The sequence below is a fragment of the Candidatus Sodalis endolongispinus genome (genome assembly GCF_018777395.1).
In the GTDB taxonomy this organism is placed as follows: Bacteria; Pseudomonadota; Gammaproteobacteria; order Enterobacterales; family Enterobacteriaceae; genus Sodalis_B; species Sodalis_B endolongispinus.
This window is the reverse complement of sequence record NZ_JAFJYC010000001.1, coordinates 115,343-230,080: the sequence shown is the minus strand read 5'-3', so window position 1 is coordinate 230,080 and position 114,738 is coordinate 115,343. Positions and strand designations below refer to the sequence as shown.

At 56.6% G+C, this 114,738-nt stretch carries 100 protein-coding genes, 4 tRNA genes, 1 other RNA gene and 27 pseudogenes (2 of these 132 only partly in view); 65 read left to right on the top strand and 67 right to left on the bottom strand.

Annotation, left to right across the window (positions count from 1 at the left end):
• The 3 genes and pseudogenes from JZM24_RS19345 to JZM24_RS01185 all read left to right on the top strand — a co-directional run.
• Nucleotides 1-667 (top strand): annotated as a pseudogene (locus tag JZM24_RS19345) (glycoside hydrolase family 15 protein) (it extends 1,213 nt beyond the left edge of the window).
• A gap of 97 nt (nt 668-764) precedes the next feature.
• Nucleotides 765-1,319 carry a 2-dehydropantoate 2-reductase N-terminal domain-containing protein gene (locus tag JZM24_RS01190; protein WP_215669956.1) on the top strand — a complete coding sequence of 185 codons (555 nt, stop codon included), beginning with the start codon at nt 765-767 and terminating at the stop codon, nt 1,317-1,319.
• A 3-nt stretch (nt 1,320-1,322) separates the two neighbouring features.
• Complete coding sequence (locus JZM24_RS01185; RefSeq protein WP_215668293.1) at nt 1,323-1,571, top strand: ketopantoate reductase C-terminal domain-containing protein; 249 nt, start codon at nt 1,323-1,325, stop codon at nt 1,569-1,571.
• Between the two features lie 15 nt (nt 1,572-1,586).
• On the opposite strand, the gene JZM24_RS18190 is transcribed toward JZM24_RS01185, so the two are convergent.
• The 3 genes from JZM24_RS18190 to JZM24_RS01170 all read right to left on the bottom strand — a co-directional run bounded on the left by JZM24_RS18190 (nt 1,587) and on the right by JZM24_RS01170 (nt 3,908).
• Nucleotides 1,587-1,787 (bottom strand): cytochrome b562, encoded by a 201-nt coding sequence (locus JZM24_RS18190; RefSeq protein ID WP_246579841.1) that lies wholly within the window; start codon nt 1,785-1,787, stop codon nt 1,587-1,589.
• Nucleotides 1,788-2,159: 372 nt separating this feature from the next.
• Nucleotides 2,160-3,500, bottom strand: coding sequence for a metalloprotease PmbA (gene pmbA / locus JZM24_RS01175; RefSeq protein WP_215669955.1), 1,341 nt, complete (start codon nt 3,498-3,500; stop codon nt 2,160-2,162).
• A gap of 222 nt (nt 3,501-3,722) precedes the next feature.
• Nucleotides 3,723-3,908 (bottom strand): hypothetical protein, encoded by a 186-nt coding sequence (locus JZM24_RS01170; RefSeq protein ID WP_215668292.1) that lies wholly within the window; start codon nt 3,906-3,908, stop codon nt 3,723-3,725.
• Nucleotides 3,909-4,047: 139 nt separating this feature from the next.
• Between JZM24_RS01170 and yjgA the strand changes: the two genes are divergently transcribed.
• Nucleotides 4,048-4,596, top strand: coding sequence for a ribosome biogenesis factor YjgA (gene yjgA / locus JZM24_RS01165; RefSeq protein ID WP_215668291.1), 549 nt, complete (start codon nt 4,048-4,050; stop codon nt 4,594-4,596).
• On the opposite strand, the gene JZM24_RS01160 is transcribed toward yjgA, so the two are convergent.
• From JZM24_RS01160 to aaeX, 5 genes and pseudogenes are all read right to left on the bottom strand, one after another.
• Entirely contained in the window at nt 4,593-4,916 is a 324-nt protein-coding gene (locus JZM24_RS01160; protein WP_215668290.1) for a barstar family protein, read from the bottom strand. The genes yjgA and JZM24_RS01160 overlap by 4 nt on opposite strands.
• 88 nt (nt 4,917-5,004) lie before the next feature.
• Nucleotides 5,005-6,463 (bottom strand): annotated as a pseudogene (locus tag JZM24_RS01155) (NAD-dependent succinate-semialdehyde dehydrogenase).
• A gap of 209 nt (nt 6,464-6,672) precedes the next feature.
• Nucleotides 6,673-8,624, bottom strand: a pseudogene (gene aaeB / locus JZM24_RS01150) (p-hydroxybenzoic acid efflux pump subunit AaeB).
• 14 nt (nt 8,625-8,638) lie between these two features.
• Nucleotides 8,639-9,543 (bottom strand): annotated as a pseudogene (aaeA, locus tag JZM24_RS01145) (p-hydroxybenzoic acid efflux pump subunit AaeA).
• Nucleotides 9,544-9,550: 7 nt separating this feature from the next.
• Nucleotides 9,551-9,754, bottom strand: coding sequence for a p-hydroxybenzoic acid efflux pump operon protein AaeX (aaeX, locus tag JZM24_RS01140; RefSeq protein WP_215668289.1), 204 nt, complete (start codon nt 9,752-9,754; stop codon nt 9,551-9,553).
• A 332-nt stretch (nt 9,755-10,086) separates the two neighbouring features.
• Here aaeX and aaeR point away from each other — a divergent pair, with 332 nt between their 5' ends.
• Nucleotides 10,087-11,013, top strand: a complete 927-nt coding sequence (gene aaeR / locus JZM24_RS01135) for an HTH-type transcriptional activator AaeR (protein ID WP_215668288.1) — start codon at nt 10,087-10,089, stop codon at nt 11,011-11,013.
• A gap of 271 nt (nt 11,014-11,284) precedes the next feature.
• On the opposite strand, the pseudogene tldD reads toward aaeR, so the two are convergent.
• The 10 genes and pseudogenes from tldD to JZM24_RS18185 form a co-directional block, all read right to left on the bottom strand.
• Nucleotides 11,285-12,716, bottom strand: a pseudogene (gene tldD / locus JZM24_RS01130) (metalloprotease TldD).
• A 109-nt stretch (nt 12,717-12,825) separates the two neighbouring features.
• Nucleotides 12,826-13,650, bottom strand: coding sequence for a YhdP family protein (locus JZM24_RS19945; protein ID WP_446680064.1), 825 nt, complete (start codon nt 13,648-13,650; stop codon nt 12,826-12,828).
• Nucleotides 13,651-13,682: 32 nt separating this feature from the next.
• Nucleotides 13,683-16,531: pseudogene (locus JZM24_RS01125) on the bottom strand (YhdP family protein).
• Between the two features lie 109 nt (nt 16,532-16,640).
• Nucleotides 16,641-18,098, bottom strand: a pseudogene (gene rng, locus JZM24_RS01120) (ribonuclease G).
• Between the two features lie 13 nt (nt 18,099-18,111).
• Entirely contained in the window at nt 18,112-18,681 is a 570-nt protein-coding gene (locus JZM24_RS01115; protein WP_215668287.1) for a Maf family protein, read from the bottom strand.
• 17 nt (nt 18,682-18,698) lie between these two features.
• Nucleotides 18,699-19,187 (bottom strand): rod shape-determining protein MreD, encoded by a 489-nt coding sequence (mreD, locus tag JZM24_RS01110; protein ID WP_215668286.1) that lies wholly within the window; start codon nt 19,185-19,187, stop codon nt 18,699-18,701.
• Nucleotides 19,188-19,303: 116 nt separating this feature from the next.
• Nucleotides 19,304-20,371: pseudogene (gene mreC / locus JZM24_RS01105) on the bottom strand (rod shape-determining protein MreC); the annotation flags it as partial.
• Between the two features lie 94 nt (nt 20,372-20,465).
• The gene (mreB, locus tag JZM24_RS01100) at nt 20,466-21,509 is read right to left on the bottom strand and encodes a rod shape-determining protein MreB (RefSeq protein WP_011410020.1); all 1,044 of its coding nucleotides are present in this window, start codon (nt 21,507-21,509) and stop codon (nt 20,466-20,468) included.
• A gap of 409 nt (nt 21,510-21,918) precedes the next feature.
• A complete protein-coding gene (locus JZM24_RS01095) occupies nt 21,919-23,412 on the bottom strand; it encodes an EAL domain-containing protein (RefSeq protein ID WP_246579839.1) in 1,494 nt (497 codons plus the stop codon).
• Nucleotides 23,413-23,517: 105 nt separating this feature from the next.
• The gene (locus JZM24_RS18185) at nt 23,518-23,769 is read right to left on the bottom strand and encodes a hypothetical protein (RefSeq protein ID WP_246579838.1); all 252 of its coding nucleotides are present in this window, start codon (nt 23,767-23,769) and stop codon (nt 23,518-23,520) included.
• Between the two features lie 140 nt (nt 23,770-23,909).
• Here JZM24_RS18185 and msrP point away from each other — a divergent pair.
• From msrP to JZM24_RS01020, 15 genes and pseudogenes are all read left to right on the top strand, one after another.
• A pseudogene (msrP, locus tag JZM24_RS01090) lies at nt 23,910-24,911 on the top strand (protein-methionine-sulfoxide reductase catalytic subunit MsrP).
• Nucleotides 24,911-25,510, top strand: a pseudogene (gene msrQ, locus JZM24_RS01085) (protein-methionine-sulfoxide reductase heme-binding subunit MsrQ). The pseudogenes msrP and msrQ overlap by 1 nt, the downstream one beginning before the upstream one ends.
• A 241-nt stretch (nt 25,511-25,751) precedes the next feature.
• Nucleotides 25,752-26,204, top strand: a complete 453-nt coding sequence (gene aroQ / locus JZM24_RS01080) for a type II 3-dehydroquinate dehydratase (RefSeq protein WP_215668285.1) — start codon at nt 25,752-25,754, stop codon at nt 26,202-26,204.
• 21 nt (nt 26,205-26,225) lie between these two features.
• On the top strand, nt 26,226-26,690 hold the full coding sequence (gene accB / locus JZM24_RS01075) for an acetyl-CoA carboxylase biotin carboxyl carrier protein (RefSeq protein ID WP_215668284.1): 465 nt from the start codon (nt 26,226-26,228) through the stop codon (nt 26,688-26,690).
• A gap of 11 nt (nt 26,691-26,701) precedes the next feature.
• A complete protein-coding gene (gene accC, locus JZM24_RS01070; RefSeq protein WP_215668283.1) occupies nt 26,702-28,051 on the top strand; it encodes an acetyl-CoA carboxylase biotin carboxylase subunit in 1,350 nt (449 codons plus the stop codon).
• 158 nt (nt 28,052-28,209) lie between these two features.
• Nucleotides 28,210-28,452: a YhdT family protein gene (locus tag JZM24_RS01065; RefSeq protein ID WP_215668282.1), complete on the top strand. Its 243-nt coding sequence runs from the start codon at nt 28,210-28,212 to the stop codon at nt 28,450-28,452.
• Nucleotides 28,442-29,645, top strand: a pseudogene (panF, locus tag JZM24_RS01060) (sodium/pantothenate symporter); the annotation flags it as partial. The gene JZM24_RS01065 and the pseudogene panF, both read left to right, overlap by 11 nt.
• 36 nt (nt 29,646-29,681) lie before the next feature.
• The gene (gene prmA / locus JZM24_RS01055) at nt 29,682-30,563 is read left to right on the top strand and encodes a 50S ribosomal protein L11 methyltransferase (protein ID WP_215669954.1); all 882 of its coding nucleotides are present in this window, start codon (nt 29,682-29,684) and stop codon (nt 30,561-30,563) included.
• Nucleotides 30,564-30,965: 402 nt separating this feature from the next.
• Nucleotides 30,966-31,919 (top strand): annotated as a pseudogene (gene dusB / locus JZM24_RS01050) (tRNA dihydrouridine synthase DusB).
• Nucleotides 31,920-31,942: 23 nt separating this feature from the next.
• Complete coding sequence (gene fis, locus JZM24_RS01045) at nt 31,943-32,239, top strand: DNA-binding transcriptional regulator Fis (protein WP_011410014.1); 297 nt, start codon at nt 31,943-31,945, stop codon at nt 32,237-32,239.
• 1,282 nt (nt 32,240-33,521) lie between these two features.
• On the top strand, nt 33,522-34,685 hold the full coding sequence (gene pgk, locus JZM24_RS01040; RefSeq protein ID WP_215668281.1) for a phosphoglycerate kinase: 1,164 nt from the start codon (nt 33,522-33,524) through the stop codon (nt 34,683-34,685).
• Nucleotides 34,686-34,798: 113 nt separating this feature from the next.
• Entirely contained in the window at nt 34,799-35,875 is a 1,077-nt protein-coding gene (gene fbaA, locus JZM24_RS01035; protein WP_215668280.1) for a class II fructose-bisphosphate aldolase, read from the top strand.
• A gap of 355 nt (nt 35,876-36,230) precedes the next feature.
• The gene (gene mscS / locus JZM24_RS01030; RefSeq protein ID WP_215668279.1) at nt 36,231-37,202 is read left to right on the top strand and encodes a small-conductance mechanosensitive channel MscS; all 972 of its coding nucleotides are present in this window, start codon (nt 36,231-36,233) and stop codon (nt 37,200-37,202) included.
• 339 nt (nt 37,203-37,541) lie between these two features.
• The gene (locus tag JZM24_RS01025) at nt 37,542-38,183 is read left to right on the top strand and encodes a LysE family transporter (protein WP_215668278.1); all 642 of its coding nucleotides are present in this window, start codon (nt 37,542-37,544) and stop codon (nt 38,181-38,183) included.
• 190 nt (nt 38,184-38,373) lie between these two features.
• Entirely contained in the window at nt 38,374-39,093 is a 720-nt protein-coding gene (locus JZM24_RS01020; RefSeq protein ID WP_215668277.1) for an oxidative stress defense protein, read from the top strand.
• 295 nt (nt 39,094-39,388) lie between these two features.
• On the opposite strand, the gene JZM24_RS01015 is transcribed toward JZM24_RS01020, so the two are convergent.
• Entirely contained in the window at nt 39,389-40,270 is an 882-nt protein-coding gene (locus JZM24_RS01015) for a LysR family transcriptional regulator ArgP (protein ID WP_246579837.1), read from the bottom strand.
• Nucleotides 40,271-40,454: 184 nt separating this feature from the next.
• Between JZM24_RS01015 and rpiA the strand changes: the two genes are divergently transcribed.
• Nucleotides 40,455-41,111: a ribose-5-phosphate isomerase RpiA gene (rpiA, locus tag JZM24_RS01010; RefSeq protein WP_215668276.1), complete on the top strand. Its 657-nt coding sequence runs from the start codon at nt 40,455-40,457 to the stop codon at nt 41,109-41,111.
• Nucleotides 41,112-41,405: 294 nt separating this feature from the next.
• Nucleotides 41,406-42,638: a phosphoglycerate dehydrogenase gene (serA, locus tag JZM24_RS01005; protein ID WP_215668275.1), complete on the top strand. Its 1,233-nt coding sequence runs from the start codon at nt 41,406-41,408 to the stop codon at nt 42,636-42,638.
• Nucleotides 42,639-42,924: 286 nt separating this feature from the next.
• Here the strand turns inward: serA and JZM24_RS01000 are convergent.
• The 3 genes and pseudogenes from JZM24_RS01000 to zapA form a co-directional block, all read right to left on the bottom strand.
• Nucleotides 42,925-43,512, bottom strand: a pseudogene (locus JZM24_RS01000) (5-formyltetrahydrofolate cyclo-ligase).
• Between the two features lie 19 nt (nt 43,513-43,531).
• Nucleotides 43,532-43,715: non-coding RNA, 6S RNA (gene ssrS / locus JZM24_RS00995), on the bottom strand.
• Between the two features lie 49 nt (nt 43,716-43,764).
• Nucleotides 43,765-44,094 carry a cell division protein ZapA gene (gene zapA, locus JZM24_RS00990; protein WP_025420993.1) on the bottom strand — a complete coding sequence of 110 codons (330 nt, stop codon included), beginning with the start codon at nt 44,092-44,094 and terminating at the stop codon, nt 43,765-43,767.
• A 180-nt stretch (nt 44,095-44,274) separates the two neighbouring features.
• On the opposite strand from zapA, the gene JZM24_RS00985 reads away from it, so the two are divergent.
• The 7 genes and pseudogenes from JZM24_RS00985 (at nt 44,275) to gcvP (ending at nt 53,448) form a co-directional block, all read left to right on the top strand.
• Nucleotides 44,275-44,862, top strand: coding sequence for a YecA/YgfB family protein (locus JZM24_RS00985; protein WP_215668274.1), 588 nt, complete (start codon nt 44,275-44,277; stop codon nt 44,860-44,862).
• Between the two features lie 75 nt (nt 44,863-44,937).
• Nucleotides 44,938-46,257 carry a Xaa-Pro aminopeptidase gene (pepP, locus tag JZM24_RS00980; protein ID WP_215668273.1) on the top strand — a complete coding sequence of 440 codons (1,320 nt, stop codon included), beginning with the start codon at nt 44,938-44,940 and terminating at the stop codon, nt 46,255-46,257.
• The gene (ubiH, locus tag JZM24_RS00975; protein ID WP_215668272.1) at nt 46,254-47,432 is read left to right on the top strand and encodes a 2-octaprenyl-6-methoxyphenyl hydroxylase; all 1,179 of its coding nucleotides are present in this window, start codon (nt 46,254-46,256) and stop codon (nt 47,430-47,432) included. The genes pepP and ubiH overlap by 4 nt, the downstream gene beginning before the upstream one ends.
• A 31-nt stretch (nt 47,433-47,463) precedes the next feature.
• The gene (gene ubiI, locus JZM24_RS00970; RefSeq protein ID WP_215668271.1) at nt 47,464-48,684 is read left to right on the top strand and encodes an FAD-dependent 2-octaprenylphenol hydroxylase; all 1,221 of its coding nucleotides are present in this window, start codon (nt 47,464-47,466) and stop codon (nt 48,682-48,684) included.
• Between the two features lie 356 nt (nt 48,685-49,040).
• Nucleotides 49,041-50,141: pseudogene (gene gcvT / locus JZM24_RS00965) on the top strand (glycine cleavage system aminomethyltransferase GcvT).
• A 26-nt stretch (nt 50,142-50,167) separates the two neighbouring features.
• Entirely contained in the window at nt 50,168-50,563 is a 396-nt protein-coding gene (gcvH, locus tag JZM24_RS00960; protein WP_215669953.1) for a glycine cleavage system protein GcvH, read from the top strand.
• An 84-nt stretch (nt 50,564-50,647) separates the two neighbouring features.
• Nucleotides 50,648-53,448, top strand: a pseudogene (gcvP, locus tag JZM24_RS00955) (aminomethyl-transferring glycine dehydrogenase).
• A 45-nt stretch (nt 53,449-53,493) separates the two neighbouring features.
• On the opposite strand, the gene JZM24_RS00950 reads toward gcvP, so the two are convergent.
• Together JZM24_RS00950 and JZM24_RS00945 are read right to left on the bottom strand one after the other, a co-directional pair.
• On the bottom strand, nt 53,494-53,946 hold the full coding sequence (locus JZM24_RS00950; RefSeq protein WP_215668270.1) for a hypothetical protein: 453 nt from the start codon (nt 53,944-53,946) through the stop codon (nt 53,494-53,496).
• A 120-nt stretch (nt 53,947-54,066) separates the two neighbouring features.
• Nucleotides 54,067-54,306: pseudogene (locus JZM24_RS00945) on the bottom strand (HD domain-containing protein); the annotation flags it as partial.
• 210 nt (nt 54,307-54,516) lie between these two features.
• On the opposite strand from JZM24_RS00945, the gene trhA reads away from it, so the two are divergent.
• Complete coding sequence (gene trhA / locus JZM24_RS00940) at nt 54,517-55,167, top strand: PAQR family membrane homeostasis protein TrhA (protein WP_215668269.1); 651 nt, start codon at nt 54,517-54,519, stop codon at nt 55,165-55,167.
• A 144-nt stretch (nt 55,168-55,311) separates the two neighbouring features.
• On the opposite strand, the gene ygfZ is transcribed toward trhA, so the two are convergent.
• Nucleotides 55,312-56,298, bottom strand: coding sequence for a tRNA-modifying protein YgfZ (gene ygfZ, locus JZM24_RS00935; RefSeq protein ID WP_215668268.1), 987 nt, complete (start codon nt 56,296-56,298; stop codon nt 55,312-55,314).
• Nucleotides 56,299-56,508: 210 nt separating this feature from the next.
• Here ygfZ and sdhE point away from each other — a divergent pair, with 210 nt between their 5' ends.
• Together sdhE and JZM24_RS00925 are read left to right on the top strand one after the other, a co-directional pair.
• A complete protein-coding gene (gene sdhE / locus JZM24_RS00930; protein WP_215668267.1) occupies nt 56,509-56,775 on the top strand; it encodes an FAD assembly factor SdhE in 267 nt (88 codons plus the stop codon).
• Nucleotides 56,756-57,168: pseudogene (locus JZM24_RS00925) on the top strand (protein YgfX). Before sdhE ends, JZM24_RS00925 begins: the two are co-directional and overlap by 20 nt.
• Nucleotides 57,169-57,208: 40 nt before the next feature.
• Here the strand turns inward: JZM24_RS00925 and fldB are convergent.
• On the bottom strand, nt 57,209-57,727 hold the full coding sequence (gene fldB / locus JZM24_RS00920) for a flavodoxin FldB (RefSeq protein WP_215668266.1): 519 nt from the start codon (nt 57,725-57,727) through the stop codon (nt 57,209-57,211).
• 101 nt (nt 57,728-57,828) lie between these two features.
• Between fldB and xerD the strand changes: the two genes are divergently transcribed.
• The 10 genes and pseudogenes from xerD to JZM24_RS00870 all read left to right on the top strand — a co-directional run bounded on the left by xerD (nt 57,829) and on the right by JZM24_RS00870 (nt 68,469).
• Nucleotides 57,829-58,728: a site-specific tyrosine recombinase XerD gene (gene xerD / locus JZM24_RS00915; RefSeq protein WP_215668265.1), complete on the top strand. Its 900-nt coding sequence runs from the start codon at nt 57,829-57,831 to the stop codon at nt 58,726-58,728.
• 149 nt (nt 58,729-58,877) lie between these two features.
• Nucleotides 58,878-59,294 (top strand): annotated as a pseudogene (dsbC, locus tag JZM24_RS19335) (bifunctional protein-disulfide isomerase/oxidoreductase DsbC); the annotation flags it as partial.
• A gap of 237 nt (nt 59,295-59,531) precedes the next feature.
• Entirely contained in the window at nt 59,532-61,262 is a 1,731-nt protein-coding gene (recJ, locus tag JZM24_RS00905) for a single-stranded-DNA-specific exonuclease RecJ (RefSeq protein ID WP_220098798.1), read from the top strand.
• Nucleotides 61,263-61,374: 112 nt separating this feature from the next.
• Nucleotides 61,375-62,473, top strand: a protein-coding gene (prfB, locus tag JZM24_RS00900) for a peptide chain release factor 2 (RefSeq protein ID WP_215668263.1) whose coding sequence is annotated in 2 segments (ribosomal slippage) — nt 61,375-61,449 and nt 61,451-62,473 — 1,098 coding nt in all. Because the reading frame shifts where the segments join, the coding sequence is not laid out codon by codon here.
• A 9-nt stretch (nt 62,474-62,482) separates the two neighbouring features.
• Nucleotides 62,483-64,003: a lysine--tRNA ligase gene (lysS, locus tag JZM24_RS00895; protein ID WP_215668262.1), complete on the top strand. Its 1,521-nt coding sequence runs from the start codon at nt 62,483-62,485 to the stop codon at nt 64,001-64,003.
• 404 nt (nt 64,004-64,407) lie between these two features.
• Nucleotides 64,408-65,874: a M20 family metallopeptidase gene (locus tag JZM24_RS00890; protein ID WP_312884860.1), complete on the top strand. Its 1,467-nt coding sequence runs from the start codon at nt 64,408-64,410 to the stop codon at nt 65,872-65,874.
• A 36-nt stretch (nt 65,875-65,910) separates the two neighbouring features.
• Nucleotides 65,911-66,627, top strand: coding sequence for an ABC transporter permease (locus tag JZM24_RS00885; RefSeq protein WP_215668260.1), 717 nt, complete (start codon nt 65,911-65,913; stop codon nt 66,625-66,627).
• Nucleotides 66,627-67,352, top strand: a complete 726-nt coding sequence (locus JZM24_RS00880; protein ID WP_215669952.1) for an ABC transporter permease — start codon at nt 66,627-66,629, stop codon at nt 67,350-67,352. The genes JZM24_RS00885 and JZM24_RS00880 overlap by 1 nt, the downstream gene beginning before the upstream one ends.
• A 168-nt stretch (nt 67,353-67,520) precedes the next feature.
• Entirely contained in the window at nt 67,521-68,282 is a 762-nt protein-coding gene (locus JZM24_RS00875) for a transporter substrate-binding domain-containing protein (RefSeq protein ID WP_312884859.1), read from the top strand.
• A gap of 113 nt (nt 68,283-68,395) precedes the next feature.
• Nucleotides 68,396-68,469 (top strand) — tRNA-Gly (locus tag JZM24_RS00870).
• Between the two features lie 402 nt (nt 68,470-68,871).
• Here the strand turns inward: JZM24_RS00870 and JZM24_RS00865 are convergent.
• The 3 genes and pseudogenes from JZM24_RS00865 to JZM24_RS00855 form a co-directional block, all read right to left on the bottom strand.
• Nucleotides 68,872-69,015 carry a putative hemolysin gene (locus JZM24_RS00865; protein ID WP_215668259.1) on the bottom strand — a complete coding sequence of 48 codons (144 nt, stop codon included), beginning with the start codon at nt 69,013-69,015 and terminating at the stop codon, nt 68,872-68,874.
• Nucleotides 69,016-69,035: 20 nt separating this feature from the next.
• Nucleotides 69,036-70,234: pseudogene (locus tag JZM24_RS00860) on the bottom strand (IS3 family transposase).
• Nucleotides 70,235-71,141: 907 nt separating this feature from the next.
• Nucleotides 71,142-71,333, bottom strand: coding sequence for a GhoT/OrtT family toxin (locus JZM24_RS00855; RefSeq protein ID WP_215668258.1), 192 nt, complete (start codon nt 71,331-71,333; stop codon nt 71,142-71,144).
• A 984-nt stretch (nt 71,334-72,317) separates the two neighbouring features.
• On the opposite strand from JZM24_RS00855, the gene JZM24_RS00850 reads away from it, so the two are divergent.
• Both JZM24_RS00850 and JZM24_RS00845 read left to right on the top strand, forming a co-directional pair.
• Nucleotides 72,318-72,707 (top strand): hypothetical protein, encoded by a 390-nt coding sequence (locus JZM24_RS00850; protein ID WP_215668257.1) that lies wholly within the window; start codon nt 72,318-72,320, stop codon nt 72,705-72,707.
• A gap of 21 nt (nt 72,708-72,728) precedes the next feature.
• A complete protein-coding gene (locus tag JZM24_RS00845; RefSeq protein ID WP_215668256.1) occupies nt 72,729-73,352 on the top strand; it encodes a helix-turn-helix domain-containing protein in 624 nt (207 codons plus the stop codon).
• Nucleotides 73,353-73,639: 287 nt separating this feature from the next.
• Here JZM24_RS00845 and JZM24_RS00840 read toward each other — a convergent pair whose 3' ends face one another.
• The gene (locus JZM24_RS00840; RefSeq protein ID WP_215669951.1) at nt 73,640-73,984 is read right to left on the bottom strand and encodes a GlpM family protein; all 345 of its coding nucleotides are present in this window, start codon (nt 73,982-73,984) and stop codon (nt 73,640-73,642) included.
• A gap of 125 nt (nt 73,985-74,109) precedes the next feature.
• Complete coding sequence (locus tag JZM24_RS00835) at nt 74,110-74,334, bottom strand: DUF2594 family protein (protein ID WP_215668255.1); 225 nt, start codon at nt 74,332-74,334, stop codon at nt 74,110-74,112.
• A gap of 657 nt (nt 74,335-74,991) precedes the next feature.
• On the opposite strand from JZM24_RS00835, the gene uvrY reads away from it, so the two are divergent.
• The 6 genes from uvrY to JZM24_RS00805 all read left to right on the top strand — a co-directional run bounded on the left by uvrY (nt 74,992) and on the right by JZM24_RS00805 (nt 79,331).
• Entirely contained in the window at nt 74,992-75,648 is a 657-nt protein-coding gene (gene uvrY / locus JZM24_RS00830) for a UvrY/SirA/GacA family response regulator transcription factor (RefSeq protein ID WP_215668254.1), read from the top strand.
• Complete coding sequence (gene uvrC / locus JZM24_RS00825) at nt 75,641-77,473, top strand: excinuclease ABC subunit UvrC (RefSeq protein WP_215668253.1); 1,833 nt, start codon at nt 75,641-75,643, stop codon at nt 77,471-77,473. The genes uvrY and uvrC overlap by 8 nt, the downstream gene beginning before the upstream one ends.
• 58 nt (nt 77,474-77,531) lie before the next feature.
• Nucleotides 77,532-78,080 (top strand): CDP-diacylglycerol--glycerol-3-phosphate 3-phosphatidyltransferase, encoded by a 549-nt coding sequence (gene pgsA / locus JZM24_RS00820; RefSeq protein ID WP_215668252.1) that lies wholly within the window; start codon nt 77,532-77,534, stop codon nt 78,078-78,080.
• A 138-nt stretch (nt 78,081-78,218) separates the two neighbouring features.
• Nucleotides 78,219-78,293 (top strand) — tRNA-Gly (locus JZM24_RS00815).
• A gap of 862 nt (nt 78,294-79,155) precedes the next feature.
• A tRNA-Cys gene (locus JZM24_RS00810) sits at nt 79,156-79,229 on the top strand.
• A gap of 16 nt (nt 79,230-79,245) precedes the next feature.
• Nucleotides 79,246-79,331, top strand: a tRNA-Leu gene (locus JZM24_RS00805).
• A gap of 592 nt (nt 79,332-79,923) precedes the next feature.
• On the opposite strand, the gene JZM24_RS00800 is transcribed toward JZM24_RS00805, so the two are convergent.
• From JZM24_RS00800 to JZM24_RS00670, 28 genes and pseudogenes are all read right to left on the bottom strand, one after another.
• Nucleotides 79,924-80,145 (bottom strand): ogr/Delta-like zinc finger family protein, encoded by a 222-nt coding sequence (locus JZM24_RS00800; RefSeq protein WP_215669950.1) that lies wholly within the window; start codon nt 80,143-80,145, stop codon nt 79,924-79,926.
• A 101-nt stretch (nt 80,146-80,246) separates the two neighbouring features.
• Nucleotides 80,247-81,305, bottom strand: coding sequence for a phage late control D family tail protein (locus JZM24_RS00795; RefSeq protein ID WP_215668251.1), 1,059 nt, complete (start codon nt 81,303-81,305; stop codon nt 80,247-80,249).
• Nucleotides 81,302-81,766 carry a phage tail protein gene (locus JZM24_RS00790; RefSeq protein ID WP_215668250.1) on the bottom strand — a complete coding sequence of 155 codons (465 nt, stop codon included), beginning with the start codon at nt 81,764-81,766 and terminating at the stop codon, nt 81,302-81,304. The genes JZM24_RS00795 and JZM24_RS00790 overlap by 4 nt, the downstream gene beginning before the upstream one ends.
• A 6-nt stretch (nt 81,767-81,772) precedes the next feature.
• The gene (locus tag JZM24_RS00785) at nt 81,773-84,262 is read right to left on the bottom strand and encodes a phage tail tape measure protein (protein WP_215668249.1); all 2,490 of its coding nucleotides are present in this window, start codon (nt 84,260-84,262) and stop codon (nt 81,773-81,775) included.
• Nucleotides 84,255-84,377, bottom strand: coding sequence for a GpE family phage tail protein (locus JZM24_RS00780; protein WP_312884856.1), 123 nt, complete (start codon nt 84,375-84,377; stop codon nt 84,255-84,257). Before JZM24_RS00780 ends, JZM24_RS00785 begins: the two co-directional genes overlap by 8 nt.
• 4 nt (nt 84,378-84,381) lie before the next feature.
• Nucleotides 84,382-84,720 (bottom strand): phage tail assembly protein, encoded by a 339-nt coding sequence (locus JZM24_RS00775; RefSeq protein WP_215668248.1) that lies wholly within the window; start codon nt 84,718-84,720, stop codon nt 84,382-84,384.
• 18 nt (nt 84,721-84,738) lie between these two features.
• A complete protein-coding gene (locus JZM24_RS00770; protein WP_215668247.1) occupies nt 84,739-85,254 on the bottom strand; it encodes a phage major tail tube protein in 516 nt (171 codons plus the stop codon).
• A gap of 12 nt (nt 85,255-85,266) precedes the next feature.
• Complete coding sequence (locus JZM24_RS00765; protein ID WP_215668246.1) at nt 85,267-86,439, bottom strand: phage tail sheath protein; 1,173 nt, start codon at nt 86,437-86,439, stop codon at nt 85,267-85,269.
• A gap of 90 nt (nt 86,440-86,529) precedes the next feature.
• On the bottom strand, nt 86,530-87,306 hold the full coding sequence (locus JZM24_RS00760; protein WP_376775501.1) for a DNA adenine methylase: 777 nt from the start codon (nt 87,304-87,306) through the stop codon (nt 86,530-86,532).
• Nucleotide 87,307: 1 nt separating this feature from the next.
• Nucleotides 87,308-87,706, bottom strand: a complete 399-nt coding sequence (locus tag JZM24_RS00755) for a tail fiber assembly protein (RefSeq protein WP_215668244.1) — start codon at nt 87,704-87,706, stop codon at nt 87,308-87,310.
• Nucleotides 87,703-88,938: a phage tail protein gene (locus JZM24_RS00750; RefSeq protein ID WP_215668243.1), complete on the bottom strand. Its 1,236-nt coding sequence runs from the start codon at nt 88,936-88,938 to the stop codon at nt 87,703-87,705. Before JZM24_RS00750 ends, JZM24_RS00755 begins: the two co-directional genes overlap by 4 nt.
• Nucleotides 88,935-89,552, bottom strand: a pseudogene (locus JZM24_RS00745) (phage tail protein I). The gene JZM24_RS00750 and the pseudogene JZM24_RS00745 overlap by 4 nt, the downstream one beginning before the upstream one ends.
• A complete protein-coding gene (locus JZM24_RS00740; RefSeq protein WP_215669948.1) occupies nt 89,545-90,453 on the bottom strand; it encodes a baseplate assembly protein in 909 nt (302 codons plus the stop codon). Before JZM24_RS00740 ends, JZM24_RS00745 begins: the two are co-directional and overlap by 8 nt.
• Before the next feature lie 5 nt (nt 90,454-90,458).
• Nucleotides 90,459-90,800, bottom strand: coding sequence for a GPW/gp25 family protein (locus tag JZM24_RS00735; protein WP_215668242.1), 342 nt, complete (start codon nt 90,798-90,800; stop codon nt 90,459-90,461).
• The gene (locus tag JZM24_RS00730; RefSeq protein ID WP_215668241.1) at nt 90,797-91,435 is read right to left on the bottom strand and encodes a phage baseplate assembly protein V; all 639 of its coding nucleotides are present in this window, start codon (nt 91,433-91,435) and stop codon (nt 90,797-90,799) included. The genes JZM24_RS00735 and JZM24_RS00730 overlap by 4 nt, the downstream gene beginning before the upstream one ends.
• 70 nt (nt 91,436-91,505) lie before the next feature.
• Nucleotides 91,506-91,961 carry a phage virion morphogenesis protein gene (locus JZM24_RS00725; protein WP_312884854.1) on the bottom strand — a complete coding sequence of 152 codons (456 nt, stop codon included), beginning with the start codon at nt 91,959-91,961 and terminating at the stop codon, nt 91,506-91,508.
• Nucleotides 91,949-92,416, bottom strand: coding sequence for a phage tail protein (locus tag JZM24_RS00720; RefSeq protein ID WP_215668240.1), 468 nt, complete (start codon nt 92,414-92,416; stop codon nt 91,949-91,951). The genes JZM24_RS00725 and JZM24_RS00720 overlap by 13 nt, the downstream gene beginning before the upstream one ends.
• Before the next feature lie 143 nt (nt 92,417-92,559).
• Nucleotides 92,560-92,811: an Rz1-like lysis system protein LysC gene (gene lysC / locus JZM24_RS00715; protein WP_215668239.1), complete on the bottom strand. Its 252-nt coding sequence runs from the start codon at nt 92,809-92,811 to the stop codon at nt 92,560-92,562.
• Nucleotides 92,705-93,091 (bottom strand): DUF2570 family protein, encoded by a 387-nt coding sequence (locus JZM24_RS18180; RefSeq protein WP_246579835.1) that lies wholly within the window; start codon nt 93,089-93,091, stop codon nt 92,705-92,707. The genes lysC and JZM24_RS18180 overlap by 107 nt, the downstream gene beginning before the upstream one ends.
• Nucleotides 93,092-93,142: 51 nt before the next feature.
• Complete coding sequence (locus JZM24_RS00705; RefSeq protein ID WP_215668237.1) at nt 93,143-94,390, bottom strand: DUF3472 domain-containing protein; 1,248 nt, start codon at nt 94,388-94,390, stop codon at nt 93,143-93,145.
• A 158-nt stretch (nt 94,391-94,548) separates the two neighbouring features.
• Nucleotides 94,549-94,992 carry a lysozyme gene (locus JZM24_RS00700; RefSeq protein ID WP_215669946.1) on the bottom strand — a complete coding sequence of 148 codons (444 nt, stop codon included), beginning with the start codon at nt 94,990-94,992 and terminating at the stop codon, nt 94,549-94,551.
• The gene (locus JZM24_RS00695) at nt 94,992-95,336 is read right to left on the bottom strand and encodes a phage holin, lambda family (protein ID WP_246579834.1); all 345 of its coding nucleotides are present in this window, start codon (nt 95,334-95,336) and stop codon (nt 94,992-94,994) included. Before JZM24_RS00695 ends, JZM24_RS00700 begins: the two co-directional genes overlap by 1 nt.
• 60 nt (nt 95,337-95,396) lie before the next feature.
• A complete protein-coding gene (locus tag JZM24_RS00690; RefSeq protein ID WP_215668236.1) occupies nt 95,397-95,600 on the bottom strand; it encodes a tail protein X in 204 nt (67 codons plus the stop codon).
• Nucleotides 95,600-96,052 (bottom strand): head completion/stabilization protein, encoded by a 453-nt coding sequence (locus JZM24_RS00685; RefSeq protein WP_312884988.1) that lies wholly within the window; start codon nt 96,050-96,052, stop codon nt 95,600-95,602. The genes JZM24_RS00690 and JZM24_RS00685 overlap by 1 nt, the downstream gene beginning before the upstream one ends.
• Nucleotides 96,053-96,160: 108 nt before the next feature.
• Nucleotides 96,161-96,403 carry a phage terminase small subunit gene (locus tag JZM24_RS18175; protein ID WP_246579832.1) on the bottom strand — a complete coding sequence of 81 codons (243 nt, stop codon included), beginning with the start codon at nt 96,401-96,403 and terminating at the stop codon, nt 96,161-96,163.
• On the bottom strand, nt 96,396-96,809 hold the full coding sequence (gene gpM, locus JZM24_RS18170) for a phage terminase small subunit (protein ID WP_246579831.1): 414 nt from the start codon (nt 96,807-96,809) through the stop codon (nt 96,396-96,398). Before gpM ends, JZM24_RS18175 begins: the two co-directional genes overlap by 8 nt.
• Before the next feature lie 6 nt (nt 96,810-96,815).
• A pseudogene (locus tag JZM24_RS00675) lies at nt 96,816-97,858 on the bottom strand (phage major capsid protein, P2 family).
• 32 nt (nt 97,859-97,890) lie between these two features.
• Nucleotides 97,891-98,685, bottom strand: coding sequence for a GPO family capsid scaffolding protein (locus JZM24_RS00670; protein ID WP_215668235.1), 795 nt, complete (start codon nt 98,683-98,685; stop codon nt 97,891-97,893).
• 187 nt (nt 98,686-98,872) lie between these two features.
• Here JZM24_RS00670 and JZM24_RS00665 point away from each other — a divergent pair.
• The 6 genes and pseudogenes from JZM24_RS00665 (at nt 98,873) to JZM24_RS00640 (ending at nt 103,974) form a co-directional block, all read left to right on the top strand.
• Nucleotides 98,873-100,643 (top strand): annotated as a pseudogene (locus JZM24_RS00665) (terminase large subunit domain-containing protein).
• Between the two features lies 1 nt (nt 100,644).
• The gene (locus JZM24_RS00660) at nt 100,645-101,676 is read left to right on the top strand and encodes a phage portal protein (protein ID WP_246579830.1); all 1,032 of its coding nucleotides are present in this window, start codon (nt 100,645-100,647) and stop codon (nt 101,674-101,676) included.
• An 885-nt stretch (nt 101,677-102,561) separates the two neighbouring features.
• The gene (locus JZM24_RS00655; RefSeq protein WP_215668233.1) at nt 102,562-103,032 is read left to right on the top strand and encodes a hypothetical protein; all 471 of its coding nucleotides are present in this window, start codon (nt 102,562-102,564) and stop codon (nt 103,030-103,032) included.
• Between the two features lie 20 nt (nt 103,033-103,052).
• Nucleotides 103,053-103,355 (top strand): hypothetical protein, encoded by a 303-nt coding sequence (locus JZM24_RS00650; RefSeq protein ID WP_215668232.1) that lies wholly within the window; start codon nt 103,053-103,055, stop codon nt 103,353-103,355.
• On the top strand, nt 103,352-103,732 hold the full coding sequence (locus JZM24_RS00645) for a hypothetical protein (protein ID WP_215668231.1): 381 nt from the start codon (nt 103,352-103,354) through the stop codon (nt 103,730-103,732). The genes JZM24_RS00650 and JZM24_RS00645 overlap by 4 nt, the downstream gene beginning before the upstream one ends.
• A 104-nt stretch (nt 103,733-103,836) precedes the next feature.
• Nucleotides 103,837-103,974 carry a hypothetical protein gene (locus JZM24_RS00640; RefSeq protein ID WP_215668230.1) on the top strand — a complete coding sequence of 46 codons (138 nt, stop codon included), beginning with the start codon at nt 103,837-103,839 and terminating at the stop codon, nt 103,972-103,974.
• 1 nt (nt 103,975) lies between these two features.
• On the opposite strand, the pseudogene JZM24_RS00635 reads toward JZM24_RS00640, so the two are convergent.
• Nucleotides 103,976-104,886, bottom strand: a pseudogene (locus JZM24_RS00635) (Rpn family recombination-promoting nuclease/putative transposase).
• A gap of 135 nt (nt 104,887-105,021) precedes the next feature.
• Between JZM24_RS00635 and JZM24_RS00630 the strand changes: the two are divergent.
• Nucleotides 105,022-105,372 carry a helix-turn-helix domain-containing protein gene (locus JZM24_RS00630; RefSeq protein WP_215668229.1) on the top strand — a complete coding sequence of 117 codons (351 nt, stop codon included), beginning with the start codon at nt 105,022-105,024 and terminating at the stop codon, nt 105,370-105,372.
• Nucleotides 105,373-105,527: 155 nt separating this feature from the next.
• Here JZM24_RS00630 and JZM24_RS00625 read toward each other — a convergent pair whose 3' ends face one another.
• The 5 genes from JZM24_RS00625 to JZM24_RS00605 form a co-directional block, all read right to left on the bottom strand.
• The gene (locus JZM24_RS00625) at nt 105,528-105,680 is read right to left on the bottom strand and encodes a hypothetical protein (RefSeq protein ID WP_215668228.1); all 153 of its coding nucleotides are present in this window, start codon (nt 105,678-105,680) and stop codon (nt 105,528-105,530) included.
• Nucleotides 105,673-105,996, bottom strand: a complete 324-nt coding sequence (locus tag JZM24_RS00620) for a DUF4406 domain-containing protein (protein WP_215668227.1) — start codon at nt 105,994-105,996, stop codon at nt 105,673-105,675. The genes JZM24_RS00625 and JZM24_RS00620 overlap by 8 nt, the downstream gene beginning before the upstream one ends.
• A gap of 77 nt (nt 105,997-106,073) precedes the next feature.
• Nucleotides 106,074-106,229, bottom strand: a complete 156-nt coding sequence (locus JZM24_RS00615; protein WP_215668226.1) for a hypothetical protein — start codon at nt 106,227-106,229, stop codon at nt 106,074-106,076.
• Between the two features lie 188 nt (nt 106,230-106,417).
• The gene (locus tag JZM24_RS00610) at nt 106,418-106,693 is read right to left on the bottom strand and encodes a phage holin family protein (protein ID WP_215668225.1); all 276 of its coding nucleotides are present in this window, start codon (nt 106,691-106,693) and stop codon (nt 106,418-106,420) included.
• Nucleotides 106,693-107,052: a putative holin gene (locus JZM24_RS00605; RefSeq protein WP_215669943.1), complete on the bottom strand. Its 360-nt coding sequence runs from the start codon at nt 107,050-107,052 to the stop codon at nt 106,693-106,695. The genes JZM24_RS00610 and JZM24_RS00605 overlap by 1 nt, the downstream gene beginning before the upstream one ends.
• 940 nt (nt 107,053-107,992) lie before the next feature.
• On the opposite strand from JZM24_RS00605, the gene JZM24_RS00600 reads away from it, so the two are divergent.
• Nucleotides 107,993-108,223 carry a hypothetical protein gene (locus JZM24_RS00600; protein ID WP_215668224.1) on the top strand — a complete coding sequence of 77 codons (231 nt, stop codon included), beginning with the start codon at nt 107,993-107,995 and terminating at the stop codon, nt 108,221-108,223.
• A gap of 9 nt (nt 108,224-108,232) precedes the next feature.
• Here the strand turns inward: JZM24_RS00600 and JZM24_RS00595 are convergent.
• Nucleotides 108,233-108,933: pseudogene (locus tag JZM24_RS00595) on the bottom strand (IS1 family transposase).
• A 62-nt stretch (nt 108,934-108,995) separates the two neighbouring features.
• On the opposite strand from JZM24_RS00595, the pseudogene JZM24_RS19940 reads away from it, so the two are divergent.
• Nucleotides 108,996-109,133: pseudogene (locus JZM24_RS19940) on the top strand (cytosine permease); the annotation flags it as partial.
• A gap of 75 nt (nt 109,134-109,208) precedes the next feature.
• Here JZM24_RS19940 and JZM24_RS00590 read toward each other — a convergent pair.
• Nucleotides 109,209-110,063, bottom strand: coding sequence for an AraC family transcriptional regulator (locus JZM24_RS00590; RefSeq protein ID WP_215668223.1), 855 nt, complete (start codon nt 110,061-110,063; stop codon nt 109,209-109,211).
• Between the two features lie 251 nt (nt 110,064-110,314).
• On the opposite strand from JZM24_RS00590, the gene deoC reads away from it, so the two are divergent.
• From deoC to JZM24_RS00555, 6 genes and pseudogenes are all read left to right on the top strand, one after another.
• Nucleotides 110,315-111,016 (top strand): deoxyribose-phosphate aldolase, encoded by a 702-nt coding sequence (deoC, locus tag JZM24_RS00585; protein ID WP_215668222.1) that lies wholly within the window; start codon nt 110,315-110,317, stop codon nt 111,014-111,016.
• A gap of 77 nt (nt 111,017-111,093) precedes the next feature.
• Nucleotides 111,094-111,997, top strand: a pseudogene (locus tag JZM24_RS00580) (ribokinase).
• Nucleotides 111,994-112,467, top strand: a complete 474-nt coding sequence (locus tag JZM24_RS00575; RefSeq protein ID WP_215668221.1) for an RbsD/FucU domain-containing protein — start codon at nt 111,994-111,996, stop codon at nt 112,465-112,467. Before JZM24_RS00580 ends, JZM24_RS00575 begins: the two are co-directional and overlap by 4 nt.
• A gap of 12 nt (nt 112,468-112,479) precedes the next feature.
• The gene (locus tag JZM24_RS00570; RefSeq protein WP_215668220.1) at nt 112,480-112,746 is read left to right on the top strand and encodes a hypothetical protein; all 267 of its coding nucleotides are present in this window, start codon (nt 112,480-112,482) and stop codon (nt 112,744-112,746) included.
• Nucleotides 112,743-113,909, top strand: a pseudogene (locus JZM24_RS00565) (mandelate racemase/muconate lactonizing enzyme family protein). Before JZM24_RS00570 ends, JZM24_RS00565 begins: the two are co-directional and overlap by 4 nt.
• Before the next feature lie 4 nt (nt 113,910-113,913).
• On the top strand, nt 113,914-114,738 hold the 5' portion of the coding sequence (locus JZM24_RS00555; protein WP_215668217.1) for an aldo/keto reductase. 114 nt of this gene lie beyond the right edge of the window; only the first 825 of its 939 coding nucleotides appear in the window; the start codon lies at nt 113,914-113,916; its stop codon lies beyond the right edge, outside the window.

Here is a 114,738-nt window from a genome sequence, read left to right as displayed (position 1 = left end):
CGAGCCGCAGCATTTTCTCCATTCGCGATTAATGTGCCGGGTGGCACTGGATCGCGCGCTGCGCCTCGGCATGAAGCGGTCGCTGTCAATGCCCTATGACCGCTGGGACAAAGCCCGTGCCGCCATTCGCGAAGATATATGGCAAAATTTCTGGAACCCGGAACTCGGCCATTTTACCGCCACCCGCCACGGCAAAGATTTGGACGCATCGATGCTGCTGATGCCGCTGTTCCGCTTTGTCAGCGCTACCGCCCCCGACTGTCTGGCAACCCTGGACGCCATCCGTGCCCATCTGGTGCATGATGGTCTGGTACGGCGTTATATCGCCGAAGAGACGCCAGCCGACCCTCTGGAGGGCGAAGAAGGCGCCTTCGCCGCCTGCTCCTTTTGGTATGTGGAATGCCTGGCGCGCGCCGGGCGAGTCAGCGAAGCGCATTTTGAATTTGAAAAGCTGCTGCGCTATGCCAATCCGCTGGGTCTGTACGCAGAAGAGTTTGACCGACGCGGCTACGCGCTCGGCAACACGCCGCAGGCGCTGACGCATCTGGCGCTGATAAGCGCCGCCTTCTTCCTCGATCGCAAACTTGACGGAAAAGATCCGCTATGGCAGCCCTATCGCCACCCCGGTGCGGGTAAGGGCGTTTCGCCCGCGATCGCTTTATGTTAGCAACATTAGCAACGACGAATTCGGCGGCGGATCGCCTTTTTTCGGCTGAATAAGGTGGGTGCAATGCGCATATTAGTGGTAGGCGCCGGCGCAAACGCTGCGCCACAACGGGCTGCGGATCTTAAGCCCCAACGGCAATGTGACGCTGCAGCCAGCGCTGGTGGAAGCCGGCAGCCTCACGAGTCATTATGATCTGATCCTGTTATCGGTAAAAGCCTTCTCGCTGGCGTCGGCAATGGACGGTATCGCGCCCGCCGTCGGCCAGACAACGACTATCGTGCCCTTGCTCAACGGCATGGCGCATTTGGCGCGCCTGCGCGAGCGCTTCGGCACGGAGGCGATAATGGGCGGCGTGTGTAAAATTGCCGCCACGCTGTACGCACAGGGCCGCATTGTACAATTCACCCCGCTGCATCAGCTCTGTTATGGCGAGCTGGATGATAGCCGTACGGAACGGCTGGCGCGTGTCGACGCCGCCCTGGGCAACGCCGGTTTTGACGCCTGCGCCGTCCCGTCAATTACCACCGCGCTATGGGAAAAGTGGATACTGTTATCGAGCCTTGGCGGTATCACCTGCCTGATGCGCGGCACCATCGGCCAAGTCGCGGCGGCGCCCGGCGGGCCAGCCTTCGCGCACGCGCTGGTGGCGTAGGTGGTGTCGATCGCAGAGGCCGGCGGCTACCGGCGGCGTGATGATGTCATCGCGGAAACCACCACCCTGATGAGCCAACAGGGGTCGCCCATGACCTCTTCTCTGTATCGGGATTTGATAGCCGGTAACGCCGTGGAGGCCGATCAGATCATCGGCGATCTGAAAGCCCACGCCGACCACGCCGGCCTGTCCGTTCCGCTGCTGAGTGCGGTATGGACGCACCTGTCGGTTTATCAGCAAAACCGGGAATAACGTGACGGGCCCAACTTAGCGAAACTTGGCGTGATTCTCATCACGGGTCTGCTTGAACTGGCCCGCTAGCTGCTTCGCGCCCACTATATCGCCTTTCTCCACCTTTGCCTGCGCCTGCTCGATTTGCCCTAGTAACGTATCGATACCCCGCCGATAGTCCTGCATTTGCGGGCTTTCCGGCGCTTGCCCGCGTAGTTTCGGCGGCGTGGCGGGCATCTATGGCCGCAGCGTGCATATCCGCCAGCGCCTGTTTCAGGGTGGCCGGATTATCGGTGTGAAGGACCGCGCTGTCATTGGCGGCAATCATATCCATATCTTCGCTCAGCTCCCGCGCCGTCGCCGCAGTAGCAAACAGGACGGCCAGAAGCGGTAACAGCGCAAGCAAGAACCTTCTCATACCGGTGGCGACAAGGATCATGTTCAGTGTCCATTATGGGCTAAGGAAGGTAGGCCGAAGCCAATGAGAAATATCATTGGCCGGCGATCTTCGTCATGGAGCAAGAACCTTCATCGTTGGTGGCATTAGCAGTCACCGAGGAGCGATTCGTTTCACCCACCGACGATATTGAGCATGGCTGAAAGGCAGCGTCATTGACCGGCGATTTTCATCGCCGACAGCAGTACCGAACCGCATTGGATATTGCTGCGGATCTCGGTATCGCTGCCGATGCTGACGATATTGCGCAGCATCTCTTTCAGGTTGCCGGCGATGGTTATCTCGCTGACCGGGTATTGAATTTCGCCGTTTTCTACCCAGAAACCGGCGGCGCAGCGGGAATAGTCGCCGGTAATGGCGCTGACTCCATGCCCCATCAGCTCCGTCACCACCAATCCGCGCCCCATTTGTTTTAACAGAGCGGCGAAATCGATCGCCTGGTGCGATATCCGCCAATTGTGTATGCCGCCGGCGTGCCCTGTGCTCTCAAGGCCCAACTTGCGCGCCGCATAACTGCCGAGCAACCAGGTGTTGAGCACGCCGTCGTGCACGATGGCGCGATCGCTGGTTCTCACCCCTTCACTGTCAAACGGCGACGAGGCCAGTCCTTTGCGCAGATGAGGGCACTCTTGAATGGAGAGCCAATCGGGCAAAATGGCCTTACCGAGCGAATCGAGCAGGAATGTCGACTTGCGATACACATTACCGCCGCTGATGGCCCCGACGAGATGGCCAAACAATCCGGTGGCGACTTCGGCGGCAAACAGCACCGGTGCCTCCATGGTCGGCAGCTTACGTGGATTAAGGTGCGCTAGCGTGCGGCGTGCGCACTCCTCACCCACCCACTGCGGCGAGCGCAAATCGTCGAAGGCGCGGCCAAGGGTATAGGCATAATTGCGCTCCATATCGCCGCCGCTTTCGGCTATCACGCTACAGGAGAGAGAATGGCGTCGGCTGCTGTAGCTTTGCAGCATGCCGTGACTATTGCCGAACACGCGGGTGCTAAAATGGCTATTAAAGCTGCCCCCTTCGGTGTGGGTAATACGCTTATCGCTTTTAAGGGCCGTCTGCTCGGCCTCGGCAGCCAGGGCAATCACGTGTTCGGCATCCAGCGCGGCGGGGTGGAATAAATCCAGATCCTGCGCCTCGAACGCCAGCAGCGTTTTCTCCGCCGGCCCGGAGGCGGGATCGGGTGAAGTGTAACGAGCAATGTCCAGCGCGGCGGCCACGGTGCGGGCAATCGCATCCTGACTGAGATCGGTGGAGGAAGCGCTGCCTTTGCGCTGCTGATAATAAACGGTAATCCCCAGAGCGCCATCGCTGTTGAATTCGACATTCTCCACCTCGCCATAGCGGGTGCTAATGCCGATACCGGTCGTCTTGGTCACCGCCACTTCCGCCCCGTCCGACCCGGCGCGCGCCAGCTCCAGCGCCTGAGCGACCGCATTTTCCAAAAGTGTACGTTGCTGAGCGACCTGGGTGACTAAATTTATGCTTCCGCTATTATTCATAGAGCATTATCCGCTTGAGGGGATCTCGCCGCACGCCCGGCAAAATCGGATTATGCGGTCAGCCAATCTGAAACCGCTTTGCATCATGCCCTCAGTCTAACAGTCCGTAATGCATTTGGCACTGTGCGCGCGAAGAACGGCAGGCGGGAGCCGCCGGCGAGCCTCCCTCGCTGTGCGGATGATGCTCGCGCACGCCGCGCGGCCTCAGCCGTGATGGCACTCGTGGCCTTTGCCATCGGGCTCATCCGGCGCTAAGAGGCGTTTTATCGTCGTGCGGCGGATAGCGGCGAAGGGGCCGTTGGGCGTCATGCCGTGGATGGCAGCGATAAGCGGCCGCTTGGCGTCATGCCGTGGATGGTGGCGATAAGTGGCCGTTTGACCTCGTAGCATGAAATGCACCGATAAGAGGCGTTTTGACATCGTGCGGTGAAAGGCGGCTAAAATTGACATTTTGATATCGTGCGGTGAAATAATGCCGTTGATAATCCGAGGCAACCTGCTAGGATGAGCCTCTTTTTGAGGAACCCCTATGAACAAACAGCCGGAAGAGTGGCAGGACCCGCAGCCTTCGCAGCAGCAGGCCAATGAGCAAGATGAAATAATCTGGGTCAGCAAGAGTGAAATCAAACGCGACGCCGAAGCGCTAAAACAGCTAGGCGTCGAGCTGGTGTCGCTCGGCAAAAACGCGCTGGAAAAAATCCCGCTGGACGATGACCTGCGCGCCGCCATCGCGCTGGCGCAGCGCATCAAACGCGAAGGGCAGCGCCGGCAAATACAGCTTATCGGCAAGATGCTGCGCGCCCGGGACCCGGAGCCTATCCAGCAGGCGCTGGACAAACTGAAAAACCGCCATAACCAGCAAGTCACCTTGTTTCATAAACTGGAAGTGCTGCGCGACAAGCTGCTTGTCCATGGCGAAGACGCCATTGCACAAGTGCTGGAAAGTTACCCGCAGGCCGACCGAGAACAATTAAGGGCACTGGTGCGCAATGCTCAGAAAGAGCAGGCAGCCAACAAACCGCCAAAAACCGCGCTCCAGCTTTACCAATACTTGCGCACCCTGGCCGAGGCAGACTAACGCCGCGTCGGGGGCGCCGCGCGTTGCGCCACCGTCCGGCGCCCGCTGCCGTCTGCCTGCACGTTGAAATGCAGCTTTCCCTGCAGTTCCTCTTCCGCTTCGTCAAACAGCAAAATCAGCTCGCCAAAACGCCGCCTTTTCGAGGCGGTTAGATGCAGAAATTCGATCTCAACCGGCAACGGCAAACGGCTCATGACCATACGCCACAGGCCGTCGAGATTGGCATCATAAGGCTCGCTAATGGCGAATTGGCGATCAAAAGCGCGATAAAAAGCCGGCAGGTCGGCTATATGATTAAAATCGAAGGATACTTTCTCCATAGGGCGCTCTCCGCTTAACCGGTTGTTGTCTCTCCGTCCGGGCGCATTGGCGGTACCCGCCGGCATGGGCGGGCGACCACCGGCGCCCTCAGAGCCCGCCGATGTGCAGCGTCTTGACTTCCAGATAATCTTCCATACCCAGCACTGACCCTTCACGCCCCAACCCGGACTCTTTTACGCCGCCAAACGGCCCGAGCTCGGTGGAGACCGCGCATTCGTTAATCCCCACCATGCCGCTCTCAAGCGCCGCCGCCACGCGAAACACCCGCGCCAGATCCCGGGTGTAAAAGTAAGCGGCCAGACCATAGGGCGTATCGTTGGCGCGCCGGATCACCTCTTCCTCATCGGTGAAGCGGAAGCAGGCGGCAACCGGGCCAAAAGTCTCCTCACACGCCAGCTTGCATGTCGTCGGTCACCTCGGCCAGCACCGTAGGCTGGAAAAAGTTGCCGCCCAGCGGGTGGCGTTTACCGCCCGTGACCACGCGCGCGCCCTTCGACAGCGCATCATTCACATGCTCCTCGGCTTTTTCCACTCCGGCACGGTTAATCAGCGGCCCGACTACCACGCCGTCCTCGGCGCCGTTGCCGACGGTCAGTTTCTCCACTTCCTGCGCCAACTGCGTAACGAACCGATCGTAGACGCCGTCCTGAATAAAGAAGCGGTTGACGCTGACGCACACCTGCCCCGCATTACGGAATTTGTTGGCCATGGCGCCAGCCACCGCAGCCGGAATATCGGCGTCGTCAAACACAATATACGGGGCATTGCCCCCCAGCTCCATGGAGATTTTTTTCATGGTATCGGCCGCGTTGCGCATCAGCGTTTTGCCGACCTCGGTCGACCCGGTAAACGTCACCTTACGCACGGTGCTGCTGGCCATAATGGCATCGCTTATTGCATGGGTATCGCCGGCAACGCCATTAAGAACCCCGTCCGGCACGCCGGCCTGCTGCGCCAGCGCCAGCAGCGCAAACGCCGACAGCGGCGTCGCGTTCGCCGGCTTGATAAGCGCCGTACAACCTGCGGCCAGTGCCGGGCCGAGTTTGCGGGTAAGCATCGCCATCGGGAAGTTCCAGGGGGTAATGGCCGCGACTACGCCTACCGGCTCTCGGGTGGCGAAGATGCGCGAGTGGCCTTTGGCGGGCGGAATGATTTCGCCGTTGACCCGCTTGGCCTGTTCGGCAAACCATTGTATAAAGCTGGCGGCATACGCTACTTCGCCGGCGGCTTCCTTGACGGGCTTGCCCTGCTCGGCGCTCATCAGTTTTGCCAGATAGGGTTGATTCTCCATGATGAGCTGATACCAGCGGTAGAGCACCTCTGAACGCGCTTTTGCCGTTTTGGCGCGCCAGGCCGGAAAGGCCGCCGCGGCGACGGCAATGGCCGCATCGGTTTCCGTTTTGCCCGCTTTGGCAACCCGGGCAAGCACTTCGCCGGTGGCCGGATTTTCCACATCGAAGGTGGTGTCGGACGTATGCCATTGGCCATTGATAAAATAGCCGGTCTGGAACAAAGTATGCGCCTGAAGCGTTGCGTTATCTGTCATGGTGTCCTCGCGATGAAAAGAGGTCCCTGCCGGGGAGAAAAAGGCTGTTAGCTATCAGTATAGTTGCCGGCGCCTGGAGCGCGCGGACGCGGTGGGAGGAAATGGGTGAGCGGCGCTGGCGCAGCCTGCGCGGGCAATAGGACGGGGTGCCGCCTTCACCCGCCTACGGCGCAGGAAATAACGCCCCGACCGCGGATGCCCGCGCCGCGTTAACCGCTCAGGGCGTGGCGGTAGCGCCGGAGAATATCGATCAGGCGCTCTACCGAGGCAATGATGTCCGGTGCAACCTGATACACCTCCAGCTTATGCCGGTAAACGCGCATTTCTTCGAGCAGCTGATCGAATTTACCGCTGCGGCGCGGATCGGAGCGCGACACCAGAACCTGATCGGCAGTGGCACGAATCTGACGGTGCCAGGCCGACAAATACTCATTGACCGGGATATCCCGCGCTGCGTAGCCGCTGGTGCGCCACAATCAGCAGCAGCGCCAGGCGATATTTGGCCACATCGCCGGGAAAGATCGCCATCAAGTGAAACAGCTGCTGATACAGCAACGGCAAGTGATTGACCCGCCAGCGCGTCTTATTGGTGGACATTGCCGAAACCGCGCCATAGACAAAACGGTTGAGCAGGATCCGCCCCGCCCGCTGCTTCGCGGTGTCGCGAATCAGTAAAATAACCAACGTCGCCAGAACACAACCGATAAGTTGGCCGATGGCGCTGTCGAGAAAGGTACTGATATTGAACGACATCGGGTTAGACAACACCAGGACATTGATAGTGCCCGCCAGGGTGCCGAGCGTGCCGAGGCGACGTTTTTGAACTTCGATGCCGATGATGAAAGCCAAAATGCCCAGGGCAATACAGAGCAACAACAAGCTCTGCTGGGTCTAGGGCATAATCAACATGTAATACAGCGCGCCAATGGGCAGCGCCGCCGCCATGCCGATCACAAAATCTTTTGCCACCAGCAGCGGATTGGGCAAGCGCATCGCCAGCGATGTGACCACCGCCAACATCACCATACAGGCGCTGCCGGCGCTCCAGCCGGTCCACAGCCAAAACAGGCAACCGAGCGCGGTAGCAATACCGGTACGCAAGCCGTTGATCATCGCATGCCGCCCTTCGGGGGAAGGCGCGGTCACCTCTTGCTGCGTGTTTAGTACCGACGCCTCGACGCCGCTTATCCGTGCGTTGCTCTTCACTCCTTTCATCAGCAGCAGGTAGCGCGTCGCGCTACCCACCCAAGTATAAAGGGTTTGCGGCGTATCCCGCGTTGGCGTGGCGGCGATCACCTGACGCATCAGCTTCATCCGGCGATGGATCGCGCCCACGGTATCGGCAGGTTCGCTAAGCAGCAACAGGAGATGGGACTTCACGTAATCAGGATGATTTTGCAGGATCAAAAACGTTTCGCACGCCTGGGTAATCAGCGTGAGCGACAGGGTATTGATGGCGATAAGCCGCTGATTGCTGGCCTGCCAGTGGGCCGATTCCATCATCAGGTTGCTGCGCATGCCCGATAAGGCGTTGGTGGCTTTGACCAGCGCGCTCCAGGCGTTATCAACGTCTTCTTTCGGCCCATTGCTCACACACAGCTGCAGCAAACGATAATGGTCGACAAGCAGCTTATCCAGCGCGTGATCGATATCGCGCTTGATGGAACGGGGCTAAAAGAGGATATCGGCCAAGATGGCGCACACAATGCCCAAAACGATCTCGCTTACGCGTTCCACGGCTAACCATCTGCGGGAAGCTTTGAATACCGACAATAATGATAAGCGTGGTGTAACCTGCCAGGCCGAAGGCATACGAGTTCTCCACTTTCACCAGCGAGGAAATCCACACGCACAGACCGGCCCAGATGCAGCTTAACAACAGCATCACCACCGGCGCACGGATGGTCAGGATAATAATCACCAGCGCGTCCAGGCAGCCGATAAACGTGCCGATAATCCTCAACAGACCGCGATGGCGGATCGCACCGGCGAACGGCTCGCCGCCGGCGGCAAAGGCCGGGCCAGCGGTAACAATGGCGGCAGTGAGAACCGACCAGCGCGGCGTTTGCAGCTGAAAATGAAAACCGAGTACCAGCGCCAGCAGAATGGCAAACGTCAGCTTAAAAGCAAAGCGCCAGTGGAAAAAGAGAGGTTGCAGCATCAGCGTTCCACCGGTTAGCCAAACTCGCGCAGGCGGTGAATCAGCTGCATCAAAGGAGACACCCGCCCGGGCTGGCCATCGCGTCGGCCGGTAATAACCACCGTCGCCGTCGTGCCTGCCGGGTAGAGATCGCCTTGCTGCTCATCAAGCAGTATCTTCACCGGTACGCGCTGCGCCAGGCGCACCCATTCCAAATTGGAGTCGACGCTGGCAAGCCCTTTACTGTCCACCGCACTACTGCTGTTGTTGACACCGGCGGCAATACTGTCGACGGTACCGGTGAGGATACGGTTACTACCAAGCGGCGTGATTTCCACGCGATAGCCCGGCCGTACCCTTTCCAGTTTGGTTTCTTCCATATAGGCCAGCAGATAGAAGGTGTCTTTTTTCACCATGGCAACCGCTACCGAGCCGCGGGTGATGAACTCGCCAGCGTGAACATTCAGGTTGGTGACCCAGCCGTCCGCACCTCGGTGCGCGCCAGATCCATCCTGGCCAAATTCCGCACCGCGATGGCTTTGGCCAGTTGATGGCTGACGGTCGAAAAATCGTTACTGGCCTGATCGATTTGTTCCTGGGACATGGCGTTGGTGACGAGGCTGCGTCGCCGCGATGCTTCGCGTTTTTTCTCCTCCGCCAGCGCCTGATAATAACTCACGTCCGCTTCCTGATAGCGCGGTTTATCGACGACCAATAGCAGATCGCCTTTTTTTACCGGTTGATTATCGCGAAGAGGCACAGCCGTTAGCAGGCCGCTGACGTCCGGCGCAATCGCCAAGACATCGGCGGTGAATTTAGCGTCCCGCGTCCAGGGAGACTCGGTATAAAAGGACCAGGCGCGGAAAATGGCAATAGCGGCAATCAGCACCAGCAGCAGGGTGACACCGACGCGCAGGATTTTGGCGGTAAGGGTTTTCACGGCGACCTCAGACGAAAAAACAAGAAATCAAATAAAAAACACAGCAATACAGTGCAGTGTTAAACAAGGCCGGATGCCAAACGAAATCATAGAGTCCGCTGGGCAACAATAACCTGCGCAGCGCGAAAAACAGCGCCAGCGAGAGAATCAACTCGAATAATACCGGTGGAAAAGACAGGCCGAAAATCACCATGACCGGAAGTAAACTCATACTTTTTCCTTTGACTGTAACCGTGTCGGTTCCTGATGTACCCTGCGCCGCTCGGGCATGGTTGAGGCGGCAAAAGGCCGTCATCCCCCGGTCGCGCTCAGGATGAGTATAGAACCCCTTCGGGGGAATGAAGACGCTTTCCGGGAGAGGCGGGGGCAGGCCGATCGGGTACAGCCCGTGCAAATTGTTACTATTTATTAAAAACTGATAAACTGCTAAGCGGACCTAGGCTGATGGACGCGATACACTGAACCAGCGCTGTTATATTACCCTGTACATTCCGTTGGTTTCAACATAACGTGATATAAATCACTTTTAAGCCAGAGTGAATAATGGAAAGATTAAAACGTATGTTGATTTTCGCCCGGGTGGTGGAGGCCAATTCATTTACCAGCGCCGCCCGCCGGCTACAAATGAGCGTTTCATCCGTCAGCCAGACCGTGGCGAAACTGGAAAATGAATTACAGGTTAAGTTGCTCAATCGCAGCACCCGCAGTATCGGTCTGACCGAATCCGGCAAGATCTACTATCAGGGCTGTCGCCGGATGTTGCAGGAATTCAACGAGGTGCACGAGCAATTGTTCGCCTTTAACAATACCCCTATCGGCACGTTGCGCATCGGTAGCTCGTCGATGCTGGCCCATAATGTCCTGGCTTCGATAACCGCCGAGATGCTGAAAGAGTATCCCGACCTGTCGGTCAATCTGGTGACCGGCATTCCGGCGCCGGATCTGATCGCCGATGGACTGGATCTGGTGGTGCGGGTAGGGGCGCTGCAGGATTCCGGTCTGTTTTCACGCCGGGTGGGAATGATGCCGATGGTGGTCTGCGCGGCAAAAAGCTATCTCGCGCAGTGGGGCACGCCTGAGAAACCCGGCGATATGGTCAATTTTTCTTGGTTGGAGTACGACGTTCGCCCTGACAGCGAGTTTGAGCTCATGGCGCAGGAAGGCAGCACGTTGCGCCTGTCGCCGGCGGGCCGCTTTGCCACCAACGATTCCCAGACGCTGATTCGCTGGCTTAACGCCGGCGCGGGCATATGTTATGTGTCGATCATGTGGGTATTGGACGAAATAAAACGCGGTAATGTCGAGATTTTATTCAGCCGTTATCACTCCGATCCGCGGACGGTGTACGCGGTCTATACGGCGCGCGATAAGTTGCCGCTTAAAGTACAGGTGTGCATTAATTATCTGACCGACTATTTCTGCAACGTGACAGAGATGTACCAGACCTTCCGCCAGGACAGCGGGGGGTAATGCTGTGCGAGCCCCGCGGTCTCCGCTTAAGCGACGGCGCAAGCACAGCGGCTTGCGCCGCTTAAGTGTTTTACCGCCATTGCGCAGGCATCCGGCGCGCCCGGGGTTTTAGCAGCGGCGCAAGCACTGCGGTTTGCGCCGCTTAGGTGTTTTGCCGCCATTGCGCAGGCATCCGGCGCACCCGTGGTTTTAGCAACGGCGCAAGCACAGCGTCTTGCGCCGCTTGAGCGTTCTGCCGCGCTAGCGCAGGAAACGCGGCGAACGATGCGGCTCAGGCGGTACCGCCCACGGTGATTTTATCCAGCTTCAGCGTCGGCTGGCCCACGCCCACCGGCAGGCTTTGGCCCTCTTTACCGCAAACGCCGACCCCCTTGTTCAGCGCCAGATCGTTACCCACCATCGAGATTTGCTGCATCGCTTCAATACCGGAGCCGATAAGCGTTGCCCCTTTCACCGGCGTGGTAACGCGTCCATTCTCAATCAAATAGGCTTCCGAGGTAGAGAAAACGAACTTGCCGGAGGTAATATCCACCTGTCCACCGCCAAAGTTGGGCGCGTAAATGCCACGCTCCACGCTGGCGATAATCTCCTCCGGCGTCGATTGGCCTGCCAGCATGTAGGTATTGGTCATACGCGGCATCGGCAAGTGCGCATAAGACTCGCGCCGGCCGTTGCCGGTAGGCGCAACCCCCATCAGCCGGGCATTGAGTTTGTCCTGCATATACCCTTTCAGCCGGCCGTTTTCGATCAGGACATTATATTGTCCCGGCACGCCTTCATCATCGATTACAAGCGAGCCGCGCAGCCCGGCGAGCGTGCCATCCGTCAACCACCGTGCAGAGTTCGGAAGCCACCCGCTTGCCCATCTGGCCACTGAACACCGAACTGCCACGACGGTTGAAATCCCCTTCCAGGCCATGTCCCACCGCTTCGTGCAGCAGCACGCCAGGCCAACCGGCCCCGAGCACCACCGGCATAGCCCCGGCGGGGGCCGCAGCGACACAAAGATTCACCAGCGCCATCCTCACCGCTTCCCGCGCCCAGCTGTCGGCCCGCACTTCTCCGTCAACGTCTTCGAGGAAGAAATCGTAGCCAAAGCGGCCGCCGCCGCCGATGGCGCCGCGTTCGCGTTTCCCGTCCTGCACGATGATGGACAGACGCACCAGCGGGCGCACATCCGCAGCCAGGGTGCCGTCCGTTGCGGCGACCAGGATCTGCTCATAAACACCCGACAAACTGACCTCCTGGACGCGCGCATCGGCGGCGCGCGCCGCCTTATTCACCCGATGCAGTAGCGCGATTTTTTCCTCGCGCGGCAGACTGCCGAGCGGATCCAACTGCGGATACAGGGGGAGGTAGGTCACCGCGCCAAGGGTTTGCACCCGGCCGCTGCCCGCTTCGCTGACAATACTGCGCGCGGCCATCGCGCTTTGATTCAATGCCGCGAGGGTTATTTGGTCGGCATAGGCGAAACCGGTTTTTTCGCCGCTTATCGCCCGCACGCCGACGCCCTGGTCGATGTTATACGACCCCTCTTTAATGATGCCGTCTTCAATGACCCAGGCTTCGTGATAGCTTGATTGGAAATAGAGATCGGCATAGTCCAGACGCCGTGCGCTCATCTGTTCCAGCAGAGAGAAAAGATGCTCATGCTGCAGATGATTAGCCGAAAGTAGATGCTCACTGACTAACGTCAGACTCATAGGTTCTCGCTCTCAAATGAATGAATTTGACCCGCCACGGCTCGAATACAGGCTTGCGTCATGTTTATAGACTGCGGCAATTCCCTGTCGGCGTCAAATAGCCGGCCTTTTAATTCGACTTGGCCTCTGCACCCCGCGGCTGACGTAAAACTTCCTGTATTTTCTGCTCGTCGAGGCTGCCGCTAATATGGTAGCGAATAAGCGATAGCTTTTTCCATAAGGGCGCCAATACGTTGCTGGCGGCAAAGACCGCGGCCCCCACCACCGGGTTAATCACGAATGCAGTCGCCACCCCGACCGTTGCTGAAATTTCTGGCGCGATCACGGCTTGCATATCAATGCGCTGGCGGTTTAAGTCTACATCGCCGGTCATGGCGATATCCGCCTCCAGGCCATCGACCAGCAGGTCGTTGGTATGTAACGTGCCATCTTTCAACCAGGCGGTACCTTTGATCGAATCAAAATAGAACCCTTTGCCGAAGGTGTCGCTAAAATCGAACTGCAATTTACGCAGCAGTGCATCAAAGCTTACCAACCGCAGGAGGCGCCAGGCGCTGCCGCTGCTGATGTTGTCAATTTTGCCTTTGCCCAATTGGCTGTGCAGTACCCCGTTCAGACTGGCGATATCGGGCTGCCAGGGCGCTTCGCGCCAGTGCAAATCGTAATTGATATGGAAAGGTGACTCGCGCAGCGGCAAATCCATGCCGATATAATCAGCCGCGGCGCCGATATCTTTCCCCGCCAGCGTCCCTTTAAGTGAAGTCCGATTCTCGCGGCGGTTATGCAGCCAGCTGCCCTCGGCGGTCAGCCGCGCATTGCCGGTGTCGATTACGCCGCCGGTGAGCATCAGTGTGTCCTGCTGCGGATGGATAGTGGCACTGATCTGCCCCAAATTCTGGCCCTTAATCCAGCACTGGCGGCAAGTGACAGACAGCGCGGGCCAGCCGGCGAAGGAATCGCTGTCGCTTAAAAACTGTGCCGTGGGGGACGTCGCGCCACCCGCGCCGGCAGTAGCAAAAGTCGGGTTGTAAGATAAGCCAGGTAGGCGGGCCAGGGCGCTTTCGCGGCCATGGTCAGCGTGCCGTTAATTTTTTTCCCCTGCGCCGTCACCTTACTGCCGCCGGCCACATTACTGCGGGTCAGCGCCAGTTGATGCCAGACCTGGCCGCCCAGGGTCAGGGCCGGGGTACGCAGCGTCAGCGCATCGGGAAAACGAAAACGCGCGGCCGATAGCGGATCCCCCGCCCCTGTCGGCGATTTCAGCAGCGCCAGCCATTTTTCACCGTCGAGGGCCGACAGCGACAGCGTCAGGCTGCGGTCCGCCGGCAACGCGAGTATCTTGCCACCGTCCGCCCAGGCGCCGCGTGCCAGCGTGACTTGACGCCCCAGCAGCCATTGGCTATTGAAACTGTTGCCGCCGCCGGCGTGGCCGCTTAACAGGAAAGAACGCAGATCGCCGGTAGCGTTTACCGCAAGCGTTAACGGCCGTCCTTCAGGTTTGTCCAGCGGCGGAGGCAAGTGACTGCTTACATCTTTCAAATCGCTTTTCACCGCGACCTGATAGCGTGTGTCCCCTTTCAGCGGCAAAGCGACGGCGATATCGCTCTGCCAGGCGGCGCGGCCGTTGACCGATGTCTTCAGCGCTTCCGGCAGCCCGGGCAGTTGGTTAAGCGCCCAGTCCCCTTTCAGGCCGACGTTGACATCGAAGCCGGTGGGCTTCTCCGTGGTTGTGAAATTCACCGCGACCGGTTGGCCGAACCATTGCGCGTCAAGCGGCGCACTGTCCAAATTCCCGTTGCTGTAATGGAAAGTACCATTAAGCCGCTGTAGCGTGGTGCCCAGCGGTTTGATATGCAGTGAATTGTTGTGCAGCGCTACATTGCCGGCAGCGGTCACCGGCTGGCCGTCGAGAGGAATATCCAGATGCAGATCGCCATGCACCTCACCGCCAACCTGCAGCTCATCAAGCGTTTTGCCGAGCGACGCTTTGAGCGGTATTTGCAGGAAATAGTCGCGGATAGCGTCGCCGGTGCCGATAAGGCCGGCGTCAATCAAGAGCTTTTCTTTGGAATAATCGGGAATACTGGCGGCGATATTGCTGCCCTTAGCCTCACCGAGCACGGTTTGCGGCGCATGCATAAACAGGCCGTCGTTGACGAAATCCAGGTCGATATCCAACTGCGTTAGCGCCGGCCAACCGGGTTCAAACTCATATTCCGCCTGCTTGAGCGTCACCCACACCTCAAACTGTCCGTCGTTATGTTTGAACGGGAACCGGCTGTGGTTGCCGGCAAATAATAGAGTCGCATTATCGACTTGACCGCCTTTAAGCGCGCCGGTCAGGTAGTCCACCAGGCGGTTCCCCATCAGTGGCTCCGTGAAATAGCGCCAGGCATCAGCGGCGTTATCCAGGCGCAAACCGGCCAGGATATCCAGCCAGGGCTCGCCTTTCACCGGCTTATGGAAATAGAAATCGCCGTTGGCCCACAACGACCTTGCCTGCGCATCGATATGACGGCCCCACAGCACCAACCCTTCCTGCGGGTTATGACGCCAGTCAAAGGTTGCACGGGCGCGGGACAGCATCAGCGGCGCGCGGAACATGCTCGGATAGGGGAGCGTGCTGTCGTCCAGCGCCAGCTGCAGCCGGCCGGTGGCCAGCGAGCCTTCTGCCGAGCAAGAGACGTGCTCCGCCCCCGGCAGCAGCTCCCAGGTCTGCCAACTGAGGTTCCGCCAGCGCGCCTGAAAACGCGTGGCGCCGGCGTCACCGCCGAAATAAGCGGCAGTAGCGGGCTGAACCGCTCCAAAGCGAGCCCGCTGGCGCGCAGGCGGATCTCGCTCTCCCGATCAGGGAAAAAGAGATGCCGTTTCGCCGGCAGCCAGAATAAGGACAACGCAGCGTGCGACCAGGATTGGCCGTCGGTGGCAATATTCAGCGCCGGCACGTCCATCTGCCAGGCATCTTGCCGCTTACTAAGATGGAGCGCCAGCTGACTGACGTCGAGCCGGTGCGTCTGGTCGCCGTCCTGCCACAGCGCCGCGCCACGGCTGAGCAGCGCGTCCGCACCGGCGATCTCCCCCTTTTCTAGGGTAAGCCAGGCCGCCAGACTGAAATCGGCGCTTTGCAGGCCGGTACTGCTCTGCAGCAGCTGGCTGAACCACGGCTTAAGATCGACATCGCTGGCCTGCAGATACACCTTGCCGTTATCGAGCAGCCCCTGCTGATCGTGCAGATCCATGCGCACGTCGATAGCCCCCTGCTGCACCTCGGTACTCGAGAGGCTTATCTTGCCTTCTGCACGGTGACGGTTGGGGGTATTAAGCCAGGTGAGCTGCGGTACGGAAAGCCGGGTCCGCTCTCCCGACGGGGTCAAAAAGGTGATCTGGCTGCTGCGCAGGATGAAATGATCGAACTGACGCAGGAAAAGATTGGAAAGACGATCGGAACTGATGGGGCTACCGCGGTGGTCCCGTCCCATCAAGGTGGTATTAAGATCCAATTGCAGGCGGTAAAAGGTGACATTGCGGAACTGCCAGCGCCAGTGCAGCAGGTATTGCCACACGTCCAGCGCCAGCGTGGCGCGCTGCACGTGCAGTCGCTCATCGGCACTAGCGGCATCAATGCCGCCAATATCCAGCGTGGGTCCAAAGGATTGCCAGCTACCCTGCAGCTGTCGCAGCTGGATATCGGCATCGAAAGCGCGGTTTAACACCGAGACTATTTGCGGACGAAAGCGATCCAAGTGCGGCAACGCCAGACGCAGCGCGCTAACCGTCAAGGCCACCAGGACGATCAGGGTGACGACAATCGCCATCAGTATCCCCGGTAGTCGCTTCACGCCTGTCTCCTTGCTTGCTGTTGCGCAGCCGTCGCGTCCGACGTGACGGCTTTTACTGGTTTCGGAACTGCCTGAGAGCAACGGCTTACATCATCACCACATCAAACTGCTCCTGGCTGTAAAGCGGCTCGATTTGCACCTTCACCTGCTTGCCGACGAAAATTTACACCTCCGCCAACGCGTGGGATTCATCGCTTTTCAGCGCTTCGCCCACCGCGGCCGATGCATAGACCAGAAAAAGATCGGAGTCATAGGCATGGTGGACGCGCATGATTTCATAGCACACCGTTTCAAGGGTTTTCACCGTTCCACGGCCGTGACAGGTAGGACAATCGCTGCACAGCACATGTTCAATACTTTCACGTGTGCGTTTACGTGTCATCTCCACCAGTCCCAATTGTGAGAAACCGTTGATACCGGTTTTCCCCCGATCTTTACTCAGCGCCTGCTCAAGGGAGTGCAGCACCCGCCGGCGATGCTCCTCATTGCTCATATCGATAAAATCAATAATGATAATCCCGCCGAGATTACGCAGCCGCAGTTGGCGCGCAATGGCCTGGGTCGCCTCGATATTGGTATTGAAGATCGTTTCATCAAGATTGCGGTGGCCGACGAAGGCGCCCGTATTGATATCGATAGTGGTCATCGCCTCGGTTTGATAGATGATCAGATAGCCGCCGGACTTCAACTCCACATTACGTTCCAGCGAGCGCTGGATTTCATTTTCCACATCGTAAAGATCGAAAATCGGTTGCTTGCCGCTGTAATATTCCAGCTTGGCAGTCATCTCTGGAATATATTCGGCGGTAAACTCTAGCAGTAATTCTTGCGTCAGCCGTGAGTCGACCCGGATACGGTCCAGCGCCGCCCCGGCGAAGTCCCGCAAAATACGCTGGGCGATGGCCAGCTCGCCGTACAGCATATAGCGGGTCTGATTGCGGCGCTTGCGCTCCATGACCTTGGTCCAGAGCCGTTTGAGAAAGGCGGCATCCTGAGACAGTTCTTCACTGCCGATACCTTCGGCCGCGGTACGGATGATGAAATCACCCTGCTCGTCGCAGTACTGCGCCACGATTTGTTTCAATCGTTCGCGTTCCGCCTCGCTGTCAATACGCTGTGACACACCCACGTGGGCGGCGCCGGGCATAAACACCAGATAGCGCGATGGCAGCGTAATATCGGTGGTCAGCCGCGCGCCTTTCGTCCCCAGAGGATCTTTCACCACCTGGACCATAATATCCTGCCCCTGGCGCACCAGCTCGGCGATATCGCGCACCTGAAAATTATTTTGTTCTTCGCCGGCCACGCATTCGGTATGGGGCATAATATCCGAGGCATGCAGGAAGGCGGCTTTATCTAGGCCGATATCGACAAACGCCGCCTGCATGCCCGGCAGCACGCGGCTGACACGCCCTTTATAAATATTACCGACAATACCGCGCCGCGCTTCCCGCTCGATATGGATTTCCTGCAGGATGCCGCCGTCGATATAGGCAACCCGCGTTTCAGAGGGCGTTATATTGACCAGTAATTCAGCTGTCATAGATTCCTCTTGCTCAAACCTGAGCGTTGAATTCACCGAGCAGTTCCCAGGTTTCCACCAGCGGCAAGCCCACCACGGCATGATAACTGCCGTGTAATGCTCGCACGAACGCGCCGCCCTTACCCTGAATGCCGTAGGCGCCGGCCTTGTCCATCGGTTCGCCGCCCGCAATATAGCGGTCGACCTCGGCAGACGTCAGTGCGCGAAATGTCACGTCGGTCACCACCACGCGGCTCGCGACCCGCTCGTCATCAGCCATCGCCACCGCGGTCATCACTTGATGGCGCTGACCGGAAAGCTGAGTCAGCATCTGCCGGGCGTGTCGACGGTCCTGCGGCTTTTCCAGCACCTGTTGCTGGAGCACCACTATGGTGTCGGCGCCCAGCACCGGCCGGGGTTCCGGCGCGCAGGCCACGCCGGCGCACGCTTTCTCGCGCGCCAGCCGCTGCACGTAGTCTAGCGCGCTTTCCCCGTAATGGCGCTGCTCTGCCACCGGGGCGGCAATCACCGCAAAGGGGACATCCAGCAGCGCCAGTAATTCCCTGCGCCGGGGAGAAGCGGACGCCAGATAAATCGCTTTCATTGCGGTTCCCCATATCGCTACTGCACGGCAAATTGACGGCGTATTTTGCGCATCAGCAGAGACAGCCAGGGCCACAATACGCCATCCACCACGCTGCTCCAGAATATTTCCGGGCGGAATGAAACATTAATCACTAAAAATTCCGCCCAGAATACGATCACCTGGGTCGTTAATGACAGCAGTATCACAATCAGCGCCTGTTGCCAAAGGGCCATATTGCGAAATAATTGAAATTTGAAGACCACCAGATAGGCGAGAATACTGAGCGCCAGGGCGCGCACGCCCAGCGTTGAACCAAGGATCAGATCCATTATCAGCCCGAGGATAAAGCAGGTGCCCACATTCACCCGATGCGGCAGCGCCATCACCCAGTAAATGAGCAGCAGGTTGAGCCAGTAGGGCCGGAAAAGATACAGCTGCGGCGGCCAGGGCATGATTTGCAGAACAATCGCGATTAGGAATGAGAGCCAGATGATCCAGCCGCCGTGGCGGTGATACCTGTTCATTGCCGCTCTCCAGCGCCGCTGAACAGGGGCCGCCGAGGCGGCGCGTTCTGGGCTGCGCCGGCGGCGTCCTGACGACCGCCGTTGCTACCGGCGTTACCCGCTCCGGCGGAGGCGCCGCCGTTAGTCGGCGGATTGCGGGTGGCCGCGCCGGAGGGAGTTCCGCCGTTGGCCGGCAGGCTGCGGTTACCCGCGTCGGGCGCGGTTGCGCCACCGCCCGCGCTTTCGGTCACCGTGCCGCCCGCGGCAACACCGCTGGCGGGCGCGGGCGGGCCCATAGCGTCAGGCGGCAGCAGCACCTGCGGCATCAGGCGCTCATTGGCCACTCTGTGCACCTCATCAGGCGGCAGCGGCACTTCGCCGCGCGGGTCGGCGCCCCATAGTAATAGCAGATAGCGCAAACGCTGCAGGCCGGCGGTGGGTCGCGCCTGGATGATAGTATAGGCGCGCTGGGTATCGACTTTGACCGAGGACACCACCGCCACCGGATACCCTTCCGGGAAACGGCCACCCAGGCCAGAGGTGACCAACACATCGCCGACGCGGATGTCGGTGTTGCCCGGCAAATGTTCCAGCTGTAAATCCTCGGTGCAACCGTTACCGGCGACGATCACGCGGATATCGTTACGCAATACCTGAATCGGCAGCGCATGGGAAGCGTCGCAAATCAGCAGCACGCGGCTGGTGAGCTTGCTGGTGGCAATCACCTGGCCTACCACACCTTTGTCGCTGATAACCGGCTGGCCGACATAAACGCCGTTATCCAGCCCCTTGTCGATCACCACCTGATCGCTATAGGGATCGGTACTGGTAGAGATCACCTGGGTGACCATTTTCTGTTCATCCTGGCGCAGCGGCGAGCCTAGCAGCTCACGCAGCCGGGCGTTTTCCTGCTTGTACTGGCCCAGTAACAGTTGCTCACTGTTTTTTAACAGCAACTCCTGGCGCAGCGCCCGGTTTTCCAGCGCCAGCTGGGCGCGGGTCGCCAGCGTCTGCGACACATTATCCAGCATCTGGCGCGGGCCATTCGCCAGGAAGTAGAAGGGACTGACGGCCGTATCCATATAGGTACGGATTTTCACGAACGTCCCCAGCCGGCTGTCGGCGATAATGGCGGCAATAGCGACCATGACCGCCAGAAAAAGTCGCAGTTGCAGAGAAGGGCCTCTGCTGAAAATCGGCTTCATAAACTATGCGTTTTCCTCAACAAAAAAGGGGGGCGCCGTCCTGGACTGCCCATCGCCGCATTCACCCGGACGGTTCCCCCCTTTTCGAGGCAGGTTATTCTTCGCTGAACAAATCACCGCCGTGCATATCGATCATCTCCAGCGCCTTGCCGCCGCCGCGGGCGACGCAGGTGAGCGGATCTTCCGCCACCACGACCGGGATGCCGGTTTCTTCCATCAGCAGGCGATCGAGGTTACGCAGCAAAGCTCCGCCGCCGGTGAGCACCATACCGCGTTCGGAGATATCGGAGGCCAGCTCTGGCGGGCACTGTTCCAGCGCCACCATCACCGCGCTCACGATACCGGTTAACGGCTCCTGCAGCGCTTCCAGAATCTCGTTCGAGTTCAGGGTGAAACCGCGCGGCACGCCCTCGGCCAGATTACGGCCGCGCACTTCAATCTCGCGCACCTCGTCGTCTGGATAGGCGGAACCGATACCGTGTTTAATCCGCTCCGCCGTGGCCTCGCCAATCAGCGAGCCGTAATTGCGGCGCACATAGTTAATAATAGCTTCATCGAAGCGATCGCCGCCAATGCGTACGGAAGAAGAGTACACCACGCCGTTAAGCGAAATAACCGCGACCTCGGTGGTACCGCCGCCGATGTCCACCACCATCGAGCCCGTGGCTTCAGAGACCGGCAATCCGGCGCCGATGGCGGCGGCCATGGGTTCCTCAATCAAAAACACTTCGCGCGCGCCTGCACCTTGGGCGGATTCACGAATCGCACGGCGCTCTACCTGGGTGGCCCCCACCGGAACGCAGACCAGCACGCGCGGGCTGGGCCGCATGAAGCTGTTGCTGTGAACCTGTTTGATAAAGTGTTGCAGCATTTTCTCGGTGACGAAGAAATCGGCGATTACGCCATCCTTCATCGGCCGGATGGCCGCGATGTTGCCGGGCGTACGCCCCAGCATCTGCTTCGCTTCATGGCCGACGGCCGCAACGCTTTTCGGAGAACCGGCGCGGTCCTGGCGAATGGCAACGACGGAAGGTTCGTTCAGGACAATGCCCTGTCCTTTCACATAAATGAGGGTATTGGCGGTACCCAGGTCGATGGACAAGTCATTGGAAAACATGCCACGAAATTTTTTAAACATAACTGAAGGATAATCCTGCAAGCTGGGGCGAAAAATGAAATCCGCCTACCTTACCAACCACGAGAAGCAGCGACAAGGCGTAAAAACGCGCGACTTCTATGAAAAATACGTCCCCGTTAACATTCACACTTACCGAAGAAATTTCCTCTGCGGATTTTAGCCAGGCGAAGTGCGAGGTTATCACTTTTTCTGACGTTCAATATAACGAATATAAGGGTCAGAATCGGGTAAATTCCCCTATTCGTGCATTGTGAGCGCCTACTAACGTGTGATGCTATTGGGGCGTATTGTACGTTAATTTTGCACGGACTTTTATACTAATCTCGGATCAAATCGTGAATATTTTTTTAGCAACTCTCCTAACGGCGCGATCGGGGCGAAAAAATCCCCCTCGCCGCCCGCCACGGCGTTATCCAGCAAGGTTTGCCACTCGCGCGTGCTGCGCACGCCGGTGGCAAAAACCCGCGTCCGGGTGGCCCAGGCACGCTTCCGGTAAACTTTGCACGAACAGCTGATTTTCCTGACGTCGGTCGATATCGCGCACCAGACCGGGGTGCAGCTTGATGACCGAAATCGGCACCAGACTGATATAACCGGTACTGACCAAGGTCATCCCCGCCCGGTTGACCGTTGACGGGCAACCGAGTCCGGCCAGCAGGCGCAGCGCCGGACGTAACGGCTCCAAGTGTTGACAGAGATCCGCCTCAACAAGTTCAAACATAATTTGGCTACGAACCAATTTACCGCACTGCATGAGGGTATCGCGCAACCAGCGGCGGAAATCGCGTTGCAAAAGTGAGTCCACACTTACCGCGATTGATAACACTACCCCGGGCAATTGGGACAACAGCGGGATGAGCCGCAGCAATTGCTGTCGTTCATAACGCTGCGCCAGGCCGAGTTGGCGCATCACCGGCAGAAATTCGGCGGCGGTTAAGGTATCGCCGCCATCGTGGATCCGGTTGATAACCACATAATGATCAAGCGCGCCGTCGCGGCCGAAGGCAGGGCGGATGAGCAATTGCGGGCCGCCACCGGCTAGCGTGTTCTCCAGCAAAGTGCGCCATTTGACATTCCCGTGCGCCTGCTGTGGTACGCGATTATCGTAGACCGACCAGCCGTTGCCCCCCTGCAGTCCCGCCTCGCGGGCGGCATGTTCGGCGCTCTCCATTACCTCCACCGCCGTCTGGCCGGGACGGTAAGCGCTCACACCGATATGCAGCAGTTCGTCGCGACAGATGGCCGGTATATCCGGCAGGGTGGCCAGCGCGCCCAGCAGTTGTTGGGTCAGCGATTCCGCCTCTTTGAGGGAGCGATGCGGCAAAAGTACCGCCAGATCGTCGCGGAAATAGTGCGCCAATAGCGCGTCCGGATAACGTTTGAGCGATACCGACACCAGATTGATTAGTGCACCGTCAATTGCCGCTGCATGGGCCGCCCCGAGCCGCTCAGCCAGCCGCTCCGGGTCCGGCCGCATAAGCAACAGCACCACGCCATGAGCGCCGGCATCTTGATTGTCCTCCAGCTGCAACGCCAATTGGCTATCGAACGACAGCCGGTTGGTCAGACCGGTACGGGCGTCCTGGGCGGCAAAGGCGCGAATCAGAATATCGACACGGCTGCGTTGCTCGCGCGCCTGCGCCAAATCGCGCAGCAGGCGATCGATTGCGCTGCCGGTCAGGCTAGGCATTTCATCCGGCTGCTCGCCAACATTGTCCCGCTCGCCGTAGATAATGCGTCTGGCGCGCGTTTCCAGCGACTCTTGCGGCTGTATTTGCCGTCGCAGCCAGCGCAGAGCGAGGAATAAAAACACGATGGTTAACCCCAGAGCCACGCTGACCGGCGCGGTGGCGCGCAGGGAATGGACATCGCTGGCCAGCGTGTCAGTGTAGGAGATAACCAACTGGTAATCGGGATGGCGCGTCAGGGGCAGTTCCCGCTGCTGCTGGGTGTCCGATAACGGGTCGCCGCGTCCGCTGTCTGGCGTTAGCGCCAGGCGGTAAACGGTTTACACCTGACGCTGCAGCGCCAGTTGGGTGATGCCGGAACCGTCCATCGCCAGTGGCAGCCAAGGCGTCATGGAAGACAGCGGCTCGGTCAACATCAGGCGATCGAAGTTGTCTGCCATCGCCGTCAACTGCCTGTCGAGGCGCTGCTGGTGTAACCTGAAATAACTTAATGCGCTGCCCGCCAGCATCAGCAGCGTCACCAGGGCACAAAGCATGGCCGTCATGGCCGAGAGTCGGACGTTGAGTCGCATCCCTGAACTCCATAACAAAAGAAGGTTACCGGTATTTGTTAACGGGCCGCATTAAAAATAGCCGTTTCCGCCAGCGAATAAAAACGCAATTTATACGTCATACTTAAACCGGCACTAAAATAATCCCGCTGGAGTACGCCATGAAACCTTTGCCCCCCTTACGCGAGGCCGACGTCACCGCCGAAGCGGTGTTCTTCCAGCGCCGCAAGGTACTGAAAGCGTTAGGCATTACTGCCGCTACCGTCAGCCTGTCCCCCTCGGCGCTCGCCGACCTGCTGTCATTTTTCAGTCGGGATAAGGCGATGGCGGCGGCGCCGGACAAGCCGCTGGACTTTTCCCGACCGGCGGCATGGCACCTGGAAACGCCGCTAACGCCGCTAGACAAGGTCACCGGTTACAATAATTTTTATGAATTCGGGCTGGATAAGGCGGACCCCGCGGCGCACGACGGCGGGTTAAAAACCGAAGGGTGGCAAGTCCGTATCGACGGCGAGGTGGCGAAACCGATGACGCTGGACATGGCCGATATTTTTAAGCGGTTCGCGCTGGAAGAACGTATTTACCGGTTGCGCTGCGTGGAGGCCTGGTCGATGGTGGTCTCCTGGATCGGTTTTGAACTTAACAAGCTTCTGAAGCTGGTAGAGCCCACCGGTCAGGCGCGATTTGTTGCCTTCCAGACGCTCCATGATCCCGAACAAATGCCGGGAGAGAAAGACAGTTTCATCGGCGGCTGCCTGCAATATCCGTATGTGGAGGCCCTGCGGCTGGATGAAGCGAAGCACCCGCTGGCGTTGATGACCGTGGGCGTTTATGTCAAGACGCTGCCGCCGCAAAACGGCGCCCCGATTAGGCTGATTACGCCCTGAAAATACGGTTTTAAAGGAATAAAGTCGATCGTGCATATCCGGTTAACCCGCGATAAACCGCCCACCACCTGGAATTTGTCGGCGCCGAATGAATATGGGTTTTACGCTAACGTCAATCCCCATGTGGATCATCCCCGCTGGTCGCAGGCGACAGAGAGGGTAATCGGTAGCGGCGGTATTCTGGACGTCAAACGGCAGCCGACGTTGCTGTTCAACGGTTATGCCGATCAGGTGGCCAGCCTCTATCGCGGCCTCGACCTGCGGGAGAATTTTTAATGCGCCTGAATCTGAAACACATCGTCTTCTTGAAAATACTTCTGCATCTGGCCGCCTTATTGCCCCTGCTGTGGCTGGTCTACGCCGTCAACCAGGGGGCTTTCAGCGCCGATCCCGTCAAAGATATTCAACATTTCACCGGCCGCATGGCGCTTAAGCTGTTACTGGCCTCGCTATTGGTGACGCCGCTGGCCCGCTACGGCCGTCAGCCGCTACTGACTCGCTGTCGGCGGCTGCTCGGGTTATGGTGTTTCGCCTAGGCGACGCTGCATTTAGCCAGTTATGCGCTACTGGAGCTCGGGATCGACAATCTGCGCTTACTTAGCCGCGAGCTGGTGACCCGACCCTATCTGATTCTCGGTATGACCAGTTGGATCATTTTGCTGTTGCTGACCTGCACCTCTACCCTTTGGGCACAGCGCAAATTAAAAAATCGCTGGCAAATTTTGCACAATCTGATTTATATAGTGGCCATCCTGGCGCCGATTCACTATCTGTGGTCAGTCAAGATCCTGTCGCCACAGCCGGTGCTGTATGCAGTGGCGGCGCTGGCGCTTCTGACCTTGCGCTATAAGAAATTTCGCCAATGGTTACGGTGAAAGATCAATTTTCACTTTCGCTCCGACCGCCAGTTGCGTTATCTTGCTCCCGCCCGAAACAGGTCGTTAAAAGATATCTTCGCGGATACCGCCAGTAATTTGCTGCGAAAATCCGCGATATCATTATAATGCCTGACCCCGATGGCAAATCAGCATCGAAATGTCAGCAAAAAGATGACAAATCGTTTACCGTTGGTTATTTTCTACGGGGTAACGTAAATTGAAGGGAGATCGCCGCACAATGGCCGATAAGTTCCACATTTTGCTTCTCAATGGGCCGAACATGAATTTGCTCGGCACCCGCGAACCGGACAAGTATGGTCATACCACGCTTGCCGATATTATCGCGGGCCTAAGCGCGCTGGCCGGCAGTCTGGTGGCAGAACTTAGCCATTTTCAATCCAACGCCGAGCATGCGCTGATCGACCGTATCCATCAGGCCCGGGGCAATACCGATTTTATCGTTATCAACCCCGCGGCGTTTACCCATACCAGCGTCGCCCTGCGCGATGCGCTGTTAGCGGTAAACATCCCGTTCATTGAGATTCACCTCTCCAATGTCCATGCGCGGGAACCTTTCCGTCATCAATCCTATCTGTCTGATATTGCAGTTGGCGTGATATGCGGCCTCGGCGCCGACGGCTATCACTTTGCTTTACAGACGGCGGTCAAACGCCTGTCAACATCCAATTAATTAGAGTATGGAACCCCACTCATGGATATTCGTAAGATCAAGAAACTGATTGAACTGGTTGAAGAATCCGGCATTTCCGAGCTGGAAATTTCTGAAGGTGAAGAATCGGTTCGTATCAGTCGTGCTGGGGCGCAACCGGCCTATCCGATGATGCAACAGGCTTATATCCCAGCGGTGCAGCAACAGCCAGCGGCCCCGGCCGTCGCCGCGCCAGTCGCAGCGGAAGCCGCCGCCGCGCCTGCGACCATGAGCGGTCACCTGGTGCGCTCGCCGATGGTGGGGACGTTCTATCGCACCACCAGCCCGGATGCGAAACCTTTCGTCGAGGTCGGTCAGAAGGTCAACGTTGGCAACACCCTTTGTATCGTTGAAGCGATGAAAATGATGAACCAGATTGAATCGGACAAAGCCGGCGTGGTGAAAGCTATCCTGCTGGACAACGGTCAACCGGTAGAATTCGACGAGCCGCTGGTCGTCATCGAATAACGAGGCGCCAAATGCTAGATAAAATTGTCATCGCCAACCGCGGTGAAATTGCATTGCGTATTCTGCGCGCGTGCAAAGAACTGGGTATTAAAACCGTGGCGGTACATTCCACCGCCGACCGTGACCTGAAACATGTGCTGCTGGCCGATGAAACTATCTGCATCGGCCAGCCGCCTTCGGTTAAAAGTTACCTGAATATTCCCGCCATTATCTCTGCGGCAGAAATTACCGGCTCAGTGGCTATCCACCCGGGTTATGGTTTTCTGTCCGAAAACGCCGATTTCGCCGAACAGGTTGAGCGTTCCGGCTTTATCTTTATCGGCCCGCGGGCGGAAACCATTAGGCTAATGGGTGATAAAGTTTCCGCCATCAACGCGATGAAAAAAGCCGATGTCCCCTGCGTCCCCGGCTCCGACGGCCCGGTGGGGGAGAATATGGATAAAAACCGCGCCATCGCCAACCGCATCGGCTATCCGGTCATCATCAAGGCCTCCGGCGGCGGCGGCGGGCGTGGGATGCGCGTGGTGCGCAGCGACAAAGAGCTAGAAGCTTCAATCCGTATGACCCGCGCCGAAGCGAAGGCTGCGTTCAACAGCGATATGGTCTACATGGAGAAGTACCTAGAGAATCCGCGCCATATTGAGATTCAGGTGCTGGCGGACGGTCAGGGTAACGCCCTTTACCTCGCTGAGCGCGACTGTTCCATGCAGCGCCGTCATCAGAAAGTGGTAGAAGAAGCGCCGGCCCCGGGCATCACCGAGGAGCTGCGCCGCTTTATCGGCGAGCGCTGCGCCAAAGCCTGCGTGGAAATCGGTTATCGCGGCGCCGGTACCTTTGAATTCTTGTACGAAAACGGTGAATTCTTCTTTATCGAGATGAATACCCGTATTCAGGTAGAACACCCGGTCACCGAGATGATAACCGGCGTAGACCTCATCAAAGAGCAGTTGCGCATCGCCGCCGGCCACCCCCTTTCGTTGAAGCAGGAGGAGGTGAAAGTGTCCGGTCACGCGGTGGAGTGCCGCATCAATGCCGAGGATCCCACCAGCTTCCTGCCGAGTCCGGGTAAAATTACCCGCTTCCACGCGCCGGGCGGCTTAGGTGTACGCTGGGAATCGCATATTTATGCCGGTTACACGGTACCGCCTTATTACGACTCGATGATAGGCAAGCTTATCTGCTTTGGTGAGACCCGGGACGTGGCTATCGCCCGCATGAAAAATGCGCTGACGGAGCTGATTATCGACGGCATCAAAACCAATATCGATCTGCAGTTGAAGATTATGAACGACGAGCATTTCCAGCAGGGTGGCACCAACATCCATTATCTGGAGAAGAAGCTCGGGCTGCAGGAAACCTAAGCGCTAGGGCGAGAGCCCTTACGCTTGCGCATAATACGTCAAGGCCGGTTAAACACCGGCCTTTTGCTATGACGGCGATGAAAGCCCGGCGATGCGTCAACATGCCGTAAACGCGTGAGTTTTGCGGCAAGCGTTAACTTCTTAAGGCGAAGATCATTATGGATAAACGATTCCACCAAGCTCACCGCGAAGCGCGGTGGGCCTTCGGCCTGACCCTGGCCTATCTGGCCGCCTGGATCTTGGCGGCTTACCTGCCGGATAATGGCCCGGGTATCACCGGCCTGCCCCATTGGTTTGAGATGGCCTGTCTGTGGGTGCCGCTGCTGTTTATCGGCCTGTGCTGGCTGATGGTGCGGATAATCTATCGCGATATTTCGCTGGAGGACAGCGATGCGCAGTGACGTGATAGTGCCCTTTGTCGCCTACCTGGCGCTGGTGTTCCTGCTCTCGCTGTATGCCTTCCGCCAGCGCGCACAGGGCAATTTTCTGCAGGAATACTTTCTTGGCAGCCGTTCGATGGGAGATTTTGTCTTGGCTATGACCATTACCGCTACCTACATCAGCGCCAGCTCTTTCATCGGTGGGCCTGGCGCGGCCTATAAATACGGTCTCGGCTGGGTGCTGTTATCGATTATACAACTGCCGGCGGTGTGGTTATCTCTGGGCGTCTTGGGCAAAAAATTCGCCATTCTTGCCAGGCGTTATAACGCGGTCACCCTTAACGATATGCTGTTGGCCCGTGTTGGTAGCCCGCTACTGGTATGGCTCGCCAGCATCAGTCTGCTGGTGGCCTTCATCGGCGCCATGACGGTACAGTTTGTCGGCGGCGCCCGCCTGCTGGAGACCGCCGCCGGCATCCCCTCACGGCGTGGATTGCATACTGACGCCCAAATTCATGACCTCGTTTTGGATCCTGGTGTGTTTCGGCGTCATTGGCCTGCCCCATACCGCGGTGCGCTGCATCTCCTATCGCGACAGTAAAGCGGTTCACCGCGGCATGATCCTCGGCACGGTGGTCATCGGGGTGCTAATGCGCGGCATCCACCTCGCCGGGGCTTTGGGACGCGCGGTATTGCCCGGACTGGACGTGCCCGATCTGGTGGTGCCCACCCTGATGGTACAACTGCTGCTGCCGCTGCTGGCGGGCATCTTTCTGGCGGCGCCGCTGGCAGCGATTATGTCGACGATTAATGCGCAATTATTGCAATCTTCCGCCACCATTATCAAAGACCTCTATTTGAGCCTGCAACCGCATCAAGCGAGCAACGAACGCCGCCTGAAGCGCATATCGAGTTTGGTCACCTTAGTATTGGGCCTGCTGCTGTTGCTGGCCGCCTGGCGTCCGCCGGAAATGATCATCTGGCTAAACTTGCTGGCGTTCGGTGGAATGGAGGCGGTATTCCTTTGTCCACTGGTGCTGGGGCTTTATTGGGAACGTGCCAACGCCGCCGGCGCCCTGAGCAGCATGATAACCGGCGGAGCAAGCTATGCCGCGTTAGCCGGTTTCCATCTGCAGCCGGGCGGCTTTCATCCGATCGTAATGGCGCTAGCGCTGAGCCTGCTGGCGTTTCTGGCGGGCAACCGCTTCGGGCGCCGCCACCGCCTTTTAACCGAAATAACGAGAACCGCTATGCCCTGGATACAACTTAAAATCACCACCACCGGCCAACAGGCGGATACCTTAAGCGACGCCCTGACGGAAAGCGGCGCGGTGTCGGTAACCTTTCAAGATACCCACGATGTCCCCGTATATGAGCCTCTACCGGGCGAGACGCGCCTGTGGGGCGATACCGATGTTATCGGCCTGTATGACGCCGCGACCGATATGGCGACGGTTGTGGACGTGCTAAAGGCCCAGCCACTTCTGGGCGAAAATTTCAGCTATAAAATCGAGCAGTTGGAGGATAAAGACTGGGAGCGTGAATGGATGGACAATTTTCATCCCATGCGCTTCGGCGAACGACTCTGGATTTGCCCCAGCTGGCGCCCGGTGCCGGACCCGCAGGCGGTGAATGTGATGCTCGATCCGGGCCTGGCTTTCGGTACCGGCACGCACCCGACCACCGCGCTGTGCCTGCAATGGCTGGACGGTCTCGATCTGCGCGGCAAGACAGTTATCGATTTCGGCTGTGGTTCCGGCATTTTGGCCATCGCCGCCTTGAAGTTGGGTGCCGCGCACGTTGTCGGCATCGATATCGACCCGCAGGCGATTCTGGCCAGCCGCGACAATGCTCAGCGTAACGGTGTGGCGGAACGTCTGGCGTTGTATCTGCCGCAACAGCAGCCGCAACACCTGCATGCCGACGTGGTGGTGGCGAACATCCTCGTCGGGCCGCTACGCGAGCTGGCGCCGCTTATCATTGACTTACCTCGGCCGGGCGGCGCACTGGGTCTGTCTGGCATCCTGGCCAGCCAGGCTGAAAGCGTGGCGCAGGCCTATGCCGCAGCCTTCGCCCTCGATCCGGTGGCCGAAAATGACGAGTGGTGCCGGATTACCGGCACGCGACGCTGAAGACCCATCGCACCGCGGCGCAGTTGTCGCGTATCACGCTGGACGAATCGCATCGCGACGCGGGTATCGCGTACCCTGCTGGACGAATCGCACCGCGACGCGGGTGTCGCGCACCATGCTGAAGACGAACCGAACCGCGGCGCCGATAGTGTGCGCGGCGACGGGAGCCGCTTCATCCTCTGGTCCACTCTCGCCGGCGTCCGGCGGAAAAAATGATTATCAGACAAAATAGACTATTTTTGTTAACTTAATGTATTTATTGAAAAAAGCGTAACCATTGCAAAAAAAAGACTGAAATCATTGATCGCCGACACATAATTGTTCAAAGTTTGGCCTTTCATCTGATGAAAAAAATGCGTAATATATGCGCCCTTGCGGACACAGTATGGTCTCTCTCTGTCTATGCGTATTGGACACCTCCAGCTCGCTAATTGCCTGATTGCGGCTCCGATGGCCGGTGTGACAGATCGCCCGTTCAGAGCCTTATGTCACGCAGTGGGGGCGGGAATGACGGTTTCGGAAATGCTCTCCTCGAGCCCTGAGGTGTGGCGGACGGATAAGTCGCGTTTGCGCATGGTACATAGTGATGAACCCGGTATCCGGGCGGTGCGTGCGATCCTGCTGATATGGCCGCCGCCGCCGTCATTAACGTGGCGAACGGCGCGCAGCTGATTGATATCAACATGGGTTGCCCAGCCAAGAAAGTGAACCGTAAATTGGCTGGCTCGGCATTATTGCAGTATCCGGATCTCATCAAGCAGATCTTGACCGCGGTAGTGCGTGCCGTCGATGTCCCGGTGACGCTGAAAATTCGTACAGGCTGGGCGCCGGATCACCGAAATTGTGTACAAATTGCCCAATTGGCCGAAGATTGTGGTATACAGGCCATCACGATTCATGGCCGCACCCGCGCTTGCCTGTTCAACGGCAACGCGGAGTACGACAGTATTCGGGCAGTTAAGCAGGGTGTTTCCATTCCGGTTATCGCCAATGGAGACATCACTGACCCGCAGAAAGCCAGAGCGGTGCTGGATTACACCGGGGCGTACGCCCTGATGATAGGTCGTGCCGCTCAGGGAAGACCCTGGATCTTCCGGGAAATCCAGCATTATCTGTATACGGGGGGAACTGCTGCTGCTGCCGTTAGGCGAGGTGAAGCATTTGTTGATGGAGCATGTTAGGAAATTGCACGACTTTTATGGTCCAGGCAAGGGATTCCGCATCGCTCGTAAGCACGTGTCCTGGTCTTTACAGGCGCATGCCCCTGACAACCAGTTTAGGCGCACATTCAACGCCATAGAGGATGCCAGCGAACAGCTGGAGGCGTTGGAGGCATACTTTGCAAATCTTGCGTAATAGAAAAAAGAGCAGACAGAACTATGTTCGAACAACGCGTAAATTCTGACGTACTGACCGTTTCCACCGTTAACTCTCAGGATCAGGTAACGCAAAAACCCCTGCGTGACTCGGTAAAGCAAGCACTGAAGAACTATTTTGCTCAACTAAACGGTCAGGACGTCAACGACCTCTATGAGCTGGTACTGGCTGAAGTAGAACAGCCTCTGTTGGACATGGTCATGCAATACACCCGCGGCAATCAGACCCGCGCGGCGCAGATGATGGGCATCAACCGCGGCACCCTGCGTAAGAAATTGAAAAAATACGGCATGAACTGATAGATTCAATATAACAAATTGTTTTAAAGGCGTTTTACCTATGGTAAAGCGCCTTTTTTATTGATATTGATACGATGGTGATATCTGTCCTGTTGAACGATACTGCCAGCATGAACCCATCGGGGCTTCTGGTGGTTTTGCTGTACCCCTATACCAAACTGCACTCAGGCAAGCACTGACGCGGGCTGTCACGGGTTCAGACAGGCGCGTACAGCTACTGTCGGAAAGGTGATGCGGCGCAGCTCTCATCCCTCACCTGCCGTGCCAGACGTCTTGATTTTAAATTCCGGTTCCCATCTCTGGCTGAATTCTTCACCCCCTTCATGCGGCAGCATGTCTCCGTGTTCACGGGCTGCATTCGGGCAGATCACACCCGACTTGCTCCCTGACTCATAGGCTGAGAAACGGTCGATAGGCGTGGCGCGAAGCAGGTCAGCAGGTCGTTTTTTCGATTTCGGGAAAGGTTATAAAAAAATTGCCTTGATATACGTCCATGAAATCATGACAAAACACAGGGTCGCATACTTTCTAGCACAGTCCTGCTGTGAAACGGCTTATTTTCTTTCCCTAACGGAGATCCCAAAACACGGCGGGCAAGATCAGGTATTAGAGAAAGTAGAGGGCACGTTATCAGCTGAGGTCGCCCGGCAATCGCCTTAAGACCGTGACGAAAGCACGCCGTTTTACGACCGCCGGCAGAGGGCTCCTCTGGCAGCGTTTTGGCCGGCCATCAGGCTTGGCAGTCCCCAACACCCCGGCACCCGGTCGCGACGGCTGACGTATCCAGAGCAGATAACAGACCGTTGGCCTCTAGACGCAATCCTTGGAATTGTCATGGCCCAGACGCGATAATTTTGCGCCAGTAAGAAGATCTGTATCACAAAATCAGCAAATTTATTCCTACCGCGAGCGGATTTGATTATTCTAGCTGAAGCGATTCAGTCATCAGCTTGGCGATCGCGGCTGGCGTGACCCCGGCAAGTGATGTTGCGTGCGGTATTACTCCCCGAGCGGATGGCAAAAGCGGGCACGGGCGTCATTTCGTGATATAGTTGATAACAGAGAATTGTTAGTCAGGCTGACATGCTTTGCGCGCCGCAGGCAGGTCGCCCGCCACGGTGAGCGGGCATAGCACAACGTTTAAGCGTCTAATATGTCAAAGAATCAGGCCTGGCCCATTGGCATTGAATGGACGGGGACGCAAGCGACTACTGGTCCGGTGTGAGGAAGCCATTCTCCGCCGCTCAGGCAATTTAGCAAGCATCAAACAAGAGGGTTCACCATGGCTGTAATTAAGATGACCGATCTGGATCTGGCTGGTAAACGTGTATTTATCCGTTCCGATCTGAACGTGCCGGTTAAAGACGGGAAAGTGACTTCCGATGCGCGCATCCGCGCCTCTCTACCCACTATCGAAGCCGCATTGAAACAGGGCGCGCGCGTCATGGTGACCTCCCATCTCGGCCGTCCGACCGAAGGGAAATACAACGCCGCGTTTTCTTTGCAGCCGGTGGTGGATTATCTGAAAGGCAAATTGTCCTCTCCGGTCCGTCTGGCCAAAGATTACCTTGATGGCTTGGATGTCGCCGAGGGCGAACTGGTGGTGCTGGAAAACGTGCGTTTCAACAAGGGCGAAAAGAAAGATGACGAAGCCCCGGCGAAGAAATATGCCGCGCTGTGCGACGTATTCGTAATGGATGCCTTCGGTACCGCCCACCGCGCCCAGGCCTCCACCCACGGCGTAGGTAAATTCGCGGCCGTCGCCTGTGCCGGCCCGCTGCTATTCAATGAGCTGGATGCGCTGGGCAAAGCGCTTGATAATCCGGCCCGGCCGATGGTGGCCATCGTTGGCGGTTCAAAGGTCTCCACCAAGTTGACCGTATTGGATTCGCTGTCGAAAATTGCCGATCAGCTCATCGTCGGCGGCGGCATCGCCAACACCTTCGTTGCGGCGCAGGGGCATAACGTCGGTAAATCGCTCTACGAAGCCGACCTGATCCCTGAGGCCAAACGCCTGCTGGAAAACAGCGATATTCCCGTACCGACCGATGTTCGCGTTGCTACCGAATTTTCTGAAACCGCGACCGCAACCTTGAAATCCACCAGCGAAATTCAAGACAATGAACAGATCCTGGATTTGGGCGATGTTTCCGCCGCCCGTCTGGCGGAAATTATGAAAAACGCCAAAACCATTTTGTGGAATGGTCCGGTCGGCGTGTTCGAGTTCGCCAATTTCCGTAAAGGCACCGAGGTGGTAGCCCGCGCTATCGCCGATAGCGAGGCATTCTCTATCGCCGGCGGCGGGGATACCCTGGCGGCCATCGACCTGTTTGGCATTGCCGATCAAATCTCCTATATTTCCACTGGCGGCGGCGCTTTCCTTGAATTTGTCGAAGGCAAGAAACTTCCTGCAGTGGTCATGCTTGAAGAACGCGCGAAACAGTAAGTATTGAGCGGGCGGACGCCACCGGCGTTCGCCGTCGCCGCGGCTGGTATACAGGCTCTGGCCGCGGCGAGAACTCACCCCCTTTAATGGTCTACAAAACAGGACAAAGTAATATGTCTAAGATTTTCGATTTTGTTAAACCAGGTGTCATCACCGGTGATGACGTTCAGAAAGTGTTCGCTGTCGCGAAAGAAAACAACTTTGCTCTGCCCGCCGTCAATTGCGTAGGCACCGATTCCATTAACGCCGCGCTGGAAGCGGCCGCCAAAGTGCGCGCGCCGATTATCGTGCAGTTTTCCAACGGCGGTGCCGCCTTTATCGCGGGCAAAGGCCTGAAAGCCGAAGGCCAGACCGCGGCCGTCCTGGGCGCGGTGTCCGGCGCGCTGCATGTGCACCATATGGCCGAGTATTACGGCATCCCCGTTATTCTGCATACCGACCATTGCGCCAAGAAGCTGCTGCCGTGGCTTGACGGGCTGCTGGACGCCGGCGAGAAACACTATGCCGCCACCGGCAAAACGCTGTTCTCATCCCATATGATCGATTTGTCCGAAGAGTCGCTGGAAGAGAACATCGAAATCAGCGCCAAATATCTGACGCGCATGGCCAAGCTGGATATGACGCTGGAAATCGAGCTGGGTTGCACCGGCTGCGAAGAAGACGGCGTGGACAACAGCCATCTGGATAATTCCGCGCTGTACACCCAGCCGGAAGATGTCGCCTATGCCTATGAAAAACTGCATGCCATCAGCCCGCGTTTCACCATTGCGGCCGCGTTCGGCAACGTTCATGGCGTTTACAAGCCGGGTAACGTGCATCTGACGCCAAAAATTCTGGATAATTCGCAGAAATACGTGTCGGAAAAATTCGGTTTGCCGGCCAAATCCCTGAATCTGGTCTTCCACGGCGGTTCAGGTTCTACACCGGAAGAAATCAAGGAAGCCGTCAGCTACGGCGTGGTGAAAATGAATATCGATACCGATACTCAGTGGGCTACCTGGGAAGGGATTCTGAAGTATTACCAGAAGAACGAAGGTTACCTGCAGGCACAGCTGGGCAACCCGGAAGGCGCCGATAAACCCAACAAGAAGTTCTACGATCCGCGCGTGTGGATCCGCGCCGGTCAAGCCTCCATGGCGACGCGCCTGGAGCTGGCCTTTAAAGAACTGAACGCTATCGACGTACTGTAGTCACTGAGTGGCGCCCACACCGCGCGTGCAGCGCGGTGTGGGTCCATGTGCTCCCTCCCGCCCTGATGCGGGTCGGACGTTAATCGCCGTGCTATCCACCGGAAAGTCTTCTCTCCTCTGGATGGCGCGGTTTTTTTGTGTCCTGGGGCCCGGGAGCACACGCCCTATCGTGGCGGCAACGCTCAGAGATGACAAGGGCCGCAGGCTTTATTAACCCCATGAAACATCGGGCGTTTTTCCACCCGTTTTGCCAATGCTATTGGCACGATGGGGTGTTGCGGTATAGGCTTAATACTATCTTGTCATCGGCGCCAGGCCGAGGGACCTTTGAAATACACCAGAGCGGGAAACCTAAATGGAAGATATAGACGTTGTTGATAAAATCAATCATGCCGGCAACTGGCTGGTTAATAATCAAGAGTTACTGATCCATTATGCGGTCAATATCGTCGCCGCGATCATCATCCTGTTTATCGGTTTGCTTATCTCCCGGATCGTCGCCCGCACACTGAACCGAATGATGAAGGCGCGTCACATCGACGCTACGGTCGCCGATTTCGTCTCGGCGATTTTGCGCTACGGCATCGTGATTTTCACCCTTATCGCCGCCATGAACCGGATAGGTGTACAGACCGCCTCGGTCATCGCCGTTATCGGTGCCGCCGGTTTGGCTATCGGTCTTGCCCTGCAAGGGTCCTTGTCCAACTTTGCGGCAGGGGTGCTGCTGGTGACCTTCCGCCATTTCCACGCCGGCGACTATGTGGATTTTTCGGGCACTTCGGGTACGGTGTTGGTGGTGCAGATCTTCTCCACCACGCTGAAAACCTATGACGGCAAGATTGTGGTGGTGCCCAATAGCAAAATCCTTTCCGGCAATATTACCAACTTCTCCCAAGAGCCGAACCGGTTGATCGATACCATCATCAGCGTCAGCTATGAGGCCGATATCGATGTCGTGAAGAAGCTGATTACCGATATTCTGGTCGCCGATAGCCGCGTGATTCAGGATATGGGCCTGACCGTGCGATTAAATGCGCTTGGCCCGTCCTCGATGGATTTCATGGTGCGAGCCTGGGTTCCGCGCAGCGATCAGCAAAACGCCACTTTCGACCTGCTGGAAAAAGCCAAGGTTGCGTTGGATGAGCATCAGATCGGTATTCCCTATCCGCAAATGGATGTGCATCTCTATCGCACGCCGAAAGCGCGGTCTGAGCAGGAGCAGCAAACGGCCAACGCTGCGACCTCATCGAACGCCGCCCGTGCCGAGGAAGAGAGCCAGCAGGTGCAATCGCAGCCGGACGCCGATACCGGCAAGCCGGTCGCGTAAGGCAGCGCCAAAACCTGTTGCGCGCAACCGAAACAGGTTTTGGGCCGGGCCGCATGTCGTCGCCGGGCAACGGTAAATGCCCGGCGGCGCTGTATTTCCCATCCCTGATATTCCGCGTCCGGTCAGCCTGTGGGCGCTGCGCAAGGCGCATGACCCGTTTTCCTGAGCGGCCTGGGTCGCATCGCGGCACCCCCGCACCGTCGGCGCGCTTTTACAGGCGCGCTGCGCCAGCGCGGGCACACATTAACGCCGCTTATCGGGGATAAGATCATTCCATTTCAACCGTCGTCGGACGGCCGGTAAACTGCCCGCCTCAAGAGGCAACCAGCAGGGCGGCATATGTGTCGTTTGTTCATACAAGGATTTTTTCTCGGCATGGCCTTGATTGTGCCTATCGGGCCGCAGAACGTGATGGTAATGAATCAGGGGATACGGCGGCAATATTTTTTGCTGGCCGCGACGCTGTGTTTCATCAGCGATCTGTTGCTTATCTGCGCGGGGGTGTTCGGCGGTGCAGCGCTGGTCGGCAGCTCGCCGTGGCTGTTGCTGGCAGTCACGCTGGCCGGCGTTTTGTTCCTCGGCGGCTATGGTTTTTGTGCCTTGCGCAATGGCTGGCGCGGCGCGGTGACGCAGGGCGATACGCGGACGACCGCCGGCAGTAGCCGACGTAGGGTGCTATTAACCATTCTCGCGGTCACCTGGCTCAATCCTCATGTCTATCTGGATACGGTGGTGATACTCGGCAGCGTCGCCGGCCAATTGGCGCCTGCAGATCGCGGCTGGTTTGCCGGCGGCACCATTAGCGCTTCACTGGTCTGGTTTTACGGGTTGGCGCTTATCGCGGTACGGTTGGCGCCTTGGCTTATACAACCCCGGGTGCAGCGCGCCATTCAGTGGCTGGTGGGCATCGTCATGTGGTGCGTGGTGCTGCAACTTCTCCATCAGGGTTGGCGGATGTTCAGGCTGCTGATTGCTTTTTAAGCAATTCGTGCCGCATCGGCGCTATTCAGAACTTATCCTATAGTTTTAATCATCGGCAACAGGATAGGCTGGCAACCGATATAAACGTAACGGTAAAAAACTGCAAATAACGTTGTCCCACGGGGGAAAAGGGGGATGATATACTGGGTTACTTTACACATTCAGCGAGTCATATTCCCCGGGAGGAAGCGTGAAGGTAAAAGCACTGGTGTTAACCGCCATCGTAGGACTGGTAGCCCATATCATGCCGGCTTTGGCGGTTGAATTGCCGCAGGGACCGCATGTCGTCACCTCGGGGACATCCTCGGTCGATGCGACGCCGGATATTGCCACGCTGTCCATCGAGGTGTCCATTTCGTCCAAAGATGCGGCGGATGCCAAAAAGCAGGCCGATGACCGCGTTGCGCAATATTTAGATTTCCTCAAGAAGAACGGCATCGCCAGCAAAGATATCAATGCCGCCAATTTACGTACTCAGCCGGAATACGATTATCTCAAAACCGGCGAGTCTGTGCTGAAAGGCTATAAAGCTGTGCGCCAGGTGCAGGTGACCCTGCATCAGCTGGATAAGCTCAACGAATTGCCGGACGGCGCGCTGAAGGCGGGCTTGAATGAAATCCGCTCGGTGGATCTGGACGTAGCCAACCCTGAGCAATATCGCGCTCAGGCCCGCCAGAAGGCGATTAATGACGCTACGGCGCAGGCGCTGGCGGAAGGCTTCCACGCTTCGCTGGGGCCGGTATACAGCATCCGTTATCATGTCGCCAATTACCAGCCGATGCCGGCGGTGCGGATGTTCAAAGCTACCAGCGCCTCCGCCCAGGCTGATGCCGATCAAACCTATGCCCAACAATCGATTCACTTCGACGATCAAGTGGACGTCGTGTTTGAAATGAAGCCGCAGCCCTAATCTGACCGCATCTGTGGCGGCGGAGCGTGGTTGCTCATCTCGCCGTCCCGGTTGCGGTTGAACACGGTGGAAAGAGGTTAACTGCGCCGGCCAGCAGTGCAATATGGTGGAGAAAGCTAACCGCGCTGGCCCGGCAGGCGTGGGCACGGCAGGGGAGCCTTTATCGTGCCGCCGCAAGCGGCGTGCGCACGGCGAAGTCACCACGCTGCACGGTCCAGGTCAGCGTCCGAAGCCGGGCGCGGTAGGGGACATCGTGCCAGGGCCGTCGGCGGTCTGTACGCGGTGCACGCGTTTATCAGTCCTGACGCAGGACCTGATGACCGTGGTTCAGCAAGGCATCCGTCACTTTACGCATCATACGGCTTTCCGGCGCAAAACGGTGCCAGTACAGCATGCGGCGCTGATACAACCCCGGCGTCAAATCGATAAGCTCGCGCTGCTCCAGCTCGCGTTCAATCTGCAAATGCGGGATCATACAGCAGGTGGTGCCCTGTCGCGCCAGCTGCACAAAGACCTCCGAGGAGTTAACGATATGGCACGGTACGCTGCCGGGCGAGAGATCAAAGTTCTGCTGCAGGAAGGACTGGTGCATATCGTCGAGATGATCAAACGCCACAGCGGGCGCTTTGAGTAAGGCGCTGCGGGTGACGCCATTGGGGAAGTAACGGGCCGCGAACGACGGCGACGCGACGAACAAGTAATCGAGCGCGCCCAGTCGGTCCACCAGGCAGCTCGGGAGCGGCTGGGGTTGAATACTGACCGCACCCACCACTTCGCCGCGACGCAGGCGTTCCTGGGTGCGGGTTTCGTCTTCCACCTGTAGATTTAATCGAATCGGCGAATCGCTCAGCACCGGTTTGAGCGCCGGCAGCAGCCAGGTCGCAAGACTGTCGGCGTTAACCGCCAGCGACAGCAGCAAGGGGGGTATCGCTGCCCAGCCACTCTTCTTCCAGCAATTCCACCTGATGCAGCAACGCCAGTAATTTCTGCCCCTGCTGGTAGGGCGGGGAGGAATGCTGCGTACCAGCAGCGGCTGGCCAAACAAGTTTTCCAGCTGTTTAATGCGCTGCGACACGGCCGACTGGGTAATACACAATTTCTGCCCGGCACGTTCAAAACCGCGCTCGCGTATTACGGCGTCAAGCGCCTGGAGCGTCCGATAATCCGGGCGTTTCATTCATCTTCCCCTGTCAGCATGATATACCTGCACTATGCCATAGTTTTACACGATTGCGTGCGCAATGTCTCGCGCTCGACTTACGGCCTCGCGCGGACGAGGTTGTGGTAATCTTCACGCCATTGCCGCGAAGATTGATTTATACTGGCGGCCACACAGAATTGCACACGGGCAAAAAGAGACCATGACGCAGGATGAACTGAAAAAAGCGGTCGGCTGGGCCGCGTTGAAATATGTCCGGCCCGGCACGATTGTAGGCGTGGGGACCGGCTCTACCGCGGCGCATTTTATCGACGCGCTGTCCTCCGTCAGGCACCAAATCGACGGAGCGGTATCCAGCTCCGAGGCATCGGCTGCCAAATTGCAAAGCCTGGGCATCACGTTATTCGACCTGAATGAGGTGGATTCTCTGGATATTTACGTCGATGGCGCCGATGAGATTAACGGCAGCATGCAAATGATCAAAGGCGGGGGAGCTGCGCTGACCCGCGAAAAAATCATCGCCGCCGTGGCGCGTAAGTTTATCTGTATCGCCGATGCCAGCAAGCTGGTGGACGTGCTTGGCACCTTTCCGCTTCCGGTGGAGGTGATCCCTATGGCTCGCGCCTGGGTGGCTCGCGAACTGGTTCGCCTTGGCGGTGCGCCGGTCTATCGCCAGGGCGTGGTGACCGACAACGGCAATATCATCCTGGATGTCCACAATCTGGCCATTATGGATGCGGTGGCGCTTGAGGAGCAAATCAACAACATCCCAGGCGTCGTCACCGTTGGCCTGTTCGCGCGTCGCGGCGCCGATGTGGTGCTTATCGGCAGCGAGCAGGGCGTCAAAATCATTGGCTAAACCGACCGTCGGCGCGCGGTTAACTCTGCCGCCGCCGAAGTCAATAAAAATCCGATAATATGTTTTATTTTCCCACCCTGAATTTAGTGATTAATTTCACACTTTTCGTCCTTCCCTACCGGATATCGTTACGTTTGACAACCTGCCAGACGATTAATCCATAACCTGACCTTATGGCTGTGTCTTATGCTGTCGCCACCGGCCCCATGCCGGTTGCCGACCCGGAAATTTTTGTTATTTTGTCGGAGTGCTGCGCGTCGCAGCCGCATCGTGAGCATCTTAAAGGGTCGGGAAATGGCAAAAGTATCGCTGGAAAAAGATAAGATTAAATTTCTGCTGGTAGAAGGGGTTCACCCGTCGGCGCTGGAGAACATGAAGCGCGCCGGTTACACCAATATTGAGTATCACAAAGGCGCATTGGATACCGAAACGCTGAAAAACGCGATCCGCGACGCTCACTTTGTCGGCATCCGTTCCCGCACCCATCTGACGGAAGCGGTTTTCGCCGTGGCGGAGAAACTGTTGGCGGTAGGCTGTTTTTGCATCGGCACCAACCAGGTGGATCTGCCGGCGGCGATGAAGCGTGGTGTTCCGGTATTCAATGCCCCTTTCTCCAACACGCGCTCCGTGGCGGAAATGGTGTTGGGTGAGATGCTGCTCATGATGCGCGGTATCCCGGAAGCCAATGCCCGTGCCCATCGCGGTCAATGGAACAAACAGGCGCATGGCAGCTATGAAGCGCGCGGCAAAAAGCTCTGGATTGTGGGTTATGGCCACATCGGCACTCAACTGAGTATTTTGGCGGAAAGCCTCGGGATGCAGGTATTTTTCTACGATATCGAAAGCAAGCTGACGCTGGGCAATGCGCAACAGGTCGCCACGCTGGCCGAATTGCTGTCGATGAGTGACGTGGTAAGTCTGCATGTGCCGGATACGCTGTCGACGCGCAACATGATGGGGAAAACCGAACTCGCCCAAATGAAACCCGGTGCGTTATTAATCAACGCCTCACGCGGCACCGTTGTGGATATTCCTGCGCTGTGCGCGGCGATGGCCAGCAAACATCTGGCCGGGGCGGCGATAGACGTTTTCCCGCAGGATCCGGCCACCAACAGCGATCCATTCACCTCACCGCTGTGTGAATTCGATAACGTTATATTGACGCCGCATATTGGCGGATCTACTCAGGAAGCCCAGGAAAATATCGGCATTGAAGTGGCCGGCAAACTGGTCAAATATTCCGATAACGGTTCTACCCTGTCGGCGGTGAATTTCCCCGAGGTGTCGCTGCCGGAGCACGGCGAGCGCGTCAGCCGTTTGTTGCATATCCATGAAAACCGTTCCGGCGTGTTAACCCGTATTAACCAGATTTTTGCCGAGCAGGGGATCAATATCGCCGCACAGTATCTGCAAACGACGCCGGAAATCAGTTATGTGGTCATTGATGTAGAAACCGCGGCGGAAGACACCGCGCTGCAATTGATGAAAGCGATTCCGGGCACCGTTCGCGCCCGCTTGCTTTACTAATGGCTTAAAGCCATGCTCGGCGCGCGATAGCTATCATCGCTGCAGGCGATAATAAAAAAACCCGGCACCTGCAATGGCGGTCATCGATGGCGGTGGGAGTGACGTAAGGTCAGCCCGGCCAATCTAATGGCGTCCACTCTCGCGGGCGGGGGTAAGGTTAGCCCGGCGCCATGTCTCCATGGTCTCTCTTCGACCGCGCTCTCGCGGCGGGCGTAACGCGGGGTTTTGCGCCATCCCGTTCTGGGAAACGCCATTCCGGTTTGGCTAACAAAGGGCAAAAACGGCGTCAGCCGTTTTTTTTCACCCCGGCGTCATGCCAGCGCCAGTGGCGGGAGGGGGTGATAATTTCCGGAAGGCCGATATCACACTGTTCCACCGGCAGCGGCTCCGCCACCTGCTGGCCGCCAGTGTTGCAGCATGCGGTCATAGAAGCCGCCGCCCCTGCCGAGGCGCTGTCCCTGGATATCAAACGCCACCAGCGGCGTAAACAGTATATCCAGGCCGGCGAGCGGCAGTAAGGTGGTGATGTCCAGCTGAGGTTCCGTATCCGTAACCGGTTCAACACCAGCGGCGTGGCGGCGGTATAACGCATAAACAGCAAATGGCCGGGGGTGAAGGGATGCAGCACCGGCAGATACACCTGCTTGCCGGCGGCCCACAGCGCGTCAATCAGCGGCCGGGTATCCAGCTCGCCGTCAAACGACAGGAAGACGGCCAGGGTGCGGGCGCTGTGGATGCGGGGGTGATTCATGACGTGGCTGACGACGCGCTGGGCGGCAGCCGTTTGCTGCTGCGGCGACAATGCACGGCGCCGTAAGCGGATATGATTGCGCAACGACTGCCGCAGCAGTGATTTTTCCATTGACGAAGTCATAGGGGAACTGTGCTTAAAGGGGATCTCCGAGATGCCGCCGCAGGCTGTAACCCTTGAACCCTTGGTTCAAGGTGAACGCAGCGTCGAGACCTTAAGGCTTCTCGGACAAGCCGAGCATGCGCACCGGTCAGGAATCGCCACATTCTTGTGATATGAAATATCGGCTCAGGGGACTGACCCGCTGGCGAACACCTCAGAGAAATTTGGTTTTCCGCCCGCGGTTTCGGTATCGGCCCCGCGGCGCGTATGTCGTCATTCGAACTGGTTTCCAGGACGTTCCGTTATGCGGCCCTGTTCAACCAGCGCCTGCTCAATCGTTTGTTGCAGCAGGCGGATACGTTGTTCCATGTTGGCTGCATAATCCCGGGTTTTCAACCTTTCCTGCGCCAATTCGTGACAGACGTTCAGGGCGGCGATGAAAACAAGTTGTTCCGTATTGGTGACTCTAGTTCGAACTTTCAGATCTTGCAACCGCTGATTAAGATCTTCCGCCGCCTGATTCAACGCTTCTTGTTGTTCAGGGGGGCAATTGACCCGTAATGTACGGCCAAAAATTTGAATATCTACCGGTTGTGCGGACATACCCACCTTCCTGCCTTTGTTACCGCGCCAACCCCCGCCTGTGCCGATGAATGCCGACGAGGCGCGAAGGGGCGCAACTATAATCTATCTAAAACAGAAGTTACAAGCCCTTTCTGGTATAGCGACGGACCTTGGTGGTAGCATAACACGAACTTATCCCGCCAACATTGATGAAAGCGCATGTCTAAACAAAATACCTTCCCCGATTACGAAAATTTGAACCGGCTGTTGGCCGCACAGGCAGTAGCATTAACCGCGGCGGAAATGCATGGCTTGCTTAGCGGGATACTCTGCGGCGGTAAGCAAAACGACGGTTGGCAGGTTCTGGTACATGAATTGACCAACGACGGACTGGCGTTTACCCAAACGCTGGCCGGGCCGCTGCGCGAGCTGCACCAGGCCACCGCCTCCGCGTTGGCGGACGCATCGTTCCAATTTCAACTGCTGCTGCCGGTGGACGACGACGACGGCGCGTCGCTCTTTGCGCGCGTGGATGCGCTAGCCGGCTGGGTGAACCATTTTCTGCTGGGACTGGGCGTGGTGCAGCCGCAACTGGACCAGGTACAGGGCGATGTGCGCGAGGCGATTGACGATCTGCGCAATATCGGTCAATTAGGATATGACGAGGACGAAGACCGCGAGGCATTGGCGCAATCGCTGGAGGAAGTGATTGAGTATGTCCGTATGGCCGCTATCCTTTGCCATAATGACTTTACCCGCCCGGATGACGACGCGGCGCCTGCGCCGGCCGCTCCGGTATTACATTGACGACAACGCCGGATCTGAACCGGTGTTTTGGCCGCGGCTTGCGAGCCGAGCATTTCAATTAGGCTGGAGGGAGCGATGACTCCACAAGAATATACCCGCCGTCGTCAGGGGTTGCTGGCGAAAATGGCGCCGGGAAGCGCCGCGTTGATTTTTGCCGCCCCCGAGGCGACGCGCAGCGCCGACAGTGACTATCCCTATCGCCAAAACAGTGATTTCTGGTATTTCACCGGTTTTAACGAGCCACAGGCGCTGCTGATATTGGTCAAAAGCGATGAAAGCCACCATCACGGCGTCTTATTTAACCGGGTGCGGGATAAAACCGCTGAAATCTGGACCGGCCGCCGTTTGGGTCAGGAGGCGGCGCCGGAGCGCCTGGGGGTTTCCCGGGCGTTGCCGTGGGACGACATCGGCAGTCAATTGCATCTGCTGCTCAACGGTCTGGACGTGGTTTATCACGCCCAGGGTGAATATGAATTCGCCGACAAGATGCTGTTTAGCGCGCTGGATAAACTGCGGCGCGGCGCGCGTCAGCAGTGGCAGGCGCCGGCCACGCTGGTCGACTGGCGGCCTTGGGTGCACGAGATGCGGCTTATTAAATCCGAGGAAGAGCTGGCGGTGATGCGCCGCGCCTGTGAAATCACCGCTCTGGCGCATACCCGCGCCATGCAGCAATGCCGGCCCGGCCTGTACGAATATCAGCTGGAAGGCGAAATACAGCATGAATTCAACCGTCAGGGCGCGCGTTTTCCCTCCTACAGCACGATTGTCGGCAGCGGTGAAAACGGTTGCATTTTGCACTACACGGAAAACGCCTCCCGCATGCAAAGCGGTGATTTGGTGTTGATCGATGCCGGCTGCGAATACCAGGGCTACGCCGGCGATATCACCCGCACCTTCCCGGTCAATGGCCGTTTCTCGCCGGAACAGCGCGCTGCCTATGATCTCGTCCTGGCGATGCTTAACCGCGCGCTTGAGCTTTACGGTCCGGGGCGCAGTATTCAGGATGTGAGCGAGGAAGCGGTGCGCATCATGGTCGCCGGTCTGGTGAAGCTTGGCGTGATGAAAGGGGAGGTGGAGACGTTGATTGCCGCACAGGCGCATCGGCAGTTTTTTATGCATGGCCTAAGCCATTGGCTGGGGCTGAATGTTCACGATGTCGGTGATTATGGCTCCTCGGAGCGGAGCCGGGTTCTGGAGCTGGGTATGGTGTTGACCATCGAACCGGGCATCTATATCGCCAGCGACGCCGATGTGCCCGCCCCTTACCGCGGTATCGGTATCCGCATTGAGGATAATATCGTTATTACCGCCTCTGGTAACGAAAATCTCACCGCCTCGGTGGTCAAGGAGGCTGAGGCGATTGAAACCCTCATGGCGGCGGCGCGCCAAGGATGACCGTCACCATTATCGGCGGCGGCATGGCCGGCGCGACGCTGGCACTGGCGCTTTCGCATCTTAGTCGCGGTAGCCTGCAAATCGATCTGGTGGAGGCGCAGACGCCGGAAAGCCGCGATCATCAGGGGTTTGACGCCCGCGCCATTGCCTTGACGCAGGGGACCTGCCGCGAGCTGACCGCCATCGGCGTCTGGCCAGCGCTGGCGTCCTGCGCCACTGCCATTACCCGGGTTGAGGTGAGCGACAAAGGGCATCTGGGGAAAGTCCAGATCGCGGCCGAGGACTATCGGCTGCCGGCGCTGGGCTATGTTGTGGAGTTGCATGCGGCCGGTAAACGGCTGTTCGAGCTGCTGCGCGAGGCGCCCGGCGTGCGGCTGCATTGCCCGGCGACGCTCACGCGCCTCAGGCGCGAGCGCGAGGAGACGATCATCACCCTGGATAATGGCGTGGCGCTTAACGCACAGCTGGCGGTGGCGGCGGACGGTTCGCGCTCGCCGCTGGCGTCGCAGTGCGGCATCCAATGGCGGCAGCGCGATTATCAGCAAATTGCGGTTATCGCCAATATCACCACCGCCGTACCCCACGGCGGCGGCGCCTTCGAGCGGTTCACCGCCCGGGGACCCTTGGCATTGTTGCCCATGTCCGGCGGGCGCAGTTCTCTGGTCTGGTGCTTGCCGGCGGCGCTTCGGCATGAGATTGCCGGCTGGGATGACGGGCAGTTTTGCCAGGCGTTGCAGCGGGCGTTCGGCTGGCGGCTGGGACGCATTACCGCCGCCGGCGCACGCCAGTGTTATCCGCTGCGCTTACGCACGGCGCAGCGGCATATTGCCCACCGCCTGGCGCTGGTGGGCAATGCCGCGCAGACCTTGCATCCCATCGCCGGCCAGGGATTCAACCTCGGCCTGCGCGATGTGATGACGCTGGCGGAAACGCTGGCGCAGGCGGTGGCCCAGGGGGAAGATATCGGCGACTATGCCGTGCTGTCGCGCTACCAGCGGCGTCGTCAGCCAGATCAGGCGGGTACCGTCGGCATCACCGACGGGTTGATCCATCTGTTCGCCAACCGTCATTTGCCGTTAGTGGTCGGCCGTAATCTGGGGCTGCTGGCCATGGCTCATATTCCGTCGCTGCGCGATGCGCTGGCGCGTAAAACGCTGGGCTGGGTGGCCCGATGACCCTGTCCCGCACGCAAGGATCTGATACGCTATGCAAGCATTCGATATAGTCATTAACGGCGGCGGCATGGTCGGTCTGGCGCTGGCCTGTGGCCTGCAGGGGAGCGGACTGCGCGTGGCGGTCATTGAGCGTCAGGCGCCGGAGGCGATCCCACCTGCCGACCGGCCGGCGCTGCGGGTTTCTGCCATTAACGCCGCCAGCCGGCGGCTATTGCAACATGTGCAGGTCTGGGACGCCATCACCGCGGAGCGGGCCAACCCTTACCGCGGCATGGAAGTCTGGGAGCGGGACAGTTTTGGCCGTATCGCCTTCGATGGCGCCGAGCTGGGGTATCCAGAGCTGGGACATATCATTGAGAATCCGGTCATTCAACAGGCGCAATGGCGACGTGCAGGTGAATTAGCGGAGGTGACGCTGATAACGCCCGCCTCGCTGCGCCAGGTGGCCTGGGGAGAAAACGAAGCATTTATCACCCTTGACGACGATCGGATGCTGACCGCCCGGATGGTGGTGGCAGCGGATGGCGCCCACTCCTGGCTGCGCGCCCAGGCCGATATCCCGCTGACCTTTTGGGACTATCAGCACCATGCGCTGGTGGCCACCGTTCGCACCGCGCGGCCGCATGGCAATATTGCCCGTCAGACGTTTCACGGTGACGGTATTCTGGCGTTTTTACCCCTAAGCGATCCTCATTTAAGCTCCATCGTCTGGTCGCTGCCGCCGGCGGAGGCGCGTGAACGCCTGACGGCGCCGGCGGAGGCATTCAACGTCGCGTTGGCGACAAACTTCAGTCTTGCTCTGGGCTTATGCGAGTTGCAGGGGGAGCGGCAAACCTTCCCGCTTACCGGCCGTTATGCGCGTAATTTCGCCGCCCATCGTCTGGTGCTGGTAGGGGATGCCGCCCATACCGTCCATCCGCTGGCGGGGCAGGGCGTGAATCTGGGGTTCATGGACGTCGCGGTGCTGTTGGGAGAGGTGCGGCGGCTGCGAAAAGCCGGCAAGGAGGATATCGGCCATTACCCGTACTTGCGACGCTACGAGCGCAGCCGCAAACACAGCGCCGCATTGATGTTGGCGGGTATGCAGGGGTTTAGCGAGCTCTTCTCCGGCCAGCATCCGCTAAAAAAATGGGTGCGCGATGCGGGGTTGCGGCTGGCGGATACGCTCCCCGGCGTAAAACCGCGCTTCATTCAACAGGCGATTGGATTGCATGATTTACCCTCCTGGTTGGCGGACGCGTCCTTCGACTGAATTATTCTAATTTTACCGCACCATTTGGATTACATTTTCTAATCCGATTACCAAACCCCGCCGGGATTAACAAAGCAGTGGCGGGGTTTTTTGTTATTAAACTTCCCATTACTCCGCCTTGGCGCCCGTATTGTGCGCCGTAATCCGTTTATAGGTAGCATAAAATAGCGTTCTTATTTCCTTAATTTTCACGTGGCTTTCCGGCAGGCCGATAATTTAAGTTATGGTTTCCACCGCCGTTCGGTGATAACTTCTGCCCAGAAGGTATCGTTTGCGTACACCCTCATTACCCGCCAGGGCAAGGGGTTTGCGCGCTTCGGTAATTATCTGTCTTCCCATTGAGAAAGAGAGAAAAGATGGCTCAGCAGACCCCGCTGTATGAAGAGCACCTCGCGTGCGGCGCCAAAATGGTGGATTTACACGGCTGGATGATGCCGCTCCACTATGGTTCCCAACTGGATGAACATCATCAGGTGCGGCGCGATGCCGGCATGTTTGATGTGTCGCACATGACTATTGTCGATTTAGCCGGACCGCGCACCCGCGATTTTCTGCGCCATCTGCTGGCCAACGATGTCGCCAAGCTGACGGTGCCCGGCAAAGCGCTTTACACCGGCATGCTTAACGCGTCCGGCGGCGTGATAGACGACCTTATCGTCTATTTCCTTTCCGAACTCGAATTCCGCCTGGTTGTCAACTCCGCGACCCGTGCTAAAGACGTTGAGTGGATCACCCGCCACGCCGAGCCTTATCAAGTGACGGTGACCGTGCGCGACGATCTGGCGCTGATCGCGGTGCAGGGGCCGCAGGCGCAAAGCAAGACGCAAACGCTATTTAGCCTGCAACAACGGCAGGCGGTAAGCGGAATGAAACCGTTTTTTGGCGTTCAGGCCGGCGAGTTGTTTATTGCCACCACCGGCTATACTGGCGAGGCTGGCTACGAGATTTCGTTACCGGCAACCCAGGCTGCCGATTTCTGGCGGCAACTGCTGGCGGCCGGCGTGAAGCCCTGCGGCCTCGGCGCGCGCGACACCTTGCGGCTGGAAGCGGGGATGAACCTTTACGGTCAGGAAATGGATGAGGGGATCTCTCCGCTCGCGGCCAATATGGGTTGGACCATCACCTGGCAGCCGGAGGAGCGCGATTTCATCGGACGCGAGGCGCTGTAGGCCCAGCGCGCCGACGGCGACGGCGAGCAATTGGTCGGACTGGTGATGACTGAAAAAGGCGTATTGCGTAACGGCCTGCCGGTCCATGTTACCGACGCTGCCGGTAACATGCAGCAAGGGATTATCACCAGCGGCTCGTTTTCGCCGATGCTGGGCGTCAGCATTGCGCTGGCGCGGGTGCCGGCCGGTATCGGCCAGCAGGCGATAGTCTTGATCCGTAACCGTGAAATGCTGGTTAAGGTCACTAAACCCGGTTTTGTGCGCGCCGGTAAAGCGGTTGCGCAATAACTAACTTTGTCAGAGTGAGGATGGCGATGAGCAATGTGCCGACAGAACTAAAATATACCGCATCCCATGAGTGGGTGCTTCATGAAGGCGATGGCGTTTACTGCGTCGGGATCACCGAGCATGACCAGGAACTGTTGGGCGACATGGTGTTTATGGACTTGCCCGAGGTAGGCGCTACGTTTTCCGCCGGCGAAGATTGCGCGGTGGCGGAATCGGTGAAAGCCGCGTCGGATATTTATGCGCCTATTAGCGGCGAAATTGTGGCGGTGAACGATGATCTGGAAGCGTCGCCGGAACTGGTCAACAGCGCGCCTTACACCGATGGCTGGCTGTTCAAAATCAAGGCGACCGATGACAGCGAAGTGAACGAATTGCTCGACGAAGCCGCTTATCAGGCCGCCATTGACGAAGAAGACGAATAACGCCGACGCCACGGCCGCGACCGCCGGGGCGCACCTTGCGCTTACCTTTTTCCGGTCCCATGCCCGATGCAGGAATTGTTGTCCATGACCCAGACTCTTAGCCAGATTGAACATCATGACGCCTTTATCACGCGTCATATCGGCCCTTCCGCGCCGCAACAGGCGCATATGCTTGCCACCGTGGGCAGCGATTCCCTGGCGGGGCTTATCGCCCAAATCGTGCCGGCGGACATTCAGCTTGCCGCTGCGCCCGCCGTGGGCGACGCGACGACGGAAGCGCAAGCCCTGGCGGAGCTGAAGGCTATCGCCCGTCAAAATCAGCGCTTCAAATCCTTTATCGGCATGGGCTACAGGGCGGTGGTGACGCCGCCGGTCATTCTGCGCAATATGCTGGAAAACCACGGCTGGTACACGGCCTACACGCCATACCAGCCTGAAGTGTCCCAGGGGCGGCTGGAAGCGTTGCTTAATTTTCAACAGCTAACGTTGGATCTGACTGGTCTGGATATCGCCTCGGCCTCGCTTCTGGATGAAGCTACCGCGGCGGCCGAAGCCATGGCGCTCGCCAAACGCGACAGTAAACTGAAGCAGGCCAACCGCTTTTTCGTCGCCGACGACGTGCATCCGCAAACGCTGGATGTCCTGCGCACCCGCGCCGGTACTTTTGGCTTTGAATTGGTCATCGATAAGGCACAGGCGGCGCTGGAGCATCCCGACCTGTTTGGCGTGCTGTTGCAGCAGGTAGGCACCACCGGTGAACTACACGACTATCGCGCCATGATGGCCGAACTCGCGCGCCGCAAAATTATCAGCTGCGTGGCGGCGGATATGCTCTCGCTGGTGCTGCTGGCGGAGCCTGGGGAGCAGGGTGCCGATGTGGTATTCGGCTCGTCGCAACGCTTCGGGGTGCCGATGGGGTACGGTGGCCAGCACGCGGCGTTTTTCGCCGCCCGCGACGAAATGAAGCGCGCCATGCCGGGCCGAATTATCGGTGTTTCCCGCGACGCCGCCGGAGATACGGCTTTGCGCATGGCGATGCAAACGCGCGAGCAGCACATTCGCCGCGAGAAGGCGAACTCGAACATTTGCACGTCGCAGGTGCTGCTGGCCAATATCGCCGGTCTGTATGCCGTCTATCACGGTCCGCAGGGGCTCAAGCGCATATCCGGGCGTATTCACCGGCTGACAACAATTCTGGCGCAGGGGCTGCGCGACGCCGGACTGACGCTCAGGCACGATCGCTGGTTCGATACCCTGACCGTCGAGGTGGCCGATAAAGCGGGCGTGCTGGCGCGCGCCGACGCCGCCGGGATCAATTTGCGCAACGACATTCACGGCGCGGTGGGCATCACCCTTGACGAAACGACCGTGCGCGAAGATGTGCAAACCCTCTGGCAGGTGGTGACGGGGGCTGCTGGCACCTTGGCTATCGACGCGCTGGATGCCGGATGCGACGAGGTGATCCCGCCGGCATTGCTGCGCGCCACGCCTATCCTGACGCACGAGGTGTTCAACCGCTACCATAGCGAAACGTAAATGATGCGCTATATGCACCGGCTGGAGCGCAAGGATCAGGCGATGATTCCCCTCGGCTCCTGCACGATGAAGCTCAACGCCGCCGCCGAGATGATCCCCATTACCTGGCCGGAGTTTGCCGAGCTGTATCCTTTCTGCCCCCCTGAACAGGCGGCGGGGTATCAGCAAATGATCGCCCAGCTGTCGCGCTGGCTTATCCAACTGACCGGCTATGATGCCCTGTGCATGCAGCCGAACTCCGGCGCCCAGGGCGAATATGCCGGCCTGCTGGCCATTCGTCGTTATCATGAGAGCCGCAATCAGGGCGAGCGTCATATCTGTCTGATCCCCAGCTCCGCCCACGGCACCAATCCGGCGTCGGCGCAGATGGCCGGCATGTCGGTCACCGTGGTGGCCTGCGACAAGAATGGCAATATTGATTTGCACGATTTGCGCGCCAAAGCCGAACAGGCCGGCGAGCAGCTATCTTGCATTATGGTGACCTATCCCTCGACCCACGGGGTCTATGAAGAAACCATCCGTGAAGTGTGCCAGATAGTGCATCAGTACGGCGGCCAGGTCTATCTGGACGGCGCCAACATGAATGCGCAGGTGGGGATTACCTCGCCTGGTTATATCGGCGCCGATGTGTCGCATCTCAACCTGCATAAAACCTTCTGTATCCCCCACGGCGGTGGCGGTCCGGGCATGGGTCCCATCGGCGTGAAAGCACATCTGGCCCCGTTCGTCCCGGGCCATTCGGTGGTGGAGCTCGATGGTGTGCTTACCCGCCAGGGGGCGGTCAGCGCGGCGCCGTTCGGCAGCGCGTCGATCTTACCTATCAGCTGGATGTATATTCGGATGATGGGCGCGGAAGGGTTGAAACAAGCCAGCCAGGTGGCCATTCTCAACGCCAATTATATCGCCACCCGGTTGCAGCAGGCCTATCCGGTGCTGTATACCGGCCGTGACGGCCGCGTGGCGCACGAATGTATTCTGGATATCCGGCCGCTGAAAGAGGCCACCGGCATTAGCGAAATGGATATCGCCAAACGCCTGATCGACTACGGTTTCCACGCGCCGACCATGTCTTTCCCGGTAGCCGGCACGCTGATGGTCGAGCCGACCGAATCGGAAAGCCAGCTGGAGCTTGATCGCTTCATTGACGCAATGCTGGCGATCCGCGCCGAAATCCAGCAAGTGGCGGACGGCGTCTGGCCGGCGAGTGGCGCCATCCGTACGATCGTCAGACTGCGGCGTTCCCGGCAGGGTATGGCGATAAATATTGGCCGGCGGTGAAACGGTTGGACGATGTTTATGGCGACCGAAACTTGTTTTGCTCGTGCGTGCCATTGAGCGATTATCAGTAAGCGTCTTGACCGCGTGTAGCGGCCACATGCCCAGGACGGCCGGCATCAGAGCGGTAACCACCGCTCGGCCGCCGGCCGTGAGTGATGAAGGCTGATGGCGCCGGCGAGGTGATCTTTGCCCACGGCGGCTGCGTGCGGTTCAGACGCCGGCGGTGGGTGATGAAGGCTGATAGCGCCGGCGGCGTGATCTTTGCTCACGGCGGTTGCATGCGGTTCAGACGCCGGCCGTGGGTTATAAATGCTGATGGCGCCGATGGCCTGATCTTTGCCCACGGCGGCTGCGTGCGGTTCAGACGCCGGCGGTGGGTGATGAAGGCTGATAGCGCCGATAGCGTGATCTTTGCCCACGGCGGTTGCATGCGGTTTAGACGCCGGCCGTGGGTGATGAATGCTGATGGCGCCGATGGCGTGATCTTTGCCCACGGCGGCTGCGTGCGGTTCAGGCGCCGGCCGTGAGTGATGAATGCTGATAGCGCCGGCGGCGTGATCTTTGCCCACGGCGGCTGCGTGCGGTTCAGGCGCCGGCCGTGGGTGATGAACGCTGATGGCGCCGACGTCATGACATCCGCCAACCCTTAACTGTGCTCCCTCTCCGGCCCGGCCGCTACTTCAGCCAGCCATATCGTGGATTAACGCCATTTGCGTCACGCGGGTCATATCCACCCCGTCATCGGCATAGGGAGCAAGCGTCATTGCCGCGACCGCAAAGTGCCAGCTGTGCTCCGCGGTGTTTTCTTGCCGCTGGGTAGTGAGCACTTTGGTACGGCGTTGTATGTTTTTAAGCTTATCGATTTCGATGATAAAAGCGACGACATCGGTCAGTTCACCGAATGCCAGCGCGGAAGAGGTTACAGCCATCAGGTTCCCCAGCATAATCTAATTGAACGGCCTAGTGTAGGCCAATTTGCGCACGAACTCGACTAATATAGCTTCGCCTTGAACGGCGCGGCTTTACAAATCTTCACCGTGTATTTTCAGCGTACACATGTACACTCAGTTGCCTCTCGATTACCCTATACACTGCAAGCCCACGGACGGAGATATCTTTAAGCAGAGGTCAGAAAATTTATGGGAAACAAACCATTAGCCAAAAGCTACTCTCTGGCGGAAGAAATCGCCAATAGCGTCAGCCACGGCGTGGGGGTGATCTTTGGTATTGTCGGCCTGGTGCTGATGCTTAATCAGGCAGGGCAGGCGGGCGCCAACGCCCTTGCGCTGACTAGCTACAGCCTTTATGGCGGTAGTATGATTCTGCTCTATCTGGCGTCGACGTTATATCATGCCATTCCCCATCCGCCGCTCAAACGCTGGCTGAAGAAGCTGGACCATTGCGCAATATATCTGCTCATCGCCGGTACTTATACGCCGTTTTTGCTGATAGGTCTGGCCTCGCCGCTGGCCAAATGGCTGATGGTGGTCATCTGGCTGATGGCGGCGGTCGGCATCATGTTAAAACTGGTGTTTGCGCATCGCTTTCGCGCCATCTCCATCATTACCTATCTGACCATGGGCTGGCTGTCGCTGGTGCTCATTTATCAGCTGCTACAACGGTTGCCCGCCGGCGGCGTCGCGCTGCTGGCCGCCGGTGGCGTGATTTACTCGCTGGGGGTGATTTTCTACGTTTGGGAACGAATACCATTCAACCATGCGATATGGCATGGCTTCGTATTGGGGGGAACCGTTTGCCACTTTCTGGCGATTTATCTGTTTGTCACGTAAACCGCGGTGGTTTATCGCTATGCCCCATGGACGTAAAGTGGGGCCGGTACCGCGCCCGTATCTCCGGGGGTGGTTTTCAAACGACAGTCTGCGGCGGCCGGGCGGGTCTGTTGGCCCTGTCCCGTTGCCACTGGCGCGCGTCGCTTACTCGCCGATAGCGTACGGTAGCGGCTGCACGGACAACGCGCCGGCGCTGTCGTCGCGCACGCGCAGCAGGCTGTCGGGTGCCAGGTCGTTATTCAACACCGCCTGCACCCAGACGCTGCCGTCCTCCAACTGACAGGCCGCCAGCACCGTACCGGTCCGCCGCCAATTGTCGCCCATCTTGAGTTCCAAATCGTCGCCGGCGGCGGGAGGATAGCTGGCTTTGCCCGCCAGCCAGTACAGGGCGCGTTTGTTAGCGCCGCGATACTTGGCGCGCGCCACCATCTCCTGGCCCGCGTAACAGCCTTTGTTAAAGCTGATGCCGTCCAGCGCCTGTACATTGGCCGCCTGCGGGATAAACTGCGTGCCATTGGCGCTGTCGATAACCGGATAGCCCGCCTCGATATCCAGCGCCAGCCATTGCTGGCTGTCGTTGAGCTGGGCCTGGCCTTCCAGCTTGTGCTGCAAGGCGGCGCGCACGGCCGGCGTCGTTATCAACAAATAGCGCGGCGCCGGCAGACTGAAATACAGCAACGTCGTGTCCTGATGGTGCGCTACCGGCTGAGCCGCATCGGGCAAGCTGGTAAAGAGTCCGCCCAGCGCCGCCTGCGCCTGGAAACCTGCCACGCCCAGCAAAACCGCGTCATCGTCGGCGGCGATGGTCGTTTTCGAAAACACGGCGTATTTTTTTAGTTCGGCGAGCTGGCTATCGCGCACGCTGCGTCGTTCGATAAACGCCATCCCCTCGCGGTGATGAAATACGCACAGATAGCTGAACATTTTGCCTTTGGCATCGCAATGGGCGGCGAAACTAAAGCGATCGGCGTCCAGTGAGGCAACATCGCAGGTCAACTGCCCCTGCAGGTATTTTACGGTGTCCGCGCCGTTAAGCGTGACCAATGCCCAATCCTCCAGAGAAATGAGCGTCAGCGGCAGGTGGCTTGCGGGCGACGGCAGACGCGGAGGAAAAGGAACTTGAGATGACATGGGACAGTCCTATCAGTAGTCTGACAATAGCCTAATGGTAAAAGACCGCGAGGGGTTTGCAAGCGGATCTTACCTGCGAGTTTAGCGATACGTGCCCGGTATGGAATAAATAGCGCATAATGTAGCGAAATGTGTCGTTTTGTCTCATGCCCCCGGGTGAAACGGGGTAAACTAGCCGCGAGCGTAGCGGTTATAAGGGGAAATTTTTAGATGGATATTACCAACAAAGCGCGGATCCACTGGGCCTGCCGCCGTGGCATGCGCGAGCTGGATATCGCCATTATGCCGTTCTTTGAACACGATTTTGACGCCTTGGATGACCAGGATAAGCAGCGCTTTATTCGGCTGCTGGAGTGCGACGATCCCGATTTGTTCAATTGGCTGATGAACCACGGCCAGCCGGACGACGGCGAGATGCGGCAGATTATTACCCTGATTCAGACGCGAAACAAAGCCCGTGTCCCTTTGGCGATGTGATATTCTGGTCTCCTGGCGCACTCAGCTTTGCTCGCTGGCGTTTTACGGGATCCTGATTATGCTGATTTTACTCTCGCCCTGGCCGGAAAATTACGGACTGGTATGGTTGACGCTGGTACTGGTGGTGGTGTTTGAATGTATCCGCATCCAGCGCAACATTATGTCGTGCCGCGGCGAACTGGTGTTAATGAGCGACAACAGTATTCAATGGCATCGCGAGGAGTGGATCTTCACCCGCAAAGCCTGGATGCTCAAGGGCGGCGCGGCGTGCTGCTCAGCCTGCGCAAAGCGGGCGGCAAACGGCGCCGTCGGTTATTTCTGGCGGCAGACAGCATGGACGGCCGAGAATTTCGCCACCTGCGCCAGTTTCTGGCGCGTCAGGCCTGGTCCTAGCGTAGCGGGTGCCTGCGGCGGAATTCAGGCCCGCGCCGGATTACAGCAACGCCGCCATTTCCCCCAGGATCTGCTCGCACCACTGTTGCAGTCGGTGCTCGCTCAAATCATATTGATTGACCTCGTCGAGCGCCAGCCCGACGAACTGGTCGCCGGCGGGGGTGACGGCTTTCTGACTGGTGAATTCGTAGCCATCGGTAGGCAAGTAGCCGATAAATCTGGCGCCCTGCGGCTTAAGCACATCATGAAGATAGCCCAGTGCATCCAGAAACCACTCGCCGTAGCCCAACTGATCCCCCATCCCGTAGAGCGCGATGATTTTACCGTCCAGTTGAAGGGTGCCGAGCTCTGACCACAGGGCTTCCCAATCTTCCTGAATTTCGCCAAAGTCCCAGGTGGGGATGCCGAGGATGAGGATGCTGTACTCCATCATGCGCTGCGCCGGGACATCTTTTACGTTATGCAAATCGACCAGCTCCGGCCCGAGAATATCGCGGATTTTCTCGGCGGCCATCTCGGTGTAGCAGGTGCTGGAGCCATAAAATAAACCGACTTTCATCTCTCGTGTTACTCTTGCAAACAACCTAATGGCGTCAAGTGTACCAGATTTGACGGTATGTCAGGCATAATGTCATCTGCCGCCCCGTACAGGAGTCAGTTATGGAACGACCGGATGACGTCATTATTGAGCAGTTTCTTGATTCCCTGTGGCTGGAGCGCAACCTGGCGGAAAACACCCTGGCCTCCTATCGCCTCGACATGCAGGCGCTCGCGGCCTGGCTGCAATCCCAGCAACGCGACAGTTTGAACGCGAGCTCGGCGGATTTGCAGGCCTTTCTGGCCGATCGTCTCGATCACGGCTACAAGGCCACCAGCTCCGCCAGGCTGCTCAGCGCCACGCGCCGTTTTTTTCAGTATCTGTACCGGGAAAAACGGCGCGGCGACGATCCCAGCGCCGGCATTTTGGCGCCCAAATTACCGCAGCGTCTGCCCAAAGATCTCAGCGAGGCCCAGGTAGGTGATTTGCTGGCGGCGCCCACTATCGCCGATCCCGTCGAATTGCGCGATAAGGCGATGCTGGAGGTGCTTTACGCCACCGGTTTGCGGGTGTCCGAGCTGGTCGGGTTGACCCTGTCGGACGTCAGCCTGCGGCAGGGCGTGGTGCGGGTGATTGGTAAAGGTGATAAGGAGCGGCTGGTGCCATTTGGGGAAGAGGCGGTATACTGGATTGAGTATTATCTGGAACATGGCCGTCCGGCGCTGACCCATGGTCAAAGCCTGGACATACTGTTTCCCAGCAACCGCAGCCGCAAGATGACCCGCCAGACGTTCTGGCATCGCATTAAACATTATGCCATTCTGGCGGGCATTAACAGCGAGCGGCTCTCCCCCCATGTTTTGCGGCACGCCTTTGCGACCCATTTGCTGAATCACGGGGCGGATTTACGCGTGGTGCAACTGCTGCTGGGACACAGCGATCTTTCGACGACACAGATCTATACCCACGTCGCCACTGAACGATTGAAGCTTATCCACCAGCAGCATCATCCCCGCGCCTGAGCGGTGGCGTTGAAATGAATTCAAGGCGTATGCATGCGCCGACCCCGACCCGGGTGTTTAAATAAGGATTAAAATGTGAACAAAAGCCTGGTACTGCTATCCTTTATAGCGCTGGCCCTTTCCCCGCTCGTCCACGCTGACGACGCGGCATCAAGCATTCTCTGTCGCGCCTCGGCATTCATAGCGCCGACATTCAGCCGTCCCCGGTCGCCGGGCTGAAAACCGTCTTGACCGAAAGCGGTGTATTGTATGTCTCCGACGACGGTCGCCATGTCATTCAAGGCCCGCTGTATGATGTGGGTAGCAACCATCCAGTCAACGTTACCAATCAGCTTCTCAGCAAGCGCCTCAACGCCCTGCAAAAGGAGATGATTATCTTCAAAGCGCCGCAGGAAAAGCACGTGGTAACGGTGTTCACCGACATCACCTGCGGTTATTGCCACAAGCTGCACGAACAAATCAAAGAGTATAACGCGCTGGGGATCACTATCCGCTATCTGGCGTTTCCGCGTCAGGGGCTGAATTCCCAAACGGAGAAGGACATGGCGTCGGTGTGGTGCAGCGCCAACCCGAAAGGTGCCTTTAACCGGACAATGAACGGCGGCAACGTCCCGGCCGCCACTGCGACATCGATATCAGCAAATACTATACGCTCGGCGTGCAATATGGCATCCAGGGTACGCCGGCGTTATTGCTGGACAACGGGACCCTCATCCCGAGCTATCAAAGCCCGAAAGAGCTGGCTGCTATCCTGGATCAACAAGGATCGGATCAGGCAATGGGCGGTTAACACGGCAGTGAATATGACAACGGAATTGCGTCGGCGTCCGCTGGGCGATAGCGCTGTACTGGCCGAGGCGGATATCCCGCCGCTGCTGAAACGATTGTATGTGCAACGTGGCGTCTGTGCCGTCGGTGAGCTGGAGCGGGGCGCGCGCGGGTTGCTGGCTTATCATCCCCTGACCGGCATCGAGCAGGCGGTGAGTCTGCTGGTGCGCGCTCTGGCGGATCAGCGCAGAATAATGGTGGTCGGCGACTTCGATGCCGACGGCGCGACCAGCACCGCGCTTACGGTGCTGGCGCTGCGACAAATGGGCGCACAGACGATAGATTTCCTGGTGCCGAATCGCTTTGAGGACGGCTACGGTCTTAGCCCCGAGGTGGTGGAGCAGGCGGCGGCGCGCGGCGCGCAGCTTATCCTGACCGTGGATAATGGCATCTCTTCCCATGCCGGCGTCACTCTTGCGCATGACAAAGGCATCCCGGTGCTCATCACCGATCATCACCTTCCTGGCGAGACTTTGCCGGCCGCCGACGCCATCGTTAATCCCAATTTACGCGACTGCACCTTCGCCTCGAAATCCCTGGCGGGCGTCGGGGTGGCGTTTTATCTGATGCTGGCGCTGCGCGCGCGGCTCAACGACAGAGGCTGGTTTACACAGCGGGGCATAGCGGCCCCCAAACTGGCAGAACTGCTGGACCTCGTGGCGCTGGGCACCGTGGCGGACGTGGTGCCGCTGGACGCCAACAACCGTATCCTGGTGCATCAAGGGCTAAGCCGCATTCGCGCCGGCCGTTGCCGTCCCGGCATCCGCGCGCTGGCGGAGGTGGCCAATCGCGACATTACCCGGTTGTGCGCCAGCGATCTGGGTTTCTCATTGGGACCGCGCCTCAACGCCGCCGGGCGATTGGACGATATGTCGGTCGGGGTCGCGCTGTTGCTGAGCGAGGATCTGCCGCAGGCGCGCATGCTGGCGGCGGAGCTCGATGCCCTCAATCAAACCCGGCGTGAAATCGAACAGGGAATGGAAGCGGAAGCGCTGGCGCTGTGCCAGTCAATGGCGCGCGACGAGCAGACGATGCCCTTTGGGATGGCTATCTACCATGAGCAATGGCATCAGGGGGTGGTGGGCATTCTGGCATCGCGTATCAAAGAGCGTTTCCACCGGCCGGTTATTGCCTTTGCGCCCGCGGGTGAGGGCGTACTGAAAGGATCGGGACGGTCGGTGGCCGGTTTGCACATGCGCGATCTGCTTGAGCGGCTGGACACCTTGCATCCCGGTATGATACTGAAATTTGGCGGCCATGCCATGGCGGCCGGCCTGACGCTGGAGCAGGCGCAGTTCGAGCGTTTTCGCCAGCGTTTCGCCGCATTGGTGGATGAGTGGCTCGATCCCGCGATGCTCGAAGGGGTGATCTGGTCGGATGGCGAGCTGGCCGGCCAGGAGTTGTCGCTGACCACCGCCGAGCTGCTGCGTGACGGCGGTCCCTGGGGGCAGGGGTTTCCGGATCCGCTGTTTGACGGGCGGTTTCGCGTGCTTAATCAGCGTTTGGTGGGAGAGAAACACCTGAAACTGCTGCTCGAACCCGTGGCGGGAGGCCCCATGCTGGATGGTATCGCTTTCAATATCGACCCGCGGCTGTGGCCTGACAATAGCGTGCATACCGTCGAATTGGCCTACAGGCTGGAGGTTAACGAGTTTCGCGGTAACCGCTCCCTGCAGCTTTTGATACAGCATATCTGGCCGCTGTAGACCACCGCCGCCGTCGCCAATCCGATGGCGACGGCTACTACCTTCCGCGGCGCGGATCCGTTAGAATAGCGGGTTAACACGCATTCCTTCTCGTCAATGAGCACATTAATCCATGTTTGAAATTAATCCGGTAAAAAACCGTATTCAGGACCTGTCGGAAAGGACATCCGTTCTGAGGGGGTATCTTTGACTACGATCTCAAGAAAGAACGTCTTGAAGAAGTAAACGCCGAGCTGGAACAGCCCGACGTCTGGAATGAGCCTGAACGCGCGCAGGCGCTGGGAAAAGAGCTCTCGTCGCTGGAAGCGATTGTTGAAACCATCGACCAGCTTACCCAGGGTTTGGAGGACGTTGCCGGCCTGTTAGAGCTGGCGGTGGAAGAGGACGACGAAGAGACCTTTCTCGAAACCCAGGCTGAACTGGACGGTCTTGAGGCCAAACTGGGCCAGCTGGAATTCCGCCGTATGTTCTCCGGCGAATACGACAGCGCCGACTGCTACGTCGATATCCAGGCCGGGTCGGGCGGCACCGAAGCGCAGGACTGGGCCAGCATGCTGCTCAGAATGTATTTGCGCTGGGCGGAATCGCGCGGTTTTAAAACCGAAATTATCGAAGAGTCCGAAGGGGAAGTAGCCGGCATCAAATCGGTGACCATCAAGATTATCGGCGACTATGCCTATGGTTGGCTGCGGACCGAAACCGGCGTGCATCGCCTGGTGCGCAAGAGTCAGTTTGACTCCGGCGGCCGGCGCCACACCTCGTTCAGCTCCGCCTTTGTTTACCCGGAAGTGGACGACGATATCGATATCGACATCAACCCGGCGGATCTGCGCATCGATGTTTATCGCGCCTCCGGCGCCGGCGGCCAGCACGTTAACCGGACTGAATCCGCGGTGCGTATTACCCATTTGCCGACCAATATCGTCACCCAGTGTCAGAACGACCGTTCGCAGCATAAAAACAAAGATCAGGCAATGAAACAGCTGAAAGCCAAGCTGTATGAATTCGAGCTGCAGAAAAAGAATGCGGAAAAGCAGGCGCTGGAAGATACCAAGTCCGATATTGGCTGGGGCAGCCAGATCCGCTCATACGTGCTGGACGATTCCCGCATCAAGGATCTTCGTACCGGCGTGGAAACGCGCAACACTCAGTCGGTGCTGGATGGCGATCTGGATAAATTTATTGAAGCCAGTCTTAAAGCAGGGCTATGAGGAACCCATATGTCTGAATCACACTCACAGGACGGTGCCCCTCAGGCGCTGGATATGAATAACGAGCTGCGTTCGCGGCGGGAGAAACTCGGCCAGTTGCGTCAGCAGGGTATTGCTTTTCCAAACGATTTCCGCCGGGATGACGTATCCGACCAGCTCCATGCCCGCTACGGCGAGAAGAGTAATGAAGAACTGGAAGCGTTGAACATTGAGGTCAGCATTGCCGGGCGCATGATGACCCGCCGTATTATGGGTAAAGCCTCATTCGCTACCCTGCAGGACGTGGGCGGGAAAATTCAGCTCTACGTCGTCCGCGACGATTTGCCGGAAGGACAATACAACGAGCAGTTCAAAAAATGGGACCTCGGCGACATTCTGGGCGCGCGCGGCAAATTATTTAAAACCCGCACCGGCGAGCTGTCGGTAAACTGTAGCGAAATTCGCCTGCTGACCAAAGCGATGCGTCCGCTGCCGGATAAGTTCCACGGCCTGTCCGATCAGGAAACCCGCTATCGCCAGCGCTATCTTGATTTGATCGCCAACGATGAATCACGCCAAACCTTCAAAGTGCGTTCGCGCATTATGGCGGAAATTCGCCGTTTTATGATGGATAACGATTTCATGGAAGTGGAAACGCCGATGATGCAAACCATCCCAGGCGGCGCCGCGGCGCGTCCGTTCATCACCCATTATAACGCGCTGGATATCGATATGTATCTGCGTATCGCGCCGGAGCTGTATTTGAAACGGCTGGTGGTGGGCGGCTTTGAGCGGGTCTTTGAAATCAACCGCAATTTCCGCAATGAAGGCTTATCGCCGCGCCATAATCCCGAGTTCACCATGATGGAACTCTATATGGCCTATGCGGACTACCGCGACCTGATTGTGCTGGTGGAAACGTTGTTCCGCACCCTGACGCAGCGGGTACTCGGCAGCAGCGTGGTGTACTATGGCGATCAAACCTTCGATTTCGGCAAGCCGTTTACCCAGATGACCATGAAAGAGGCCATCTGCCATTATCGCCCGGAGACCCGGCCGGAGGCGCTGGACGATATTGCTTCCGCCACCGCCATCGCCGAGTCACTGGGCATTAAGGTTGACAAAAGCTGGGGCCTGGGGCGGGTGCAGACCGAGATTTTTGAAGAGACGTCGGAAAGCCATCTCATTCAGCCGACTTTCATCACCGCCTACCCGGCGGAAGTCTCGCCGCTGGCGCGCCGCAATGATGACAATCCGTTCTTTACCGATCGTTTTGAATTCTTCATCGGCGGGCGCGAAATCGGAAACGGTTTCTCCGAGCTTAACGATGCCGAAGATCAGGCGGCGCGCTTTGCCGAGCAGGCCCAGGCCAAAGACGCCGGCGACGATGAAGCGATGTTTTATGACGAGGACTATGTCACCGCGCTGGAGCACGGCCTGCCGCCGACCGCCGGGTTGGGTATCGGTATCGATCGCCTGATGATGCTGTTAACTAATAGCCATACCATACGCGACGTGATCCTGTTCCCGGCGTTGCGCCCGCAAAAATAGCCTTTCAGGGGCGGATAACAAGCGTGTCCGCCCCGTCTGTCATCAATGCACCATGGCGGCACATCCCGCCGCATGATGGCGCTCTTTGTGGGTACGCCATTAAGTGTGTTAATGAGCTTCCCGCCGCTGCCGTAATGCTTCTTTTTGCCCGCTAATTCTGCGCTATTGCTGGCGCGTCACGGCTTCGCCCCCGGGCATGCTTCTGTGTCATCGTTTGCACATTATTGGTGCGAATAACTGCCCGGGTTGCACTTATTTGGTTCAATAAGTGCTGGCGGCAGGTCATTGCCCCGCGATATCCCCCGTCGCGCGCGCTTACCGAATGGGGTCGCATTGGCCTGCATCTTGCTAGTAATTCTAATAATTTCCCCTTTATTTATTTTAGAGGTCACCAGGTAATGAATGTGGACGCCAGCACTCCGGTAGCAACCCCGTCAACCTCACAGCCGGACAGCCACACACTGGAAGAGATCTGGTCACGCGTCGAGGCCAGCCGCGCGCCATTTTGCGCTTTAAGCGACAGCATTTGGGCCACGCCCGAGCTCAATTACGACGAAGTGCACTCTTCGGCACAAATCGCGGCGATGCTGCAACAGCAAGGGTTTCGCATCGAGCGCGGCATCGCTGGTATCCCGACCGCCATGGTCGGTGAAGCCGGACAAGGAGGACCGGTCATTGCCATCCTCGGCGAGTATGACACCCTGCCGGGTCTCAGCCAGGAGGCGGACGTCGCGGAACCCCGGCCGGTGCAGGCGGGCGGTAACGGTCACGGTTGTGGTCATAATCTGCTGGGCAGCGCGGCGTTACAGGCCGCCAGCGCGGTGAAATATTTTCTCGCCGTCCATCAGCTGCCGGGACGGGTGCGATTCTATGGCTGTCCGGCGGAAGAGGGCGGCTACGCCAAAGGTTTTATGGTACGCGCGGGGGTGTTCGATGATGTGGACATCGCCATCAGCTGGCACCCCAACGCTTTTAGCGGCGTGATAGAGGCCAACTCCCTGGCCTGTAATGAAATTAACTACCACTTTAGCGGCCGGGCCGCTCATGCGTCCGCCAGCCCGCACCTGGGCCGCAGCGCGCTGGATGCGGTCGAACTGATGAACGTCGGCGTCAATTACCTGCGCGAGCATATGCCCAGTTCGGCGCGGATCCATTATGCAGTAACCGATACCGGCGGCCATTCTCCTAATGTTGTGCAGGCGCGGGCAACGGTACGCTATCTGATCCGCGCGCGCGAATTGCCGGCGTTGCAGCAGTTGGTTAAGCGGGTCGACAACATCGCCGCCGGCGCGGCGTTGATGATCGAGACCACCTTCAGCAGTCAGGTGCTGATCGGTGATGCCAATCTTATCGGCAACGGTCCGCTGGAAGCGCGCATGCAGGCGCATCTGGAATTGCTGGGACCGCCGCCTTTCGATGACGCGGACCGCGCTTATGCCGCGCGTTTCCAGAAAACCCTCTCTCAGGACGATATGAAAAGCGCTTATGATCGCTATGGCCTGGCGGTGGATTATCAACGTCCGCTGTGCGATTTCGTGTTGCCGCTGCGGCGTCCCTATAGCGACATGGTCGACTCGACCGATGTGGGTAGCGTGAGCTGGGTAGTGCCGACCGTGCAGGTTTATGGCGCCACCTACGCCATCGGCACGCCGGGGCATTCATGGCAATTGGTTGCGCAGGGCAAAGCCGCCGTGGCCCATAAAGGGATGATCCATGCCGCCAAGATTACGGCCAGTACCGCCGTCGATCTGCTACAGCACCCGGAATTCATTGCGCAGGCAAAGGCAGAACATCGCGCCAGGCTTGCCGGCGTTGAGTTCATCAACCCAATTCCCGAGGGCGTAACACCGCCGTTCCCCGACAATGAGTGATGCGCGCCACCCGCTGCAGGCTTAACGGATAACAACATGCAAACGATTAACTTTTGGCAATTGGTCAGCTTCGGCGAACACGGCTGGGGCGCCATGCTGCTGTCGGGCATGGCGGTGACCATTGCGCTTTCACTGTTCGGCTTTGTGCTCAGCGCGGTCATCGGAGCGCTGGTCGCCTGGGCCAAAATCGCCGGCAATGCGCCGCTACGCATCGCCGGCGACATCTATACCACGGTACTGCGCGGCATTCCCGACCTGCTGGTGATTTACCTTTTTTACTTTGGCGGCAGTAGCCTGTTGAGTGCCCTCGGCGGGCTGTTCCACGCGGAGGGTTTTATCGCCTTTCCCGGCTTTTTGGCCGGCATGCTGGCGGTCGTGATCACCGCCGGCGCCCAGCAGACCGAGATCTTCCGCGGCGCCTACCGGGCCATCTCTCCCGGCGAGTTGGAGGCGGCGGTGGCCTGCGGCATGGTGCGCGCGACCCGGCTGCGCCGCATTATCGCGCCGCTTACGTTGCGATTTGCGCTGCCGGCCATGGGTAACGTATGGCAGCTGGTGTTAAAGGAATCGGCGCTTATCTCGGTTACCGGCGTCGCGGAATTGCTGACCCAGGCTCAGACCGGCTCTGGCTCGACTGGCCGACCGTTTGATTTTTATATCGCCGCCGCGCTGTTGTATCTGCTTATCTCTGCGTTGTCGGGCTGGTCGCTGCGTAAGGCGGAACATCACTACTCACGGTGTGCGACATGCTGATGAACATTGAATTTTTACGTGGCACACTCATGCAGCTGTTGCCGGGCGTGCCGTTAACGCTGGAACTGGCGATTGGCTCGGTGGCGCTAGGTTTTTTCCTCGCTCTGCTATTGGCGTTGATGCGCCTGAGCGGCGTGTGGATCCTCGATAACATTGCCCGCCTTTACGTCTTTGCCTTTCGCGGCTCGCCGCTGCTGGTGCAGATGTTTCTCATTTATTACGGCATGGGGCAATTCCCCGCCGTACGGCAAAGCGTGCTGTGGCCTATTCTGCGCGAGCCTTACTGGTGCGCACTGTTTTCGCTGACGCTGTGCACCGCCGCTTACGCCAGCGAAATCATCCGCGGTGGCCTGTTATCGGTGCCGGGAGGCCATATTGAAGCCGCCTATGCCTGCGGCATGACCCGGCAAAAGGTGTTCCGCCGTATTATTTTGCCGGTGGCGATGCGCCAGGCGTTGCCCGCCTACGGTAACGAAATGATTTCCATGGTTAAATCCACCTCGCTGGCGTCAATTATTACCCTGATGGAGATAACCGGCATTGCTGCCGGCATCATTGCTGAAACCTACCGCGCGCTCGAAGTATTTTTGGTGGCGGGGGCGCTGTATTTGGCGATCAATCTCATTCTGACCCGCCTGCTGCAATGGCTGGAATATCGGCTGACGCCGCACTTGCGGCCGCAACAGAGCCTGTCTTACGTGAAAAATACGCGCCCTGCCTCCTGAGGGTGGCAAGACATGATTTCATATCGCCCCGGCGATATTTTCGTTGGCAATTTTGACCAGAGGTAGGTTTAGAATGAAATTATCCACAATGGTTTGCGCGCTGTGCCTGACGGCGACGCTGTTCACCAGCGTCAGCGCCCAGGCGGCGGAAGAAAAAAATGGACGACGGTGCGCATTGGTACCGAAGGGGCATTCCGACCGTTCAATTTCACCAAACCGGACGGGACGCTGGATGGTTTTGAAATCGATTTGTACAAGGTCCTGTGCAAATCGATGCAGGTGAAATGTGAGATTGTCGTCCAGCCGTTTACCGGCATGATCCCGGCGCTGCAGGCGGGTAAGTTCGACGCGATTATGTCCGGGATGTCAGCGACCGATAAGCGTCGTCAGGTGATTGATTTTTCATTGCCATACAGCAATTCGGGCCAGACCTTCGCCACCATGAAAGACAGTCCGCTGGCTAAATTACCGGATACCGGCCTGCGTTTTTCGCTGACCAAGTATGAAGCCTGCGCGGTGAAGGAGCTGGAGAAGATCAAACCCGCTTTACAGGATAAGGTCATCGGTGTTCAGACCGCCTCGATTGCCGCCACTTTTCTGAATAAATATCTGCAGGGCGTGGTGAAGGTGCGGGAATATAAAACCACCGAGGAGCACGATCTGGACCTGGCCGCGGGCCGCGTGGATCTGGTTATCGCCTCGGTAACCTATTTGAATGGCGCGCGGGAAAAACCCGGCAACGCCAATATGGTCCTGGCAGGGACGCAATTCATTGGCGGCCTGCTGGGCAGAGGTTCGGCTATCGGCCTGCGTAAATCCGATCCCGAACTGAAGAAAATGTTTGACGATGCCATCGTGAAGGCCAAGCAGGACGGTACCCTGAAGACGCTGGGTATGAAGTGGTTCGGCCAGGATATTACACCGCAATAAGCGCGCGGTAGCGTGGGGCGCAAGCGACTCTGATTGTTCAAAATAACGACGGTCAGGGGCGCGCGCCCTTGTCAGTTGGCGCCATATGGTTATAATGCTTCGCGCCTACCGAGGCGGGTGTAGTTCAATGGTAGAACGGCAGCTTCCCAAGCTGCATACGAGGGTTCGGTTCCCTTCACCCGCTCCACGCGAATCACTTTTAACGCCCCTTGGTTTTTCAATCAGCACTCACCACAAATAACGTTGTTGTGTTATTTGCAGGTTGACTGTGGGCTGGCAACATTCACACCCTTATGTGCAGACTATGCAGAACGTGCAGCATGCGCAGATTTTTTTGGCGGGTATAGGGTGATGCGTAGAGAATGTCATCGACGTTGGCGAACCATTACCCCATGGCCCTCTCAAACCTGGAAATCAGCATGCCAGGGCCTAAGAGATACTTCAAGCAAAGCAGCGGCAACCTTCGCCAGTGAGATATACCGCGGCGCCAGGGGATAGAAACCGATCCAGGCGCTATTTAGCGCTTAACCGGCGCCTTCACGCATGGCATGCAGTGGCAACTAAGAGTGTGTAACTAACGCGAGCGGCCTTAGTGCGCTTTATGGCCTTGCCGGTACAGTGCCCACTCATCCACTTGTTCACCGTTTGGCAGCGTACAATAGCCGGTCTCCCCTGCGGCGGATGGCACGATCTTGGATTTACCGCCTAATTGCTCGTGATCTTGCCCCGCCATCTCCGTACAGCTTTTGTATCTTAAGTTAACGAAGCCCGCTGCCGCCGGTATTCTCTCGGAGAGTGATATCCCAGCGCGCTGTGCGGATGGTTTTCATTGTAATGCGTGAACGCTGCTGCAAGGTTTCGCAGGGCTGTTCTCGCATCCGGTTTTGGCATGAACTCGATATAGTCTTCCTTCATCGTCTTCACGAACCGTTCGGCCATGCCATTGCTCTGCGGGCTGCTCACCGCTGTTGTGCAGGGCTCCAGATCCAGTTCTCTGGCGAACCTCTGCGTTTCATGCGCGGTATACGCTGAACCGTTGTCCGTCAACCACTGCACCGCTGTATCGGGTAACCTGTCGCCGAAGCGCTTTTCTACCGACATCAGCATCACATCCTGCACGGTCGAACTGTCGTAGCCTACAGTGCTCGCAGCCCAGTCTATGGCCTCTCTGTCGCAGCAGTCCAGTGCGAACGTGACCCGCAGTTTTTCACCGTTGTCGCAGCCGAACTCGAAGCCATCTGAACACCAGCGCATATCGCTTTCTGCCACCGCGATCCTGCCCTTATGCTCACGCCTCGGCCGCTCTGGTTTTCAATGTAATAACAGCAGGTTATGCTCACACATGATCCTGTAAAGTCGTTTCGCATTTACCGGCGGCAGTCCCTCTGCGCGACGTTGTTTACGCAGGATGCCCCACACCCGCCGATAGCCGTAGCTGGGCATATCGCTGATGATGTCGAGGATGTCCGACAGTATTTCAGCGTCTGCTTCGTCATTACGCCGGTTACAGCGCCTGTCCTGCCAGTCGGCAGAACGCTTAATCCGCAGTGACAGCGGCGCACGCGACCCGCTCATGGCGCGGCTGACCTGTGCTATTCCCCGGCCTTTGGCAACAAGGGCGCGTGCGCTATCCATTTTCGTGACTGGCCGTACTCCACGGCTTCTTTTAGGATCTCAACCTCCATCGTCTTCTTACCCAGAAGGCGCTGGAGCTCCCGGACCTGCTTCAATGCAGCTGCAAGCTCAGAGGCAGGAACAACGTCCTCCCCGGCGGTGAGGCTGCCTTCCTGATATTGCTTTTTCCACTTAAACAGCAGGCTTGGCTGGATACCGTGCAGTCGTGCGAGATGGGAGACATTCATGCGGGGCTCCATCCTCTGCTGAATAATGGCCATTTTTTCCTGAGGAGTTTTACGTTTACGGACTTCTTGACCTAACAGGATCCCGGTCATATCAAAATTGGCGTTAGTGTTAGACATATATTCAAGCCTATCTCTTATCTGGAGATACAGCTTAAGGCAGATAATAATCGTCTCCGATATTGGATGAGGCGTATTACTCCAGCCCCCAGGGAAACCAAGAGGACGTAAGCAAATACATTATCAACTCGAGCGCCAGCACTACAATCAGCAATACGCCTAATTTATGTTGGCATATCCATTTTTGCATAATGTACTCGGTTTTTTCCCGTCTGTAGGGGACGTTTATCAATGGGTTGACATACCAGTTGGTCGGAGAGACGCTACGGTTATCAGGTCACGGTGGTCGAGCGCTACCTGGGATCTGACGTTCAGGGGAAATCGGCCTGGACATTATCTGACGTTCCGCTTTTACACCGTCGGTCACCGTTGTTGATAGTGTAAGACATTTACCGCGGTGGGCGTGACATCTTTGTTGCTTTCTCCTCTGTGACCGGAGTTCTTTAGAGCCAAGGGCTTCATTGAACTAAGCGAAAGATGCGAGCGGCAGACGCACATAAGGAAACTCATGTCTCATTAAGAGACAAAAAACCCGGATATGAAACGTTTGTGTGACAAATCAAAACGTTTTCGTTGGTCTTACAGGCTTAACATCCGAGGTGAGGCGCGCATTGCAGAGGAGGATCACAGCATATGCAAATAGATGTGATTTTCATTCTCATTTGGTATTGAATCGGAAAGCTCTTAGATGGTATAAATAGTTATCCCCATTGCAGAGCTAAAACCGCCGTCTGGCGAGTTCCGGATATAAGCGCCTGGTGGGGACAACTTAATCGAGGCCGCCCTGGCGCGGCCTTATTTTTTACACAGGCGCCACAGCCCATAGCGTCAAATGGACGGAAATTCACCTTTCTTTTCCATACGACCGTTATTTATCGGCTTAAAGCAGAATAAAAATGAGCACCAGTGGAAAGCTCAGCGGCCATGTTAAACCGATAAGCGCGGCACACAGTAGTCGTATACCAAGCGAGGGGTCGCGGCTGAAAAAGAACGTTAAAGACGCGGTGACAGCAATGCCAGTGAGGTAGCTTGCCACTAGCAGTTGCCATGTTGTCAGCGAGAGCGGGTCCATGTTCGCCTTCCTTTCTAGCCGAATCCTTTTTCTGCTCGGGCACATGTCTTTTTAGACCCCGGTGGCGACATAGCGCTGAGTCACCGCCTTGGGTTGATTCAGACATTGAAGTGGTGACGGCGCGACAGAGGCTTGATGACCTGGTCACTGAAAATAAATATCACCGGCACTGCCACGAAGTTCGGTTGGCAAACCTTTCCCCAACCGCGAGCTCAGTTGGAAAATGAATACCAGGACTTGTATTACTGATGCTCTTTTTATCGCGTTCGGTGAACACGCATGTCTCTGTCTTGTCCTCTGGGTACTTAAATAGTGATCTGCCCTCTATGCATACCGCAACCAGTGCGATTAATGTTGATGTGATAAGGTTGCATGGCAATGTCGCCAGACAGACCGAGCGAAGACGATCACGTTGATAGCAAGTTTATCTCTTTCCGGGCGGCCAACTGCGGAGTTGATCAAACTTCAGAATAATTTCCTATTCTTCTTTGAGGAATAAGTAATAAAATTGCTAACTTGTTATGCATTATAAGCCAATATTATTTTTCATAACGAAATTTCTGTCAAGAGGATATCATTTAAGGACTTTCTCGTCCTATGTTATTAATGTTAAACTTCTCGCCGCCGGTATCAGCGATGGCACAAAAGCACGTATAGCTAATACTGCTGGCATGGCCATAAGACCGTGTTAGTGATGCTTAGGTTGTTTTCTGGATGAGTGAGAAAGTGGATAATTAAATAAAATCATAATTTTTAAGGTGTTAATAATTTATTCTGCCGCATTAATTACACGATTAAAAAAATATTCTTTTCAGTATAATAAATCTATATCACCATTTTTAAATTTAGCGATATAATAATACCTCCCAGTAGGTCGGTGATAAATAAAAAAACACTGTACGCTTTCAGAGGGAAATCTGTACAATTTAATTTTTGGGGAGCGATTGCGTGCGCGGGTACGCCTGTCCCCTTCAAGAAAGCACCATGAAAGATGATAACGCTCGGATTATTCATGACAACACGTTTGAAGGGGAAATATCGTCCTCAAAGATTGAACGTTGGCGCTCAGGTGTCAATGCTTCTCTGTTGCAATCGCACTTCACCCGGTCACAGGTTGATATCCTCGATTGGCGTGTTGAAGCACATCATTTTGATATTTTTATCTGCGGGCATATTCGTGCCACGGGACAGACATTTGTAAATTTCCCATCACGGGGGGGTGATTTAAATGATCATTTTTTGTTGGTCATTATGCTTGAAGGGGGGATAGAGGGTAGTTTGAGACGACAAGCTTTATCGCTTGAAGCTGAAGATATTTTGTTGATAGACGTTTTGCAGCCACTCAACTTGAAATTGAAAGCGGGTCGCTGGTAGACGCTGGCTCATGCAATGTATGTGGTAATACCACGCCAGCAGTTGGTGGCGATAGAAGATACCGCGTCGTTACACGGCAAGGTTATTTGTCGCGGGGAATTACTCAACAGACTGATCGCCAGTCATGTTCATCAATTGATGGCCTACAGTAACGACATTACCGCAACCGAAGCAAGCCGCATTGCCCGTCCGGTTATCGATTTTTTGATAAGCGCCATCAAGACTTCGGTAAGTTTCGGCCAGCCGCTGATTGCGGATACCCGACTGTTGGTAATTAGCCGGATCTGCCAGTACATTCATCAGCACCTGCAATTACCCGGTTTAACTGCCGAGTTGATAGGCCAGCACTATGGCTTGTCCCGCTCGTCGTTATATCGGTTATTTGAACCTTACGGCGGCGTCGCCGCGCATATCCGCAAAAAACGCCTCACGGCAGCGACGCGTATGTTGTTACACCCGCGATACAGCCGTTGGCGGATCGCCGAAATAGCCTATTATTGGCAATTAGAGCCGGCTACTTTCATCAATCGGCTGTTTATCGTGACCTATGGCACTACACCCACCCAGGCACGCAAACAGCGCCAGGATATATGGGCGCTGGACGCGATGGAGAAATCACAGGTGGCGTGGTTACGCTCGCTGTAATGCGGTCGGACCGATCGTCACGGGGCGGACGGCGAGCCGCAACTGCAGGAAATTAAACTGCTACAGGTGCAGTTGCCCACATTCTGCGGGCTGCCATGCGGCACAGGTTCAGCAGTCCGCGTCGTGGTGGGCGATGAATCGGCGCAGCCGGTTATTGACGACCCAACGAGCGCAATAAACACAATTATCCCGATGTTTTTCATGGTTGTCTCCAGGGAGTTAGGCAGAGTATAGCCTTTTTTCTCTACTTATCGCGAAATTCCCCTGCCGCTGCACGAACGCTTCCGTTAAGTGAGTCCATACCAACGTCGCCAGGCAATAATCAGCAACCACGCGGCGATTCCCCAGCACACCACCGCGCTGGACAGTGCCAGGGGCAAACGCATGACACCGACAAAGGTGTAAAGGGAAGTCAGATAGACCAGATAGGGGATGACGGCCCAAATACCAAAAAGAATTGTCATGCGCAGCGCTTCGCTGCCGCGTTCGGTGCCCACGATATAATGGGCGAGAAGGGCAAAAGTGGGAAAAAGCGGCAGCAGACCGGCTATATAATAGTTACGGTTTTTCGCGAGCGGCGCAATAAGCACCACCACGAGCGCGCCCAGCAGGGCTTTGAACAGTAGCGTCATGACAGCAAGGAAAGTCGGGAAACCGTGGCGAGAGTCTACCACGGTGCCGCAAGGATAGGTAAGCGGGCATAACGACCGCAAAGGCAGGCGGTGCCTGTCAGGCACTGCCGTGCGGGACGCGGCCGTTATTGGCGATAAGCGTGGGTTATCTGTTTTACGGTACTGGTAAATACCGCTTGCTGTTCGGGGTCATCAAGCTGGCTGATGTATTTCTCCATTTTGAGGATGACCTTGCCGGCATCGGCTTGCCCAATGGCTTTCAACAACAGCGACATCATCGCCTTCATGCAGTTGAGCTCCTGCGCAATTATTGCGGTTTCGCTATCGGTAGTGAATTCAACGTTGCCCATTATTTTCCCCGTTATCAGTGGTCATGATGACTGGCGTCGCGTCAGCCGAACCGCTACGCGTCGGCATTAGACGCCAAGTAGAGCGATTATAACAGGTTTTATTTTATAAATTTAACTGACGTAGATCATTTATCATGGATGCAATGCATCAGGTTAAAAAAACACCACTGCTACGACGCTTGCCGCCACTCAGGGACGAGACTGATTAAGCGGAGCGGCAATCTATTATAATAAACTTTAAAGTTTGAATGTACGATAAAGGTAATATTGCATAAATAATTATTCTTTAAAAATATGTATATGAAATGATTGATGTTAATATTTCCTATCAGGTGTCTCAACTACAATCCTATGATTTTAAAGTATATTGAGCGGTGATGTGTTCATTTTTTATACAATCCAGACCTCGCCTTGGATGCGCAGACGAGGTGACTTAACAGGGCAAATCGGCAATTCCCGACGGTTGCGCGAATTTTGGTGAAATCTCCTTGCGGTGCAATAACCTATCTATCTAAAATGAGCCTTCGCAGGCGACACTGCTGAATTTTTCCAGTATAAGCGAATAATCATTTTTCTTTATTTACTTAAAAGCTGTAATATTAAGTCTTAAATATTTGATTCGCTTTACATCACTCCCTCTTTTTGGAGAATTTCTCTTTGATAAGCGTTTTTCTTGTTGATGACCACGAATTGGTGCGCGCAGGGATACGACGCATTCTTGAAGATATCAAAGGCTTCGAAGTCGTTGGCGAGGCACACTGTGGCGAAGATGCGGTAAAGTGGTGCCGCAACAATTGCGTCAACGTTGTGTTAATGGATATGAATATGCCGGGTATTGGCGGGTTGGAGGCGACGCGCAAAATCGTGCGCTTTTCGCCGGATATCAAAGTCATCATGCTGACCATTTACACAGAAAATCCATTACCTGCTAAGGTGATGCAGGCCGGGGCCGCGGGTTACCTCATCAAAGCCGCCGCGCCGCGCGAGGTCATCTGCGCCATACGCGCGGTCAACGCCGGTAAACGCTATATCGCGTCGGACATCGCCCAACAGATGGCCCTCAGCCAGCTCGAGCCCCAGGCGGAAACCCCCTTTGAATGCTTGTCCGAACGGGAATTACAAATTATGCTGATGATTACCCGCGGGCAGAAGGTCACCGATATTTCGGAGCAGCTCAATCTGAGCCCCAAAACCGTCAATAGCTATCGCTATCGGATATTTAGTAAACTAAACATCAGTGGTGATGTAGAATTAACCCATCTGGCCGTTCGCCACGGGTTGTTCAACACGGAGATTTTATTAAGTAGTGACTGACAGTTTTAACGCCAAACAATTTCTAAGCACCGTAACTAGCCAGCCTGGCGTCTATAGCATGTTTGATGCGTCCGGTACGGTGATCTATGTCGGCAAGGCTAAAGATCTGAAAAAGCGCCTGGCGAGCTACTTTCGTGCCCAGGTTGCCAGCCGCAAGACTGAAGCGCTGGTGAAAAGCATTCATCATATTGATGTTACCATCACCCATACGCAAACCGAGGCGCTGCTGCTTGAGCATAACTATATCAAGCTGTACCAGCCACGCTATAACGTATTGTTGCGCGACGATAAGTTCTATCCCTTTATTTTCCTCAGCGGCGACGCGCATCCCCGCATCACGTCCCATCGCGGAGCCAAGCATGCGAAAAGGGATTACTTCGGTCCGTTTTCCAACGGTTACGCGGTAAAGGAAACATTGGCCCTGTTGCAGAAACTGTTTCCGATTCGCCAATGCGAGGATAGCGTGTATCGCAACCGTTCGCGTCCGTGCCTACAATATCAGATCGGCCGCTGTCTGGGACCCTGCGTAGCAGGTCTGGTCAGCGATGAGGAATACCAGCAGCAGGTGGACTATGTGCGCTTGTTTTTGTCGGGCAAAGATCAGCAGGTGCTTAATCAGCTGGTAGAGCGGATGGAACTGGCCAGCCGTGCGCTGAATTTTGAGGATGCGGCGCGCGCGCGCGATCAGATACAGGCGGTGCGACGCGTGACGGAAAAACAGTTCGTTTCCGGCGACCGGGAAGATTTGGACGTTATTGGCGTCGCGTTTGACGCTGGAATGGCCTGCGTCCATGTGCTGTTTATCCGCCAGGGTAAAGTGTTAGGCAGTCGCAGCTATTTCCCGAAAGTGCCGGCTGGGACTGAACTGGCGAAAGTAGTGCAGGCTTTTGTCGGTCAATTCTACCTCCAGGGCAGTCAGATGCGGTCGCTGCCGGGCGAGATTCTGCTGGATTTTACGCTGCCTGAAAAAACGCTGCTGGCGGCGTCGCTCAGTGAGCAGGCGGGCAGGAAGATACAGATCCAGACGCAGCCGCGTGGCGATCGCGCCCGCTATTTGAAGCTGGCCCGCACCAATGCCGCTACAGCGCTGGTGACAAAATTGTCGCAGCAATCGACCGTGCATCAGCGTTTGGTCGCCCTGGCGGAACTGTTGGGCATCCAGGCGGTCAACCGAATGGAATGTTTTGACATCAGCCATACCATGGGGGAGCAGACTATCGCTTCCTGTGTGGTATTTGACGGCAACGGGCCGGTGCGCGCCGAGTATCGCCGCTACAATATTGATGGCATTACCCCCGGCGATGATTATGCCGCCATGGATCAGGTCCTGCGCCGTCGCTATGGTAAAGCGTTGGAAGAAAAGAAAATCCCCGACGTGGTGATTATCGATGGTGGTAAAGGGCAATTGGGTATGGCAAAAGCGGTGTTTGAGCAGTTGGATGTCCCCTGGGACACATCGCGCGTGGTGTTGCTGGGTGTGGCAAAAGGGGTAGACCGCAAGGCGGGTCTGGAAACGCTGTTTTTGCAGCCTCACGGCGAGGGGATGGCGCTGCCGCCGGATTCACCCGCGCTGCACGTGATTCAGCATATCCGCGATGATTCACACCACCATGCTACTACCGGCCATCGCAATAAACGTGCTAAGGTAAAGAATACCAGCGCGCTGGAATTAATCGAGGGTGTCGGGCCACGACGCAGACAGTCGCTGCTAAAATACATGGGCGGTCTGCAGCCGTTACGTAATGCCAGCGTGGAAGAAATTGCCCAAGTGCCGGGTATTTCGGGCGCCTTGGCAGAAAAAATATTTAATGCGTTGAAACACTAGCGCCAATGTAGCAACATACTTATCATTTCCACTTCGGCCAGATAGTTACCAAAGTACTATGCAACTTAATATACCGACTTGGCTTACCCTGTTCCGTGCCGTCATGATACCGTTCTTTGTCCTGGCCTTTTATCTGCCTTTCAAGTGGGCACCGCTGTGCTGCGCGCTCATTTTTGTGCTGGCGGCGGTGACGGATTGGTTTGATGGCTTTCTGGCCCGTCGCTGGAAACAAACTACCCGCTTTGGTGCGTTTCTCGATCCTGTGGCGGATAAAGTGATGGTCGCCACGGCGCTGGTGCTGGTGGCAGAACATTTTCATGCATGGTGGATTACGTTACCCGCAGCGACGATGATCGCCCGCGAGATTATTATCTCCGCATTGCGCGAGTGGATGGCGGAGATAGGCAAGCGTAGTAGCGTAGCGGTTTCCTGGATTGGTAAAGTTAAAACCACTGCGCAAATGCTCGCATTGGTGGCTCTGTTGTGGCGGCCGGACGGCATTGTCTCGGGTATTGGTATTGCTGCGCTGTATGTCGCGGCGGTGCTGACGTTTTGGTCAATGTTCCAATATTTGTATGCAGCCCGGCACGATTTGTTCGAGCATTGAGAGAAGCGCTGTAAAAACCAGCAAACGCATCGGCGATGGCTAATTTTGTATTGACTCATACTTTGAGGTCAGTAGAATGCATCGAAAGCAACCGCGGTTGTCTGGCGCTAGCGTTAAAACCAGGTTGTTGTTAGTCATGCGGGAATAGCTCAGTGGTAGAGCGCAACCTTGCCAAGGTTGGTGTCGCGAGTTCGAGCCTCGTTTCCCGCTCCAAATTTCGGTCAGCAGGGTAATTTATCCCCCAGAAGACCCATAAAGGACCCGCACGGGTCCTTTTTTCGTTATCGCCGACTGTAAACACATTCAGGCCACACAGTTTAGCCCTGGCTCAACGCTATGCAGCATGCAACGGGTATGGCCAGCGGCTGATACGGTATGCGGGCGTATGCGCGCGCGACCGCGGGTGCCGTTCATGGTTGTGCAGGTGCGTACTATTTTGGCCGTTGTACCGGCGCCGACCGCGCGGGTGCCGTCCATGGTTGTGCAGGTGCATACTATTTTGGCCGCTGTACCCGCGCGCGACCGCGGGTGCCGTCAATGGTTGTGCAGGCGCGTGCTATTTTGGCCGGTGTATGCACGCGCGACCGCGGGTGCCGTCCATGGTTGTGCAGGTGCGTACTATTTTGGCCGGTGTGTGCACGCGCGACCGCGGGTGCCGTCCATGGCTGTTCAGGTGCGTACTATTTTGGCCGCTGTATCCGCGCGCGACCGCGGGTGAGCCTGTGGCGGAGGACTTACCCGCTCAAGGTCGCTCCTCGCCAATGACAGTGGGTAGCCTGCCAGCAGAGCATGGCCCCGTAATTGGATGACGTTGGGGTGGCGGTAGGGGGTAATGCAAGGTTTGCCGGCGCAGAGAAAGTCGAAATTTTTAATGCGACGCTGGGTTGGCTGTGATGTAACCATCTAAACGTCCCGCGCCAAAAAAGGCTTGCCATCGTTGCTCAGGCAAGCCATAATTGCGCCCATTCCGAAACATGGAATAAACGAATTGTCTTTATGATCAGTTAGTTGCAATGTAGTGATTCGGCAATTTGTCGATAAACCGGCTGCTATGCGAAGACAAGCGATGAGATAAGGCGCGTTGGCAGAGTGGCCATGCAGCGGATTGCAAATCCGTCCACCTCGGTTCGACTCCGGGACGCGCCTCCAGTTTTAAATTCCCGACGCCCGGGTGGTGGAATCGGTAGACACAAGGGATTTAAAATCCCTCGGCCTTTGGCTGTACGAGTTCAAGTCTCGTCCCGGGTACCACACAGAAAAAATCATAATAATCAATAGGATGTTCTACGTTAGTCACCGCTGTCAAGGCGGTTTTTTTTCGCATTGACAGCGACAAGTGGCAGCACAGTGGCAGCAGGGCCTCAGAGAGGGTAAGTCAGTTACTACGCTTCATTCCAAATGGATATCGAAAGTTTCGACGTTGGCAGTTTTCTGCCGGGCCTTTTTCTTCGCTTTTTTTGTATTATAAATGACGAGTTTTACTCAGCGTCAGGAAATACACAGTGCGAAAAATTAAAGGAGAAATTATAATCTTATTAATCTGGAGCAGAAGTCTCAAATTCAAAAGAGTCTATTTATATTCTTAAAAAGGTTATCACCATGTTTGTACAAAAATACAAAGTCAATGTTGAAACCGCCTCACGGCACCAAAGTTGATCTGGATGGGTATAATTGCGAAGAGGCGATAAAGATCCTGCAAACCATCATCGTAACTCACGACGCAGGGCAAACGCCAAGCACTTCCCGCTCTTCACCTGATGGCAAGCCAGACGCGAAGCGTCAGTAAATTAATGTGGCCTTATCGGCAGCGGGCGGCAGCCCAAAAAGTCCCGCCCTGATTTTCCTATCCAAACTGTAGCATTCCCTGACCGTTCTGGCCTGGATGTGGCGGGGCGGGCTCTATCTGCCGAGGAACACAGATGGAGCGGGTAAAGGTTTCATGTGTGATAAAAGTGTGACCATAATTAATGTTAGTACATTGATTGTAGCGCTCTTTGGTGGTGGTGGTAATGTAGTGGCTGGTACGGGTATGGGCGGCCTGGCCGCAAAGGGGGCAATGCATCATGGCGTGAGTGATCTCCATCACGCGCCCGACTAAGGTCGGTGGTAGCGGCCAGTATAGCATTCTGGTTTTTCTCATTCCATTTCAAGCGCATCGATTTTCACCTACAGCTCCAGGGCGGTGGTAAATCCGCTGCTACTCAGCGTATGTGTCACGGTAACCAGCGTCCAGGCGGCCTGGTCAATTTCGCGTTTAAAGCCGCTGACCTTGACCGGCATTTCGGGGGTAAGTTCGGCGCGGCCGCGTGCCAGCGTGATGGCGAAGGTGGCGACACCGCGTTGCAGCCGTTCCCAATTCGCTCTGGCCGCCCGTTCAGCATTGTGCTTTGAGGCGTAGGTGTGGCGCAGAACCAGCACGTTCTCCTCGCTGCCTATCAGATAGTCGCCCTGTTTTTCTGTGTTGGCGGACGGCTTTTTCCGCTTGCGTTTGACGCGGACCGTCTCGGGTTTGGCCTGGCGGGTATTGAGCCAGTGCGCCACCACGCCGGTATAGACGTCGCGGTCGGTGAGTGTAAACTGATGACTGTCGCCCTGCTGGCGGGTGATGGTCAGCGCCGGAAGCGGTTTACCGCTCAGGGTCTGGTTCTGCCCCTGTTTAAAAAACAGCATTTTCCCTTGTTTAACCGCCATCACCGCGCCATGTTCCCTTGCCAGTCGCGTTAAGAAGCTGCCGTCTGATTCCTGGCTCTGGTCGCTGTGGGCCAGTCTGGTGTGGGCCATCGCCTGACTTATCACCGGCGTCAGCTTATACCGGGCAGCGAGTGTTTTCACCACATCGCCGAGGGTGGTGTTATGGTAGGACGCTTCGCGCTGGACGTTGAGCGAGGCGCGAAAATCATCGCTGCGGGCGCGTATCGTTAGCCGGTCGGGGGCGCCGCTGTGCTCGATTTCATCGACGGTAAAGGTGCCTTTGTTTATCAGCCCGGTTTCCTTCCAGCCGAGAGACAGAGCAACGTTAGCCCCCCGGCGGGGCAAGAGCAGACTACGGTCGCTGTCATCCAGTTCAATATCCAGCTGGTCCGCCTCAAAGCCCCTGTTATCCGTCAGGGTTAATGACATCAGGCGGTGTGCTATGTTGCCGGTGATATCGACGCCGTCGACGCTCAGCCGCCAGTCCGGGGTATGGCCGCCGGTGGCGCTATCAAGCAAGGCCGACAGGCTCATGATAGCAGCCCGCCCAGGGTGTCGGAGAGGGTGCCGCTCAGGTCGTTAAGCTGCTGCGACAGGTCACCAAACATCTCTTTCAGATTTTCATCGGTGCGTTTAAGCGTCAGGGTAAATTCAATACGTCGTGCGGCGCCGTCGGATAAGAACACGCTTTTGGGGCGGCTCAGGCTTTCAATCACAAACATCCCATGGATAGCGCCGTTACCTTCAATCAGCGACCAGGCTTTACCGGTTTCCGCCATCTTTTGCAGCGCCATGAGCGAGACGCGGCCGCCGGTGATTTCCGGCAACAGGACTCCGCTCAGGGTGACGGTTTCTTCATCCGGGCAGAGGAACTGGCTTTGCGGAGGGCGACCTATCCGGCTGTTGGACGGACGACGCCAGGCCATCTGGTGCTGAAATTCCTGATAGGGCACGGTGTGCAGCATAAAAACGAACAGACCTAATGCCATCATCATCGTTGTTTACTCGCGGTCTTCAAAACGGCTGTGAGCGCGGGCGCGGGCCTGTCGCTCGCGGGCGTCAAGCTGGCGGGCCACCTCCCGCGCGATATCCTGCGGGCTATGGTGCGGCTGCGCCACAATATGAATGGGCGCATCAATGCTGATATGGGTCACGCCGCCAGCGGGGGACGCCGTGCCATGCTGCGTACGGTAATGGCTGGCCGGCAGGCTGTAGGGATGCAGCGCGGCAGTCGCCTGCACGGTGGTATTGCCCTTCATCCAGTCCGGCAGGTAGTCGGTGAGCGAGGTCAGTTTGTTTTTCAGCGCCTGCCATTTTTCATTGATGCCATCCATCAGACTATCGATGATGCGGGTACCAAAATCCTTAAACCGGCCAGGCAGCGCCTGTAAATAATCCTGGATAGCCTGCCATTTTTCCCGCACGGTCTGGCTGACGGACTCCCATAGCGCTTTGAATTTTGGCCCAAGGGTATCCCAGTTTTGCCATATCAGCACCGCCGCGCCGGCGATGACGCCAATTATAGCCAGGATCGGGTTAGCGAACATCAGGCGCCACAGCCAGACAATGGCGGTGCCAATATGCCGGAGGGCACCCACCAGAAGCACGTGGCCTGCCGTGGCGGTAGCGCGTATCGCCTTACCGAGTAGAGAAAAGGCACCGCTGCCTTTGATACCTAACAGGCTGAAGCCATAACGTAGCAGGGCGACAGGCCCCAGCAGTGAGGCCAGCGCCAGGGTTAATGCGCCGCCGACGGACAGCAGCAGGCCAAAGCCGGCAGCAGTCACGGTGAGCACCTTCGCCGCCTGTTGATGTCGGGCAAAAAAGGCGTTTACCCGGTCCAACATTGCCGACACCTTTTCCAGTACCTTAACGTAAAGCGGCAGCACCTTTTCCCCGATATTTTTATACAGATCGTGTTTTTTGGCTTCCAGGATCAGCCCCTGGCCGCCGGCGGTGTGCTGCCCCTGGCGAAGCAAGGTATCAATATCTTGCGCCTGGGTGCCGGCCAGCAGTTGCTTTTGAATGTTCTCGCGCTGGTTATACATGGTGGCGAACAGGTCGGAGGCCGTGCGATTGGAGAACATCCCGCCAATTTTGAGTTGCACTCCCTCATCGGAGAGGTTCGGAAAGGCTTTTTTGATACGCGGCACCACCTCTTCCATTAAATATTTAAACGGCGTTTTGATGAATTTTTCCTGATTGACCAGGCTAAAATCCTTGACATGGCCGGTTTTGGAATAGGTGGTATTTTTAATAAGACCGATGCGATCCATCTCATCCTTGCTGCGCTCGGTAATGCTCTTGCCAATCCAGTTACGCCGGGCAGAGTTCATGGCGTTCCCGGTGGACTCGCCGCCCATTTCCTGGATCAAGTGCCCGAAGGCATAAAAATATTCGCTTCTGTCGATATCCTTGTCTGCTGAGCCGCCGCGCTTCATAAAATCATTGGTATCTTTCGGCGTCACCATGGTTTGCGTGACGGCAAACGCCTTTACCGATTCATTGATAAAGCTGGCGAGCCGTTTCGGATCCTGGATCTCGTTGCGCAGCTCGGCATTCTTCAGCATGGCGTAAGACAGCTGATTGAAGCTTTCGGTCTGCTCGGGGGTGAGCAAGCCCTGATTGCCCAGCATCTTGATAGCGGTTTCCGCACGAGCAAGCTGCACAGTGGCGTCCTGAGCATGGTGTTGATCGCGGGTGATGGCCCATGATTCAGTGTATAACTTCATGAGCTCCGTTTGACTGTTGCCCAGCACGGGATGGACGGCGACAAAGTCCTTTGCATTCCGTACTTGCTGCTCACTGACGCCCTGCGCCTTGAAACGTTGCACATGCTGGCTGTAGGCCGCTGCTTCGCTTAACGCCGGCTTCATGCCCAGCAGCGTGGCGCCGCCGGTGACCGCCATGGCCGCGCCGGTGCCGGCAAGCTGGTTGCGTACCCCCACGGCCTGGTGGTAACGGCTGCGGGCGTTGGTTAACCGCTTTTGTTGGGCGGCCTGCTGTTCAAGGCGTTGCTGCTGGGCGGCGAGATGGGTATTGGCCTCGGCGGTGCGGGATTTTAAGGCGCGCTGGGCGTCTGCCAGTTGACGGGTGGCGATGCCGCTTTGTTGCAGGGCGGTGCGCTGAGTCTGTAGCGATGCCTGCAACGTGCTGTACTTCGCCTGCAGTTGCGTGACGGCCGCGCGGGCCTGTTGAAATTGCCTGATCTGGCGGGCGGCGTGGGCGTCGGTGCTTTTCATGGCGAACGCCAGACGGCTGGCCTGGTCGCGCGCGGCGCGCAACGCGCTAGCGGCCTGGGCGGCCTGCTGTTTGGTTTTGGCGAACCATTGCAGCTGCCCTGACTGCCTATCCAGCTGTTTCAGCTGGTCCTTGGCGGATTTAACCGCTGACGCCAGCGTCCTGTTGCTGGCCTGCATGGTTTTAAACGGGCGGGTAAGCTTGTCTACCGCGCTTAATATTACCTGCAGGCGAAGGTCTTTATCACTCATCAACCGTTCCACTGCGGATCAGGGCCTTATGCCGCCAGGCCAGCAGATCACCGAGCGACATGGACGCGGTATCGGCTGGCGTCCAATGGAATACGGCGGCAATGTCCGCCGTCAAATCGTCAACCGTCAGTCTGTCGGGGAAGCGGACAGGGCCGAGTTCGGCACAAAAAAAGTGTCAGGATAGCCGCCAGCTGATACAGGTCGGCCGGATCGAGGTTAAGGATTTCCTCTGGCGTCAGGGTCGGGACGGTCACGCGCGGCAGCACACGAATAAGCGCATCGACATCGGTTTCCAGCAAGGGCTGAAGGCGGGCGCCACGCAGATCGCCGGTGGTGGGTTTTCTGATACTGACTTCGGTGATACAGGTCTTGCCGCGCGTGACCGGCACGTCAAGGGTGACGGGCTTCTGTTTTAGCGCCTGGATGTCGGGGGTTTCCGGGACGGTGATGTCTTTCATGGTGCTGTCTCCTCTGTATTACAGGCCAATGGCGCGACGGTGTTCGGCCTGGCGATCGTCACCGCCGACCACTTCCACCATATTGATGGTGTCGATTTCAATCAGCACCTCGCTGTATATGGTCAGTTTGTAATAAACGTTTTTGACGCTGAGCTTGGTCTGGGTGTTGTCGCCGTATTTGTAGTTGCCAAAATCAAATTCAGCGAAACGGCCGCGCATCACTATCTCAACGGCACTGATTTCGCCGGTGTCGTCACGCTGGTAGCTGGCCATAAAGCGCAGCGGGATACCGTCTGCCTTCGTCATGGCCCACTGGCGGAAAACCTGTGGATCGATACCGCCCAGGGTGATCTCCGCATCCAGCGCGCCGTCTTCAAGCCCCAGATCAACATTCACCGCGCCACCCATGCCGGCACCGCGATACGCTTCAAACTTGCGCGTCAGCTTGGGCAGGGTGATCTCTTCGGCAATCCCCTGATAGCTGTTGCCGTCATTGAATATCATCATGTTTTTTAACTTGCGTGGTAAGGCCATGGCACCCTCCGTTTAACCTTTGACACCCTGGGTGAGGTTCATCAGATGGCGATCGGTAATACGCTGGCGTAACGCCAGGTTTTCCAGCGGCGGTACCGGCGTATAGTCGTAATCAATCGTCAGCTTGCCCGCCGTGAGCGTGTCCTTGTCGTTAGCGGACGCATCCAGCCATACGCTGGCGTCAATCAGATAGCCGCCGCTTTTCAGCTCGCGGAATTTGGCGCTGATCCCCTCGATAATATCCCGCCATAGCGAGGGGTGTTGGGGTTGGTCAACGGCCCACATCTGCGCCTCGGCCAGGGTATCGGCCAGCACCTGGGCGGTACGGGTGGCGCTTTCAAACTGGAACAGTGGATCATCGGAACAGGTGCGCGATCCCCAAAAACGGTAACCGTCCTTGCGGATAAGCGTGGTGACGGCGTTCTGGTTCAGCAGGTTTGCGTCGGTGGCGGTGTCCTGCAGATCCCAGAACACATCGGCGCTGATGCCGGTAACACCATTGACGCCGACATTGGACAGGGTTTTGTGCCAGCCGGTCTGCGCATCGATTTTGGCGCGCATCCCCAACGCACGGGCGGTCGCCCAGGCGGTAGCGCTGGCGTTTTTATCCGCATCCCAGGCGAGAAAATCCGGCCAAATCAGCATGGCTTCGCGCTGATTAAAATTCTTGCGGTACTCAATCGCCTCAGTAAGGGTTTTACACCCCCAGGCGCTGATATAGGCCATGGCGCGCAGACGTTGTGCGGCAGCCAGCAACTCGGCAGCGACCGCCTGGGTATCATGTCCTGGCATACCCAGAATACGCGGCTTGACGCCGAGCTGACCCTGAGCGGCCAGGAGCGCCTTGATACCGGTTTTTTTGCCCTCGGCGGTGACGCCGCCGATGATATGGGTGGTGGTTTCCGCTTCGGTCTTGCCCTGGGGGACACGTACCACCACGGTAACCGGTTTGGCCTGGTCGGCGATGACGTCCAGCGCGCGGGCCAGCGTGCCTTTAGTGCCGGCCTTGCCGCTGGCGTCCAGCACATCGGTCAGCAATACCGGCGTATTGAGCGGAAAGGTTTTGGCGTCGGCATCATCCGCCGTGCAAACCATGCCCACAATCGCGGTGCTGACCGTGGTAATGGTGCGGGTGCCTTCGTTGATTTCCTGCACGCGCACGCCATGGTGATAGTCCTGTGGCATAAAGGCAATCTCATTTTGGAAGTAAGGTGATTAGGTTATGATAACGACACTCCGTCAGCGATACCTGTACGGGCGCTTGTGTGGTGACTGCTACAGGGTCAGTGCGTCCCCCACAGACGGGTTGCCAATCAGCAGTTCGCGCGCCTTGTGCGGTTGGCGGCCGACGCAGTAGTTAAGCGTCAGGCTTTTCTGGGGCAGTCCGGCGAACACCTCGCGCATCTCGGGAATATCATTGACCGAAATCAGCATATTCCCTTGAAGGGTTCGGGCTCGCTGCGCGATGTTCTCATACTCATCAAACGGAAACGACACGCCGTAACCCTGAGTATTCCAATAAGGTGGATCGAGATAGAAGAGCGTATGGGGGCGGTCGTACTTTTCAATGCAGTCCTGCCAGCCCAGATGCTCAATGGTGGCGTCTGAGAGCCGAAGGTGCGCCTGTGAAAGCTGCTCTTCCAGGCGCAGCAAATTGAAGCGCCTAGAACAGGTGGTGCTAGTGCCAAAGCTTCCGCCGAGCCATCCGCCAAAGGCCAGTTGTTGCAAATAATAAAACCGGGCGGCGCGCTGGATATCGGTCAAGGTGTGCGGTGGCGTCTGCTGATGCCAGTCAAACAGCTGGCGACTGCTTAATGCCCATTTAAACTGGCGCACAAACTCTTCCAGATGCACTTTCACCACCAGGTAGAGATTCATCAGCTCGCCGTTAATGTCGTTCAGCACTTCTACTTTGGCTGGCGGCTTGCTGAAGAACAGCGCGGCACCGCCGCAAAATGGTTCGACATAGCACTTGTGCACCGGGAAGTGGGGCAAAATCTGTTTTATCAGGCGGCGTTTGCCGCCAACCCAGGGAATAATCGGCGAGGACAAGTTATGCTTCCTCATCCGGTGGTGTCGGCCAGTCAATATCCGGCGCGGCCTGCACGTCAATACGTTCAAGCCTGCGAAGGTGATCCCGCCAGGCAATCAGACGTTTCCTGTCAACATCACTGATGTCGCCCAGGAATAAATCCGTGCGTAATTCCGTCACCTCATAGCGGGCGTTGGCTATCACCAGTCCTTTCTTCATTGACGCTTCAGCGACGAACTCTGCCTTGCGCTTTGGCGGCGCGGAAAATACGCCGTCGGCATAGCGGTACCCCAGGGTAACGCGTTCGGGATTATCCGTAACATCCACGCGTTCATGGGGCCAGCCGGTAAAATCCATGTCATCAGCGGCCACCACCACATTAATGACCACCCCGTTATCAATCACTGCATAGTGTCTCATTCTGAATACTCCACAATCAGGCAAACACCGCCACCACCGTTTCCGCCGTTAGCGCCGGCAGAGTTTTCAATGACGAACCCTCCGCCGCCGCCCGCGCCATAAACCCCCGCAAAGCACTCTACGGTGTGGTCATCGATGATTGGTGGGGAACCAAAAGAAAAAACAGAATCGCCGCCCGCCCCGGACTCATAGTTGACACCCAGAAAAAGCGCGGGCGCCCCTGAGCCACCGCGACTCGAAAACAGCTTTCCGCCTGACGCATCACCGCCGCCGCCATTCCCGACTAACAGCGGTGCGCTGCCTTTGCGGAAGACAGGGCCATTCAGCCCATTTGCGCCGCCGCGTGCCGTCATGAGATCGCCGAACAGCGAAGGGCCGCCGCCGGTGGGTTGTTGCTCATCGGCACTTCCTCCTTGACCGCCTATACCGATTTCAATAGCAATGGCGGCCGGGATGCTAACGCGTTGATAATACGACCGCGCCCGGCCGCCACCACCGCCGCCCGAGCCTGCCGAACCATGCCCTGAGGGCGACGATGCGCCCGCACCACCGCCGCCGCCGGCACCACAGATCGTGACGTCTATCGCCGCGACATCGTCCGGCCACTGATAGGCCTGACTTTGGGTGATTTTTTTTATGCGCAGAACCCGGCCTGAAAACTGCGCTTGCAACCCCAGATCTTTGATAAAGCGCGTCGGGTCGGGAATATCTGCACCGTTCTGGTCTTTCGCCAGCATCTGTGCAGCGAGCGCTTTCACCTCGATAACGCCATCATCCACATATTTCCGCGTCGCCAGCACGATGGACGGGTCAATCTTCAGCACCAGTTCCTCGGTGCTGTTGACGATCAGGATCATGCGGATGGTCTGGGTGCGCCCGCTGCCTTCCTGCATCTGTGGTTTGTAGCTTTCCGGGCAGTTGGCTAGCGCTATCAGGGTGCCGTCTTTATCAAACAGCCCAATTTCCCTTATCCACCATCCACCCTCATTTTCCGGGATGACCTGCTCAGCGATGATCTGGTTGCCGTTAAGCGGGTCAATGCTCAATTGGTTGAGGGCAGCGCGGCGGCGTTCGCCCTTTAGCGCGGTCTGTGTCGGCTCAGGAAACGTCAGGCTGCCGCCACCATCCCCGACCGCCATGGTGCTCAGGTCAAGCTTGGTGCCCAATGCGGCGGCGTTCGCCAGCCGGGACGCGCCCTGGTGGGTCAGGATGCCAAAAAATTTGATGCTCATGATGTGATGCTCACGGTCAGGGTATCAGCGGTTTGCGTGCCGGCCGCGCCTGGGAGCGAGGCGGTGACACTCAGGGTTTCAGGGGTATAGGCGTAAACTGTTAGGATATCGCCGTCATAGCTACCGACGGCGACCGGCAGCGGGCCGTTAACGTCGAGATTGATGGACAGCCCGACAAGATGACGGCTGACCGGCTTGGCATCAGCAATCAGGCGCTCCAACTCCTGGTACATTTCTTCGGTAATGCCACCTTCCAGCACGCCGATAATCAGGCGAAATGTACCGGGCGTTTCGTTCAGTTGCCATCATTCGCGTACCTCTATCAGGTAGCCCAGCGGCTCTACCCCGCGTCGCAAGGCGCTGATAGTCCCCTTGTGGCGATGAATAAAATGGCTGCTGGCAATCACCTGACGCTTGGCCGCCTCCGGCCAGCGTTCGTCCCAGCGGTCAACGGAAAAGGCCCACGCCAGATACGGCAGCAAATTCACCGGGCAGGTCTGCGGGTTGAGCAACTAACGCAGCGGGACAGGCAGATGTGCCAGCTGTGCGCACGCCGCAGCGGCGGCCACTTCGAGCGGCGTCGAGCCTGTTGGCAGTAAACGACCGTCATGCATCGCTACCCCCAAGGGTCAGTGTATGGCGTTGGCAGTATGACGCCTGAGTAGCGTCCAGCACGATATCCGCCTCGGGGCGTTTTAATACCACGCGCCGCACGCCTTCTACATGCAGGGCAGCATAGAGGGCGGACAACCGTATATCCCGCACCAACCGGTGCTGGTCGCGGGCGTAGGCGTCAAGCCGTTGCTCTGCCGCCTGGCGGATGGGGCCGGCTTCCGGTCCCGGTAACAGGTGGAGGACCGCCTCCACCTCATAGGGTACGATGCGCGCGGATTGCACGGTCACCCTGTCGGCAACCGGGCGCACGGTGTCGGCATTCAGGGCCGCGGCGACTTTCGTTATCAGCTCGGGGCTGGCGGTGCCGTCGCCCTCACGGGAAAGCACCGAGATGGTCACGCAGGCGGGCTGCGGACTGATAACAGAGATATCCGCGACACGGCCATCGGCACTGCGACCGTGGAACTGGTAAGCGCCGCTCGGGCCGGGGACGCTCAGTCCTTCAAACGCCTGCTGGATACGCAGGCGAAAATCCCGATCGCTCTCTTTTACCGCCGGTGTTGGCGGAAGTCGGGTGTCATCCGCCGGCGTGATAATCAGGCGCTGAACAATGTAGTTGGCGCCCAGTTGATCGAGGTCGGTGCCGGTGGCGTAGCCCAGCATGTTCGCCTGGGCGGCCTCATTGATGCGTTGACGCAGCAACAGCTCGCGGTAGGTGTTTTCCTGCAACAGCTTGACCAGCGGCTCGGATTCATAGCGCAACGCACGCCGCAGCGCCTCGCGCTGCTCTAATGGATAAAGGGCGAGCAGGCTGTCCTTGCGTTGGGCAAACAGCGTCTCAAAGTCGAGGGACTCAATGACGCTGGGCGCGGGGAGCTGGCTTAAATCGATGGTGGCCACGGTTATCATCTTAAGGGTAGCTTCAGGGTGAGCGGTGCGGCGGTATCGGTACGCTGTCCCACCAGGTCAACCGTCATTGTTCCGCCGGCCTCGCTGGATAGACGGAGCTGGGCGAGCGTCAGGCGATCTTCCCAGCGCAGCAGCGCGCCGTAGATAGCGGCCATGATTTGCAGCCTTAATGCCGGCGTCTGCGGCTGGTCAATCAGCGCAAAGAGCGTCGAGCCGTAGTCCCGGCGCATAACGCGGCTACCGGTGGGCGTTTGCAGGATATCGGACACCGACTGGCGAAGATGGGCCATATCGGACAGGGCTTCTCCGGTGTAACGGTGCATCCCGATCAACATCATGCGCTCGGCCCCCCAGACAGGTCACCCCCGCCTTTAACGCCGCCGTGCCGGTGGTTGTCCAGCGTCACGCCGTTGGAGGTCATGCTACCGCCGCTGTGGGTGAAGATGCCTTGTATCGTGCCGCCCTCAGTGATACTGAGCGTACGTGCGCGCAGATGCTGGGTGCAGATGACCTCCGGCGTATCGAGCGTGATACGCTCACTGGCGGTCACCAAGACAACAGGGGTCGTCACCGCGACCGATTCGCTGGCCTGAATGTGGGCGGTTTTGATGCCGCGCGCCGTCAGTGCGCAGGTGTCAGGATCGTATTCCATTACCGCGCCATCCGGGAACGTCAGGTGTACCGCATCTGGTGCGGTGGCAGGTGTTGGGTGGATATCGGAAAAGACCGCCGGCAGCACAAAACCGCCGGACAGATCACCCCACGGACTGAGGACGGTCACCTGCTCGCCGCGCGAGGGCGCAGACCAGACACGGACCCGACCAGCGCGAGGCGTCAGCCAGGGAAGCCAGTCGGTTTCCATCTGGCCGATGGCGACCCGGCAGCGGCCGGTGGCGGTTTCCACGTGGGAGACGACACCCGCGCGTATCAGGTTGGCCAGCAGGCGTTTAATGTCAGCGAGAGCAGTTTTCATGCGCTCAGTGTGCAGCAGAAGGACGCGCGCGGCACGGGGTAGGGATTGTGTCAGGGGCGTTACAAGGCGGCTAGCGGGCGAGGTGGGCCAGCGCCAGGTCGGCTATCCAGTGACGGGCGTCGTCGGTAAAGCCCAGCAACTGACGACGGGCATAGCGTACCGTCGGGCCGTGTCGGCTGATGCGATCGCGCAAACCGTAGTGATGCACCCTGGTCAGGCGCTCGACGGCAGGCGTGAAGCTGACCGACGCGCTATCCGGGGTTGAGGCGGTTTTCATAAAACGTGCGGTATGCAGCCGGGCAAACATCGTGCGGCGCAGGCGGCCGCGCTTGTCGCGCACCCGGCGTTTACGGGGAATATAGGGCGAGCCATCCGGGTTTTTCTGTGCCTGGATCTGCTTTTTCTGCCGCTGACGCAGGTTTTTTGCTATCTCCCGCATCAGTGTACGACGCGCCGGCGGCGCGAGCTGTTGCAGCAGGACCGCCAGGGCATCCTCCAGCGGCTGAACGTCGTTTAGTTGCGCCACGCTGCCACCTTGCGCCCGGCCATCCAGATTTCAACCTCACTGAGGTCTGAGGGCGGCGGCGCGGGTTCATCCACGTGACTAACGGTTAATGTTCCGCCGTCTTCGAGCACAATCACCCGCTCGGTCAGCCGCAGATTGAGACTGATATCCCGCATCGGGTTATCGAGAAAATCCACCTCAAAGGTGAAACCCTTATCGCGTTTATCGGGGTTCGCCATGATATCCGGCTGATGGGTGCGCAACCAGTGCAAGATAGCCACAACCAGCGGGTCGGCGCTGCTGGCATAATCGGTAATAACCAGGTTCAGGGTGTACTGGTATTCAAACGAGAGGGACGGCGCCAGCGTGCTGACAATCGCCACTTCGTCAATAAAAATATGCAGGCAGTCTGGGTTTTGCGCAACATAGGGTACAGCGGCGGTTAATGCCGCGCGAAACGAATCAGGTTTTAGCACAGGCTTTTCTCGTTAAGGGGGGCGGATTTTGCGTCTCTGCCAGTAAAATGTGAAGTCCTGCGTGGGCTTTTGTGGCAGCCGCCACGCCGTGCCAGACCGTGGCGTCATTCAGATAACAGCAGAGGGTAGTGAGTTGCTGTTTTTCATGCTTCGTCATGGTTTTGGGCCTCAATTTGTCTCAGTGCGGCTCTGTCTTGATTACACATCTCCAGCGCCAACAGCAGTTGCTCGTTGAGTATCACACTGTCGCCCCAGGTCATATGCGCCTGGATAACCGGCGGTGTGCAATCATCGAGCAACGTGGCCGGTATCGGCGTGGGCGGGATGAACAGGTATCTTGTCTGCGTGCGCCCGCAGCCGGTTAACAGCGTCAGCAGGCACAGGCAGACGAGCACAGTGCTCAGGCGTAATGGCCTCGCGTATCGGGATGATACGGGACTGAAAGTCCTGCACGGCGTGCTGATGCGCATCCTGTGTCGCTCCGGCTATCTGGTTGAACAGCGCGACCGCCTGCTCATAGTGGGTAAATTGTGCACGCGCGGCGTCACGCTCGGCGACCATCGATTGATTCGCCTGCTTTAGGCGGGTGATTTCGACGTACTGTAGTCTAGCCACGATAGCGAGAGCAACTATTGTGGCGAATATTGCGGTAGCAAGAAGCCTTTTCGCAAACATAAAGCCTCTTGCTCCTCTAGCAATAAATAGTTAAATAACTTTACTTTACTCTTACATCTTTAACCATGGAGAAGCCCATGAAGGAGTGGTAACTTGAGGCTCCTGTCCAACATTCCACCATTTTGCTTCCCAGTCGGAATTATCCCAGGTTACTCTATCGCCATGTTGATATGTAGTGCTCTTATCCCATACCGGATAGATTGAATTATTGACTTCAAAGGAGCTACATTTTACATCTGAGTCATCATTAAAGATGCTTGTAATTTTCAATGTCACAAAGTATTTTCCAGACATCAAATTTTGTGGAAGTTTAATATATGCCAATCTTTGATGTGGAATAATTTTTGATTCCTGTGCAACAATAGCGCCGTTAACTTTTTCCTCTCTCACTTCAATAGTGTAAGACAATTGTGGCGATAAACCATCATCAACAGTACAACTAACTTTCAATATGTCACATAAAAGTTCCGCAGAAAATGCATCTATTCCAGGTGCTTTTGTCGGCTTCGGTGCATCATCGAATTGATTGATTTTAAATTCTTTTTCTTCTTTGTCATTTTCAAAATCACCGCCAGCAATAAGATTAATATTGGTGTTGCTGTTTACAGACTCAGCATTCCACGTTCTCGGCGAACCACCCGCTGATGCTTTATAATACAAAGGCTTTTCCCAGGAACCATCTGGATGCATTTTAAAATGCTGGCCATAAATACCGTGATATCCAAGAGCATTACCCCCAAAACGTTCAAGAAAACCACAAATAGTTCCGTCTGTGATAAGAATGTCTTTTTCTGGGATTATTACGGATGAATAATGTGTCCATTTTTTAGTTTCATAGGAATACATAAACATCCCTGCATGAGTAACATCTTCCCCTTGTATATACCAACGTCTGATTGCTGTTGCATACCACTGATTGGTTTTCCAGGGCATCGGATGTGACGTATGCAAGCCTGTACCTTCTCCACCAAAGCGATTTGAATATAATCCAGGGCATGCATACTCTAATTTTACTTCTGTTGGCTCTCCTGGCTGGGTTTCTTTTTCATCCCAAACAGAAAAAATATTATTATAAACAAAGGGGACTCCCTCTATCACAGAATCCTTTTTATGCTGAAGCCCTGCGTATCCGCCTCGTTTTCCGAAATAAAAATTACATGTAGACCAGTATATGTTTTCAGCATCGCCCTCAGAAGTGATATATTGTTCCGTGTAAATTAGCTCTGTATATGTTGAGTGAAATACGGAATTAACATAATGCCCAGATGAAGGGGTTAAATTATAAGGAAATTCTGACATGAAGTTTGTGTTTTTTCATTTTTATCACCTTTAGTAATATTACAGACTATTTTGGCAAAGCTCTCGCTCCACCACCCACTGACTGATTCTCCCTTTAGAGACGTTGGCACCAATAGACTTCCTGGGCCGTATCTCGTCACAGGTACGAGTCAATTCATTTACTCTCTTGACTCAAACAGCGCTTTCTCTTCCTGCCTGCGCTCAATCAAACCCGACAACGACTCTTTTTTGCCCTTGACGGTCGCACGGCACCATTTGGGAAACTCTGCCGCTGCGCCGGGGTAATCGCCCTCATTGAGCTTTTTAAGCAGCGTCGAGGTGGCGAATGCCTCAATGCCGATGTTGAACGCCAGTGAGCACAATGCATCGAACTGATTCTGCGACACTGGCACGGTTATCAAGGCATTTAGCCGTTCAACCACCGCGTCAATATCGTCACGCAAAAAAGCGTCTGCCTGTTCGAGGGTGATAACCTCCTCTGCCTTGACGCCGTTCGTATGCCCGTAGCCGATAGTCCATTTGTCTGCGCTGCATTGATAGGCGGTAAGTTTAAGCCCCTCGAACGCCTTTATCCGCGCGACGCCATTCTGACTGATATTCATCATGACTCCTGATTCTTACGCCGGGTAAACGCCTTTATGCGCTCGCGGATATAGTCGGTGCCAACGTAGCCGATATAAATGGCCAGGGCCTGCGGGGCCTCGGCGGGGAGCGACCAGCCGAGAACATGCTCTACCAGCATCAACAGCGGTTTTGCAAAAAACGCCAGCGCACTGCATGACATCGCATCCAGTAACCGGCGACTCCAGGGATATTTCGCCCAGGCGTTGCGTAAAAACGAAAACAGGGCGGCGAGGATGGCATAGCCCAGGTCAGTCTGATACCCCTGCAGCCAGGCCAGCACGGCTATCCAGAATCCCGGTGTTTTCTCAGGCATTTTCATCATCTGCGTTCATAAGAAAAAAAGGGCCAGGGCAGGTGGCCGTGGTGTCTGTTTCCATCGGTGTTAATCCCACAATTGCACCGTCTGTAGCGGTGCCTCGCCTACCTGGTCTGGCAACGCTACCGGGTAACCGTGAGGTAAAAAGGGGCCGACCTCCGCCAGCCCCGGATTATGCTGCAAGACCCACTCGGTGACGCCCTGAGTGCGGCCGTAGTAACGCTGGCATAGCGCGTCCACGGTGTCGTGCTGCCCGGCGTGTATTTTCATCAGATAAGCGCAATGGTCATGCGCGGCCGGCCCTGGATATCGTTAATGGCCCAGCTGGCGTCGCGGCGTAAATCATCAACGGTGCTGTCCAGCGTCTCGGCGCGACGTTGGCCGGTGCCGGTGGCCTCAATGCTGCGAAAGCGCTCAGTGAGGCTGGCCCGCATCAGGCAGAACACCGCACGGCGATAGCGCTGGACGTGAATGCTTTCGCCGTCGAGCAGGTCAGCGGGTACCGCGTCCAGCGCCAAATAGCCGGCGCTTTCCTGTGCCTGACGCCAGACGGCCAGCCGGGCATTGACCTCATGCATGGCGTTCAGCGCCGCCTCCCGCACACGGGCCGGGGTCAGGGTACCGTCCTGTCGCATCGACGCGCGGTACTGCTCCAGGTCGATGGTCGGCCAGAACGCCGTATTGGCGACAGGCGGCTCCTGGGCCTTATTGACCGGGGCAATGGCAATCTCCCTACGACTCCTTAAAAAAAGGGGCGGTGGACGGTGCGCGTTGGCAGAGCCACTGGCTCATCTCGGCACCCCGTGCCGCCCTCGCCGGGGGCGATTCGGTTAATGGCTGGAAGCGAGCTGCTTTTCCAGCTGCTTAATCTCGGTTTTCACGCCACAGGTCTCATCCTGGGCCAGCGCCTGCCTGAAACAATCCAGGGCCTGCTCGTCTTCCCCGTCCTGGCGTAGCGCGAGGCCCACTACTTTTAGCAAACGGGCCTTCACCTTGTCCGGCATATCCTGCCCGGCCAGCAATGAGCGGGCGCGCAAGAGCTGCTCAGTATCGAGCGGCTGGCCGTCATTCATGGGCGCTGGCGGTGACCTCTTCCGCGATAAGGCAGGGTGTGGCGCGCTCGAAGCCGTTCGGGGCCAGCAGGCCGTGGCGCAGGGCATAGTCGCCGATATCTAATGCCGCGGTGATGTCGCCCACGTCCAGCAGCCAGACCAGCATCCGCATCAGTACCGCGTCCTGCGCCCCGGTGCCGCTTGCCAGCACGCCGGCGACCCACGGCTGATAGGTGGGCAACATCTCGCGCTTGAGCTGCGCCTTGCGGCGGCGGGATTCGACGTGATGCAGCCGGTCCAAATCCTGCTTCAGCTTGAACAGCAGCAGCTCGTAATGGCCCAGATGGCTCATTTGCGCGCTTTCATCCTGTGAGGCCGCCAACTGGGCGGCCACAAAGGCGCGGTGATGGCGGGCAGGGTTGTTCATCGCCCCTTACCCCGCTTCCGGCTCGAGGATCTGGATATTTTCAATCAGCGCAGTGCACTGATAATCCTCGACCACATACGCCTCGTTGATCGACTCAAAGTTTTCGATGCGATCCCGCTTCGGGTTATCCATCAGGTGGCGGCGGCGGGTGCCGTCCTGCCAGTAGATGGACAGGTTATCCAGGCGGGTGATCAAAATGGTGTTATCAGGGAAGAACGGCACCCGTATTGCTTGCAGGCCGCCAAGTCGCTTCTGGCTGATAATCAGGTCAGCCGCCAGCATTTCGCTGTTGGGCTGCACCTGGTTAACCAGCGGGAAATATTTATCCGCCAGCAGCGAGCGACCGCAAATGGCGACCAGCTCGGTATCGTCCTGGAACCAGGTGGCGATATGCTCATCTGTGGCGTTCATTACCAGCGCATCCAGGTTTTTATAATCCCCCTTGACACCGACACGGATCTTCTCGGACACCACGCTACCGGTGGAGGAGACAATTTTATTCATCACCTGGGTCGCGGCGCCTTTGCGAATTTTTTCCAGAAAACCAATATTCACGTCCTGCAACAGCGTGTTGACCTTGAAATCGGAGGTTTTGGCGCGCGAGGTGCCGTTCCAGCCGATCATGATGCGATCCAGCGCCTGGCGTTTCACAATCTGGTTGCGGATACGGGTATGGAAATCCGGGAACTTGGCCCACGCATCCAGCTTGGCGTATTTCAGTGCGGTATCAAAGTTGGTCTGGGTGCAGACATAGCCCACCTCATCCAGACTGCTGTGGTCGAGGGGTTCACGCTCTTTGGTATCGGTGTCGGTGGTGCTGGCAATCGGGCGATCGACTCCCAGACCAATCTTCTGTCCGCTCTGCTCATCGACCGACACGATATTGATTTTTTCAGGAAATCACTGCTGTCCTGGATTTTGGACTCCAGCGTCTGGCTGACCGACGGGTCAACGGTAAAACGGGTGACCACATCTTCGGCGTCAAGATGATTCAGGTGCGCGACCTGCTGTAAAAACGCCTTGTATTGGCTGCGTGTATTCGGATTCATTCGGGTTTTCCTTTCATCTGCCGTTGCGTCTGTCAGCAGTCGGTTAACGTCACGCCTTTGCCGCCGGTGGCCGGTTCGCGTCGCGTTGGGGAGCGGTCAGTGTTGCCAAGACGGGCGGTCAAGGCGTCCAGTGTGTTTTCTGTTGCCCCCTGACGGGCTTGCAGTGCCGCCATGGCCTCCTGCAGCGCCGAGAATTCTCCCAGCCGGGCGTCCAGCCCCTGCTGATGCTCCGCCATAAGGGTCACGGCCTGATGCACGTCGTCGAAACGCTGATCATCGGAGGGGGGCTTCTTGCCAAACAGGGCGGCGATGTGGGTAAACAGACGTGGCTTGTCGACCGCCGGCGCCTCGAAGGCCAGGTGGGTTTCCTCGCAGGCGCCGAAGAAGAGGCCTCTGTCCGCCAGGTGTTGCGCACTGAACATCATCATTTCACTGCCGAGCGAAGCCGGGTTGTCAGTAAAGGCGATGCCGGTCAGGTAAGCCTTGCCGGTGTCAGCAAACTTTTTGTAGTACTCAATACTGGTGTAAATCTTCTGCCGCCGCTGGTTCAGCGCCACCATGTCGTCGGTGGCGTCAATCTGGGCCAGCAGCGCCAGCTTGCCCTTGAGCGGCCCGTCGGCAATTTCCTCGGCTTTCAGGGCCAGTACATCCCCTTGCGATTTAAACAGGCTGTCTGGAAGCAGACTGGTGACATGCTCCAGATTGTCGCGGGCCGGTCGGAAAGCCGGATCGAACGCGTCCGCCATTTCCTGAATATGCTGGCGCTCAATGGTGCGTCCGTCGCTGGTCGCCCCTTCAACAGCGACGCGGAAAAACTGTGATTTCATGGATGACGTCCCAAGGATCTCGATAAGGTGGGCCGCTCGCGGCCGGGTGTTTTCCCCATGTTGGCGTGGCGGGCGCACAGGAACAATGTGCCGCTCTTGTGTGGTGGTGGACACAGGGTGCGACGGGCGTGTTGTCCGGCCGTGCAAGATAGCCTTGCAGTCAGGTAATTCCGATTCTGGACAGGCGATGACAGACGATATTAACCACAGAGAGCAAGATCACCGCCGTCAAGCGATGCACCTCTACTGGCAGGGAATGAAGATGGCCAGCATTGCTGAACGGGTAGGGGAAAACCTGTTTACCGTATACAGCTGGAAACGAAGAGATAAATGGGATGACTACCCCCCTTTGGCACAGATGCAGGCGATCACCGCAGCCCGTTATAACCAGCTCATCATGAAACCAGACAAGGCGGGCCGTGACTTTAAGGAAATCGACCTGCTGGCGCGTCAGGCAGAGCGTCATGCGCGGATTGGCAAATATAACGCCGGCGGCAATGAAGCCGATCTGAACCCCAATGTAGAAAACCGTAACCGTGGCCCGCGCAAAAAACCACTGCGCAATGCGTTCACGCCTGAGCAGCATGCGCAGCTTAAGGCGCTTTTTCTGAACTCGCTCTATGAGTACCAACGCAGGTGGTATCAGGCGGGCCTCTCCAATGAATTTCGCATTCGCAATTTACTCAAATCGCGCCAGATTGGGGCGACGTTATATTTTGCCCGCGAAGCGCTGATTAACGCACTGGATACCGGGCGCAACCAGATGTTTGTCTCGGCGTCCAAAGCGCAGGCGCATCAGTTTAAGAACTATATTGTGGCGTTTGCCCAGGAAGTGGATGTCGCGCTGAAAGGCGAGGTGATTATCCTGCCCAACGGTGCGGAGCTACACTTTTTTGGGCACCAACGCCAATACCACACAAGGGAGGCCCGGTAATCTCTATCTGGACGAATATTTCTGGATCCCCGGCTTTCGCAAGCTGCGACGGGCGGCGTCCGGCATGGCCTCACAACAGCGTTACCGGTCAACCTATTTCTCCACCCCGTCAAGTGTGACCCATGAGGCTTATGCCTTCTGGAACGGCACGCTGTTTAACAAGGGGAAAGCGGCCACCCGGCAGAAAGACATCGATGTCAGCCATCAGCGGCTGGCCGGTGGCGTGCTGTGTGAAGATAAACAGTTCAGAGAGATTGTCACCGCAGAGGATGCCGTGCGCGGGGGCTTCGATCGGTTTAGTCTCGACGATCTGCGCGCGGAAAACAGCGATGAGGATTTTGCCAACCTCTATCTGTGCCACTTTATCGATGATGCCACAGCCACCTTCTCCCTAGCGGAAATGGAGCGCTGCATGGTGGACAGTTGGGTGCGCTGGACGGATGTGAAACCCTTTGCCCGGCGGACGGCCGCCGATCGCGAAGTCTGGATAGGCTACGATCCGGCCAGCTCCGAGCACGGCGACAGCGCCGGCTGTGCGGTGGTGATGCCGCCGCGTGTGCCGGGCGGCCCGTTTCGGGTGCTGGAGCGCCACCAGTGGAAAGGCATGGATTTTACCGCCCAGGCCGCCAACATCAAGGGGCTGACCGAGCGCTACAACGTGACCTATATCGGCATTGACAATACCGGGCTGGGGCGCGCGGTATCGCAGCTGGTTTGCCAATTTTTCCCTGCCGTCAACACCATTAACTACAGCCTGGAAATGAAAACCGATCTGGTGCTGAAAGCCAAGGATGTCATCCGCGCCGGCCGCCTGGAGTTTGATGCCGGATGCCTGGATATCGCCAAGGCGTTTATGGCTATCCGTCGGCAACTGACCGCCTCCGGGCGGCGGGCCACCTATGTCACCAGCCGCGCCGAAAGCGTCAACCACGGCGACGTGGCCTGGGCGGTGATGCATGCCTTGTTAAATGAACCCCTCGAAGGGACAACCGGCACCAACGCCGGCTTTATGGAGATATTTTAAGATGCGCAAATTCCGCAAGGGGCCAAAAAAAGGCCCGCAACCGCGCACTGGCGCGCCACGTGCCGAGGTGTTTACCTTTGATGATCCGCTCCCCATGATGGATCGGCGTGAAATGCTCGATTATCTGGAGTGTGCCATCGTCGATCGCTGGTATGCGCCGCCGGTGTCCTTTAACGGGCTGGCAAAGACTTTCCGCACAGCGGTGCATCACAGCTCACCTATCTATATGAAACGTAATGTCCTGGTGAGCCTGTTTCAACCCCATCGCCTGCTGTCCAAGCAGAATTTTAGCCGCTTTGCGCTCGATTTTATGGTGTTTGGCAACGCCTTTCTTGAAAGCCGGGTGAACCGGCTGGGTGAGGTGATGACACTCACCCCCAGCCCGGCCAAGTATACCCGCGTGGGGGTTGATCCGGGCACCTATTGGTATTTCGCCCAACCTCAGACACCCCTTCCGTTTGCGTCAGGCGCGGTCTTTCATCTGCTGGATCCGGATATCAACCAGGAGATTTATGGCGTGCAGGAGTACCTGTCCGCCCTGAACTCGGTGTGGCTGAATGAAGCGGCGACGCTGTTTCGCCGCAAGTACTACCTCAATGGCAGCCATGCCGGATTCATCCTGTACATGAACGATACGGCGCAGAGTCAGGACGATATCGACGCCCTGCGCAAGGCAATGAAAGAATCGAAAGGCCCAGGCAACTTCCGCAACCTGTTTATGTATGCGCCGACCGGCAAAAAAGACGGGTTGCAGCTTATCCCGCTGGCCGAGGTGGCGGCAAAGGATGAGTTTATGCACATCAAAAATACCAGCCGGGATGATCAGCTGGCCGCGCAGCGCATCCCGCCGCAGCTGATGGGGATTTTGCCCAACAATACCGGCGGCTTTGGTGATGTGGAAAAAGCGTCACGGGTATTTGCCATCAATGAGCTTGCCCCTCTCCAGCAACGTCTGAGCGAAATTAACGATTGGGTGGGCGAAGAGGTGGTGCGATTTAAGCCCTATGAGCTGCTGGATAATGAGGCTGGATAAGCGCTAGGGGAAGGCATCATGTCACTACCACTTGAAAAGTGATCCACCCTGCTAAGTAAAATAGGCTTTTTTGTTAAAATCAGTGGTTATTAATACGCCATTATGCCGAAGGCATGCGAGGCGCGAAAAGTACTTATAAACGCGCTCTGAAGCTTCTGCGCGCCGATACGTGAGCGAAGCGAACTTCTGACTGGCATAGCCCCGGAAACCGCGTCAGCTCACTGCTTGGCGTTTTTTTCGATGTAGAGATCGCGCATATGGATGCGATTATGACCACTTGTCGAACTGTCTTATGGTTTTCAAATATCCAAGATTATTTTTGTTATCTTCCTCGTAAAAGAATAGTGGTTTAATTAGCAGGATGGATCAGATTTAAACCGGTGGTGACAGCATCATGCTGGAATTGAGCCTGCACAACCAGGGTGCACAAATTTGCACAATTTTGTGCAGTAAGAAACTGCCCTGAAAACCCCGCCGGATAAGGGTTGAAGGTGATTTTTCGGTGCATAAAAAGTGAATAATTAAGTGAACAGCGCGGAGGCGCGGGGCGGGGGGACTGCGCGCAAAGGGGTCAGGGAGGCAAAATCAACCTTGCGCCCTGGCGCATGAAAGCCATTCTGTGACGCGTTCGTTTTCAGGACGAGAAATCCCCTTCAGCAGCGCGACGCCTCGCTATGACCCATACAGGCGCTCTGATGGGGTTTTAGCAATGTTGGGATGACAGTGAATAGCCGTTATGTTATTCATTTTTATGAATTAGCAGGCATTTTGCTTACGCTGGCGGCGGTCAGGGCAAGGCAGAATGTACGGGCTTTAGGAGAATTTGTGTATGTATGGGATGGACAGGCTTCGACCTGGACGGCACGCTGGCCAAGATGCTAGGCTATGCTCAGTCTACTTGCTAAAGTTCCATTTATGTCAATACATCGCCCCAAGCCGACAAATAAAGCTAATGAAATACTGCAGCTCATCACCCCCCACCTGAAGAGCGTGGAGAGACTTGATCAGCTAAACTACCATCGCCTTCTTCGTGAAGCCAGATCAATTCCAGATCATGGAAGCGCCATGAGTGCGGAGGGTTACGTGCATGCAGCCTATGGAGAAAAAACAAAGGCAATAATTTGTATGGAAATTTGTTGTAATACCAATAATTACCATGAAATTGTAAATTATTTGTTTTTGTGTGGCCAGATGGGATGGTTAAAGCGCAGAGGTGACGTTTCGATCAGGGCTGCAAAGGAGACAGCAGTTCGGGGATTTAGCCTAGAAGCCGCGATGACATACCATAGTCGAGGCGATATAAAAAATGCTGAATTATTTTTCAACAAGGCTATAAAGCTGTCTAAAAAAATTTAATGGTAACAGTGGGTAACCAAATGAACGCACTGAGAGAGACATATAACATCACAGGAGCAACAGAAGAGCGATTTGCTCTCATTGCATCCGCCGCTGAACACGTTGTTGAAGAGTTCGGCGTTCTGGTTAATGGCCGTGAAATTACCCCATTCATGGGGGGAGACTATATCGTTGAGGTCAAAACGGACACAGCTAAAATCATTGACATGAATTTCCATATAGCCGAGCTTATATCAAAAGACGCTAGGTTAGACAGTCCGGAGATGACCACGCGCTTTGAGCACATCAGAAAGCATAAAACAGAATCGGAGTACATTGCATGAATGGTGTAGATTTCATTCATTCAGCATTAGTGAGCTTTGAGGACAACAGTGAGGCATCAATGAGAAACGTTACGTCTCGATGCTACTATGGTCTCTACCATATTTCCCGACATTCTGTCAGGCATTTGCCAAAAGTATCGTTCAACCACCATAAAAATCTCATTAACTATTTAAACAATAGCCAAAGCAACGATGCTGAAAAAATGCCAGCAAAAACGAGAAGGCTAATGGGACGTATTTTAAAACAGGAGCGCTCACGAAGAAATGAAGCTGACTACAACCTTGATTTACTCATATATGATAAAAATCTGGCCGAAGTGAGTCTTGAAGTAGCAAAACGTTTCCTATCGATGATAGAGAAAAGTCTCTCTGAATAGCTTTCATGCTCATATAATACAATAAAAATCAGTGGCTGATGGCAGCTTATGCGTAGCGCTGGCTGCTGCACACGCAGGGGTTACCGGCGTTAGCAGTGACGAATATGAAAGACAGCGAGATGTCACAGCTATGGGATGATCGGGCGATCCAGGTGGTGAAAAATACCGGCAAGGTCTGCGCGGGATGCGAAAAACTCCACGCCCTGACCGCTGAAGATCAGGGAACGTTAACCGACTGTTAAATTATTGCGGCGCGGGCAGGTTATCCAGCTCGCTATCGGTCAAGCCGGTGGACAACCTGACAACGGCGCGATCGACACCATTAGCAAGAAGCGGGCGATCTGGATACGGGTTTCCTGTCGGCCTTTTTGTACGCCAAGCTGAATGCCTCTTTGCTCGCCTTCCTGCCGTAGCTGTTCTGCAATCGTCATAACATCCTCCCGATAATCCTGTGTCTGTGCCGCTATGGTATGCAAAAACTGTTTGGCGTCTGATGTTTCGCCTCGACCAACAATATAGTACATCAGACTACGAAACTGCGCTTGCGGCAGCGTCCACTGATTCGGCAGTCGTGCAATCTCTTCGGCCAACTCAAGCATATCCCGCGTGCGAATATGCTTCATGACAAGCTCCAGCAAGGCGACGCGTTGGTGGGTGACGATCGCATTATCCGGCATGGCGGTAATATCAACCAGCGGGAAAGCTTGCCTGTAGACTGATTCTGCCAGCTCAGGATCGGCAAAGCAATCCAGCCAGCGGGTCGTGTAGGGGTAAGGTGAGGTACAGCCATGGTAAAAGAGCAAGGGAATGACGACCGGCAAGGTGTCATTGTCCTGTTCTATATGCCGCTGCATGGCGGCGACGGCGTACTTTAGCAGCCGGAATGCCATCAGCTTCTCTGGTCGGCTCTGGTGCTCAATGAGCAGGTAGAGATACCCTTTCCCCACAGGGGTCTGCACGAAGTAGAGCATATCGGAACACTGCGTGCGCAGGTCATCTTCGATAAACGAACCAGACTCCATTGAAAGGGTAGTAAAATCGCAACGCTCCCGAAGATGAGACGGCAGATGGATAGCAAGAAAATCCCTGGCAACCTCGATATTACCGAGGAATTTTCTGAACAGTGCATCGTGATGTGAAGGTGTTTTTGGCATGGCCGCAGTATAGCGGCATCCAAAAGCAACAGCCATCGACTTTACGCCTGATTTTTATGCATAAAAATAACCCTGTTTGTTGATTTTTTGTATCATGCTTCTATGTATACCGGATGAATACAGAGAGAAGAGAGCATGGTGAGCAATCTGGGAAAATATCTTAGAAAACTAAGAATAGATCACGACATGAACCTTAGGGATGTGGCCGACTGTCTGGGCGTAAGCGCTGCCTATGTATCCGCAATCGAACGGGGTAAGCGCGCAGCCCCCGCACCCTTTATTGAAAGTATTGCCAACCACTTTAAAATTAAGGGTGAGGCGCTGGAGGAATTTAAAAAATTAGCAGACCTTTCTCAACCATCAATAAAAATTAATCTCATAAAGGTGAATGAGCAGACCAAAGAAGTCTTTCTGTTTTTTGCCAGAAAACTTGAGGAGCTTAGTCCTGAACAGGTACAAAAGCTTAAAAAAACGTTACAGGGATGAACATCATCACAGGTAATACCGATCATCAGTTATCCCTCCAACGCCAGGTCAAATTAAACATTTGCCCATGATGCTGACTATCCGGTCAGCTTTTTTTATGCGTCGCGAACTCGCTGTCGTTCGGCATACTGGTGCTTCCCCCAATCTTCCCGGCATTACGGGCAGCAAAAATTACCAGGCGCCTTCTCTTCACAATGGTAGCAGCGGCCAGTGATCGGCATCGGACGGTAACGCCGTCTTGCTTCAGCAATCGCGTGTTCACGGAACAACGCTTCGCGTTCGCTGGCAATATCGATAATATCATGCATCGGGTCGCCCCCTCATGGCCGCCTGCGTTGCCTGAAAGCGTAAGGTCAGCCCCAACTTTTTAGCCAAGGCAACTTCAGCACAGGCGCCAACGCTGTCCTGCCAGCCGTCCAGCAGGTAAATTCCGTCGGCGCATTGCAGCATTGCCAGGCAGATACGCATGTAATCGGCCTGGTACAAACCATCCGGCAGTATGGCGGGATTGAGTGGAATAGCGCCCTGAGCGGATAGCCGAACAGCGGCGAGGGAAAAAGCTGCCCGGTTGAAATCGGGTTTTCCGGTCATGGGGCCGGCAATGTATATCACCTTTGTTTGCATGCCAGTATCTTGAATATTCATTGTTTATCTATCTATTTTATTTGCCTATTTTTTCATCATGTCGCGCGGCGGTCATGTTAGTCGGCGAGATTATGCAAACCTGATGTCACCTTCCGTTTGCATAGCTGCGCGACGCGCTGCATCAATGTTTTGGCTTTTTCGGCAGCGCTGGGCGCACGGGCAAGCAATACGCCGGTTGCAAGGGCGCAATAACGCTGACCGTCAATTTTCATCACCTTACCTTCAGCCAAAGACCGGGCGTCACCAGGACTCAGAACCAGGCCTTTTTCTGCTGCATAGCGATAAATTTTCCCAATTCGGGTATTTAAGGCCGCCTCGGATGGCGGTAAGGGTGGCGTTGTGCGCCAATCTGAGGTTGGCGGCCCCGGATCACCCGTACAGTTAGTGACAGGACTTGCCTCTATTTAGTGGTTTTGAACAAATGGCCAACGTTACCCTGCGCGCGATAAAGCATGCTGCAAAGCACGGCATTAATCATCAATTCCGACCAGTAAATATAGGCATAGCCGCCCATGACGACCCGAATAGCCACCGCCCCCATTGCCACGGTGAGCAACCATGCAACAAAAGCCATAAACCGGTTAAATTCAGCCTCCCTCCGGCGATAGGTCATCAGCCGCAGGCAGGCCGCCGCGCAAATAAAGGCATTCGCGTGAAGCATCACTTGCTGGCTCATTACTGCCGTCCTCCACGAAATCGTGAAAATAGAGAGAGGCCGTCTTTACTGCATAGCCCCATTAAAATACGCACTGCTGCGGCCGAAGCGACCAGTGCTCCAATCGGTAAATCAATTGCCGTGCCGGCCGGCAGAAATGAATCCAACAAACTGGTAGTGAAGGGTGCGGCAACCTGACCAACGGCAAAAGACAAACTGCCGAGAAACAGTCGCCACAGCAGACCAAAATCACCTGCTGATGCCACAAAAATTGCCGCGCCGGCGAAAGCGCCGATAACGGTGGGCCCGTTCTGCGGCCCGAACACGCTTATCAACGTTACACCCGTTGCGAGTACGGAGGCAAAGTCGCTGCCCGTTATCGGCTAAGACATTGGAATGACTCCTTATTATTAATGTTCGCTCTTCACGAGCTGTTTTAAATAACTTCGCTTTTTCAGACGAAATAGTTACCGACCTACTATCCATTCTGGCATTGACTGACAAACACTAACGCCAGGCTTATGCACCGGTTGTCTATTAAGAAGATTTATCGATGCCACAGAACAACGCATAATGCCCTCAACAAGATCGATTAAGCCTTAAACTGACTTCCGACTTCTGTGTTGGCAACCCATTACTCCGCCAAAAGAAATATGACATCTTCACTGAATGGGTAAAACGCCTGGTGCGCGATAAACTTTATTGATGATCAGCAATAATGTCATGAAAATCACCCTGGTGTTCGGTGTTACTTATTTTCAACATCAGCACCGCCATAATCAATTGCTGCCTGTTGTCATGATTTTGACACAACAGCATCACCCCCAAAAGGCATAATGAGCAGGCCGCAAACGCGGAAAAACTCCTCATCCTGGCGGGATAAAGTAGCGTAACATCCCCCTCACTTCGCCGCTTACATCAACGGCAGAATGCAGCGCCATTGGATTCATGACAGCGGGTATTCAGGCGCCAGCGTGGTCAGCAGTTACTTTTGGTATAAAACTATTTATTAACGGCCATTTCGCCGCCGGAAATTTGGAATGCAATGGAATGATTATTGGCAATAAACATCTCGTTTGCTTTAATCGAATAACTAACCTTTTATTATTCCCCCTGGGCCATCACAGGGTTATCAGCCACGGCGAATTCTGGGGGACGGTAGTCATTTGCATCATGCTGATAGACCCTGAGGTAAAAGGACTTATTCTCTCTGCTCGTTTTTAAACACCTACAGGGCGGTAGGGCATTGCATAAAGCAACATAGTAACTATTAATAATTTCGATATTTAATGGGACCAATATAACTTGTTAAGTCATATCATGGATGATAAACAGTATTACTTTACCCTCGTTCCTCCCCACGCCAAGGTTAATTTATGGACGGTTTCGATCGTGAGGACCGGCATGACAACAGCGTTAGCACAATTCATGTTGGGCGCGATGCTCGGGCATGCGCTGACATATACCCAGGCGATGCTCGCGACCCTGTTAGGCAATTTACTGTTGCAAGGCATAAGTTTTGGTGTCGGACTGGCGGGATATAAACGGTAATGACTCTAATTAGGAGAACATGTTTTTTACGATGTAGGCTCCGATGACTTTTTCGTGGATCTCGACGGAGCGCGATAAGCAAATCGTTTACCTGCCAGTCGTTTAATGCGGGTACGGAGCGTCAGATTATTGCGCTCTTTGCATTGCGTGAAGATCTTGCCAGTCAGATGTTTCTGCTTCGGCACCTCTCATGCACAGCTGCCCCAGCTGCCCCAGTTGTCACTGGTGATCATTCCGATGTTGAAAGGCGTCAACAGAGCCAGCAATTCACGGCAGGTCTCATCGGTTCGGGGGCCAAACGTGTAGGCCAGAACACCGCCCGTTTTGGTATTGTAAGCTTACCAGATCCAGTGCTGTTGCGCCTTACTACCAACGAAGCTCCATTGCGCATCAAGTTCACAGATAAAGGTAACGTCATCGTGAGCAACGGGAGAAGACGTTATCCTGCGGGGCGAGAGCTTTTCAAAGCCCGGATGACCGTATTGATGCCGATTTTCAATGTTCTGACGGTATCGCGAACACCGGCATCGTTAAAGGCCCTATCAACGATCTGCTGTTTAACTCCTGGCTCGCGCTTTATAGCGGTAGTTAAGCTGGAATACACGGCGACAGCACTGACACCGGAAGCGTTTGCGCTTAGTTGGATTAAGGCCATGTCGATAAACTTTATCTGTATGGCAGCGAGGGCAATGAACAGAAACTGGAACCACGTGGGAACCTCAAAGAGCGGCAGAATATAACAAAAGCCAACTATTTTAAGGTATTACCATATAAAGAAGGCTTATCCACCAGCCTGCTGGCGAAGTGGTGTGGTTTCTGGCGTTACGGGTCAGCGCTGGTGGGCCTGGCGATTATCACCAGTTGCATGGGTTGGTTTAGCGTCCAAAACGCCATTCTGGCGGACGGCGTCGTTCATACCACCTAGGTGAAAATCACCTTCACGCTGGCGGTAACAGCCACCCCCGCTTGCCACTGAACGTGGGCGTTATTCTTTGTGGAATTTCTCCCGCCGACGGAATGCCGTTGGCGCAATGCCGACCGCGCGGGAAAAATGCAGCGGATCGTTATAGCCCACCTGCCCGGCGATACGGGTTATCGATTCATCGGTTTCCACCAGCAGACGGCGTGCCTGCGAGAGACGATAATTTTTCAGCCATTTTAAGGGACTTTGGTTAAAGGTGGTTTGAAAGAGACGAAATAACTGGGATTTACTGACCTGACAATAATGCATGAATTTCTCGATGTCCCAATCATCATGATAGTGGCTGTGAATTTGATAAACTAATCTGCCGAGGCCGCGGTGCATAATGACCGGCGACTTCGCCACTTCAAAACTCCGGTTTTCCAGCAGGGTGAATATCAACTCGGTACAGAGCACATCACAATGGGCATCGGCAACCAGAGTATGGCTGGTCATCAGGCTGAAGATATGGTGATAAATTTCAATCACCTTTTGCGGCTGGTCAAAATGGAATACCGGCTTTTGATGGATATCGAGTATTTGCATGATGTTGTTGAGTTTAGATCCCTCTATGCGCAGCCACAGTATTTCCCACGGCGTATGCTTATCGGGGAAATGCTCATGGGGCCAGCGCACGGGTAGCCAGGCCAGACAGCCTGTTTTTACTTCATAACGCTTTTCTTCTAGGCGGATATACCCGCTGCCGTTGAGGCAGTAAATAAGCTCATGCCCGACCACCGACTGGCGCTGGACATGGAAATGCTCGCCGGACTGGATATGCCCCGCGCGCAAAATACGGTAATTCATGAGCGTCGAGAATTCATCCGCTTCCCGATACCAGCTGGCGATGACCCGCGTTCGCCGTGCGCTTTTTTCCATATCCCCACCCGCTAAAAACAATAAAGGCTCCGGTGATGTTGCCGTTCATCGTGGCATGACATGACCATGAACACATGCTTTAAACACCCTTTCACGAATGAATTTTGACCTTGCTCACAACTTTATTAACATGAAATTTCTATCCATATCCCAGGGACTTCTCCCTATCACGCTTTTTCCCTCTCTTGCTTACAGTAACGCCATGTTCACCGCATATTTTCGTGCAATTACTGAGTCAACAGGAGTGGTAGATGATTGATTTCAACGACCCGCGGCAGATAGCGAAGGCCATCCAATTCACCAACGTCAACCCGGACCTCACGCGCGAGGGATTGCTTAAGCATCTGACCCTGTGCATGGAGCACAAATTTGATGCCGCCATAATTGCGCCCTGCTGGGTATCCCTGGCGAGAGAGGTGCTGAAAGGCAGCGGCGTGCGCATTGCCACTACCGTTAACTTTCCCCAGGCTAACGACACGACGGCAATGAAAGTTGCGGTGGTACGCGAACTCGCCAAAGAAGGCGCCGACGAATTCGATTTCCCGCCCAATCCGGGCTATTTACTGGGCGGCATGGATGAGCTGTATTTCAACGAATTAAAACAGGTCACCCATGTGGCGCACGATGCGGTAATGAAGGTCAAGTCCATGTTGGAATTCGGTTTTATTACCGAAGAAGCCATGAAAATCAAGGCCACCCGTTTTGCCTGGGAAGCCGGCATCGATTGGGTAAAACAATCCAGCGGCTGGGATAAAGGCGGCTGCGCGGCGACGGTAGAAGATGTGCGACTTCTCAAAACGAATATTCAGGCGCCTTGTCGGGTAAAAGTTTCCGGTAAAGTTAATACGCTGGCCAAGATGAAAGAAATGTTCGCCTCCGGCGCCGAACTGGTGGTCACCAGTTCCGGGCCGGAATTGGTGACCGGTCTGGTCGGCGATATTAACGCTTATTGACCGGCTGGCGCCGCCGATACGCACCGGCGGCGCCGCGCAAGCCATAACAACGCGCAGTACAGACAACGGAGCAGGTGATGAGTGTATTTATTCTCGGTAGCTACGCGAAAGCGCTGGTGATGACAACCGACCGTATTCCCCTCGCCGGGGAAACGCTTATTGGCGAGGATTTTCGTCAGACCTGGGGTGGCAAAGGGTCCGACATGGCCGTTCAGGCGGCCCGTTTGGGGGCCGACGTCGCCTACAGCGGCGTAGTGGGCGACGATGCGTTTGGGCAGGAATTCATTGCCCTGATGCAGCAAGAAGGCGTCGATATTACGGCGCTCACCGTGTCCACCGCGCTGCCGAACGGCGCCGGGCTTATCATAAAAGACCGCCAGGCGCGGAATGTCATCGTCGTGGATATGGGCGCCAACCGGTTATTTACGCCGGCGCTGGTGGATCAGGCGTTGATGCATATCAAAGGCAGCCAGGTGGTGTTGGCACAGTTGGAAATTCCGCTGGAAACGGCGCTATACGGTCTGCGACAGGCCAAGAAACTCGGCAAAACCACCGTGCTCAATCCAGCGCCCGCCCGGGACTTACGCGGCATTGATCTTAGCGCCATTGACTATTTGACGCCGAATGAAACGGAAGCGCGCGTCGCGCTGGGCCTCGCGCCCGACGATGGGCGTAGCAACCGGGAAATCGCCGCTATGTTGTCATGACGCTCGGCGAGGCCGGTTCAGCCGCAACCGGATGTGTACGGTTCCACCCTGCCCGGTGGCGGTCGTCGACAGTAATGGCGCGGGAGACAGTTTTAACGCGGCGCTGGCCGGCGCCCTGGATGAAGGCCAGCCCATCGCGAACGCCGTGCTGTTTGCTAACGCCACCGCCGCCCTGTGCTGCACCGGTTGGGAAACCGTGCCCTCCTATCGCAACCGCGACGAGGTCGCCGCTTTTATGCAAACCCAGTCCGCCGTGGAGGTATCACTCTCATGAAACCAGATAGCATTTTGCATCCCGAACTCGCCGGCGCTCTGGCAACGCTGGGCCATACCGACATTGTGCTGGTCACGGACGACGGCTTTCCAATTCCATCCCAGGCGAAACGGATTGATTTGGGATTTTGGCCCAGCACTATCGACGTGCTGGAAATCCTGCGCCAGACGATCTTCGTCGAAGAGGTGCGCGACTGTCATCCACAGCTTTATCAGGCGCTACAGGAGCTGTACACCGGCTCCGGCGCCGAGTTCCGCGCCGCCAGCCATGAAACACTCTGCCGCGACATCGCCTATGAGGCCAAAATTATCATCCGTTCCGGCTCTTTTAACCCTTGGGCCAATGTCGCTCTGGTTGCCAGCACCGATCCCTTTGCCTGGTTCACCGACGCGTCAGGCGTGCAACCCCTGCCGGCCTACGTCGCAAGACGCCAGCGCATCCGCGATAACGTGGTGCCGGTACTTAACTGACAAGGAAAAACAATGAGCTCAGCCGTGGTACATCAACGCCATCCCGGCAACGTCGAACACCCAAAAACCGTCCTGCGGTCGCCACAATTAGGCAAAGCCCCGGTCGATGTGGAGTGCTGCGGCGTTGGCCTTGGCCCTACCGAGCTGCCTGTCGTTAAAGGCGATGCAGGCGCCGAGCCAGACCATGAAGGCCACGGTGCCGTCCAGGGGCGGACGGTAGTTGATTTACGCCTGCGGCAGACCCCGTCAGCATCAACGGTAGAGGAGCGGACATCATGAAAATCACGGGCTGGCGCACGCTGAATACGGTTCACCGCTGGCAGCGCCCGATTGGCGACGTTAATGGCACCCTGGACAGCGGCGTGACCGACGTACCGGTGCTTATTTTAGAAACCGATCAGGGCGTCAGCGGCATTGGCCTTGGCGGCCACGCCGAATTCGCCCGGCTTTTCCCGGCCCTTGACGGTCAGGATCCGCGCTCGGTCACGGCGCTTTACGATCGGATGCTGGCCTGGGTATTCAAAAGTGGCCATGCCGGCAGCGTATTTGGCGCTATCGGCGCGGTGGATATGGCGCTTTGGGATTTGAAAGCCAAGCTGGCGGGCGAACCACTGTGGCGATTACTGTGCGCGCGCCACCCTTTTGTGACCGGTTACGCCTCCGGTCTCGATTACCCGCTATCGCTAGATGCGCTGGTCGTCTTACATGCGCGTTTTGCCGAACGAGGCTTTTGCGCCTTTAAACTAAAAGGGGGCTGGGACGTTGAGCAGGATATTGAACGCCTGCGCGCCGTGCGCGAGGTCTACCTGCGTAACACCGCCTCACCGGCCATCATGATCGATGTCAATGAATCGCTGAACGCCAAGCAGGCAGTGCGCTACGTTCGCCGCCTGGAGGAGACGCTGGATATCAGCTGGATAGAAGAACCCGTGCGGCGCTGGGACGCAGCGGGCCATGCGCTGGTGCGTCAGCAAACGCGTTGCGCCATCGCCACCGGTGAAAATTTGACCGGCCTTGAACAGTTCCCGCCGCTTTTGCGCGAGCAGGGGGTGGACGTGCTACAGGCGTGGATGTGATGGGGCATCACCCATTTTTTGCGGCTCGCCAATCTGGCGCACGCCTTCAGCTTACCGGTGAGCCCGGTTGGCTATAACGCCAATCCCGTCGCGCATGCGGCGGCGGATATACCAAATCATCTGAGCTGCGAAGTTCAGGATCTCGCGTTTCCAGAGGGGTTACACGTCGATCAGCGGATTGAGAACGGCGGCATCTTGCTGGGCGATGCCCCCGGACTGGGTATTACGCTCGATAAGGCGCTGGAACAACAGCCGTCGGCGAGCTGGACCACGCCGCACAGGGGCCGCATGTGCGTCCTGAACGGGCGGGTCTTGGCCTGTCGCTACAAAATCCACGCAAAGAGTAATGCGTCAACCACAGGATAACAACATGAAAACGGTAACGTTGGGAGGCACGGGAATTCAGATTCCCCTGCTGGCGATGGGCGCCGCATCACTTGGCAGCATCTATCATCCGGTTTCGCAGCGCCAGGCCAATGAGACGGTCGCGGCGGCGCTGACGCATGGCGTCAATTATTTCGATGTCGCCCCTTATTATGGTTTAACCAAGTCGGAAATCGCGCTACAGGGCGTAGCGCAGCGCGACTATACCCTTGCCACCAAAGTGGGACGCTACGGCGACAGCCTATGGGACTTCTCCCGTGGCGCGACCCTGCAAAGCGTCGAGCAAAGCTTGGCGCGCCTGAAGGTTGACTATATCGATGTCATCCAATGCCACGACGTCGAATACGGCAATCAACAGCAATTGCGCGAGGAAGCGTTACCCACGCTGCGCGAATTACGCGCCAGCGGCGTGGTGCGCCACATCGGCATCACCGGTTACCGGCTCGACGTGCTGGAGCGGCTGGCCGTTGACCAGCAGGTCGATACCGTCATGGCCTATTGTACCTGGACGCTGCAAGATCGCCGGCTGGGCGCGGTCGCCAGCCGTCTGCAACAGGCGGGTATCGGCGTCCTGAACGCCTCGCCGTTGTCGATGGGGCTGTTAACGCAAACCGGGGCGCCCGATTGGCACCAGGCGCATCAAGACGTGCAAAAGGTGTGTCGCGCGGTAGCCGCGCTTTGCGATCGGCAAGGAGTCAATCTCGCCCAGGTCGCTTTGCAATTCGCCCTGACCACGGCGGCGGAACAAGGCATTGCCTCCACCGTCATCGGCACCGCCAGCGCTGAGAATATGCTGGAAAATATTCGCTGG

Excerpts from the sequence above, each read along its gene's own strand:
- gcvH (WP_215669953.1), top strand. The coding sequence starts at position 50,168 with ATGAGCAATGTGCCGACAGAACTAAAATATACCGCATCCCATGAGTGG.
- JZM24_RS01160 (WP_215668290.1), bottom strand. The coding sequence starts at position 4,916 with ATGGAGAAAGTATCCTTCGATTTTAATCATATAGCCGACCTGCCGGCT.
- JZM24_RS00785 (WP_215668249.1), bottom strand. The coding sequence starts at position 84,262 with ATGAGTGATAAAGACCTTCGCCTGCAGGTAATATTAAGCGCGGTAGAC.
- accC (WP_215668283.1), top strand. The coding sequence starts at position 26,702 with ATGCTAGATAAAATTGTCATCGCCAACCGCGGTGAAATTGCATTGCGT.
- JZM24_RS01025 (WP_215668278.1), top strand. The coding sequence starts at position 37,542 with ATGTGTCGTTTGTTCATACAAGGATTTTTTCTCGGCATGGCCTTGATT.
- JZM24_RS00755 (WP_215668244.1), bottom strand. The coding sequence starts at position 87,706 with ATGAGACACTATGCAGTGATTGATAACGGGGTGGTCATTAATGTGGTG.
- JZM24_RS00770 (WP_215668247.1), bottom strand. The coding sequence starts at position 85,254 with ATGGCCTTACCACGCAAGTTAAAAAACATGATGATATTCAATGACGGC.
- JZM24_RS00670 (WP_215668235.1), bottom strand. The coding sequence starts at position 98,685 with ATGAAATCACAGTTTTTCCGCGTCGCTGTTGAAGGGGCGACCAGCGAC.
- rpiA (WP_215668276.1), top strand. The coding sequence starts at position 40,455 with ATGACGCAGGATGAACTGAAAAAAGCGGTCGGCTGGGCCGCGTTGAAA.
- aroQ (WP_215668285.1), top strand. The coding sequence starts at position 25,752 with ATGGCCGATAAGTTCCACATTTTGCTTCTCAATGGGCCGAACATGAAT.
- ygfZ (WP_215668268.1), bottom strand. The coding sequence starts at position 56,298 with ATGTCATCTCAAGTTCCTTTTCCTCCGCGTCTGCCGTCGCCCGCAAGC.
- JZM24_RS00800 (WP_215669950.1), bottom strand. The coding sequence starts at position 80,145 with ATGATGCATTGCCCCCTTTGCGGCCAGGCCGCCCATACCCGTACCAGC.
- recJ (WP_220098798.1), top strand. The coding sequence starts at position 59,532 with ATGACAACGGAATTGCGTCGGCGTCCGCTGGGCGATAGCGCTGTACTG.
- xerD (WP_215668265.1), top strand. The coding sequence starts at position 57,829 with ATGGAACGACCGGATGACGTCATTATTGAGCAGTTTCTTGATTCCCTG.
- JZM24_RS00695 (WP_246579834.1), bottom strand. The coding sequence starts at position 95,336 with ATGATGAAAATGCCTGAGAAAACACCGGGATTCTGGATAGCCGTGCTG.
- JZM24_RS00865 (WP_215668259.1), bottom strand. The coding sequence starts at position 69,015 with ATGGCGGGGCAAGATCACGAGCAATTAGGCGGTAAATCCAAGATCGTG.
- JZM24_RS00795 (WP_215668251.1), bottom strand. The coding sequence starts at position 81,305 with ATGAGCCTGTCGGCCTTGCTTGATAGCGCCACCGGCGGCCATACCCCG.
- JZM24_RS00600 (WP_215668224.1), top strand. The coding sequence starts at position 107,993 with ATGGATGATAAACAGTATTACTTTACCCTCGTTCCTCCCCACGCCAAG.
- yjgA (WP_215668291.1), top strand. The coding sequence starts at position 4,048 with ATGAACAAACAGCCGGAAGAGTGGCAGGACCCGCAGCCTTCGCAGCAG.
- JZM24_RS01015 (WP_246579837.1), bottom strand. The coding sequence starts at position 40,270 with ATGAAACGCCCGGATTATCGGACGCTCCAGGCGCTTGACGCCGTAATA.
- JZM24_RS00575 (WP_215668221.1), top strand. The coding sequence starts at position 111,994 with ATGAAACCAGATAGCATTTTGCATCCCGAACTCGCCGGCGCTCTGGCA.
- mscS (WP_215668279.1), top strand. The coding sequence starts at position 36,231 with ATGGAAGATATAGACGTTGTTGATAAAATCAATCATGCCGGCAACTGG.
- mreD (WP_215668286.1), bottom strand. The coding sequence starts at position 19,187 with ATGAACAGGTATCACCGCCACGGCGGCTGGATCATCTGGCTCTCATTC.
- pgk (WP_215668281.1), top strand. The coding sequence starts at position 33,522 with ATGGCTGTAATTAAGATGACCGATCTGGATCTGGCTGGTAAACGTGTA.
- prmA (WP_215669954.1), top strand. The coding sequence starts at position 29,682 with ATGCCCTGGATACAACTTAAAATCACCACCACCGGCCAACAGGCGGAT.
- fis (WP_011410014.1), top strand. The coding sequence starts at position 31,943 with ATGTTCGAACAACGCGTAAATTCTGACGTACTGACCGTTTCCACCGTT.
- JZM24_RS00590 (WP_215668223.1), bottom strand. The coding sequence starts at position 110,063 with ATGGAAAAAAGCGCACGGCGAACGCGGGTCATCGCCAGCTGGTATCGG.
- ubiI (WP_215668271.1), top strand. The coding sequence starts at position 47,464 with ATGCAAGCATTCGATATAGTCATTAACGGCGGCGGCATGGTCGGTCTG.
- JZM24_RS00855 (WP_215668258.1), bottom strand. The coding sequence starts at position 71,333 with ATGGACCCGCTCTCGCTGACAACATGGCAACTGCTAGTGGCAAGCTAC.
- JZM24_RS00880 (WP_215669952.1), top strand. The coding sequence starts at position 66,627 with ATGAACATTGAATTTTTACGTGGCACACTCATGCAGCTGTTGCCGGGC.
- JZM24_RS00610 (WP_215668225.1), bottom strand. The coding sequence starts at position 106,693 with ATGAGCCAGCAAGTGATGCTTCACGCGAATGCCTTTATTTGCGCGGCG.
- accB (WP_215668284.1), top strand. The coding sequence starts at position 26,226 with ATGGATATTCGTAAGATCAAGAAACTGATTGAACTGGTTGAAGAATCC.
- pepP (WP_215668273.1), top strand. The coding sequence starts at position 44,938 with ATGACTCCACAAGAATATACCCGCCGTCGTCAGGGGTTGCTGGCGAAA.
- JZM24_RS00985 (WP_215668274.1), top strand. The coding sequence starts at position 44,275 with ATGTCTAAACAAAATACCTTCCCCGATTACGAAAATTTGAACCGGCTG.
- deoC (WP_215668222.1), top strand. The coding sequence starts at position 110,315 with ATGATTGATTTCAACGACCCGCGGCAGATAGCGAAGGCCATCCAATTC.
- gpM (WP_246579831.1), bottom strand. The coding sequence starts at position 96,809 with ATGAACAACCCTGCCCGCCATCACCGCGCCTTTGTGGCCGCCCAGTTG.
- lysS (WP_215668262.1), top strand. The coding sequence starts at position 62,483 with ATGTCTGAATCACACTCACAGGACGGTGCCCCTCAGGCGCTGGATATG.
- serA (WP_215668275.1), top strand. The coding sequence starts at position 41,406 with ATGGCAAAAGTATCGCTGGAAAAAGATAAGATTAAATTTCTGCTGGTA.
- trhA (WP_215668269.1), top strand. The coding sequence starts at position 54,517 with ATGGGAAACAAACCATTAGCCAAAAGCTACTCTCTGGCGGAAGAAATC.
- JZM24_RS18190 (WP_246579841.1), bottom strand. The coding sequence starts at position 1,787 with ATGCCCGCCACGCCGCCGAAACTACGCGGGCAAGCGCCGGAAAGCCCG.
- JZM24_RS18175 (WP_246579832.1), bottom strand. The coding sequence starts at position 96,403 with ATGAATGACGGCCAGCCGCTCGATACTGAGCAGCTCTTGCGCGCCCGC.
- fldB (WP_215668266.1), bottom strand. The coding sequence starts at position 57,727 with ATGAAAGTCGGTTTATTTTATGGCTCCAGCACCTGCTACACCGAGATG.
- JZM24_RS01065 (WP_215668282.1), top strand. The coding sequence starts at position 28,210 with ATGGATAAACGATTCCACCAAGCTCACCGCGAAGCGCGGTGGGCCTTC.
- JZM24_RS00620 (WP_215668227.1), bottom strand. The coding sequence starts at position 105,996 with ATGCAAACAAAGGTGATATACATTGCCGGCCCCATGACCGGAAAACCC.
- JZM24_RS00625 (WP_215668228.1), bottom strand. The coding sequence starts at position 105,680 with ATGCATGATATTATCGATATTGCCAGCGAACGCGAAGCGTTGTTCCGT.
- fbaA (WP_215668280.1), top strand. The coding sequence starts at position 34,799 with ATGTCTAAGATTTTCGATTTTGTTAAACCAGGTGTCATCACCGGTGAT.
- JZM24_RS00700 (WP_215669946.1), bottom strand. The coding sequence starts at position 94,992 with ATGAATATCAGTCAGAATGGCGTCGCGCGGATAAAGGCGTTCGAGGGG.
- JZM24_RS00850 (WP_215668257.1), top strand. The coding sequence starts at position 72,318 with ATGAAAGATGATAACGCTCGGATTATTCATGACAACACGTTTGAAGGG.
- ubiH (WP_215668272.1), top strand. The coding sequence starts at position 46,254 with ATGACCGTCACCATTATCGGCGGCGGCATGGCCGGCGCGACGCTGGCA.
- JZM24_RS00570 (WP_215668220.1), top strand. The coding sequence starts at position 112,480 with ATGAGCTCAGCCGTGGTACATCAACGCCATCCCGGCAACGTCGAACAC.
- aaeR (WP_215668288.1), top strand. The coding sequence starts at position 10,087 with ATGGAAAGATTAAAACGTATGTTGATTTTCGCCCGGGTGGTGGAGGCC.
- JZM24_RS00840 (WP_215669951.1), bottom strand. The coding sequence starts at position 73,984 with ATGACGCTACTGTTCAAAGCCCTGCTGGGCGCGCTCGTGGTGGTGCTT.
- JZM24_RS00730 (WP_215668241.1), bottom strand. The coding sequence starts at position 91,435 with ATGAAAACTGCTCTCGCTGACATTAAACGCCTGCTGGCCAACCTGATA.
- JZM24_RS00705 (WP_215668237.1), bottom strand. The coding sequence starts at position 94,390 with ATGTCAGAATTTCCTTATAATTTAACCCCTTCATCTGGGCATTATGTT.
- JZM24_RS00790 (WP_215668250.1), bottom strand. The coding sequence starts at position 81,766 with ATGATGATGGCATTAGGTCTGTTCGTTTTTATGCTGCACACCGTGCCC.
- pgsA (WP_215668252.1), top strand. The coding sequence starts at position 77,532 with ATGCAACTTAATATACCGACTTGGCTTACCCTGTTCCGTGCCGTCATG.
- JZM24_RS00645 (WP_215668231.1), top strand. The coding sequence starts at position 103,352 with ATGAATGGTGTAGATTTCATTCATTCAGCATTAGTGAGCTTTGAGGAC.
- JZM24_RS00750 (WP_215668243.1), bottom strand. The coding sequence starts at position 88,938 with ATGAGCATCAAATTTTTTGGCATCCTGACCCACCAGGGCGCGTCCCGG.
- JZM24_RS00655 (WP_215668233.1), top strand. The coding sequence starts at position 102,562 with ATGCTCAGTCTACTTGCTAAAGTTCCATTTATGTCAATACATCGCCCC.
- JZM24_RS00630 (WP_215668229.1), top strand. The coding sequence starts at position 105,022 with ATGGTGAGCAATCTGGGAAAATATCTTAGAAAACTAAGAATAGATCAC.
- JZM24_RS00640 (WP_215668230.1), top strand. The coding sequence starts at position 103,837 with ATGAAAGACAGCGAGATGTCACAGCTATGGGATGATCGGGCGATCCAG.
- JZM24_RS01170 (WP_215668292.1), bottom strand. The coding sequence starts at position 3,908 with ATGCTACGAGGTCAAACGGCCACTTATCGCCACCATCCACGGCATGAC.
- JZM24_RS18180 (WP_246579835.1), bottom strand. The coding sequence starts at position 93,091 with ATGTTTGCGAAAAGGCTTCTTGCTACCGCAATATTCGCCACAATAGTT.
- JZM24_RS18185 (WP_246579838.1), bottom strand. The coding sequence starts at position 23,769 with ATGCGACTCAACGTCCGACTCTCGGCCATGACGGCCATGCTTTGTGCC.
- mreB (WP_011410020.1), bottom strand. The coding sequence starts at position 21,509 with ATGTTTAAAAAATTTCGTGGCATGTTTTCCAATGACTTGTCCATCGAC.
- sdhE (WP_215668267.1), top strand. The coding sequence starts at position 56,509 with ATGGATATTACCAACAAAGCGCGGATCCACTGGGCCTGCCGCCGTGGC.
- JZM24_RS00885 (WP_215668260.1), top strand. The coding sequence starts at position 65,911 with ATGCAAACGATTAACTTTTGGCAATTGGTCAGCTTCGGCGAACACGGC.
- JZM24_RS00765 (WP_215668246.1), bottom strand. The coding sequence starts at position 86,439 with ATGCCACAGGACTATCACCATGGCGTGCGCGTGCAGGAAATCAACGAA.
- JZM24_RS00660 (WP_246579830.1), top strand. The coding sequence starts at position 100,645 with ATGCGCAAATTCCGCAAGGGGCCAAAAAAAGGCCCGCAACCGCGCACT.
- JZM24_RS01115 (WP_215668287.1), bottom strand. The coding sequence starts at position 18,681 with ATGAAAGCGATTTATCTGGCGTCCGCTTCTCCCCGGCGCAGGGAATTA.
- aaeX (WP_215668289.1), bottom strand. The coding sequence starts at position 9,754 with ATGAGTTTACTTCCGGTCATGGTGATTTTCGGCCTGTCTTTTCCACCG.
- zapA (WP_025420993.1), bottom strand. The coding sequence starts at position 44,094 with ATGTCCGCACAACCGGTAGATATTCAAATTTTTGGCCGTACATTACGG.
- JZM24_RS00835 (WP_215668255.1), bottom strand. The coding sequence starts at position 74,334 with ATGGGCAACGTTGAATTCACTACCGATAGCGAAACCGCAATAATTGCG.
- JZM24_RS00735 (WP_215668242.1), bottom strand. The coding sequence starts at position 90,800 with ATGATGTTGATCGGGATGCACCGTTACACCGGAGAAGCCCTGTCCGAT.
- JZM24_RS00690 (WP_215668236.1), bottom strand. The coding sequence starts at position 95,600 with ATGAAAATACACGCCGGGCAGCACGACACCGTGGACGCGCTATGCCAG.
- JZM24_RS00775 (WP_215668248.1), bottom strand. The coding sequence starts at position 84,720 with ATGAAAGACATCACCGTCCCGGAAACCCCCGACATCCAGGCGCTAAAA.
- JZM24_RS00650 (WP_215668232.1), top strand. The coding sequence starts at position 103,053 with ATGAACGCACTGAGAGAGACATATAACATCACAGGAGCAACAGAAGAG.
- JZM24_RS00615 (WP_215668226.1), bottom strand. The coding sequence starts at position 106,229 with ATGAAAATTGACGGTCAGCGTTATTGCGCCCTTGCAACCGGCGTATTG.